This window comes from Ardenticatenales bacterium (genome assembly GCA_020634515.1).
GTDB lineage: Bacteria > Chloroflexota > Anaerolineae > Promineifilales > Promineifilaceae > JAGVTM01.
This window is the reverse complement of sequence record JACKBL010000001.1, coordinates 57,672-173,014: the sequence shown is the minus strand read 5'-3', so window position 1 is coordinate 173,014 and position 115,343 is coordinate 57,672. Positions and strand designations below refer to the sequence as shown.

The following is a 115,343-nucleotide window of genomic DNA, read 5'->3' as shown; positions in this document are numbered from 1 at the left end:
AAGCATCCACACGGCGGGACGAACTGGCGGACCACAGCGGAGAGCCTTTGTATAGCCAGCGGGCCAGTACGCCAATTTCCGAGGTCTTGTCCATTTCGATGGTACGCAGCCTGATTTTCAGGTGCTGCCCGCTTTCGTGTACAACGGTTGTGTGCAGGGAGCGGTAGAGGTTTTCGCGCGGCACGGCCACGTAATCATCAAACTGATGCGGCACGGGAGGCCACATCTGGTGCAGGCAGCCCATAGCCGTGTAACAGTCGAGATCGTTGTCCAGTAGAACGACAAGGCGCAGGGCGTTGTCAATATCCTCGTAGCTGCCTCTATTCGCTTTCAGATCGCGATAAATGGAATAAACCTGGCGCGGGCTGTAGACAACATCCAACACAGGCATCTGCTTTTCCACCAGGCGTTCCATAATCTGCCCCACGATTTCGGGGAAGATTGCCTGATGCGCGCGTGCTAGATGCTCCAGACGGCGGGCAATCTGGGCATGGGCGCTGTTGTCTAGCACCTGCAAGGAGAGCGATTCCAGCTCGTTTTTGACATGCCACATGCCCAGACGATTGGCCATGGGCGCATAAACGGCGAGGGTCTCCTCCGCTTTTTGCCGCTGTTTGTGTGGCGGCATGGCGCGAATGGTGCGCATATTGTGCAGGCGGTCGAAGATTTTGATCAGCACGACGCGCACGTCGGCGGTGGTGTGGTCGAACAGCTTATGCAGGCTGGCTTCCTGAACCTGCTGGTTGGTGAGGTCTCTGCCGCGGGCGGCTTCGCCCTGGAATACGCCGGCGGTCACGTCTTTCAATTTGGTGACGCCGTCTACGAGGCGACTGACTTCGGGACCAAACGCCGCTTCGATTTCTTCTACGCTAACACGGGTGTCTTCGGCCACGTCGTGCAGAAGAGCGGCGACGAGAGCAGAAGCATCCAGGCGAAAGTCGGCCAGGTAGTAGGCAACGGTGAGGGGGTGGGTAAAGAAAAGTTCACCCGATTTGCGTTTGGCGTCACCATGCTCCTGGCGCGCCAAAGCAAACCCGCGTCGCACGATTTCTCGGTCGGTGAGGTTGAGATAGGAATCCACGAGGTCGAAGAACTGTTTGCCATCCGCGGGGATGGTCAAAAGCCTCTTCTCCGTTGCGGCGCCATTTTCGGGCGGGTGGTCAAGTACAAGATGAGGTAGCATGAAAATGCCTCACCGCTTTGGTGCGTTTGCTCAGGCGCGATACATACGTCCGACAACGTGCGAGAAAGGTCACACGTCTGCGACTTGCGCCGGATTATTCCATGAACGGCTATTTTACACCCATGACGCGCTGCGGCACAAGTGTTTGTGGAAATTTCGTGGGCGAGGGAGCGGCTACCCGGGTTTAAAATCAGTGGGTGGTGAATTGTGGGCGGATTTGGGGGTTGTGGATAGTCGGTTGTTGGGGAGAATCAATCCGCGAGTAATCCTTTCTTGTAATCCACGAAGCGGTAGCCGGTACCGCGTTCGGTAAGGATATAGCCGGGGTTGGCGGGGTCTTCTTCGATTTTTTTGCGCAGGTAGTTGATGTACAGGCGCAGATAGTGGGTTTCATCGCGGTATTCGTACCCCCACACTTTTTGCAGGAGCGTTTCGTGGGGGACAACCCAGCCCGCATTCTGGATCAGGTGGCTGAGGAGGCGATATTCCGTGGGGCGGAGGTCAATACGTTCGCCGGCGACGATGACCTGGTGCCGGTTGAAGTCCACGGAGAGGCGGTCGTCTATGCGCAGGACGGTGCGCGGCGGCGGCGCGGGCCAACTGGCGCGACGCAGGACGGCGTTGACGCGGCTGTTCAGCTCGCGCGGGCTGAATGGCTTGGTCACGTAATCGTCGGCGCCGAGTTCCAGACCGTGGATGCGGTCTTCTTCGTCTTCTTTGACGGTGAGGAGAATGACGGGGACGGTGGAGATTTCGCGCAGGAGGCGGAGGGTTTCAAAGCCATCTAGTTCGGGCATCATCACGTCCATGATGATCAGGTCGGGGACGTGTTGGCGGGTTTGTTCCAGGGCTTCCAGGCCGTTGCTGGCTTCGATGACCTGGTAGCCTTCCAGTTCCAGGTTCATGCGGATGAAGCGGATCATGCGTCGTTCGTCGTCAACGACGAGGATGAGGCGGGGAACGGTGGGTTCCAGGGATTCGGGGATTTGTTCAACCATGATTATTCGCGGACAAAGCCGATGATTTCTTCAGCGCCTGCTGCCGGCATTACCTGCACAAAATTGATCCGATGCCAGGGAATGAGCATAGTGGCGACCTCTTCTTCCAGGTAATGCAAGTCTTTGCCATCGCGGCGGCGGGGGTTGCGCAGCGCAATGTACTGCGCGCGCACGTCGGGCATTTCTTCCAGGTCCGCGGCAATGGGTTCTTCGTTTACAATATGAACGAGTACAGCAATACTCATGAGGGTATCCTATCAATGCCGGCATTTTCCGGCAAATAACCAAACCGTGACCGGCTGATAAAGAGCGGCCAACCACCAAAGAGACAGCCGTCAATTAATGAAAACGTGCGCCAGCAAATGTCCAAAACGCACTTCATCCCCCGACTGCAACAGATACGGCTCTTCCGCCCGCAGGCGGAAGTTGTTCAGCAACGTCCCATTGGTGCTGTTCAAATCCGACAACACCGCTCCCTGCGTCGTCAGCAAAATCCTGGCGTGCAGCCGCGAGACGCCAGACTGCGCCCCATCATCCACCGTCAGGTCTAATCCCGGCGTAATGCCCATGACTTCATCTTTGCGCCCTACCTCCACCTCATACACATTGGAGAGCGTCACACGCCGCCCACTGCTGGGGATAAAAAAAGTTATCGTCATCGGCAGGGCTGAGGGTTCCAGCGACTGTCCGGCCAGCGATGGCGGTGGTTGCCCCAGTTCTTGGGTAAAGGGAAGCACCCCGGTGCTCTGCTGCACCGGATTGAACAGCGACGCGCCACACTCGCCGCAAAACAGCGCACCCGTATGTTGCGCCACGCCACAATCCTGACACTTAATCATCGTCATTCAACATCAACGTTTTCGTGAGCAGGGCGCGCGTGCCAAACTTCAGCCGCTTGCGCCCTTCCAAAGAGAGCGTGCCCATGGTAGACAGCCGCTCCGTTTCTATCTGCGCCTGCGTCGCCATCTGCGTAAAACCGGATTCCAGCAGCCGCGTCGTCAGTCGCCGCATGCGCGTGACGGCCGTTTGCAACTGGCCGGCTTCAATCTCGTGCCAGGCGGTTTCATTCAGGCGATACAGGTTGAGCACGCGCACCGCTTCCACGACGGCGTCCGGAGGAAATACGTCCGCTTTCTGTCCACCGACGGGCAATGCCAACTTCTGGTGGAACGGTTGATTGACGGCCATTTCCGCCGGGATGTCGGCCACAAATGTGAGGGGGATCTCCAGTCTTGGTCCGCTTTGCGATTCGATCATCAACTCAAGCACAAAAACCAGCGGCGTACGCGCTTCTACAGATCCCAGATTGAGGTCTTGCTGCGGGTTGTCGGGCAGCGGTTGGGCAAATGGCTTGAATTTCAAGCCATATTGTATTCGCACGCCGGCGGGAAACTGGTCCGCTTTCAGCCGGAAGTTGTGTGCGTACACTTTGCCCAGGCTTTGTATGCGCTGCTGCAAAAGGGTGACAATCTGATCGGGCGTGTCGATGTAGGCACATTGACCGCCGGAGGGGGCAACGAGGCGGTCGAGAAACTGGTCGTTCCACTCGGAGCCGATGCCAAAGCCGCTGATGCCGATGTGGCTGGCGGCGGCTTGCTGGGCTAATTGCAGGCAGGCGTTTTCATCCCCGTATGTCTGACCATCCGTGAGGAGGATGATGTGATTCAGGTGATGGTCGAGGTCAGCCTTGCGCATTTCCTTGACGCAGGCGTTCAAACCCTGGTAAATCTCCGTGCCACCGAAGGCAACAATGGTGCGCAGGCGTGATAGCACGGGCGCTTTGTTGCGCACGTGGCTGGCGGGCAGTACCACTTCCGCCCGATCACTGAAGGCAACGACGGAGAGTACGTCGGCGGCGGAGAGCTTTTCCACCAGCAGCGCTGCCGCGGCTTTGACGCGCTCCAGCCGATCACCCTGCATGGAGGTGGAACGATCGATGACGAGGCCCACATTGAGCGGCAGGTGCGAGAGGCGATAATGTTCGGGCGCACTGACCTCAATGAGAAGATAGAGGAGCTGGGCCGACTCTTGGGCGCTGAGTGTCTCGCGGCTGGCTTGAATCGTGAAATTTAGCATCTTCTTTTTAATGCGGGCGTACGTGGCTGTCCGCAATTAAGTTAGCGGAAATGGGCGGACAGCGGCTATCCATGATGGCGGCTATCATGGATAGTGGGGCAGTAACCGTCCGTAAAAAGTGTGAAGTTAGTTTCGGACGGTTACTATGGTCATTGAGCGTGCGAACCTGGTTCAATCTCCAGCGAACAATTAATCTCTATCAGATTTCCATCGGGATCGCGGAAATGGGCGGTGCGGATACCCCAATCCGGGTGATCCGTCATGGGGGTGACGAGGGGGATGTTGTGTGCTTGTAAATGCCGGCATGCCGCCGCCACATCCTCCACCGCAAACACCAGGCAGACCCCATCCTGCGCCGCTGCCTGGGGTGGGAGGTGAGATGTACCCACCGTTTCGCTCATCTCGCGCCGGTCAAACAAAGCAATCGTCACGCCTCCTGTATCAAAATCCGCGTAGCCGTCGTTTTCCGTGCCAAATGAGGGCTGGAAACCGAGAACGTCCCGATAAAACAAGTAGCACGCCCTAAAGTCCTCTACCAACAATCGTGTAAATGTATACTGGTAGCGCATGGTGCGTTGTCTCCACAAATAGTAACCGTTTTGCCCACGACCTGGGGCACACGAGAACCGCCGACACGGCGAACCGGTCAGGCAAGCGAGAAAGAGACGAGAATGGCCGTAATGTTGTCGTGCCCACCACCGCGCAGCGCCAATTCCACGAGTCGGTCCACTTTAGCGTCTGGCGAAAGGGCCGCGTCTTCCAGGACGTCCGTGATGACGTCTTCGGCGACAAGCCCCCACAGGCCGTCGCTGCACAGCAACAACTGCCCAGATGCCGGCAGCGCCGAGGTAGACACATCCACTTCCAGTTCCCCCCCCTGACCAACGGCCCGGTAAAGCACGTTGCGTTGCGGATGCGTGGCCGCCTCTTCCGGCGTCAACTGCCCCGCATCTTGCAGCCGCTGGACGTAGGAATGATCCGTCGTCAGCAGTTTCAATGCGCGGTCGCGCAGCAAGTAGGCGCGGCTGTCGCCGACGTGCGCCAGGTAGAGACGCCGCCCCAGGATCACGGCTGCCGTCAGGGTCGTGCCCGTTTCCTTGAACGGGTCGGGATTGTGAATTTCCCGGTTGGCCGCCTGCACCGCTTCCAGCATGATTTCCTGCACCGGTTTCTGGTTAACGCCGTCCTTTTCGCGCAACAGGGGCAGATAGATTTGTTGCATCAGGTGCGCGGCCACGAGGCGGGAGACACGGCGACTGGCGTCGTGTCCGGCGAAATGGCCGCCCATACCATCGGCGACGATGTACATGGAAAAAGGGAGCAAGGGAGATTGGCCGCCTGTTTCGCCGACGAAGGTGAGGGCGGAGTCTTCGTTGCGGGGTCGCACCGCGCCGACATGGCAGCGTTGCACGGCGTGGATGCGGGGGGCGCGGGACGGCGGTGGCGCGGCCAGGGGGGTGGTGGCGGGGAGTTCTTCTGGCAGGGCAGGCAGGGGCGCGGAAATGGTTTGCTCATCTGCTGCCGGCATTGGCCCGGCGGCAGCGGGCACGGTGTCCGCGGCGCCGTCGCTGACGCCGGGCGTTGGCAAGGGATCGACGCCAGCGGCGTCTTCTTCTGTATATTTTTTGTTACCCATGAAAAGCCTGTTGATGATATTGCGCACGATACTGCCTTTCCGCCGCGACGCCCGGATGGGCGGTTCAAACGGGCAGCGCATAGAGATGGTGATCCGTGGAGCCGATGTAGAGAATGCCGGCAGCGATCCGCGGCGAAGAGATGACGTAGCCGCCTGTTTCAAACTGCCAGCGCAGTGCGCCTTTTTTCAGGGTCAAGCAGTAAACGCAACCATCCGTGGCGCCGAAATAGACCGCATCATTCCAAATGGCCGGGGAAGATGCGACCTGGCCTTCCGTCTTGAAAGCCCACAGCTTGCGTCCGGAGTAGATGTCAATGGCGTAGAGATGCCCATCGGCGGAGCCGACGTAGAGGACGCCATCGTGGACGACCGGAGAAGAGATAATAGGGCGGGTAGTGCGGAAGCGCCAGATAGGCCAGCCGGAGCTGGCATCCAGGGCGTAGATGGTGTGGTCGAGGGAACCGACAAAGACCATTTCCTCGGCGAGACAGGGTGTGGAAGTGACGGCTCTTTTGGCCTGAAACTGCCAGCGGATTTTGCCGGCAAGGTCCAGACTGTATACCGTCCCCGCTTCCGTGCCGTAGTAGATGTACTCGTCGCTGACGTGAGGGGAAGAGCGCACCGCGCCCTGGGAATCGAATTTCCAGGCGGCGCGCCCGCTGCTCACGTTCACGGCGTAGAGGTGATGGTCGTCGGAACCAAAAAAGACGTGTTCAAACCGCGCGGTGGGGGAGGAGTAGATGGGACCATTGGCGGTAAACTGCCAGTGGACGCGCCCGCTGGCGAGTTGCAGGCAGTAGAGATTTTTGTCCGCGGAGCCAATGAACACCGTGTCGCGGTAGGCGGCAGGCATGCCGGCAATGCCATCCGAGGTGGGGAACTTCCAGGCAAATGAGCCATCATCAAGCGACAGGGCATACAGGTTGTTGTCATAGGCCCCCACCAGTACGAGATTGTCGGCTACCAGAGGCGTGCCGCGAATTTCGTCTTCGCATTTGAACTGCCAGAGGGGACGGATGGCGGATGCCGGCATTTCCTCCCCCTCCACCCGCTTCACCGGCGTCGCCAGGCTGTCCGCCGTGCCCTGTGGCCTCGTCCGCGGCTCCATCAACCCCGCCAGAGCCGACTGCACCGCCATCGCATCCGCGAACCGGTCCTCCACGTTATACGAAAGGCAGCGCATAATAATCGCCTCAAACGGCTCCGTCACCGTCAGGTTGAGCGCCCGAATCGGCCGCTCGCTAAACGAAAACGGCACCTCCATGCGCGGATCCTGCTTTGTGAGCAAATGATGCAGTGTCGCCCCCAACGCATAAACGTCTCCCGCCGGGCTGGACTCACCGCGATACTGCTCCGGCGGTGAATACCCCTCCGTGCCCATCATGGTGTGCTTTTCATCCTGCTGGAACACTTTGGCGATGTTAAAATCAATTATGTGGATGCGGTCATGCACATCCAACATCAGGTTGGAGGGTTTCAAGTCTCGGAAAACGACCGGCCGCGGTTTGTGCCCGTGCAGGTAGGTCAGCACTTCACCAATCTGCCATGCCCACTTCAGCACGGTATCCTGGTCCAGCGGTTGCTCCGATTCCGCCAGGATCGCGTCTAAATCCTTACCGCGGATGAACTCCAACACCAGATAGCTGCGCTCCCCTTCCGTAAAATAGTCGTATACGTCCGGGATGGCGGGATGTTCCAACGTTGCCAGGATGCTTGCCTCGCGCTCAAAGGATTTGATGGTGATTTCGCGCAGGTGGGGGTCCGTGGTCAGGTTGACCATCTCCTTGATGGCGCAAAGACGGGTGACATTGGCGAAGCGCATGTCTCGCGCCTTATAAACGGAGCTAAATCCGCCCACGCCGAGCACGCCAATGATCTCGTAGCGTTCTTGCAGTACGTCTCCGGGTTTAAGCTGACTGTGACGCCCCTGTCGCGTCCGTCGCTCCAATAACCTGCTCTTCAGTTGCCTGGTTGTCAATCCACCCATGATATTATGCCGGCAAAGTGTCACTAATCACGTAGGTCCGCCTGGTTTCCTTAAGAACCAACCCTATCCACAAGCAAAACCTGGCAGGGCTTGTTTGAGAAAATGACTGGTCACGGTTGAATTATTATAAATTTTCTAACAAATCTAGCAATGGGCTGAAAGTCTCGCCTGCTCGCGTCCGCGCCTGCTTGCGCTATAATCCAGGCAAGCGCGCACGGCCACCGGCCAGGAGACTTCATGCGCGGCGGCGCACCACCATCAATGACAACATCTTCCCGGAAGCTGCTCCCCAGGGCTATCATCCGTGCATGAGCTTCCGGGAAGATTATTTTCATAGGAGACGTCCTTATGACGCCAGAACAGATCGAACTTGCCCTGGAACGCATCCTGCCACGGGTTGTAAAGCCCGGGCGGTACACGGGCGGCGAGTACAACCAGGTGGTGAAGGATTGGCTGAACGTTGACTACAAAGTCGCCCTGGCCTTTCCTGACATTTATGACCTGGGCATGTCCAACCTGGGGCTGATGATTCTGTACGACATCGTGAACAAGCACCGCAACCTGCTGGCGGAGCGGGTCTATTCGCCCTGGGTGGACATGGAAGCGATCATGCGCGAGACGCATCTGCCGTTGTTCTCGCTGGAGACAAAGCACGCCATCCGTGAATTCGACATGCTGGCGATCAGCCTGCCGTATGAGCAGCTTTTCACGAATGCGCTAAACCTGATGGATTTGGCGGGGATGCCCGTGCGTGCATCGGAGCGGGATGAGTCGTATCCATTGGTGATTGCCGGCGGACACGCCTGCTACAATCCGGAGCCGATGGCTCCGTTTGTTGACGTGTTTGTGATTGGCGAAGGGGAGGAAGCGATTTTGCGCCTGATCGCCACGATGCGGGCGGCGCGCCACCTGGATCGGGAGACGCAATTGCGGCATATTGCCGGCATTGAAGGCTGCTACGTCCCCCGTTTTTACGATGTGGCCTATCATGAAGATGGCACGATTGCGCGCATCACGCCCACGGTCCCCGAAGCGCCCCCGCGCGTGCTGAAGACGATTGTGCCCGTGATGCCGCCGCCGGTGACGGATTTTATTGTGCCGTTTATTGAAACGGTCCACAACCGGGCGCCCATTGAGATTATGCGTGGTTGTACCAGGGGGTGTCGTTTTTGTCATGCCGGCATGATCACCCGACCCGTGCGTGAACGCCCCGTAGACGAAATCCTCGACGCCATGGAAATCATCCTGGAAAAAACCGGTTACGAAGAAGTCGCCCTCCTCTCCCTCTCCTCCAGCGACTACACCCACGTCCTTGAACTCACCGAACGCATCAACGAGCGCTTCGGCCACCTGGGGCTAAACATCTCCCTCCCCTCCCTGCGCATCGAAACCGTCTCCACCCGGTTGATGGACAACCTCGGCGACAGCAAACGCGGCGGCTTCACCCTGGCCCCCGAAGCCGCCACCGAACGTATGCGCAACATCATCAACAAATACGTCACCCACGAGGAACTGCTGGAAACGGCCCGCGAAATCTACCGCCGCGACTGGCGCACCATCAAACTCTACTTCATGATCGGCCATCCGCACGAAACGTTGGAAGACGTGCAGGCCATCGTTGACCTCTGCAAAGCCGTCCTCGCCGAAGGGCGCAAAATCCACGGGCGCAAAGCCAGCCTCAACGTAGGTGTCAGCACTTTCATTCCCAAGCCCCACACCCCTTTCCAGTGGGAGCCGATGGACACCCTGGACCAAATTGAGGCCAAACTCGCGCTGCTGCGGCGCGAAATGCGTGAAACCGGCCTGCGACTGCGCTGGAACGACCCGCAAGAATCGCTGTTTGAAGGGTATCTCAGCCGGGGCGACCGCCGCGTGGCGGCAGCCGTCGAACGGGCATGGCGCAATGGCGCCGTCTTCGACGCCTGGATGGACCGCTTCAATCGGGAAGCGTGGGAAACCGCTTTTGCCGCCGAAGGGCTGGATAGGGCCTTCTACACCCACCGCAAACGGCGCATTGACGAGGTTTTCCCCTGGGAACACATCGACGTGGCAGTGACGCGCCGCTTTCTGACGCAGGATTACCTGATGAGCCACGAAGGAGAAACGCGCATCGACTGCCGCGACCAATGTTTTGCCTGCGGCATTTTGCCCCGTCTGAAAGATTTGCGCCGCGAAACAGCCCCGGAAGCGTGGGAATGTCCCCCCGTGACGAAAATCTCGCACCGGTTGCGCGTACACTCAACATAAGCAGAATAGTCATTCTTTCCTTCTTTACCGGACCGCCGCGTTGGCATATAATTCAGCAACCTATGGTAGACTTAACAATGTCGCATACCCCGCGCAGCATCACAATGGTCGTCTGGGGAATGGTTCTGTTTGGTTGCGGCAACATCTGGCGCGCAATCAGTCTGGCCCGACAGAGCCTGTTGCTCGTGACGGCAGGCGCAACGCTTTCTCCCACGGCTCGTCTGATTGGGTCAGTTGTTTGGACCGTTGTGTTTGCGGCGCAAGCGTTTCTACTGTGGCGGCGACGCCCTGTTGTCCGCCGCGCAATCCCGCCGGTTATTCTGCTTTATGGCGCTTATCAATTAGGATTGGTTGTCTTCTTTGTGGCGTCACCGGCGGCCAAAAATGGATGGCTGGCGCAGTTGGTATTCTACGCAAGCGCCAGCTTGCTTGCCTACTGGCTACTGAACCGCCGCGCCACGGCCCATTTCTGGCGCGTGACGAACAAAACTCCGTGGTAGCTCTTTGGTCCCTCGCTAAAAGCCTGCCGGATTTCTCCCGCGCAGGGGAATGTCTACCGAGGAAACCTGGCAGGTTCACGCGAATAGTGTCACCCCTGGAAGCAGTAGGAACGTGGTGTGCCCGTAGTGCATCGCACCTGCCCCAGTGGCGCAGGTGAGCAAGGGTACATTCCGCCGTGGGGTGAGTGTTGATGCTCTCATGGGTGGGTGGGGAGGTGTTGTAATTCCTGGCCGCGCGCTGAGCGACAACTGGCGTGGTTTCCTTAAAATGTTGTACCAGTAGCAGATCGGGTGTTGGGGTGACGCAGTGATTGCTTTGTGCGCGGGTCACGTTGGGTGACTTTGCCCAAAGATGGCTGTCCGTTTCGCGGTTTTGACCATGAAAGCCCGCTCAACTCTCGTTTAACTAAAATGCCGGCAGCAGATCCCCGGGCCGCCCATTTCAAGCCCGGCTGGAAGCCTGCCTTTTATTGAAGAGGAACGTATGGCAAACAAGAAGATCGAGCAACTACGCCAGATGCGTATCGAATCCACACAAGGCGGCGGGGCGGATCGCATTGAGCGCCATCGCAAAGCAGGGAAAATGACCGCGCACGAGCGAATAGACATCCTGCTGGATCGCGGCTCATTCCACGAAATCGACATGTTTGTTGTCCATCGCGAGCGCAATTTTGGCATGGACGACCAGCAAATCCCTGGCGATAGCGTTGTCACCGGTTGGGGAACCATTGACGGGCGACCCGTTTACGTCTTCAGTCAGGACTTCACCGTCTTTGGGGGCAGCCTCAGCGAAGTACACGCGGAAAAAGTCTGCAAAATCATGGAAATGGCCATGCGTAATGGCGCCCCCCTCATCGGCATCAACGACTCTGGTGGCGCGCGCATCCAGGAAGGCGTCGTTAGCCTGGGTGGCTATGCGGACATCTTCCTGCGCAATACCCTGGCCTCCGGCGTCATTCCCCAGATAAGCGCCATCATGGGACCCTGCGCCGGTGGCGCCGTCTATTCCCCCGCGCTCACCGACTACATTTTCATGGTCAAAAACAGCAGTTACATGTTCGTTACCGGTCCGAACGTGGTGAAGGCCGTCACGGGAGAAGACGTGACCTTTGAGACGCTGGGTGGCGCCATGACGCACAACGAGACCAGCGGCGTGGCCCACATGGCCGCGGAATCGGAAGCGGAGTGCCTGATCAAAATACGCGAACTGCTCAGTTATTTGCCGGCAAACAACGCCGAAGACCCGCCCTTTAAGCCCACAAAGGATGACGCGCTACGCACGGAAGCGGCGCTGGACACGCTCGTGCCCGACAACCCGAACAAGCCATACGACATCAAAGACGTGATCAACCTGATTGTGGATGATGGCGTCTTCTACGAAATCCACGAGCATTTTGCGCCGAACGTCGTGGTCGGTTTTGCCCGTCTCGGCGGCTTCAGCGTGGGCATCATTGCCAATCAGCCCATGGTCCTGGCAGGCGTGCTGGACATCAATGCCAGCGAGAAAGCGGCCCGGTTTGTGCGCTTTTGCGACGCATTCAACATCCCCTTGATCGTGTTTGAGGACGTGCCCGGCTTCATGCCTGGGGTGAACCAGGAACACGGCGGCATTATTCGCAGCGGGGCCAAACTGCTGTACGCCTTCTGCGAAGCCACTGTGCCCAAGATCACAGTGGTCACGCGCAAGGCTTATGGCGGCGCGTACTGCGTGATGAACAGCAAGCATATCCGTGCCGACCTCAATCTGGCCTGGCCCACGGCGGAAATTGCCGTGATGGGACCAGATGGCGCGGTGAACATTATTTTCCGCCGCGAATTGGAAAGCGCGGAAGACCCCGTGGCGCGCAAGGCGGAACTGGTGCAGGATTATCGTGATCGTTTTGCCGACCCGTACACAGCGGCCAAGCGCGGTTTCGTGGATGATGTCATTGAGCCAAGCGAGACGCGCCCCCGCCTGATTAACGCGCTGAATATGTTGCAGAATAAGCGGGACAGCAATCCGCCAAAGAAGCATGGCAACATCCCCTTGTAGGCTTGAGCCGGAAGAAGAAGTTATGTTAGCAGACACGCTAAACCCCAAAAGATTTAACAAACTGCTGATCGCCAATCGCGGCGAGATCGCCATGCGCATTGTACGCGGCTGCCACGAGTTGGGCATTGAGACGGTTGCGGTGTATTCGGATGCGGACCGCAACGCGCCACACGTGCGCCACGCGGACGAGGCTTACCACATCGGCCCTCCGCCGGCGCGTGAGAGTTACCTGGTCATTGAAAAGCTGCTGGATGTGGCCCGCCGCAGTGGGGCGCAGGCGATCCATCCGGGCTACGGGTTCCTGGCGGAACGAGCGGAGTTTGCGCAGGCTTGCCTGGATGCGGGACTGGTGTTTGTGGGTCCGCCGCCGAAGGCTATCGCCATGATGGGGGATAAGCAAGTGGCGCGGGCGACGGTGACGGCGGCGGGCGTGCCCGTGGTGCCGGGAACGAAGCCGGGGCTGACGGATGACGAACTGGTGGAAGCGGTTCGGGAGATTGGTCTGCCTGTTTTGGTGAAGGCGGCGGCGGGCGGCGGGGGCAAGGGGATGCGCCCGGTGTACAACATGGAGGATTTGCCGGCAGCGCTGGGGGCGGCGCGGCGGGAGGCGGAAGCGGCCTTTGGCGATGGACGCATTTACGTGGAAAAGATGATCATGGAGGGCCGCCATATCGAGTTCCAGGTGTTGGCGGACATGCACGGCAACGTGATTCATCTGGGCGAACGGGAGTGTTCGCTGCAACGGCGGCATCAGAAGTTAATTGAAGAGTCGCCATCGGTCTTTGTGAATGAGGATTTGCGGCAGCGGATGGGGGCAGTGGCAGTGGCGGCGGCGAAATCGGTGGGGTATGTGAATGCCGGCACGGTCGAATTCCTCGTCGATAAAGAACGCAACTTCTATTTCCTGGAAATGAACACCCGCTTGCAAGTTGAACACCCCATCACCGAACTCGTCACCGGTGTGGATATCGTGCAGGAAATGCTGCGTATCGCTCGTGGACGTCGCCTGCGCCTGACGCAAGAAGATGTGAAAATGCGCGGCTGGGCCATTGAGTGCCGCATTAACGCCGAGGACCCGTACAACAACTTCCTCCCCTCCACGGGCACTATCACCACCAGTCGCCTGCCTACCGGGCCTGGCGTGCGCATTGACACCGGCGTGTTCCCCGGCTACCATGTCACACCCTACTACGACTCCATGATCAGCAAATTGATCTGCTATGGCGAATCACGCGGCGACGCCATTTTGCGGATGCGGCGGGCGCTGGAGGAGTATCGCATCATGGGCGTCAAGACCAACATCCCCTTCCATCAGCACATGATGGACAGCCACCGCTTCCTCTTTGGCACATTTGACACCCGCTTTGTGGAAGAGCGCTTCAGCATGGACGATCGGGAGGCGGACAAACATCTGGAAGCGGCCATCGTGGCGACGCTGATGGCGCACCAGCAGGGTCAGCAAGCGAGCCAGGTGGTGGCACATAATGGCAGCAGTACGAACCAATGGAAGCTACAGGGGCGTATGCAGCAATTGCGCCGCTACTAGTGCCGATATTCATCTTTCTGGAAGCGGACAAGGCTTCCAGGAAGGTCCGAAGCAGGCAACTACTGCCGCTCTCTGAAAATTGGTCCAATCTGGCTTAGCAGTTGCTGAAGAAGGCAGGCTATCAGATTCTCAACACGCGAGCATTGAATCGATGAAATACGTAACGATAGTTGGCGATAAGACTTTCAACATTGAAGTGGAACAGGCAGACCGCCTCATTATCGACGGGGAACCGTACCAGATTGACTTTCAGACGTTGGGCGAAGGGGGTCTGTTATCGTTGTTGGTGAATAACCATTCCGTGGAGGCGGCTATTGAACAACGAGAAGAGGCCTGGGAGGTTCTCATCCGGGGTGAATTGTATTCGGTCCAGGTGCAGGATGAACGGCTGTTGTTGTTGAATCAGGTGCAGGGAAAGACGGGCGGCGTCAAAGGGGAAATGACGGTGAAGTCTCCCATGCCGGGGATCATTGTGCGCGTGCCTGTGGCCGTGGGAGACACGGTGCAGAAAGGGGCCGCCGTGATTATCCTGGAGTCGATGAAAATGGAGAATGAGTTGAAGTCGCCGCGCGCCGGAAAGGTGAAGCGGGTTTTTGTGGAAAACGGGATGAGCGTGGAAAAAGACCAGCCGTTGGTGGTCGTGGGTGATCCCGATGAGGCGCAAGAGGATTGAGTATGGTCGAAAGCCCCCATCATCTGGAGGTGGAGGTCAAATTTCTGCTGCGGGATTTGCCGGCATTTCGCGCGCGTTTGATAGATGCCGGCATTCACCCACACCGCCCCCGCATCTACGAACACAACATCCGCTTTGACAACCCCTGGGACGGCCTCGCCCGCCACGGACGCCTGCTGCGCCTGCGCCAGGACAGCCGCGCTCGCCTCACTTACAAAGGCATCCCCCCTCAGGCCATCTCCTCCGAAGCCAAAATCCGCGAAGAACTAGAAATCGAAATCAGCGACCTGCCCACCACCTCCCTCATCTTGCAGCGCCTCGGCTTCTTCCCCCGCCAGATATACGAAAAATACCGCGAAACCTTTATCAGTCATGGCGTGGAGATCGTCCTCGACGAAATGCCCTTTGGCAACTTCGTGGAGCTGGAAGGAGAAGAAGCCGCCCTCAAACCCCTGGCCGCGGACCTGGGGCTTGATTGGGAAAAGCGCATCCTGGAAAACTACCTCGTGATCATGCTGCGCCTGCAAACAGAATACAACCTGCCCTTCGACGACCTCACCTTCGCCAACTTTGCCGGGCTGGACATCTCCGCTGCTGCCCTCTTCGTCCCTACCTGACGCCCCCATCCGTCATAAACGCGCATCGCTTCCCCCACCCGGAACGGGCGGCGGTGCGCGTGTTTTTGTTCATCCCACACCCAATTCCCTGGAGAATGACGATATGCTAGAGAAAGCACAACGCATAGCCGGCGAACTGATCCGTATTCGCCGCGACATTCATCAACACCCTGAGCTGAGCTTTCAGGAGTTCCGCACCGCCGCCCTGGTGGCGGACACCCTGCGCGAAATTGGTTTGCAGCCGCGCACCGGTGTGGGCCGCACTGGCGTGGTCGCGGAAATCGGCAGCGGCGACGGGCCTGTTATTGGCATTCGCGCGGACATGGATGCCCTGCCCATTTTGGAAAAAACGGGCCGACCCTATTCGTCCCAAAATGCCGGCGTGATGCACGCCTGCGGCCACGACGCCCACACGGCCATTTTGCTGGGCGTGGCCCATTTGCTCAAACAAAGCCAGGCGGAGGAGATGGATAAGTGGCGGGGCACGGTGCGCTTTCTCTTTCAACCGTCCGAAGAAGCGTTCGACGAGGATGGCGTCAGCGGAGCCACAGCCATGATCGCCGATGATGCCCTGGACGGATTGGACGCGGTGATTGCCCTGCATGTGGCCTCGGATCGGCCTGCCGGCCTCTGTTTCTTCCACGATGAGTACAGCCTGGCCGCGGTTGATTCGTTCCGCGCCTGGGTGCGCGGCGATGGAGGGCATGGCGCTTACCCGCACAATGGTTCTGATCCGATTCATATGTTGGGGTCGATTTTGCCGGCACTCTACGCCATCCCCTCCCGCCTCATCAACCCCCTGCGCCCCTGCGTCGTCAGCCTCGGCCACATCGAAGGCGGCTCCACCACCAACGTCATCCCCAACGAAGTCCTGCTCGAAGGCACCATCCGCTCCCACCACGACGATGTGCGCCAAAAGCTCTGGGCGGAAGTAGAAAACGCCCTCCGCCTCAGCACCCTCATGGGGGGGGCCTACGAGTTAAAAATTAACAAAGGCTACCCCGCCCTCTACAACGCGCCTCAAGTCAACGACTGGATGCGCCAGACAGCCCTTGATCTGGTCGGCGAAGACGACGTAACGGACATGGAATTTGGCATGGGCGCGGAAGATTTCGCCTATATGGCCCAGGCCGCCCAAGGCGCCATGTTCATGCTCGGCGCAGCCACACCGGATGGAGTCGTCCGCCATCACCATACGGACGTTTTCGACATCGACGAGAGCGTCATTCCCGTTGGTGCTGCCGTCCTCGCCGAAACCGCCCGCCGCTTTGTTACGGGGCAGTTGCCGTAAACACGCGCCACCACCTTCCCGGAAGCTGCTTTAACGCGAAATGGCTTGAGTCCGAGCTTCCGGGAAGGTTTCACAACCACCTTCCCGGAAGCTGTTTTAACGCGAAATGGCTTGAGTCCGAGCTTCCGGGAAGGTTTCACAACCACCTTCCCGGAAGCTGTTTTAACGCGAAGTGGCTTGAGCCACGAGCTTCCGGGAAGGTTTCACGAGGTCGTTACCACCTGTGAATCTGGTCACGCTCACCGAAATCACACACCAATACAGCGAACGAGTGCTGCTGCAACAGGCCGGCCTGCTCATCAACAGCGGTGACCGGATTGGGTTGATTGGCATCAATGGAAGTGGAAAGACGACACTGCTGCGCTTGATTGCCGGCATTGAATCCCCCAACCAGGGTAGCATCACCGTCTGGGGCGGGGTGCGCGTGCGCTACCTGTCCCAGGACCCACCCCTCGACGACAGCCTCACCGTCCTGGAAACCCTCTTCGCCAGCGACATCCCCCACATTCGCGTCCTGCGCCAATACGAGCAGGCCAGCCGCGCCCTCCAGCAAACCCCCCTGGACGCCGACCTGCAATCCCGCCTGGCCCACCTCGGCGACGAAATGACCCGCCTGCGCGGCTGGGAAGCGGAAGCCAGCGCCAAGGCCATCCTCACCCGCCTGGGCATCACCGAATTCGACGCCCGCCTGGGCACGCTCAGCGGCGGCCAGCGCAAGCGCGTGGCCCTGGCACAGGTCCTCATTGATCCCGGCGACCTGCTGCTCCTGGACGAACCCACCAACCACATCGACGCGGACACCATTGACTGGCTGGAAGGCTTCCTACGCGACATGAACGCCGCCCTCCTCATGGTCACGCACGACCGCTACTTCCTCGACCGCGTCGCCAACCGCATCGTGGAGATCGACCGCCGCGAACTCATCAACTATCCGGGCAACTACAGCAGATACCTGGAACTACACCAACTGCGGCACGAGACGCTCACCACCCAGGAAGAGAAGCGGCAGGCGCAGTTGCGGCGCGAATTGGAATGGCTGCGGCGGGGGGCGCAGGCGCGCAGCACCAAGCAGAAAGCGCGCAAGCAGCGTATCGAGGAGCTGCAACGCCTCGACTACGACGCGGGCGAACAGCGTGTGGCGATGGCTTTGGGTGGGCGACGGCTGGGCAAAAAGGTGCTGCAAGCCCACGGCCTACGCAAATCGTTTGCGGATTTGTGCCTGTTCGCGGATGTGGATTTTGAGTTGGTCCCTGGGGATCGCATTGGCTTGATTGGGCCGAATGGTGCCGGCAAAAGCACCTTCCTGGACATCCTCGCGGGCGAAATCGCCCCGGACGGCGGCGTGCTGGACTGGGGCGAAACGGTGCGTATCGGCTACTACGATCAGCACAGCCGCCACCTCCCCCGTGATCTCCGCGTCATTGATTACATCAACGAAGTAGCCCCCCTTATCCAGACCAACGATGGGGAGCGCGTGGAAGCGGCGCAAATGCTGGACTGGTTCCTCTTTCCCCGTCCGCAGCAGCGGGCCATCATTGATGCCCTCAGCGGCGGTGAAAAGCGGCGGCTGTATCTGTTAGGCGTGTTGGCTCGGCGTCCCAATGTCCTGCTGCTGGACGAACCAACGAACGATCTGGACATTCAGACGTTGCAAGTGCTGGAGCAGTTTTTGGACAACTTCCAGGGCTGCCTCATTGTGGTCAGCCACGATCGTTATTTCCTGGATCGCACGGTGGATTTCCTGGCAACGTTCGCCGATGGGGGGATGAGTACGCGCTATCCCGCTCCTTTTGCCGCGTATCAACGCGCCCGCGCTGCCGGCACGCTCCCCCCGGAACCTGCGCCCGTCAGGGGGGAAACACCGACGCGCTCCAGGACGGAAAATGCCGGCAAAACCGGCCCCACGTGGAAGGAAAGACAGGAACTGGCCGCCCTGGAAGAACGCATCGCCACCCTGGAAGCGGAGCAAGCGCGGCTGCAAGCGGCCATCAACGCCAGCGGCAGTGACTATCAGCAATTGACGCAACTGGCCGGGAAATATGCCGGCATCGAAGCGGAACTAGAAACCGCTCTCGAACGCTGGTTGGAATTGACCGCGGCGTTCGACAATAACCAGGGGCCTTGAGCGCGTTAGGGGACCGACGCGAAACCGTCAAAGACGACGAGCGTGCCGGCGGAAGCAGGATTCTTGGTGCCCGTCGCCCGAATTTCGATACTGTGTGCGCCCGGCGGCAAGTCCGCGACGACAACCGACTGCTGGAATAGCCAGGTTGGACTGTATGTATCTACCGTCGCCTGGTAGACGTCATCCACGTACAGCGCTGCTTCGCCGCAAACAGGACAAAACGCCGATAACCAGACGACGCGATCGCCGGTGACATTAAATGTAATGCCGGCATTCGCCCGCGTGGCCATCCGCAGCGTACCGCCGCTCGCCTGAGGCAATTCCATGCCGCTCCAGGAACCGTAGATCACAGCCGGACTGTCGTCATCTACCACTCCCCCCCCGCTCCCAAAGCCATCCAGACGCACCTCACTGCCCGTCGCATGGGGATTGCCCAGGCCAGAAGCCAGCACCACAACCGTGTGCGGCGTTGGCGTTAATCCGGTGTAAGTCACCGCCTCCTGACAACCGGCAGTTGGCGCATACAGATCCAATATCCCCTGGAACTGCCCGTCAATCAGCGGGTAGGCCAATCCTTGATCAGGCCCGCGGCAGACGAGCAAAGTCACGTAGTTGGATGGTTGCGTTGCGCGATAGACAATCCATTGACCGGCAGCATCCGCCGCGCGGAAACCGCCACCAAATGCGTCCGCGTCTTCGCCGCCGCGCCAACCATCATATTGCACGGCATAGCCATCATCTTGAACGAGTTGCCAGGACGCACCCACCATGAACACAGGCGCGGCGCCCGGCAAGTCCCGATTATGCTCCCATAATTGCCAGACCGTGTCTCCCCAGGCAGCCAATTGTGCGAAGAAGGGGTCTGTCTGCGCAATGTATGCTTCCGGTTCCCCAGAAGGAGGCGGGTTCCACAACGTTAGATTACCCGTCCCGTTGATCTCGTCGCGCAAGAACGTCACGTACTCGCGGCTGGTTGTCTGGTAGTAGAGGTAAACCTCCACCCGGTCTGCTCCAGGCAAGGCGATGCCATAGTCACTCAAGGTAACGGCGTCATATCCACCCGCATATTCCGCCGCCGTGAAGTAATCCGGCGCCGAGGAACCCATCCATGCCGGATCCACCAGCCGCGCGGCAGCCTCATCAATCAGAAAGCCGCGCGGCGGAATACGATTATCTTTGTCGCGGTGTGTACTCAAAGCCACGTGGAACGTCTTTTCTTCCCCCGTAAGGTCACTGGACAGATGAACTTCGTAGACCAACGCATCTACGTAAAACTCATGTTCCGCCAGGGGCGGGCTATCCGGTGAATAGGCCGGCGGTAAACCCTTCAATGTCCCCACGGTTTCATCATAGGGGTTGACTTCCCAAAGCAACGCTTCGCCGACATAGGCCCTGATGTTCACGAACATGCGGCGACCTTCGGGAAAGCCGGACAACAGTTTGTGGCCGGTTTGATTTTGCAGCCGGAATGAAACCTCGCCACTCCCCGGCTCATAAAGGAAGTCCGTGATGCCGGCAGCATCGTGCAGATTTTGCTGCGCGCGCGCTACACCGGCCAACAATGCATCCGGGTCTAACCCCAGGCCGGCATTCAGATCAAGCGTCAGTAATTCTGGCCCCTGATTGAGCAAAGCATCATTGACGCTGTCGTAATTGGGTGAACCGGGCACTGTGCTGGCCAATATGGCTGGCACCCACATATTGCCACCCGTCAGGTCGTGCTGAGGAACGCCACTCTGTGGGTGCTCAACACTTTCTACCGGGCGTAAGACAGCGCCATTCTTGTCAGCCCCCTTGCCGGGCATGTCCCGCAGGTGGCAATCCTGACAAGAGGCAATGACATCGCCGGGATGCGACGTATCGAAGATTTCCGGCGCAAACGGCCCCACACCTGGCGCGCCCCCCGCCTGCCCATAAGCGGAAAGCATGAACTCAGAGAAGGTGCGTTCCACGTGATAGTAGCTGTAAGCGGGCACTGTTTCGCTAGGCAACGGCTCTTGTGGGTTGGCGTTGAGGTTGAGCAGAACTGGATTGGAGACATCGTGGCAGGTGCTGCAAAAGTACTTGCTCTTGTGATAACGACTGTAAAGCATACCATGATTGGCCTCGGCATCAGCAAACGAGGCGCGTCTCAAGTTCTGATCGCTAACAAAGTACTGTCCGCCGCCATTTTCGATGTAGCCGGCCGGCGGCTGGTTGTTGACAAAAAATGATTGTCCGTTGAACAGGGTGATGTGGGCTGCTTCCACGCTATCCTGGAGATAGGTTTCCCATGCCGCGGCGCTGGATGGCATGTCGCTGGCGTCGGTTTCATCCCAATAGCCGGACCAGTCATCGCCTTCACGAGTGCCGGCATAAGTCGTATCAAAAAACGGATCGTACATCCGATGGCAAAATGTGCATTGCACAGCATCGAAATCCGCGTCGCTCAACAGCGACCCGTTAGTAGGATCGGACCGTCCGCCCAGCCATCCAATTGGCGTGTGGCAGCGCAGGCAAATGTCCGTGGCATTAGGTCCGCCCACAGCCCACACGGCGTCTTGCGCCGCGACGGTGGTAGCAGGCCAAAACAAAAAGTCGCGCAAGGCTTGCGCCATCATCGAACCTGACCAATTGCGCCACGGTTCGACGACCGGATCGTAATCACCATGACAATTGTAGCATTGGTCTGAATTTGGCAGATACACGTTCTGTTCCGGCTGCGTGCCTGGCATACGAACCAGGGGATCTTCGCTTACGGGAACCGGCTCCCAGGCATAGGTCACAGCCGTGGCAGTCAGGCCGAGTAACAACAACAAGAAGACAAAGGCTTTCTTCGCACTCATGAGGGGACCTCCCAGCTAGCGCCCGGTTCAAACGAGCAGGAGAAATAACTTGACGGGGGGACAACGGTGGAAAGCACATTTCCCATATTCTCGCACCGTAAAGGATGAGGAATGGCTGTGCAACTGACGGATGTCATGATTTTCCCATGACATTTGAGAGGATTAGAGTACACGGCATGGCAGCGGTTACTTGTAACTACTAACGCGCTCTGGAGATTGGACCAATTTGACCTGGCGGTTAGGGTTACTTTCCATTGGGACTGAACTTATTCCCGGTGCGTGACGTTTGTCAGGCGGGGGCGTGGCATTTGGCGTTGCCTCATTTTCCCACTCTCTACTACAATAGCCTCGATAATTCTTGCGCCGTGCGTTCTTCGCGCCGGGCGCGCCACGGCGCCAACGCACCTGAAGGATAAGATGATGACGTTAGAAGAGCAGAAACAGCAGTGGGAGCAGGAAACTTTGCAGCCGGTGTTACGGCGTTTCCCTGAGCGGAAAGAGTCGTTTGAGACACGTGCCGGCATTTCCGTCAACCGCCTTTACCTCCCCCCCGACCCCGACCCCGACTACGCCGACAAACTTGGCTTTCCCGGTGAATACCCCTTCACCCGCGGCGTCCAACCCACCATGTACCGCGGGCGATTCTGGACCATGCGCCAGTATGCCGGCTTCGGCACCGCCGCCGAATCCAACGAACGCTACAAATACCTCCTCAGCCGCGGCCAGATGGGCCTCTCCGTCGCTTTCGACCTGCCCACGCAAATCGGCTACGACGCCGACGACCCCATGGCCATGGGGGAAGTGGGCAAAGTGGGCGTGAGCATTTCCAGCTTGCAGGACATGTGTACGCTGCTGGACGGCATTCCCCTGGACAGGGTGAGCATTAGCATGACGATTAACGCGCCTGCCGGCATTCTCCTGGCCATGGTCCTGGCCGTGGCGCGGCAACAAGGCGTCCCCTTCACCAAACTACGCGGCACCATCCAAAACGACATCCTCAAGGAGTACCTGGCGCGCGGAACCTACATCTTCCCCCCGCGCCCCTCCATGCGCCTGATCACCGACATCTTCGACTACTGCGCCCGCGAAGTCCCCCGCTGGAACACCATTTCCGTCTCCGGCTACCACATCCGCGAAGCCGGCAGCACCGCCGCGCAAGAGGTCGCCTTCACCCTCGGCGACGGCATCGCCTACGTGCAGGCCGCCCTCGATGCCGGCCTGGATGTGGATGACTTCGCCGACCAGATTTCCTTCTTCTTCAACGTCCACAACAACTTCCTGGAGGAAGTCGCCAAGTTCCGCGCCGCCCGCCGCCTCTGGGCCAAAATCATGCGCCACCGCTTTGGGGCCAAAAATCCCAAAAGCTGGCAGTTACGCTTCCACACGCAAACGGCCGGCAGCACGCTCACGGCGCAGCAGCCGGAAAACAACATCGTCCGCGTCACCACGCAGGCGCTGGCCGCCGTTCTGGGCGGCACGCAAAGCCTGCACACCAACAGCATGGATGAGGCCCTGGGGTTGCCCACGGAGCAGGCGGTGCGCGTGGCCCTGCGCACGCAGCAGATCATCGCCAACGAAAGCGGCGCCGCCGACACGGTGGACCCACTGGCCGGTTCTTATTTCATTGAATATCTCACGGATGAGTTGGAGAATCGGGCGGCGGCGTATTTGCGCGACATTGACGAGATGGGAGGGATGCTAACGGCGATTGAGTCCGGCTACGCCCATCACGAAATCGAAGACGCGGCTTATCAGTTTCAGCGGGATATGGAATGCCGGCAAGAAATCGTCGTCGGCGTCAATGAATTCGTGGAAGCGGAAACGCACACGCCACAAATCCTGCGCATCGACCCCGCCGTGGAAGCCGAACAGCGGGCGCGTCTGGCCCAGTTGCGCGCCAGCCGCGACCAGGAGCGCGTCACCGCCCTCCGCGCCGACCTGCGCGCCGCCGCCGAATCCGACCAAAACCTGATGCCCCACTTCCTCGCCTGCGTGGAAAACAACGTCACCCTGGGCGAAATCTGCCACACCCTACGCGACCTGTGGGGAGAATACCGGCCCAATCAGTAACCCAAAAACCGGGTTTTTCCAAAAAACCCGGTTTTTCCCGGTTTCAAAAAACCCGGTTTTTCCGGTTTTTCCCGCCTACAGATCAACCGCGTCCACCACCCCCACGATCACGGCGCGCACGGGCGCAACCTTGCGCCCCAAAATCTGGCGCGCGCCATTCCCCTCATCCAGCACCAAAACGCGATCCCCCACCCCCGCCTGCACCACATCCACGCAAATATCATACTCCCCCGTGGGCTGTCCATCCAGCCCCAGGCGGTCCACCAGTAACAGCTTGCGCCCAAAAAAGGCCTCATGCTTAATCGTCGCCACCACCGTGCCTGTCACTTCGCCAATGTACATTCTTCTCCACTCAAAGTAGTGTGCCGTCAAGCATAAAACGATGGAAACGCGCCGTAGGACAAGACGCTGTCTTGTCCGGTCAATTCAGCGAATTGACCCATGGTTTCCCATCAAAATACCCTTGACATGATAGTAGTACACTTCAATTGAAAGATGATTTCCTTCCGTAACCCGTTAACACTTCGTGCCTGATTGAGGAGATGAACACAATTAAAGCGCAGATTTGACCAAATAACCGTTAGTAGTTACACGGGCGGTTACTAAGCGGAAACTTGGCTTCTGTAAGTTCGTTGAAAATGTCACGTCCTCTTCTTGTGATTTTGCCCGATATAACTCTTTTCCAACATGTAAATCGCCGTGCGTTTTGTTGCCTATGAAACGCATTGTAAAGATGTTACTGAGGGTCGTTACGATGAGATCGGGGTGCTTGCTAATCAACAATTTAAGGCGGTTAGTGAAGTCCTTACTGGACTCTGGCGTTTTTGGGAGTGGAGGCTTCAGCCGGCCCACATATGGGGTTTGACCCGGCTAAAGCCTCGACTCCGATCACCATATGTGGATTTCGCCAGACTCGAGGTCCTTATATGGATTGTGGTGGCTGCTCACTATATTTCTTCGTCTCCTTTCCAACTCTACTCATATTTAACCCCCATTGGATTCAAATACTCGCCGCGCAACATTATTCAAAATGTGGGAGGAATGGCTATTTTTCTATGAGGAACAAAAACTCGCGGTTAGGGGTTTCAATATCTCGTAGCCACTCATGTGTCCATTTCATACCGGTCATGACGTTGCTTTTGTAATCAATTTCCAGGACTTGAAGCAGTTTGCCATTACGGGAAATGACATTATTAAGCTCTTCAGCAGTAGCCCGTCCTCCCGAACTATACGACAGGATTATCCAGCGTGCCTGGATATGACGAATGAGTCTTTCGATTGCGCTGACCGCAATGTATTTTCCTTGCTCGTCCTGACGGAATTCCTCGAAGATAGACGCAGAAACTTTGTCAGAGGAGTCTTTCCGCCGCTTCGCTTTTCCGAACAATTCCGGCTCATCAAACAGACATACACTTGTCCAAATATGGTAATACGAAGCGTAACGCACCCGTGAAGGAGGCATTTTGTCATTATTTGAACCATAGGGTGGGTCAAGATAGGCAATATCCACGGCAATATACGGCAGCAACTCGAATACATCTTTGCGAAAGACTTGGTGTTCGCAAGGCGTTGAGAAAATTGCCGGCACTTTGAGCAGCAAGTTGTTATACGAACGCGGAGACCAATCCCGGAGATAGGATACAAAATGCCCGAGCGTATTGTCCACCTGATCTAGCGCCAACATCAAGCTGGAAAGTGCAACTGCTTTGTCTATAACATCAAGGTTAAGCGCCTCTATTTCTTGTCGAATACCATCGAGTTTCCGTGTATTATGAATTTGCCAGGGTTTCTTCAGCCCGTCTTGCTGCAAAGCACGCCCGCCATTCGCAAAACCCCCATAGTGCTGTGTAAACCATCCATCAATGGGAGCCACCGCATTCAAATGATCAATCAACGGCTGGTAATCCTCGGGCTTTTTTTTGCTGCATAAGTAGGCATAGCCAAACATTTCGGACCAGACAGCGATGTCATTGCAAACAACCTGGTACCCAAGTTTTGCGAATGCCTGCGAAACACGTGTTGTTCCTGAAAACGCATCTAGTAAGGTTCTGGCTTCAACCTGCCTGGCAAGTTGCAGAATATGTGGGATGAGTTTCAATTTCGATCCAGCATACTTGATACCCTCGGTAGGTATATCCGGCGCGAAATCTTCAAACAAGGCGGGTTGGTACATCGCTTTTCCCCGAAGATTGGTTCATTCCCGGTAATTGCTAAGCCAGATTGGACCAATTTTTTCCGGTGAAAATGGCCATTGAGCACGTGGAATTGGTCCAATCTCCAGAGAGCTTTAGTATTACCATTCCGGGAGAATGAACCAATCTGAAAACTGGTTTCCGCCTTCCGCCCCCTACCGTTGCGCCAACATGACATCGTCCACGATGCCCACGATGGCGTGGTCCACGGGGACGAAGGTGATGGGCAGGGCCTGGGCGGCTTCGCGGCTGCCGACGATAAAGACAAGTTCGTCGGGGCCGGCCTGGGCGGTGGCGTCGGCGGCCACCACCGGCTCGCCCGTGGGCTGGCGCTGTTTGTTGAGGGGTTGAACGATGAGGAATTTGATGCCGCGCAGCCCGTCGTACTGCTGCGTGGCGACCACGGTTCCAATGACGCGCGCGAGTTGCATAGTCAGGCCTGGTTCCAGTCGAAATGGCCGCCGAAGCGGCCGAGATGGACGTTGGGGCGCATGTCGGGGTGGAGTTGGGAGATGACGACCTGGCGCAGCAGGTGTGGTTGGGCGGCGGTGGCGGCGATCTCCACGGCGGCTTCTACGTCGGAGACGAGGCCGGTGAAGAAGACGAGGCCTTTGCCGCCAAGACCATCGGCCAGGCGGATTTGAATGAGGTCAACTTCGGCGCCTTTGATGCCGGCATCTCCCGCCCCAATCGCCGCCGCTACCGCCACCGTTTCCACAATCCCCAACGCATCCCCTGCCGGCACCTGGCGTTGCCCACCCAGCGCCCGCACCACGTCGGGATGCACATTGGGCAAAAACACCTGGTCCCGCAGCGTCTCCCGCCCCATTTCTTGCCCTGCCTTCACTGCCTCCTCCACGGAAGCCACATCCCCCGTCACCAGCACGAGGTAATGGCCGGGCTGCACGGTTCCCGTCTGGATGGCGGCCACGGGCGCATGTTTGACCATCGCATCACCAGCGGCAATGCCGGCAGCAATACTACTAAACTCCAGAAGAGCCAGGGCGGGAAAATCCATAAAACGTCAGACGATCCGAAAAGAATCCACCAGCGTACAGCGGCGCAAGCGGCTAAAACTGCGCGGCCCCGTCAGCCCTTCGCCGGTGGGGCTGGCAATCGTAAACGAGCAGTACCCTTCGCCCCCATACCCCAGTCCCGCCAGGCAAGGCCCGTTCTTCACAAAAATGCTGCAATTGATCTCGCGCGCCATGCGGCTGAGGTTGTCCAGATTCTTCGAGTGCATCACGGCCGTGTGGCGGAAGCCATGTTCGGCGGCCACGGCCAGATCAATGGCCTCATCCGCGTTGGCGACGCGCACGACGGGCATAATGGGCATCATCTGCTCTGACCAGACGGCGGGATGGGTTTTGTCCACTTCGGCCACTATCTGGCGCACTTCGGGGCCGGCGCTGATGCCGATTTCCGCCAGCAGCACGGCGGCATTCTTGCCAATGAAGGCCTTGTTCATGTCCGCGTACTTGCCCGGACCGCGATCCGTGACGATGACGGCGCGCCAGAGGCGGTCAAACTGCCAGCGATTGAGGCGCACCGCCCCGTGGCGCGTCATGGCCTGGATCAGGTCGTCGCAGATGGCATCCACGGCGAGTGTTTCTTTTTCCGTGGTGCAGACGATGTTGTTGTCGAAGGAGCCACCAATGACGATGTCCCGCCCCGCCTGCTCAATATCCGCGGTTTCATCCACGACGACCGGGGGGTTGCCCGGCCCGGCGCAAACGGCGCGTTTGCCGCTGCGCATCGCGGCACGCACGACGGCGGCCCCGCCCGTGACCACCAGCAGGCGGATGCCGTTGTGCCCCATGAGGCCGGTGGCCGTCTCAATGGTCGGGTCGGCCACGGCGGTGAGGAGGTTGGCCGGTCCGCCCGCGCGCTGGATGGCCTGGTTGAGGATTTGCACGGTGCGGTTGGAGGCCCCTTTGGCGCTGGGATGGGCATTGAAGACGACGGCGTTGCCGGCGGAAATCATGCCAATCGCGTTACAAATCACCGTACTGGTGGGGTTCGTGCTGGGCGTGAGCGAGCCAATCACCCCGTAGGGCGCATACTCCGTAATCGTCAGGCCACCGTCGCCGCTCCACGCCTCCGTTTCCAGCGCCTCCGGTCCCTGCGCCTTGTCCGCGTTGAGGATGTTCTTCAGCACCTTATCCTCGACGCGCCCCATGCCGGTTTCGCTTTGGGCCATTTCCGCCAGCACGGTGGCATATTCCCGTCCCGCCTGGCGCATGTGCGCCACCATATCCTTGCGAATCGCCAACGGCATCCGGTTGAGGGCGCGGTAGGCGGCCTCGGCGGCGTTGACGGCTTCGTCCAGGGTGGCAAACAGGCCGTCATCGCCGCGCGGCATGGCGGCGGGAGGGACGCGGGATGGGGCTGGAGACGGGGCGGCAGGCGCGGCGGGTGTGGGCTGCCCCACTTCCCGCATCACGCGTTCAATGATGGCTTGAATCTGGCTGTCATCCATAGAACTCACCGGCATAATCGCTAATTGTTGAATGGTTAAATGGTTAACGGGGCCGGTCGCGGGCCAGCGTTGATCATTCAGGAATTCAATAATCAACTATTCCTTACGATATTTTTCCTGCCCGCTCACTTCCCACGTGTCCACAATCGCCATGATCACGGCGTCGCAGGGACGTTTGTCGGTGAAGCGGGTCTGGCGGGCGGAACTGCCCGTGGCCACCATGACGACTTCGCCCAGCCCCGCGCCCACGGCGTCGGCGGCGACGACGTAACCGCCGGTTTCTTCGCCGTCAATGGTGAGGCGGCGGACGACGAGGAATTTGAGGCCGTCGAGGGTGGCTTCTTTTTGCGTGGAAACGAGTGTGCCTACCACTTTGCCGAGAAACATGGTTGTTCCTTGTTGTAGGGGGTGGCGGGAAGAGGGTGGATGGGGAAAATGCCGGCACAGACCCAGACCAACGCGCCTGCGCCAGCAACCATGCCCTCTTTCCCGACGCCGGCGAAATCTTAATCCGCGGCGGCGTCCTGGCGGCCCAAAGGCAGCACGGCATCCACATTGACGTGCGGCCGCGGGATCACATGCACCGACACCACTTCGCCGACCTTCTCGGCTCCGCGCGTGCCCGCTTCCACCGCCGCCTTCACGGCGGCCACGTCACCGCGGACAATGGCCGTGACAAAGCCGCCGCCCGTCTTTTCGTAGCCAACCAGCTCCACGCGGGCGGCTTTCACCATGGCATCGGACGCCTCAACCATCGCGGCAAAACTCTTGCACTCGATCATGCCTAATGCTTCTGCCATACGTTCATCTCTCCTCAATCAGGTTTGTCATGTCAGCTCGCGTCGGCACATGCCGCGCGCGAAACTCTCTCATTCAGATTTACTGACGGCCATGCGGCCAGAAACGCTCTCAATGGCGTCAATGGCGGACTGATAGCCGGCCATGATGTCGCGCTCCTCCCCACCCAGATAGACACGGCCAAAGCTGCCGAAAGCGCGTACTTCCAAAATGTTCAACTCCGCCGCTTTTTCCGCCTCATTCGCGGCCAGGGCCGCATACGCCGCCGGCTGCACTTCCATGACGTAGAGCGTTTGCCCCGCCAGGATCATGTGGCCGTGCCGCATCCGGTTGATCAACTGCACCTGGTGCGGGTCAATGTTGCGGATAATCTGGCTGGAAACGACGCGTGGCTTCAGGCGGTCTTCTTCCTGCACGCCCAGAGCCTCCAGAATGGCCGCGCCCGCCGCACGCACCCGCGCCTGGCTGCTGGAATGGATTTCCAACAGGCCGTAGAGCCTTTCCACAATTTGCATCCCCGGATAAACGGACGTGGCTTTCAGGGCGATGTCGGTGATACGGTTGATTTCGATGCCGGGGGAGATTTCAATCCAGAGGGAGGCATCGCCGGGCAGGGGCAAAAAACCGCTGGCAACCGTGCCCAAAAAAGCGGCGTGCTGCGGCTGCAAACTATCCAGGAAAACGTAACTGCGTAGTTCGACGGACATAAACCATTCCTTACGGGTGTGCGAAGATGATTATTCAGTCTCTAGAGCCAAAGCCGTTCCTTCAAACGGACGATGCAATTCCGTGCTTTACTTCATCGTCAGTCCTTAGGGCGAGGGCGCGCCGGTGGTTTTGCCGGCTTTTCCCGCCGGTTTTTTGGTGAGAACGCGGGTGGGATGATTATGGCCGGCTTCGTGTTGATAAATCATGTAGCGCACGCCTACCATGAAGTCGGGGTCATATTCCAGGTTGTTACAAACATCGCAGACGTAAGCGGGCGTGCGGGGGACGAGCATCATGTGTCCGTCGAGCCAGCAGACGTAGGAGACGGCGGTGCGTTGGAGACGACCGAGATGACAATGAGGACAAACGTTCATAATGGAGCCTCTTTTCGACTCTATTGCGTGTCGTTCCGACATAGGGAAGACATGGCGAATGAGTTACCTAGTAATTCCCGCCGCTCGTACGCGCGGGGGAGCGGTCGGTGACGATTTTAATGCCGGCACTTGCCCCAATCCGGGTCGCGCCAGCCGCAATCATCGCCTCGGCATCGGCGAAGGTGCGCACGCCCCCCGCCGCTTTCACGCCCAGGTTCGGCCCCACCACGCGGCGCATCAACGCCACATCCGCCACCGTGGCGCCACCAGGACCAAAACCCGTAGACGTTTTTACAAAATCGGCCCCCGCCGTTTTCGCCAACTGCGAAGCAACAATCTTTTCTTCATCCGTGAGCAAGGCGGCTTCGATGATCACCTTCACCAGCGCGTTGTGGGCGTGCGCGGCACGAACCACCGCGGCCACATCCTCCATCACCGTGCGGTAATCCTGTGACTTTAGCGCGCCAATGTTGATCACCATGTCGATTTCCGTGGCCCCATCCCGAATCGCCTGCTGCGTTTCATAGGCCTTGACGACGGCGGGCGTGGCCCCCAGGGGGAAGCCAACCACGGTACAAACTTTTACGTCGGACTCTTTGAGGAGTTGGGATGCCAGGCGCACATGCGCGGGGTTGATGCACACCGAAGCGAAGTGGTAGGTGCGGGCTTCGTAGCAAAGCTGGGCGATTTCCGCCTGGCTGGCGTCCGGCTTGAGCAGCGTGTGGTCGATCATGCGGGCAATGTCGTCGCTTTGGGGGCGTGCGCCCAGCCCGGCGGACACGCGCGCCGCGCCCGCCCGCACGACCCGGTTCACTTTCTCCGCGCAGTTTTGCACACAGCGGCCATCGGTGCAGGTGCACTCGTCCACGCTGGCCGCGGGCTGCGTCTGGTTCAGGCGCAGCAGGACTTCGCGGGTGATTTCTTCGATGAGTTGATTGACTTTGCCGGCATCTAACGTCGTCATATGCTCTGGAAACGCCTATCTTTTGGCAAACCGCTGTTCAACAGCGCCAATTTTGTCCACGCGGCGCGCATGACGCCCGCCGCCGAATTCCGTTTGCAGCCACACCTGCACAATCTGCCGCGCCAGGTGGGGACCGATCAAACCCGCCCCCAATGTTAACACGTTTGCGTTATTGTGTTCGCGGCTGTTCAATGCCGTAGCCTGATCATAGCACATGGCCGCGCGCACACCGGGCACTTTATTGGCCGTCATGCAACTACCAATACCCGCGCCATCAATCATAATGCCGCGCCACGCCTGCCCGTCGGCCACCATGCGCGCCACCACGTAGGCGTAATCTGGATAATCCACGGAGGCGGTGCTGTCCGTGCCGCAGTCCACCACGACGCACCCCGCGGCGACGATGGTCTCTTTTAGCTGTTCTTTCAGTTCGTAGCCGCCATGATCTGCGCCGATAGCGACGATGCGTTTGCCGGCATCTGCCACAGGAACAGGCGGCATCATCTCCGCTTCCGCGTCCACGAACGTGATGTGCCGTTCCAGGGCTGCTTCCCGCGCTAATGGGGTGATGATGGTTTGTGCCGGCAAAACCTGTCGCGAATGAGCAGGCATCTGGCGCACATCGTCCGCATCCACGATTTGCCGCCGCGTCCCCGCCGCCTTCGTCGGCGACGACTGGCCCAATGTCCGTGATACCACTTCGCGCACCATCGCTTCAAGTTCTTCGCGTTTCACGCTCATAGGCTGCTACAATCACGGCTGCGGCCTGACTCCGCGTGTGAGACACAAGCGTCATGGCAGGCAGGATACAGGGGAGTTCTCTGGTTGAAATGGACGGGCGAAACTGGCACAAATGATAACAGCCGATGCTTTGGTGAAAAGCATCGGCTGCCTGGATTAACCTATAGGATGTGGATAATGGGGAACAAGACCCCAATCGGAGGGTCCCCAGTAGATGAGCCACGCCTTGCCCAGCACATCTCGCCTGGGCAAAAACGACCAACTGTGGGAATCGTGGGAGTTGTTGCGATTATCACCAAGAACAAAGAAGTTATCTGCCGGCACAATCCAACTGCCACTATAATTAGGTGGGGCTTTGATGTACGGTTCCTCCAGCGTCACACCATTCACCTTCACCTGCCCATCCCCAATCTCAATATGATCGCCAGGGATACCAATGATACGCTTAATGAAATCGCGGCTTTCGTCGTTGGGGAATTTGAGCACAATGATGTCACCACGCTGCGGCTCATCCAGATAGTAGCTCAACTTATTGATCAGCACATACTCCCCTTCGTGGAGCGTTGGCTCCATACTGTGCCCTTCAATACGAAACCGTCCTGTCACCGTGTTCACCATCCAAAAGATGAACAAAGTCAGGATAATGGTTTCCACTATCTCACGCGCAAGAAAATCGGGCCGCTGCGCCGGTATCTCTTGCGGCTCTGTTGCCACAACGGTGGGAGGCGTCACGACAGGTGACTGCTCATAAGACTCCGCCAACATTTGCCTCCATCTTACACACCATCTTTCAAAGTAACTGCGAACGCCCTCGTGGGCCTATCTTGTCAAAGCCCCTCTTGCCTGCGATAGATTCAAGCAACGGGTCAAGTAGTTTCCTTTCAAAGTCATCTATCCATGCAAACTGTTTCCCGATTATAGACGACGCCCAATACGCAGGCAACCAGACCTTCTGTCATGTTACCTGTTTCTCAGTTTACCGCCGCTGTCGCGCGGCGGGGAAAATCAGCTTTTAGCAACCATATTTGAGATTCGTCCAATCTCCATGCAGCATATGCGCCAGCAGCGTCCCCGGATAAAAGCCGCCGCGCCCAACGGCCAGCATGATCTGGGGACGCCAGGGAAAGACAGCGAGCGCCAGGGCTTTACAGATGGCGTGGAAATCCAGCCAGGAAACGGAGCAAAGGCCCTGGCGCGTGGCGTAGTTTTGTGGACGGTTCGTTCATTTGCTATGGGCCAGGCGTGAGTTCCGCCGTAGCGAGATTGTAGCGCCACTCCGCGCCATTAGCATCGAAAAGACGCAGATAGCCAGGCTCCGTCCAGAGCAGCGCGCCAAAGGTGGGGGAATCCGATTGCAACAGCAATTGCGGTTGCAGGTCCGCCATGTCCAGGCGCGTTACGGTGGACATGCCGGATAGGGGGCAGAACGACTCGATCCGCGCATAGGCCAACGACTGGCTGTCCGGCGACCAAACGATGGGACCAATTCCTGTCGCGCCAGCCTGCGCGATGCGCCCCACTTCCCCGGCGTCCACGTCCCAGATCACCAGGTCGCTCTTTTGCCAGGTAGCCAACCTTGTGCCACCAGGCGAAATCGGACCGCCACCCAGTTGGGTGCTCGCCTGATCAACGAGGTCGTAGCGCAAGATGGGGCGCTCCCAGTAGCCGCAGCCGTCCGGGCCGCCTTCGCGCGCGTCCGTGTAGTAGAGAAAGCGACCGTTCGGCGACCAAAACAGCACGTTCAGGCCATACGCGCCCAGGCCGCCACAGGATTGCAACTGCTCATCAATGCGTCGTTCGCTGCCGGTGGCAACTTCAACCAAGGAGAGGGTTTCATACGCCATCATGTCCCCTTCGTTTACCTGGACGCAGTTGTAGCGGGTGACGCGGGCTTGCCACTGTCCGTCAGGAGAAGGAGCCACACTGTACACGTCTGCCTGGCTCAGAGACATGATGGCGTCACGTTCATTTGCCGGCACTGCGGAAGTCGGCTCCATCGTAAAGGTAAAACTGTCCAGGAAGCGATCGTAGAGCGACCAATCTTCCTTATCCCCCGTATGCAGGATGACAATGCTATACAACTGCCCCGCGTGGGCAAAAGTAAACGTGTCAAACGCATACGACTGCGGGCTGCGATCCAGCCGTGTATGTACGGCCACCGTCCCCGCGATTTGCCTGTCCGCCAGGCGCGCGTTCACCAGGAGATTCTGGTCCGTGAGCCACTGCACCAGGTCCACGCCCTCCGGTGGGCGATAATCGTCCCGGTCACCAGGATGGTTGACCATGATCATGGGCCAATGCTCGTCATCCACCATCGGTCCGACAATCGTCAGCGTCCTGTTCGGATCATCGGCGAATTCAATGATGGCATCGGCGGGATAGTGGAAGGTATAGCCCAACGTATCATTGCGATATATCTTCCACCCATCTTCCGCCAATTCCGCCGTAGGCGTGGCGAGAGTTGCCCCTTCCGGCTGACATTCGCCACGGAAGTAGGCCCATTCGTCACACTCGCTGCCATCGGGAAAAACGCAAATACCCACCTGACCGCCGGCGGCGTCTTCACGGATGTCTACCTGCCCACCGTTTTCCTCGCAGAAGATGGAAGCAGGGTTCGCCATGTTCGGCGGCGTCAAGGATTCAGGCGGGACGGTTGCGCTTTGCGGTTGACATTCGCCGCGGTAGTAAGCCCATTCGTCACATTCGCTGCCATCGGGGAATACGCAAATACCCACCTGACCACCGGCGGCGTCTTCGCGGATGTCTATGGTGCCGCCATTTTCCTCACAGAAAACGGAAGCGGGGTTGGGCATATTGGGGGTATTGGTTTCTGGGGTGGAGGTGGCGGGAGCGGCAGGCTCCGCCCCGCACGAAGCGATGATTGCCGCCATGCCCAGGAACAAAAGGAAGGTAAACCAGATTCTGCGGGACATTTTGTCCTCCATTGTGCTGCTTTGTGCGGCGTGACACAAAGCCGATCCGCGCTCAAAGCACGAATTTTCATCTCACCCATTTCTTTGTGAGATGTTTCACAATGAAAGACGAGGAATGAGGGCCAATAGTTCCCGCGACGGTGACTGTTCGCGCTGCTTGAACCTTCCCAGAAGCGCAATCCAGGCCACTTCGCCTCAAAACAACTTCCGGGAAAGTGGCTACACCAGTTGACCCTCGGCTTCCGCCTGCGCCAGAATCTCCAGGATGGTGGCCGCCAGGGTGCGCGCCGCCTGCTCCGTCAGTTCGACGGCAACGCGCGCGCCCGGCCCCAGTGATTCGTTGACAAAATCAATGTTCAGCGCATGTTCCAGGGGAGCATTGAAGGGGTGATCATAAGAGACGTTGGCCTGACGCAGCGTAAACCAACCTTTTGCGCCTTTGCCGCTGCCATCCATTTCCACTTGTTTCACGATCATCGTACACATGGGCAATTCCTTTTGGGTAGGTAACGGCTAAGCCAGATTGGACCAATTTTCTCTGATGGAAATGGCCGTCGAGCGCGTGAATTTGGGCCAATCTCCAGAGAGCGTTAGTAGTTACTTTGGCGGTTATTTGCCACCGGCTGCCGGCTGTCAGTTACCGCGCAAATGTTTCTCCAGGAAGGCAAATATCTTCTCCCAGCCATCCATGGCCTGCGCCTGGCGGTACGCGGACCAGTTGTAGTAGAAGAACCCATGCCCCGCGCCTTCATACATGTGGAACTCATACGACTTGCCGTGCTTCTTGAGCGCCGCTTCGTGCGCGGCGACCTGCTCCGGGGTGGGGCTGCGGTCGTCCGCGCCAAATAGTCCCAGCAGAGGGCAGGACAGGTCCGCCGTGTAATCAACGGGGGCGACGGGGAAATTGGGCGTCAACTGCTCCGGGGTCATGACCACGCGCCCGCCCCAGCAATCAATGGCCGCGGCAAAGCCGGGCACACGGCAGGCGGCCAGGTAGGCGTGTCGCCCGCCGGAGCATGTGCCAAAAATGCCGATTTTGCCGCTGACGTAGGGCTGCGCTTGCAGGAAGGCCAGCGCCCCCGCCATGTCTCCCACGGCTTGCTCGTCGGGGACGCCGCCGGCGGCGCGCACTTTGGCGGCTACGTCTTCGGGCGTGCCATGCCCGGCGCGGTAGTAGAGGTTGGGGGAAAGCGCGGCGTAGCCGTGGTGGGCAAATTTGCGCGTCGCCTCCCGATACCATTCATCCCAGCCGGGCATGTGGTGGATGATGACCATGCCCGGAAAGGGGCCGGGACCCAATGGGCGGGCGAAATAGGCGTTGATGACGTCGCCGTTTGCACCGGGCATCGTCACGGTCTCCGCCAACATCCCTTCGTACATATCGGTCTCGTACATCATTGTCTCTCCTGGCATAATGCCTCATAAATTGCTTGAGAAATAGGAAACTGCATCCTGGCCGGCGGGTCCCAGAACTCGCCCAGGTGTCGGTTGCCCGTCTGCTGCTCATACATCAACGCCTGCACATACATATCCAGTTTATCTGCATCGTGGACGAGCCGCGCTTCCGTTGTTTCGTTGGCGTGCAGCTCCTCCCACAACCCCATCCACGTCTCCTGAAACGGCGCGCCCGCCAGAATCTCGTGCATGGCCCCTCGCTCCACCTCCGTTTTGATGCCTGGGGGCAGGAACTGCCAGGCGGGAGAAGGGATGTCCGTGGTCAGGCTTTCGGGGAGGTCATGGAGGATCGCGAGGGAGAGTAGACGCCCCAGGTCCACGGGTTCCGCGACGAGGTGGGCCAGGACGAGGGCGGTGAAGGCGGCGCCATAGCTGTGGGCGGCCACGTCTTCGGCGGTGGGCACGCCCCGCTGCACCCAACCGGTACGGGCGGTGCGTTTGAGTTGGTTGCCGTGGCGCAGGATGTGGAGGATGGGGTCAAGGTCCATGAGGATGGGCGTGAACGGTTACATGGCCTGGTTTTTTCTGTCTTGTAGGATGGTTTGGGCGGCGAGTTTGCCGGGGATGCCGGTGACGCCGCCGCCGGGGTGCGCGCCCGCGCCGCCGAAGTAGAGGCCGGGGATGGGGGTGCGGTAGCTGGCCCAACCGGGGATGGGGCGCATGAAGAGGAGTTGATCGAGGGACATTTGGCCGTGGTAAATGCCGGCATCCGCCAACCCAAACCGCTCCGCCAAATCACCCGGCGTCAGCACCTGCTCATGCACAATCCGCGCCACCAGGTCCGGCGCATACATTTGCAGCGTCTCCCGTACCGTCTGCGCCAACGCCTGCCGTGCCATCGTCCAATCCCCCTCGCGCAAACGATACGGCGCATACTTCACCAAAATGGACATCACATGATGCCCGGCGGGGGCCAGCGAGGGGTCGTGGAGCGTGGGAATACGAATATCCAGCGCCGGTTGTGGGCTGAACGCGCCATATTTGGCCGCATCGGCGGCACGTTCCAAATAATCCAACCCCGGACAAATGACAATGCGCCCGTTCAGGCGCGCCGTCTCCCCCGTCGGCAGCGCGGCGAAAGTGGGCAGCCCATCCAGCGCCAGGTTGACTTTGGCCGTGGTTCCGCGGAACTTGATGTTGTCCAGGGCGCGCGTAAAATTGGGGTCCAATTCGTAGGGATCAACGAGGTCCAGGAACGTGTGGCGCGGATTGGTGCTGGAGAGAACCACGGGCGCGGTGAAGGCGTCGCCATTTTCCAGGATGACGCCACTGGTGCGTCCGTCGTGGCGCATAATCCGGGCCACGCTGGCGTCGGTGCGCACCTGCCCGCCCGCGTATTCAATGATGCTGGTGAGGGCCGTGGCTAACTGGCCGATGCCGCCACGCACGTGCGCGGTTGCCGGAAGACCGTTGGCCCGATGCCCCAGATGGTGGTAAAGAAATTGGAGGGTGGTTCCGGCAGCGTAGGGGCCGTGGTTCGCGCCGGGCGTGCCGGCCATCCCCAACGCGCCGCGCACGGCTTCCGCCTCAAACCACAAATCCATGAACTCCACCAGGGCCATCGGCAGCGCCCGCAGTAGCTCATACATGCCCCGGTCGCCCAGCAGGCGGAACGCGCCGCCCACGCCCAACCAGCCCAGGACGTCATTATCTTCCAGCGCGGCCACGTTCGGGGGAGCCTGGTGGAAGACGCGCTCCAGGAAACCGACATAACGGTGCATGGCGGTGGCGTAGGCGGCGAATTGGGCCGCGTCATGCGCGGAGAAGTGGGCGATCTCGGCGGCGGAGCGGTGGGGGTCGCGCCAGAGGGTGAGCGCCCGACCATCGGGCTGCGGCGCAAAGATGACGGGGTCGGCGGGGCGCAGGTCCAGCCCTTGCATTTTCAGGAAGAGGTCGCGGGCGATGGTGGGGGAGAAAGTGCCGGCATCGTGCAACACCGAGTCCACCCAATATCCGGGTGCGAACTCCTCCGTCGCCGCTACGCCGCCAACAACCGGGCGGCGCTCCAGCACCAGCGTCTTCCAACCGGCGTGGGCCAGGTAGGCCGCCGCCGTCAATCCGTTGTGTCCCGCGCCAACCACGATGGCTTCATACTGATCGGACATAAATTGCTGCCTCAAATTGTTCTGGCGCTCCCCTACGCTTCACCGAAACCTCGCGGCCGCCGTCACATAGGGGAAGAGCCGCGCCCTACTTGCTCAATTTCGCGGCATGGCTATACTTATTTGCTAACAAAGCGTTAACGTGCATTTCCTACCCGCACTCATCAGCAACCCAATTCAATCAAGCCAGTCGCGCAAACCCACGGTAAATGATAGGCATAACTGTAACCTTGTTACCTATTCTCGGCAACGTCCGCCCACAACGGCTTCCCGCCCTACCCGCCTCTCATTTCCTGATCTTCCCTCACTTTCCGGTGCTTGCTGCCACACTACTCCGAATCGTTTTGGGTAACGTGCGCGATTTTCATGGAAAATGCCGGCAGCCGCATTTCGACCATTTCTAGTAACTACGAACGCTCTCCTGCCGCAACCCATCGTTGCGTTCTCCAACCAATGACATTGGCGGAAAAAGCCATCCCTACCAGGATACATCCCGCCGCGCAACAACCAACCAACAGCCGTCAATTATCTGACCCCATCCACGAAGGACTGACGATGAAATAGAGGACGGAATTGCATCGTCCGTTTGAAGGAACGGCAAGGAAACAACTTCACACTTATTACGGACGGTTACTGACAAGCTATCATGGATAGCCGCTACCCGCACATTTCCGCTAACTTAATTGCGGACAGCCACTAAACACTTTTCCCGAAGGAGGTGAAGGCCATCGACAATACCCTATCCAGACACGAACCTGCTCAACGGAACACCCTCATGGGCGCGGAGCGGCTCAAGTCTCAACCCATTACCAACATGACCCCAAGCTATTCAAAAGTCAGGAGAAGAAACATGAATGTGAAACGTCTATTTGCCATCTTCAGCATGGTCCTTTTTGCCCTTATGTTTGTTGCCTGCGGTGGCGGGGCCACGGAAACCGTGGAAGTCACCCGCGAAGTCACCCGCATCGTAGAAGTCCCCGCCGCTGGTGGCGAAGTGGCGCCGGCGCCGACCGGCGACACGCTCAAACTCGTCCTCGACCGCGGCGTTTTGAAGTGCGGCGGCAACAAATCCGTGCCCGGTTTTGGCTACCTCAACGAAGATGGAACCTACAGCGGTTTCGACATTGACTACTGCCACGTTGTCGCCGCGGCGGTTTTGGGCGATGCCAACGCCCTCGAAATTCGCCCCACAACGGCCACCGAGCGCTTCCCCCTGCTGCAAACGGGTGAAATTGACCTGTTGATCCGCAACACCACCTGGACCATCAGCCGCGACACCTCCCTCGGCCTCGACTTCGCCCCCACCACTTTCTATGATGGACAGGGCATGATGGTGCGCAAGGACCGCGGCATCACCGATCTGCAAGGACTGGACGGCGGCACGATCTGCGTCCAGGCGGGCACGACCACGGAAAAGAACCTGGCGGACGTCTTCCGCGCCCTGGACATTCAGTTTGAGCCTAAAGTCTTCCCCGATGCCGACACCACCCGCGAAGCCTATGACTCCGGCTCCTGCGATGGCTTCACCACCGACAAATCCGGCCTGGTTTCGCAGCAAATCCTGCTCAGCGACCCCACCGCGCACATCATCCTGGATGCCACCATGTCCAAAGAGCCGCTTGGCCCCGCCGTGCGTCACGGCGACAACAACTGGGGCGACATCGTGAACTGGAGCGTCTACTGCACCTTCGCCGCGGAAGAGTATGGTCTCACTTCCGCAAACGTGGATGCCGCCCTCGGTGGAGATGACCCCGTCATCCAAAACCTGCTCGGCGAATCTGGCGACCTGGGACAGGCGATGGGCCTGAATAACGACTTCTGCTACCAGATTATCAAGCAGGTGGGCAACTACGCGGAAATCTATGACCGCAACCTCGGCCCCGACACCCCCTTCAACCTGCCCCGTGGCCTGAACACGCTCTACACGGAAGGTGGCTTGATTTACGCGCCGCCATTCCGCTAATTCATTCAACTTGCCGGCACGATGCTCTGGTTCTCTGACCGGGCATCGCGCCCTGCTAACCCGCGCCGCTACCTGATCTCCGGGGCGGCGCGGGTTAGCGGCAGGGTGTGGCCGTCACCGCCCCGCCAAAAGGCCTTCATAGCGCCCCGCGTTGGCGCGGCAAGCCCTTTATTCCCCTCTCGTTGCCCGGGGAAAGCTCCGACTCTCCAGGCGCAATTCGTTTTATCCGCTCTCAATCGCAAAGCATGATGTAAGACCGATTGCTGCCTTATTTGCTTTCAGGGTTCGTTCAGGATTAACGCTGGACTTTCCAAGTAAACAAGAACCCTTCCCAGTGCGTTCGTCTATGCCCAATCTATGACGGATGCGTCCCCAGGTGGTGTCTATGGCTGACTTGAGTCCTAACCTCCCGTCGCAGAGCAGTTCCGATTCGATACCCTTCTGGCGCGATGGCCGGGTCCTCGGCGTTCTGGCGCAAATCGCATTCCTCATCTTGTTTGCGCTGTCCGCCGCCTATTTGTTAAATAACGTCTACGGCGGTTTGCAGCGCCTCGGCAAAGCGCAGTTTTTGTGTGACGATGGCAGCGAGCAGTTGCGCTGTTTTTTTGACTTCCTCAACCTGGAATCGCAGTTTGACATTGCGGAGTCCGTCGTGCCCTACTCGCCCGCGGACACGTATGCGCGGGCCGTCTGGGTCGGTTTCTTGAATACGATCAAGGTGTCTGGACTGGGCATAATTCTGGCGACCATTCTGGGGACATTCACGGGTATCGCTCGATTATCTTCCAACTGGCTGCTGAGTAATATCGCCAAGTGGTATATTGACCTGATGCGAAACACGCCACTGGTGTTGATTTTGCTTTTCCTGTATCTGGTCGTGCTGCTTAACGCGCTGCCACCGATTAATCAAGCGATTCAGCCATTGGGATTGCCTGTTTTTCTTAGCCAGCGGGGTATCAACTTCCCGAAAATCGTAGCGATGCCGTCTTTTTCCGTTTTCCTGGCGTTTGTGGTGCTGGCTATCATTCAGGCGCAGGTGCTTTCGGTGATTTTGGGGCGGCGGGAGGAGAAGACGGGCCAAGCATCTAACCGTACTGCCTGGGCGTTGGTTTCGCTGGTGGTGGTGATTGGCGCGGGGTGGATTGTTGCCGGCAATCAAGCGCGCGACGATCAGGCTCTCTTGGTCTCCCGCGGCCTGCGCGTGCGCGAATACAGCGACCTGGAAGCCTTGATTGTGGGCCGCCTGCCCATCAATCGCCTAAATGACATTTCCAAAGGGTTGGAGAATGGCACGTTGTCCCAAGAGCAGGTAGACGAGGCGGCGTTGCAGTTGTGTGCTTTGCGGGATTCACCCTCGGAGGTGAATCTGACGGCGCAACTGCGGGTGGATGGTATTCCGTATTCGACGCGGCGGTTTGCGCGCACGGACCAGGCGATTACGGCTTATGGGGAAGGGGAGTGCGAGGCGCTGGTTGCGCCCACGGCCATTATCGCGGCGGAACGGGATGTGTTGCCGGATGCGGCGACGCATCTGGTGGTTCCGGTGACGGAGCGCCCCATGCGTATTTCGCTGCCGCGGATTGAGGGGTTGAATTTTGTCGGTGGCGGCAAACTGACACCGGAGTTCGCGGCGGTGTTATTTGGGTTGACGATTTACACGGCGGCGTTTATTGCGGAGATTGTGCGTGCCGGCATTCTCTCCGTCTCCAAAGGGCAAAGTGAAGCAGCCCGCGCCCTCGGCCTTTCCGAATCCCAACGCCTGCGCCTCATCGTCCTGCCCCAGGCCCTGCGCGTCATCATCCCCCCGCTTACCAGCCAATACCTCAACCTCACCAAAAACTCCAGTCTGGCCCAATTTGTGGCCTTCCCCGAAATCTGGACCGTCAGCTTCACAACCATTAACCAGTCCGGGCGCGCCGTGCAAATCATCATCATTGTCATGGCAACCTACCTGACCATCAGCCTCTCAATTTCCGCCCTCCTTAACTGGTACAATCAGCGCATTGCCCTGGTGGAGAGATAAACATGGCCGCGATCTATCAGAACCTGCAACTCATCATGCGTAATCGCGTCCGTTTTGACTTCGGTCAATTCGTGCGCGAAAACGTTACCCGTACCTGGTGGTTGACGCTGTGGCTTATGGCACTTGCCGGCATCACCGTCTCCTTCGCCCTCAACCAACTCGCCGCGGCTCCCTGGCTCTCATCACTGATCCTGCTCATTTGGGCCGTCAGTGTCCTTTGGGCCATCGTCGGCGAGCTTACCCACCGCCATACCAGCATCTCCCTCTGGCTGAAAAACAACCTCTACAGCTCCATCAGCAACGCGCTTATCACCCTCGTTCTGACGCTGGCGATCCTGGCCGCGCTGCGCGGCCTCCTCGTCTATGCCCTCATCAACGCCAGCTTCAGCACCGACCCCCAGTTGGCGGCGCAACAGGCCAACGGCGGGGCTATCTGGGGAGCCGTCATTGACAACTTGCGCCTCCTCACCATCTTCCGCTTCCCCGAAGCATTGGACTGGCGCATCTACGCCACCATCGCCATGATCGCCGTACTCGGCGGCGCCAGCGTCTTCGTCTACCGCGACACCTTCACCGGCCCGAAGAATACGCGGCGTATCCTTACCTATCTGTGGCTGCTCTCCCCCGTTCTCAGCTACGTCTTCCTGCGCGGCGTCACCGAATCCGGCCCTTTGCAGCAAATTAACCCCGACCAGTTCTGGGGCGGTTTGCTCCTGACGATGATCCTCTCCATCTTTTCCATCGTCGTCTCTTTCCCCATTGGTCTGGTTCTGGCGTTGGGGCGGCGCAGCCAGATTCGTGGCATTCCCGCCTGGTTGACCTATGGCGTGGCCTTGCTCATCATGATCTGGGGATTGGTAGCCACCACACCCGGCAATCTGGCGGCGGCGCGCAGCGGGTTGGAGCGGCTGCTTGCTTACTGGCCCCTGCTCGTGCCCGTTGTTGCCTATCTCTTCCAGCGCTCGTTCCACGGCAACGTGGTGGCGGCCTTCAGCGTCGTCTACATTGAGGCCGTGCGCGGCGTGCCCCTGATCACCGTGTTGTTCATGGCTACCGTCATGTTCCCCTTGATCTTGCCCCCCGACCTCGAGATACTGAACACGTGGCGCGTCCTCGGCGGTTTCACCCTGTTTGCCGCTGCATATCTGGCGGAAAATGTGCGCGGTGGGCTGCAATCGCTGTCCAAGGGACAGTATGAGGCTGCTGATGCGTTGGGCTTGAGTACGTTTGACAAGTATCGCCTGGTGATTCTGCCGCAGGCGCTGCGGGCGGTGATTCCGGCCATCCTGGGGCAGTTCATTGGTTTGTTCAAGGATACGTCGCTGGTGCAGATTGTAGGACTGTTCGATATTTTGAATGTTGCCGGCACAATCACCTCCCAGACAAAATGGTTAGGCCGCCGCGCCGAACCCTACATCTTCATCGCCATCGTCTACTTCATCGGCAGCGCCGTCATGACTGCCTACAGCCGCCGCCTGGAAAAACGGCTGGGCGTAGGCCAAAGATAGTCAGAGCTTGAGGAGAAACGAGAATGACAACCTTAACCCATTCCGACGACATCATCGTAGTTCGCAACGTCAACAAGTGGTACGGTGACTACCATGCCCTGCGTAACGTCAGCCTCACCGTCAGGCGTGGCGAAGTCATCGTCATCATTGGCCCCTCCGGCTCTGGCAAATCCACCTTTATCCGCACCATCAACCGCCTGGAAGAGCATCAAGAAGGGGACATCATCGTGGACGGGATCACCCTCAGCCACGACATCCGCAATATCGCCGATATTCGCCGCGAAGTCGGCATGGTGTTCCAGCAGTTTAACCTGTTTCCTCACCTCACCGTTTTGGAAAACATCACTCTCGCGCCCATCCATGTGCGTAAGTGGTCCCGCGAGAAGGCGGAAGAAGTGGCTATGAAGTGGCTCAACCGCGTGGGCATTCCCGAACAGGCCAGCAAGTATCCGGGCCAGCTTTCCGGCGGGCAACAGCAGCGCGTGGCTATCGCTCGCACCCTGGCCATGGAGCCAAACATCCTGCTCTTTGATGAACCCACTTCCGCCCTGGACCCGGAGATGATCAAGGAGGTGCTGGATGTGATGCGCGACCTGGCGCGCGCAGGCTACACTATCCTGGCCGTAACGCACGAGATGGGCTTTGCCCGCGAAGTGGCCGAGCGCGTCATCTTTATGGATGCCGGCCAGATCGTTGAGCAAAATACCCCCGCCGAGTTCTTCAAGAACCCTACCCACGAACGAACCAAGCTTTTCCTCTCCCAAATTCTGCATCACTAAGTGGCTGTCCGCAATTAAGTTAGCGGAATTGTGCGGACAGCTTGTCAGTAGCCGTCCGATGAAAACGTGAAGTTGTTTTCGGACGGCTACTAAGTGGCTGTCCGCAATTAAGTTAGGGGAAATGTGCGGGCAGCTTGTCAGTAACCATCCGTAAAAGGCGTGAAGTTATTTTCGGACGGTTATAGATTGGACCAATTTCCAGAGAGCGTTAGTAGTTACGTTGTAGTATTAGTACATGGGCATCTGTGGCTCGACATCGCGCGCCCAGCGGAGAACACCGCCGTCGAGGTTCCAGAGTTTCTGGAAGCCGTGCTGCTGGAGTAGGTGAATGACGTCGGCGCTGCGGGCGCCGCTGCGACAGTAGACGACCATTTCCGCGGCGGTGTCCAGTTCACCCATGCGCTCCAGGACCTGCCCTTTGGGGATGAGGAATGCGCCCAGGTGGCGCAGGTTGACGATCTCCCATTCGTGCGGCTCGCGCACGTCGAGGATAACGGGGTTGTTGCCGGCATTTAGCCGCTGCTTAAGTTCCAGGGGCGTGAGTTGGGCAACACCATCCAGGTGTCCTTCGTGCGGGGCGTAGAGGCTGTGGTCATGTGCCGGCATTCCGCAAAACTGCTCATAATCAATCAACCTCGTTAGCGTCGGATTCTCGCCACAAATCGGGCAGTCCGGATTCTTGCGCACACGCACCTCCGTAAAACTGAGGCTGAGCGCATCGTATAGCATCAATCGGCCAATCAACGGCTCGCCAATGCCCAGAATCAGCTTCACCGCTTCCGTGGCCTGGATTGCCCCAATCGTCCCCGGCAGAATCCCCAGCACGCCCCCTTCGGCGCAACTTGGCACGAGGCCGGGCGGCGGCGGCTCCGGGAACAGGCAGCGATAGCACGGCCCCTCCTTAGCGTAAAAGACGGAAGCCTGCCCATCAAAGCGGAAAATGCTGCCGTAGACATTCGGTTTCCCCAACAGCACGCAGGCGTCATTAGTCAGGTAGCGGGTGGGGAAGTTGTCCGTGCCATCAACGATCACGTCGTAGGGCGCGAACAGTTGCAGGGCATTGGCGGAGGTGAGCGGCTCGTTGTATAGGTCAAGCCGCACGTAGGGATTGATGTCGCGGAGGCGGTCGGCGGCGCTGTCCAACTTGGCGCGCCCCACGTCTTTGGTCCCGTGGATGATCTGGCGCTGCAAATTGGAGGTATCCACCACGTCGTAATCCACCAGGCCAATGCGGCCAATGCCGGCAGCCGCCAGATACATCGCCAACGGGGAACCCAATCCACCCGCACCAATCAGCAGCACACTTGCCGCCTTCAACTTTTTTTGCCCCTTCATGCCCACCTCCGGCATGATCAGGTGGCGACTGTACCGCTTGATCTCCGCATGAGAGAGCGACACCTCCTGGCTGGTGGCGACAACATTATCAGGGAAAGTCATAAAATGTCCTCCAATTGACGACTCGGGTTGGTTCGTGGAGCCGGGCCAAAATTCACGTGGCGCACCTGCCGTGGCCGCGCCTTCAAGAGAATGAACCATTCTGAACATGCACCTCCGGCGATGGAGGGAATGATGATCAGGGTGTCATTTTCCGCCAACTGTGTTTGTAGCCCATCGAGGAAGCGCACGTCTTCCTGGTTGAGAAAGACGTTGACGAAGCTACGCAGGGCGTCACCGTTGAACAGGTGTTGGCGCAGGGCGGGAAATTGCTGCGTGAGGTTGTCCAGGGCTGTGCCAACGGTGCTGCCAGAGACGAAGACGGTGCTGTTGTTGCCGGCATATGGCCGCAGCGGTGTCGGAATACGAATGGTAGGCATACTAATAAACTCCTTCGATAATAATCTTCCCGGAAGCTTCGTCATGAAGGATGGCCCTGGGTAACAGCTTCCGAGAAGATGTTATCGTTGATGGTGGTGCTGCCTTGTTGAAGCACAATTTCCTCTTCGGTGAAGCCGGAGCGGTCCGGTAGAAGCTGCCAGGAACGGCTCAGAGTGGGCATGCCGGCATCCACCTGCGTGATCAAATAAGAGTAGCCAGACCAGGCCGCCCACGCCAGATCGCGCGGCGAGGCTACGGGCGGGCAGTCCGGATGGCTGTGGAACACGCCGATCACGTCCAGTCCCTGGTCTATCGCGGCCATTTCCGCCCGTAACATATCCACGCCGCTGATCAGGAAGCGCCGCGGTTTTTCTGCTTCCTCCGGCCACGTATTGGGTACAGGGAAAATCGCCACGGCCAGCCTATGCGCGCCCGTGGTCTCTCCCAGCAGCAGTCCGCAGCCTTCATCGGGATAGGAGGCCGCGCCATGCGCCTTAATCGCTTCGTACACGGTAGGGGAAAGTTTAAGCATTGCGTTACTCCTGCCAGAAACGGTCGCTAAGATACTTGAAGCCATTGTCGGGCAGGATCGTCACCACGACCCCCGCATCAAGCCGTCGCGCTGTTTCCACGGCCCCAACGACGGCGGCGGCGGCGGAGATACCCAGGAACAGCCCTTCACGGCGGGCCAGTTCGCGGGCCATGCGGTAGGCGGTTTCCGTGCGCACGACGGCGTCTACGTCGGCTGCGCCCGGATCGTAGATGCCGGGTTGGATGGCCGTGGGCATGTGCTTCAGCCCCTCCAATCCGTGGAAGGGACTGTCCGGCTGCAGGGAGATGCATTGAATGCGCGGGTTTAGTTCTTTCAGACGGCGCGATGTGCCCGTGAACGTGCCGCCCGTGCCCAGCGCGGCTACGAAATGGGTGATCCGCCCCTCCGTTTGTTCCCAAATTTCGTTGGCGGTGGTGAAGTAATGAGCCTGCCAGTTGGCGGGATTGTCGTATTGGTTGGCATAGTAGACGTGGGGGTCTCCCTGAGCTACCAGGTCGCGGGCGGCAACGATGGCTCCGTCGGACCCTTCCAGGGGATCGGTGAAGATGAGTTCGGCGCCATAGGCGCGCAGGATGGCGATGCGTTCGGGGCTGGCGTTGCCGGGCAGCGTGAGGCGAACGTGGTAGCCACGGGCCGCGCCGAGCATGGCGTAGGCGATGCCCATGTTGCCGGAGGTGGCGTCAAGGAGGGTCATGCCGGGGCGCAGCGCGCCCTGTTCTTCGGCGGCGCGGATGATGTTGAGGGCGGGGCGGTCTTTGATGGAGCCGCTGGGGTTGAACCATTCTGCTTTGGCGTAGAGGGTGACGTGGGGGGAGATGCCGGCATCTTCCGCCACACGACGTAGCCATAACAGAGGGGTATGACCTACCTGGTCTTCCAGGCGATTTCGCGGTTGACGGGGGGAGAAAAGCAGGGGAGCAGTGTTTTCCAATGTTCTAGTGAGCATTTTGCACGGTTATCCTGATGATTGGAGCAGACAAGGCAGCAAAAAACGGTGGCGGCCCGCAAAGGCCATGCACCCGATGAACGACTTGGGAAAGTCGCGAGGGTAGCAGCCACCGTCGTCTCTCGTTTTATCAGGAAAGTGCCGGCAAATACATCAACGCCGGTTGAAGACGAAGGCAGCTAACTCCCTCGCTTCATACACCTGCAATGGAACATGGATTAAACCTCAAGAAAATGATAAAAAGTTTATTGGGCAGGATGATAGCATGGAAGAAACAAATGTCAAGAAACTTTCCCGGAAGCTCAATTTCAGACCCAAAGCGTTTCATTACATGTCATTTTGCATCAAAACAGCTTCCGGGAAGATGGTGTTGAATAGTTGCTAGGCTCGTGCTTACGGTGTGATCATGCCGGCATTTTCGCCGCACCCCGTAGGAACGGAAATTAAACAAGACAACGAAGTTGTTTCCTCACCGTTCCTGCAAACTGACGAGGCAATTCCATACATGATTTCATCATCAGACCTTAACGTACATTTCACCCGCGAACGTAAAAAAAGCGTGAACATTTGCTTGAATACCCTTCGCCCTCGTGTTATGTTGGGTTAATCAGCGGAGTCTAATCTGCAAGTTAATCCCTGGGATGTATAAATCATAGGAAGGCTCTTCAGCCACTGCCCTCTGTCGGGCTTATTGACAGGTAGATTCGTCATGAAAACAGGTACGGTAAAGTGGTTTAGCCGTCTCAAAGGGTATGGTTTTATTCAACCAGATGAGGAAGGCGCGGAGGTGTTTGTTCATTATTCCGCCATTGAAGGAGATGGCTATCGGAATCTCTACGAGGGAGACAAAGTCAGCTTCGAAGTGATAGACCAGGGACGCGGCCCACAGGCGCGCAACGTCCGCGTACAGCAGGCAGCCTTCTGATCCGCACGGGTATCCGATTCAGGTGTAACGCAAGCCCAGGGTATTGCACGATAGAAACGCTGTTTGTCGGTGCGTCGCATGACGGGCATCCGAGTTGTTTCTACGCAAAACACGCTTTGGCCCAGATGATGTGCCCATTGCCGGGCGCGGCCCATTGCCGGGCGCGGCCCATTGCCGGGCGCGGCCCATTGCCGGGCGCGGCCCATCGCCGGGCGCGGGTCGGTCCGCGGAGCTTTCAAAATTTTCCGGCGGACTGATGCGTCCCAAGTTGGTTCAAATTCCTCAAAATGCCATCGTGGAGGTAGTACAAGATGAGCAACAAGACAGGTATTGTGAAGTGGTTTAATCGCCTGAAGGGGTATGGATTTATTGAGGACAAAGATTCTGGCGTCGATGTCTTCGTCCATTACAGCGCTATTGAGGGTGAAGGATACCGCAACTTGAATGAGGGCGATCTTGTCAATTACGATCAGATCGACCAGGGAAAAGGGCCGCAGGCCCGTAATGTGCGGAAGAAGCGCATTTTCTAGGTGGTATTCGCTCCCTGGGAACTTGGAAGAAGGGTAATGAGCGCTTCCTTACCTGGTTGATTACCACTCCCAGGTAACCGTCCGAAAATAACCTCACACTTTTTACGGATGGTTACTGACAAGCTGTTCGTACATTTCCCCTAACTTGATTGCGGACAGCCACTAAGGACTGACGATGAAATAAAGTACGGACTTGCCTCGTCAGTCTGCCGGAACGGTAACGGTAAGGATTTAATTCCGTTCCGAAGGGTTCGCCCGGAATTAACTTTGGACTTTCACATTCATAAGAACCCTTCAAGCGCATCCGTCAATTCCCGAGTGAAGCGTTTGTTAACGGATGCGCCCTCATGGCGATTGCCGCCAGGCAAGCGCCGATGAAGTTTGACAGCCAGCCGTGAGCAGCCTTTACTTGCCGTAAAGAACTGCCCCAAACCGAACAGTGATTTTACCGTGGCGCAGGGGTCCGGTTATGCCGGCATCCGTCATTCTTCCGCGCGGGTTGGTCATACCATTGACTGACCCGCACGGATTTGGCGTTCCCTGGCGCTGCGATAAAATCCCTGGTGATGAATGCGCAACTGGACGAGATCGCTGGCTCCGTGGAGCGGGTGACATATTACAACCCGGAGAATGGTTACTCCGTTATTCGCCTGCAACCAGATAGCCGCGGGATGCTGCCCTTCAAATATGCCAGTGGGCGGGATGCACTGATTACGGTTGTGGGCAACCTGCCGGAGGTCAATCCGGGAGAGTGGTTGAAATTGCAGGGGCGCTGGAGCCAACATCCCAAACACGGGCGGCAGTTTCAGGTTGAATTGTGCGAAAAAGCGATGCCGGCATCGCTCGAAGGCATCAAACGGTATCTCGGCTCCGGCCTCGTCCGCGGCATCGGCCCCGTCATGGCCGAACGCATCGTCAACACCTTCGGCGAACAAACCCTCGACGTCATCGACTACGAACCCACCCGCCTGCGCGAAGTCCTCGGCATCGGCAAAAAACGAGTCAGCGGCATCATCAAAGCCTGGGAAGAACAGCGGGCCATCAAAGACGTGATGCTCTTCCTCCAATCCCACAACGTCTCCACCGGCCTGGCCGTCAAGATTTACAAACGGTATGGCGACGAGGCCCTCCGCATTGTACAAAACACCCCGTACCAACTGGTGCAAGACATCCACGGCGTCGGCTTCAAGACCGCCGACAAACTGGCCCAGGCGCTAGGGCTGGCCGTCGACGACCCCGACCGCATCGAAGCCGGCATTGCCTACACCCTCAACCGCCTCGTCGAAGAAGGCCACGTCTATGTACCGCAACCCGAACTGGAACCGGAAGCCGCGCAAATCCTCGGCCTGGAAGTGAGTAAAGTCACCGCCGTCATCGAACAACTGGAAAGCGACGCCCTCATCAAGCGGGAAACCATCACCTACGCCATCAGCCAGCCGGAAGTGCCCGTCACCATCCGTGAGGAAACCGCCGTCTACCTCACCCCCTTCTACTACTCCGAAATTGGCGTCACCAACCGCATCCGTCGCATCGTAGACCACCCCACCAGCCGCCTCACCCCCCTCAAGAGCCGCCTGACCCCGCACACCTTCGCCCAATTGCGGCTGCAAACCGGCATCGAGCTGGCCTCACAGCAGCGCACGGCCATCCACACGGCCATCACCCACAAAGTCACCATCCTCACCGGCGGCCCCGGTACGGGCAAGACAACCACACTGCGCACCCTGCTGGATCTGCTGGACCAGGGCGGCTGCACCTACGCCCTCGCTGCGCCCACCGGTCGCGCCGCCAAAAGGCTCACGGAAACCACCGGACGCCCCGCCAAAACCATTCACCGCCTGCTGGAATTCCAACCCGGCGAAGGGTTCAGCCGCGACGAAGACAATCCGTTGCCCGTTGATATGGTGATTATTGACGAAACCTCCATGCTGGACCTGATCCTGGCCAACAGCCTGCTCAAAGCCGTGGCCATAGACAGCCACCTGCTGCTGGTAGGGGATGTGGATCAGCTCCCCTCCGTGGGCGCAGGCGACGTGCTGCGCGACCTGATCGCCTCCGATGTGCCCGCCGTCGTGCGGCTGCAGACCATCTTCCGCCAGGCCGCCGACAGCCTGATCATCCACAACGCACACCGCATCAACCAGGGCCTCATGCCCGTCGCCCGCCTCGACGGGAGTGCGGCGCAGGATTTTTTCCTCTTCATCAAGCAAGAACCGCATGAAGTGGCCGAATTGCTGGTGGACATTGTCCAAAATCGCGTTCCGCACAAGTTCGGGCTGGATTCACTGGATGATATACAGGTACTCAGCCCCATGTACAACGGCAGCGCAGGCGTCACCAACCTGAACCTGATGTTGCAGCAGGCGCTCAATCCACCGGGGCAGCGTAAACTGGAGCGGCGGCTGGGGGGGCGCGTCTTCCGCATGGGCGACAAAGTGATGCAGACGGTGAACAACTACGACAAGAACGTCTTCAACGGGGACATTGGTCGCATCACGGACATGGACCTGCTCATGCAAACGTTCACCGTCAACATTGATGGGATGCCGGTCGTATACGATTTTCTGGAGGCGGATGAGTTGGTACACGCCTTTGCCATCAGCGTACACAAAGCGCAAGGCTCTGAATACCCCTGCGTGGTCCTCCCCGTGGTGATGCAGCACTACATGATGTTGCAGCGCAACCTGTTCTACACTGCCGTGACGCGGGCACGGCGGCTGGTGATCCTGGTGGGGACGCGGCGCGCCATCAACGTCGCCATCAAGAATAACCGCGTCGCCGAACGGCACACCGCCCTGGACTGGCGGCTACGCGGCAAAACATAAAGCTCCGAGAGAATCCTAAGTGGCTGTCCGCAATTAAGTTAGCGGAAATGTGCGGACAGCGGCTATGATGGATAGCCGCTATCATGGATAGCCGCTGTCCTATAACGCTCTCTGGAGATAGGAACCATTTTACCAGAGGAAATTGGCCCAATCTGGCCGGGATGGTTCGTCAAATCTCTACAGGGGGCTTGGTTTCTCTGGGAAGGACTGCTTGGGCCAGGTCGTCGCGCTGCGATTGTTTGAGGGGGATGCCGAGGCGATAGGCAGCGGAGGCGAGGGCGTGGGAGGTGGCCGGACCGGTGAGCAGGAGCAGAAAAATCAAGGTCAGGCCGCGCCCCAAACTGAGCGGCGTCCAGATGATGGCCGCGATGAGCAGTAGCACAACCCCAAACACGCCCACTTTGCCGGTGGCGTGCAGCCGCGTATAGACGTCGGGCAGTCGCACGTAGCCGACGACGCCCACGATGGAGAAGAATGTACCGATGACGACGGCGAGAATAGCGGCGATTAAGGCAACGGTTTGCATCAGGTACGCCCTCCTAAAACATTTGCTCGTCGGCGACGTATTTCGCCAGGGCCACCGTGCCCACGAAGCCCAGCGCGGCCAACCCTAGCGCCACATCGACGAAAATGGGGCTTTGTTCGATCAGGGCCATCAACACGAGGATAGCCAGGGTGAGCGTACCCACGAGTTCCAGGCCGATAAGGCGGTCAATAACGTTTTCGCCGCGCCAGACGCGCCAGACGGCGGCGGCCAGCAGCGAGATGTGCAGGGCCAGCGCGGCGTAGAGTACGACGGTGAACAGGTCTTGCATGGCGCTCTCCAATGACGGGTCAGGCGGAAATCTTGCGCAGCAGGTCGCGGCGGAGACGTTGCGCGTCGGCGACGTATTCGTCGGCGTGGCTGATGTCGAGGCAGTGGGTGTACAGTGTGCCGGCATTATCCATCTCCACCACCAACTCCCCCGGCGTCAACGTAATCGCGTGCGCGCTCAACGCCGCCCCCATCTCCGTCTCACACTGCGCCGGAATAGCAATAATACCGGGCGCAATCGGCAAACGTGGGTCCAGCACAATCCGCGCCACCTGCACCCCACTGAAAACCAGGTCCCAGGCCAGCACCCAGACATACCGCGCCAGCGCCAGCAGCGCCGCCGGCAGTTGCCGCCAGGCAACGGCGCGCGCGCGCGGGCGCAGTAGCAGGCTCACGCCCCCGGCCAGCAACCCACCCACCACCAGATTCGCCGGTTCCAGGTTGGCGGTCACCGCCAGGTATAGCAGCCATAAAGGGATGATCAAACGTAACAGGTGCATCGTTTTGTCCTGTGGAGACGTTATGGACTGACGATGAAATAAAGTACAGAAGTGACTATACAGGTCATCTGCCCAGATTGGACCAATTTGCTCTGGTTGAATCTTGACTCTACTGAAAAAAGGTCAAAAACCGGGTTTTTACACATGAACCACTCTGGTAATTTTTGCCGGACAATCGAAAAACCCGGTTTTTTCAGTGAACGTACAGAATTGCATCGTCAGTTTTCAGGAACGGTAAGGAAACAACTTCGTTGTCTTATTTAATTCCCGTTCCTATGTGTGCGGAAGCTCGTCGGTTGATGCGCGGCGGGCGTGCTAACCGCCGAGAACGGCCTGAATATAAGCGGCGGGGTTGCCCAACCAGTGGCTGGTGTCCGTGGCCAGGCGCACCAGCGGGTCCGCCCAGATGCCCAGCGCCAGGGAGAGGGTGATGAGCAGGGCGGGGGCCAGCAGGCGGTCTCCTTGTTTCGTGGGCAGTTCCGCGACGGGTTTTTGCCACCAGATTTGCTGGAAGGCGCGTATGGTGTAGACAAGGGTGAGAATGCCGGCAACGCCTATCAAAGCCAGCGGGAAATAAGCAGCGGCGGCGATGCCGCCTCGGAACAAGAGGAGCTTGCTAACGAAGCCATTGGTAGGGGGAATGCCGGCAAGCGCCAATCCCCCCACGAAAAACAACACCCCCGCCAGCGGCGTCCGCTGCCCCACGCCCGTCACCACGCTGAATGCCGCCGACTTCACCGGCGCGCGGCTGGCGACCGCCCCCGCCAGCATCAACATACCCGCCTTAATCAGGCTGTGATTGAACGCAAACACCAACGCCGCCGCCAGCGCCAGCGGCGTGCCCCAGCCGATGCCCACCAGGATAAAGCCAACCTGCCCCAGCGTCGAATAAGCCAACATTCGCTTGGCGTTGTCCGTACGCAGGGCGGCCAGACCGCCATACACGACGCCGGCCACGCCCAGCGTAACCAGCAGTGCGCGCACGCCTGCTGCTTGCGCCACAAACAGCAGCGTCGTCATGCGCAGGAAGCCATAAACGCCCAGTTTGACCACCACCGAGGAGAGCATGGCGCTGACGGCGGTGGGGGAAACGGTGTGGAAATCCGGCTGCCAGAAGTGCATGGGAAAAACGGCGCTCTTGACCATGAAGGCGGCGGTGAGGAGGCCGATGGCGATGGGCAGCAGCGGCGCGGAGCCATCGGCGGCGACGCGCTGCGCCAGGTCGGCCATGTTCAGCGTGCCGTAGCCGACGTAGAGGCTGCCCACGGCCAGCAGCAGGAAAGCGGCGGCCAGCAAGCTGATCATGAAGTATTTGTAGGCGGCTTCTGGACCATAGCGGTCGTCGGAAATGGCCGTGAGGATGGTGCCGGAGATGACGAGCAGTTCGGCGAATACGAACAGATTGAACAGGTCGCCCGTGAGCATGGCGCCGGTGAGGCCGGTCGCCAGGGTGAGAAAGAGGGGATAGAAGGTGGGATACCGGGAGGCTTCGTCCACGGAGCCGAGGGCGTAGAGAACGCCCATGACGAGGACAAGCTGGCTCATGAGGACAAAGGTGAGGCCGAGGAGGTCGCCGACGAGGGTGATGCCGAAGGGGGCGGGCCAGCCACCCGCCTGCCAGACGGCGGGCGTGCCTGTTTGCCAGACGTGGCGCAGCAGCCAGAGGGTGACGGCGAGGGAGGCGAGCATGGTTCCCAGCGCCCCGTAGGCCTGGGCGCGCCGCCAGCGGCGCATGAGCAGGGCCAGGAGGGCGCCGCTGAACGGGATGAGAATGGGGAGGAGGATCAGGTGTGTGCGCATGGTAAGAGAAGGGGGATCAATGCCGCAGGTTGTTGATTTCGTCGACGTCGCTGGTGCGGTAGCGGGCGGAGATGATGTAGAGGAGGGCGAGGACGAAAGCTGTGCCGCCCATGCTGATGACGATGGCGGTGAGGATGAGGGCCTGGGGTAGGGGGTCGCTGGGAATGCCGCCGCCGTTGACGTAGGCGGGTTGGGTTCCCTGGGAAATGCCGGCACTCAACAAAAACAAGTTGATCGCGCTGGAGAGAATAATCAACCCCATCACGGCGCGGATTACGTTGCGGCGCAGCATCTGGAAAATGCCGGCAGCAAACAAAACACCAATGACCAGTGCGGTTAGTAGTTCCATGTGCGTCATGCCCCCTTTCGTGAATCGTGGTCTGTTTGTGGTTGTTCGTCCATGTGCGCCAGGTCGCGCGCGCTCTCGGCATCCTTGTGACCCGGATGGCCGAGCGTGTTGAGCATGTGCGTGGCCCCGCCGAGGACGGCCAGGCAGATGGCCACCTCCAGCAAAAAAGAGGAGCTAAAGTAGAAGCCGGCGGGCAGGGGGAGGCCAAGCATTTTGCCCAGGTCGAAATTACCCAGAAAATGGCCGGTGAGCAGGGCGGCCAGGCCGCCGGTGACGAGGGCGAGCAGGATGCCGCCGCCGATGAGGGGGAAGGCGCGCAGCCAGGGGAGGCGGCGACGGGTCTCCTCGTAGCCAAAAATGATGTACCAGAATCCGGCGGCGAGGCTGATGAGAATGCCGGCAGTAAATCCATCTCCCGGCTGATCATGCCCGTACATCATGTGCGTGGCGGCCAGGATGAGGGCCAGCGGCAGGGAGACGTTCCCCAGCAGCCGCAATAATGCCGATGGGTGCGCGCCGCCGATGCCGAATGCCGGCAATCGTCCCTCAGTCGGCGGCGGCAGTTCCATCACTTGCCGCCCCTCGTCGCCAAAACGGCGGGCCGCGTAGCGCAGCAGCGTGTAGATGCCCATCCCCGCCAGGGCAAACACCGTAATTTCGATCAGCGTATCCAGGGCGCGGAAATCCACCACAATCGCCCCCACGATGTCCTTTGCCCCCGTGAGCGGTTTGGCGTTGGCGATGTAGTAAGGGGAAACGGCGCTGACGCGGGGGCGCGTCAGCAGCGCGTTGAGGGTGATAAGGCTCACCAGCGCGCCGCCGCCGAGCGCCACCAGAGCATCCCGCACCAATCCGGCGCGGCTCTGGCGGAAGGTGAGGTCCTGGGCGCGGCGGCGTTGGGTGCGCGGCAGCCGTGTGAGCGCCAGCACGAGAATGACGGTGGTGAGGATGTCCACCACGATCTGCACCAGGGCCACGTCGGGCGCGGGTTCCAGGGCCATGAGGACGGCCACGCCGAAGCCGGAGACACCCAGCGCCAGGATGGCGAACAGGTCGCGGCGCAAGAAGACGCTGGCCAGGGCCGCGCCGACGACGGCGGCCAGGGCAAACAGGCGCAGCCCGGCCAGCACGCCCAGGCTGTCTAGCGTGGGGGGCTGGGTGGCGGGCCAGGTGGTCAGCACCTGCCCGCCACCCAGCCAGGCGACGATGGCCAGCATGGCGGCGATGATGACGGCCAGGTAGAAGCGCAGTCGCCCTTGCTGCAAACGAGCGGCGATCTCGCCCAAGCGGTCTAGCAGGCGCAGGGTGGCGTGGTAGAGGGTGTTGGCGGTGAGGGCAGGGAGCCAGCGCATTTGCCAGGCGCGGACGGCGTGGCGGCGGAGGAATAGTCCCGTGCCCAGGAGGATGGCGACGGCGGAGAGGGCGAGGGGGATGTTTAGGCCGGTCCAGAGGGCGAGGGAGACTTTAACTTTGTCGCCATAGGCGGTGGAGGCGGCGCGGGCGAGGAGGCTGGCCAGGGCGGCAGGTTCGGGGAGGATGCCGATGGCCAGGGAGAGAAATGCCGGCAACATGGGCACAATCACCATTCCCCACGGCACGGGCCGAATGGGAGGACGTGCGGCGGATGGCGCGTGGAAGAACGTATCCCACACCAACAGGCCCGCCTGCGCCAGCAGCAACGCGCCGGCGATGACGGCGGCCGCGGGGAAAACCCAGGCCAGTAGTGGCGGCAGTGAGGGATGGACCGCCGCCGCCAGCAGCGTTTCTTTCGCCAGAAAGCCGAACAGGGGGGGCAACCCGGCCAGGGAGAGCGCGGCCACGGTCGTCACCACAGCCACGGCGGGCATGGCGCGGGCCAGGCCACCGAGGCGTCGCGGATCGCGCGTGCCGGCATACTGGTCCACGATGCCCACGAGCAAAAAGAGGGCACTCTTGTACAGCGCGTGCGCCAGTACGCCAATCACCAGCGCCTTGAAGGCGATTTCCGTATCCTGGCCGATGAGGAGCATGAGGACGCCAAGCTGGCTGATGGTGGAATAGGCGAGCAGCGCCTTCAGGTCGTTTTGCTTCAGGCCGAGGTAAGCGCCCGTGAGCATGGTGAGCAGGCCAAAGAGGCTAAGGAGCCAGAACCAGGTTTCCGTGCCGCCGAGGACGGGGTTGAGGCGGGCCATGAGGTAAATGCCGGCTTTGACCATGGTGGCGGAGTGGAGGTAGGCGCTGGCGGGGGTGGGGGCGCTCATGGCGTCTGGCAGCCAGATGTGCGCGGGAACCTGGGCGCTCTTGGTGATGGCGGCGAAGGCGATCAGCCCCAGCATGACGGGGTAGAGGGGACTGGTGCGCAGGGCGTCGCCCTGGTTGAGGATGGTGGTGAGGTCGGTGCTGCCGGCATAGTGAGCCACGAACAGTAATCCCACCAGCAGGGCCACGCCACCCCCGCCGGTGATGAACAACGCCTTAAACGCCCCCCGCCGCGCCGCTTCATCCTTGTATTTGTAGGCCACCAGCAGGAAGGAGGTGACGCTGGTTCCCTCCCAGAAGATAAACAGGCTGAGTACGTCTCCCGCCAGCACCAGCCCCAGCATGGCCGTCATGAACAGGAGGATGTAGGTGAGAAAACGCCACGCGCCCCGGTCGGCGCGAAAATAGTGGCCGCTGTAGACGAGGACGAGGGCGCCGATGCCGGTGACGAGAAGGGCGAAGAGGCCGCTAAGTGCGTCCAGGCGCAGGCTCAGGTTGAGGTTGAGGGTGGGGAGCCAGGCAACGCTCCAGGTGAGGGCCACGCCATCCCCGAGGCGGACCAGCAATTGCAGCAGCAGCAGAAAAGCGGCCAGGGGGAACAGGGAGAGGCCGAAGCCGAGTCCCAGGGGGGGCAGGCGGCGGTTGAGTGGGGGCAGCGCGGCCAGGGCGGCCCCGCCGGCGGCGAAGATGATGAGCAATAGTGGCAAGAGGAGTGCGTTGTCTGCCATGAGGTTGAGAGAGGAGGGGGTATCGTGCCGGCATTCTCGCCACCACGATGCCGTTTGTACAAGTTTTGTCCTATTTTTATCAAGTTTTCGGGCTGATGTCAAGCATTTGCGCCCTGTCCGAGAAAATAGTGAGCAGCCACCGACGCGCCACACCGCCCACCGCCAACTAACGCAGCGCTCCTCACCACTATCCCACTATTGCCAGAAGTTGGCAAACCGTCTGCTTTTGATATAATGAGCGACATTCGGGGATTAGCGCAGCTTGGTAGCGCGCTTCGTTCGGGTCGAAGAGGTCGTGGGTTCAAATCCCGCATCCCCGACAAAAAAAGCCATCCTATCAAAGGGATGGCTTTTTTGTTGTCTAATGGGGTTACTCCTGGATGCTGACTGCGGCGGCTGTCAACTCTCAGACGGAGTAGATCCTCCCGCCATTTGCGTGATTTGCGGCGGCCTTCTGTTGAAACCCAATTGCAACTCAATTGACCGTGATTGCGGAGCCGCGGCTGCTTTTTTCCACCTGAATGCGAGTAGGGAAGGCGTCGCGCAGTTGGTCAATGTGGGTGATCACCAGGATGCAGGCGAAATCGCCCTGGATGGTGTTGATGGCCTCCACCAGCCGCTGCCGCCCTTGCGGATCCTGGCTGCCAAAACCCTCGTCAATAACCAGCGTTTGCAGCCGCGCGCCAGCCCGTTTCGCCAGCACGCGCGAAAGAGCCAGGCGAATGGCAAAATTGACGCGGAACTGCTCCCCGCCGGAAAAGTTCTCGTAAGGGCGTTCACCGGCATTATCTACGATGCGGATGTCCAGCGTTTCCGCCATTTCATCCCGGGTTTTTAGCTGGCGCTGTGTGTCAAACGTGACGCGCATCTGCCCGTCCGTGAGTCGCTCCAGCAGATCGTTGGCGCTGGTTTCGATTTCGGGCAGCGCCTGTTCAATCAGCAGCGCCTGCACCCCGTCCCGCCCACACGCTTTTTCCAGCAGTTTCAGCCGCTGAACGCGGTGCGTCAGGTCGGCGCGTTCCGTCATCAGGCGGCGCTGCTGTTGGCGCAAATCGGTGAGTACGTCCAACCGCTGCCGCGCCGCGCCCACGCGCTGGTGCGCGGCAACCGCGTCTTCGCGCAGGCGGAACAGGTCTTGCTCCACCTCGCGCACATCCTGGGCATGGGTCGTCATCTCCGCCAGTTGCGCCGCTGCCGCCTGGTGCTGCGTTTCCATCTCCGCCAACTGTGCGCGTTGCTCCACAAGCTGGTGCGCCAGGTCGGATAATGTGTCGGAAAGGGGCTTAACGGCGGCCTCCGCCTGTTTCAATTCCTGGAAGGCGGCGGGCGCGTCCGCCAGGGCGGCTCGTTCTCGCTGGGCGACGGCCTGCGCAGCGGGATCGTAGCCAACGGCGGCGGCTTCCGCATCCAGCGCCGCCAGAGCGGTTCGCTCTTCCAGGGCGAAATCTTCTGCCGCCAACTGCCGGCGCACTTGCGCCAATTCGGCCACGCCGGCGGTTTCCCACGCGGCGCTGGCGCGCGTGATTTCCGCCAGCCGCGCCTCGGCAGCGGAAATCGCCTGCTGGCAGGTAAGCCGCTCTTGTTCCGCTTTTGGCTTGTCCTGGATAGAAAGCGCCAGTTCGCCGACGCGGTGCTGCTGCGCTTGCCGGTCGGTATCGTCCGCCAATTCTGCCTGGAGTTGCGCCAGGCGCGGGGCGCTGTCGCTTTGCCATTCAGTGACGTGGGCCTCAATTTCGGCGAGGCGGGCTTCCGCCGCGGCCAGCCGTTGCTGCTGCGTGGGGTGTTCCCGCTCCAGGAATGGGCGCTGCTTGACGCTGGTTTCCCATTGCTTGATTTGTTGACCTAACTCACGCACGCGCGCCTGGTTTTGCCGGTAGCGATTGCCGGCATTTTCCCCCTCCGCCCGCAAATCGCTCAACACCGCCCGGCGATGCTCCGCTGTCAATGGCTGCCCACAAAGAGGACACTCGCTGCCGGCATCTTCCTCCAACCGCGTTATCCGTTCCTTCAACTTATCCATCTGCTCCTTCAGCGGCGGCTGCTCCGCTTGCAGCGTATCCCGCTCCGCCATCGCCCCCATCAACGCCTGCTGATCCGCATTCACCCGCGCCAACTTTTCCGTCAGGGTAGCAATCGCCGCCTGCGCATCCGTCCGATTTTGTGCGACGGCTTCCTGCTCCTTTTGCTCCCGCTCCAGCCGTCGCCACTGCGTTTGCAACTGCCCCACCTCTTGCTGCCGCAGCTTGCGCTCATGCTCCAGCGCCTGCAAACGCGCGCGGGCCTCGTGCCAGGCCGTTTCCTGCGCCGTCATCGCCTCCAGGCGCGCGGACAGGGCCGCCAACTGCTGCCGCCCGGCGCGCAGACGTTCCGTTACCTCCTCCTGCTCCTGGCGCATCGCCGCCACGCGCGCCGCCTCCGCCTCCAGGTGCGCCTGCCGCTGCTGCAAGCGACTTTGCGCCTGCGCGATTGCCAGTTCATGCGGGCGCTGGCGGTCGCGGATGCGGCGGAAAGCCGTTTCCTTGCCCTGCCACGTCTGCCAGGTCGCGTCCGCTCCCTGCCAGGCAGCATACCGCGCGGTGATGTTGTCGCCCTCATCCAACAACGCCTGGAAAGCGTCCAGTTCTTGCTGACGCCGCGCCTGCCCCGCCTCCGTCTGGGTCAGATTCTGGCGCGCGCGGGTGACGTTGTTCGCCAGCGTATGCACCGCCTGCCGTTGATGCTGCACGGCGGTTTCCACGCGGCGCAGTTGGGTCAGAAGTTGCTCCTTGTCCGCCAGCCGTTCGGAAATACGGCTTTCCTCTTCTTGCGCCACCGCCAGGATGGCGGCCCGCTCCGTTTCTTCGTCAAGCTCCTGGTCTATGTCCGTCATGCGCGCGTCAAGCAATTGCAATTGTCCTTCGGTTTCACGGCGGCGGACGGCGGCGGCCTCTTTGTATTGGTCCCACTGGTTGACGCCGATCAAGTCGGCCAGGATTTCCTTGCGCTTGTTGGCCGTCTTGGTGGTGAACTCGTCCGCCTTCCCTTGCAGCAGGAAGCTGGCGTTGATGAAGGTGTCGTAGTTCATTTTGAGCAGGTTTTCGATGGCCGCCTGGGTGTCGCGCACGCGGTTTTCGCTGAGGGATTTCCATTTGCCGCTTTCGGTGAGCAGTTGCAGGTCCAGGCGGGTGGATTTGCGCGTTTGTTTTTGACGTATGACGCGATACTGGTTGGTTTCCAGGGCAAAGGTATAACGGACTTCGGCGGCTTCCCCGTTGTAGGCGGCGAGGCGGTTGATGACGTCGTCGTCGCTTTTGCCGCGGCTTTGCCCAAACAAGGCCCAGGTGATGCCGTCCAGGATGCTGGATTTTCCGGCACCGTTGGCTCCGGCAATGCAGGCTGTGCGAATGCCGGCAAAATCCAGCACCACCGTGTCTCGATAAGAAAGAAAATTAGTCAGTTGCAGCGTTACGGGAATCATGGGCTTGTGCGGGAATCAAGTGGGGGGCAAGACGAGAATTTCGCGGGCGAGCGTCTGCATCGCCTCCGCTTCCGCCTCGTCCAGGCCGATAGAGAGCCAGTATTGGGCTAACAACTCTTCGGGCGTGAGGCTTTCCACGGCCACTGTATCGCCCAGGCGGGAACGATTTTCGGCGAATGTGCGCTTGACGATGTGGAAATTGAGGGCATTCTTGAACCGTTCGGCGATGGCGTTCTCATCCAACAGTGGCTCCCAATCGCGCGGGTAGCTCAGCACGACGCGGCAAATGGCGTCGCTGACATCTTCGGCGGGAGGAAGCTGGCTGAGGATGTCGGCCATGAAGGTGTCGGCGCTGGGGGTGTCGGGGGAGAAGGTGTGCATGGGGCGCGTCTTCACGGGGACGAACTGCCAATCGGTGTGGCCGCGGCGGATGTCGGCGAGGACGAACCCTTTACGCTCGCGCTCTTCGCCGAAGTCGATCCTTTCGATGGAACCGGGGTAGACGACGGGGGGCTGGCCGCCGATGTTGAGGCATTGGTGTTGGTGGATGTGGCCCAGGGCGACGTAATCAAGGCGGCGGTCGGTGACGACGCTGCCGCTGAGGGTGAGTTCGTGTCCCAGCATGACGGCACGCTCGCTGCCGTAGCGCGCGCCCTGGACGCTGGCATGGGCGGCAAGGATGAGGGGCAAACCAGGATCGGCGGCATCCAGGAGGCGGTTGATGCCTTCGCCGACGCGGGTTTCAATTTCGGTGAGGAGTTCGTCGAGGGATTTGCCGGCACTTTCCTCGCGCGTCATCATGGCATGGCGAGAAACCCAGGGCACGGCCAGGACCTGCACCGGCAGCCCCAGTTCCGCCGGGCCAAAGAGGCGCAGCTTGTCGGCGACGAGGATGTGGGGCACGGCCAGGGTGTCGAATTCCTGGATGGCATGGGCGCGTCCGGCGGCAGGGGAGACGTCATGGTTGCCTACGAGGAGGAGGGTGGAAATGCCGGCATTCGATAGCCGCATCATCCGTTCTCCCCAGGCGCGCTGAAACGTGGGGTGCGGGTTGCGATCCTTGTACGCATCCCCCGCGAAAATCACCAGGTCCACCGGCTCACTGATGGCCCGGTCAACAATCTGGTCCAGCGCCCGCAAGAAATCCATCACCCGCACGGGCAGCATCGTCTCCCCATCATGGCGGCCATAGTTCGCCATGTCGATATGCGCGTCGGCAAAATGCAGCACGCGAATGGTTGATTTAGGATTCGTTGGCATGACTCACCTTTGCACAAGGGTAAAATGGTCGCCCGGCTACTTCTCCACGGCCACCTGGTAGTAATTCAGCGTAGATTGCCCTGACGCGCGCACGACCATGACATAGTAACGTCCTGCCGGCAAATTGCCCAGCGGCACAGACTCATTCAAATTCCCCACCTGGTTCCCCACCCCCAACAGCACCTTGTCCGTGCTGTAAATCAGCACGTCATAATTGCTAATCGCCTCAATATCTTGCAGTCGCACCACGACCGACGCCGGTTGCTCCAGCATGAAGGTGTACATATCAAAATAATCGCCGGGGTAGCGAAAACGGTTGGAAAGATATTGGTTGAATGGCAACTGCGTGGCCAGGGCGAAGGTGTTGTCAATCTCCGTCTCGTCGGGCGCGGTAGGGGCGATGGGGAAGTAATACCGGTTGACGGCGGGGAATGCCTCCGGCACGAGCATCTTCTGCACCACGGGTACAACCTCGTCCCCCGTGGCGGTGTTATGATGTCCGCCAACCACCCACAACTCTCCATTCCAAAAACCGCCCAACGCCCAGGCGCGCGCGGGACTGCGCAGGTCATAGCTGCCATCCAGAACGCTCCAGGTGTTTGTGGTGGGGTCGTACACTTCGATGTCCGGCACGGACATGCCCAACGCATCCGTGCCGCCGAATACGTACCAACGACCATCCGCGCCGACGGCACTGCCGGCATTATAGCGCGCATAACTCATGTTTCCCGTCAACACCCACTCCCCCGTAATCGTGTTATAGCACTCCCCATTCGCCAACACGATAGGTTTACCAATCGCCGGCTCCTCCAGGTTATCCGAACTCACACCCCCGGCCACGCATATCTTATTACCCACTTGCGCCGTCGTATGCGCATAGCGAGCCACGTTCAGTGGCGGGCGCTCCAGCCACAGATTGGGGTTGCCAGGCTGGAAAGCAAACATCTCCGCATGTGGCAACGCCCCCAACTGGAATGGCGTCCCCGTCACCCCGCCAATCACGTAATAGATGCCAAACGGCGCATACCCCACTGCCCCCACGTAAGCAAACGCCTTCCCATCCGGCCACGGCGCGGATGGCAAATCGTCGGACCACGTGTCTGTACTAATGTCGTACACCCAATGCGCGCCGTCAAACAGATCGTCGTCTCCCACATACCCCGATGGCACGTAAATTTTGTTACCCAGGTACGCGGCGCCGGTGTTGGAGTACCCCAGGCCATCTGGCCCGGGCAAGGAAGCCAGGTTCGTCCACGTATGGTCGCTCAAGTTATATCGTTGCACGCTGCTCGTGCGCACCGGGTTGCCGCTGACAATCGTCTGTCCGCCAATCAGATACAAGTCGTCATGGACCTGCGTCATCGCATAACGACTCCGCGGCAGCGCCATCAACTCCTGTTGCTCCCAGCGATAGTTGGGCAGAATGAACTGCGACCGCACGTTCAACTTGCGCGTGCCGCTGGCGCCAAACTGCCAATCGGCGATCTCCACCAGATAGCTTTTACCCCGCTCCACCTGCACCTGCACGCGAGACAAAAACCCATTTGTATCGTCGTTACAGGCCAATTCCCTGGTTTCCAGGATCGGGCACACGCCCTCAAGCGTCTCGCCAAAAGCCGGGTCCGGCCCTTCGAAAACGGCCAGCACCGTATCATAATTCTGCAAATAATCCGCATTTGGCTCCATTTCCAACAGGACGTAGCCGCTATCGGGCGCCGTAAACTGGTACCAGACCGTGCGATACCCCTGCGCGCCTCGCGGTCCTGGCGGTGTCCCGTTCGTGCAGCTCAAAACAGGGTCCGTATCTACTTCCAGCGCCCCATTCACCGTTGTCTGACCACCATCCGGGAACTTCAATGTCGTCGGTTTCGTGCATAGCTCCGAGGCCGGCGCGGCCAGTGGGGACACCGGCGCTTCCGTCGGCGTCAATTCCAGCGGCTGCCATAAGCCGCTCACCATATTCCCCGCGGGCACGGCCAATGTTTCCGGCGCGCGTTCCCCCTCACGCACCGATCTCGCCTGCGTTGTGGCGACCAGAACCACAGTGGATGTCACTGCCAGCAACAAAAAGCACAAAAACAGATAATGGCGGCGCATTGAGTATTCCTTGGCAATTGTTCGTAGCACCTGCTTCAACAACCGACCCCGGCCATCACCGCGGCTGCGACGGCGCGCAGCCCGCGGACGCGGTAGCTCCTAAAGCGGACACGACAAACAGGATGGTATATTGCCCTCTCTACACGACCCTCTAAGGGCGCATCCGTAAACGAAGTTGTTTCCTTGCCGTTCCTTCAAACTGACGATGCAATTCCGTACTTTATTTCATCATCAGTCCTAAGAGACTGTTTGCCGCAGGCCCTCAGAGTCGCGTCGGAAACGAGAGGCTATCGTGAATGACCGGTCAGTAACCACCTCCCCAAAGTGGGCCGTTGTTTTCGGACGGTTACCCAGGATGCCCCAAAGTGGGCGAATTGGGGCTGATTGTACCGACACAAGCAGCGAATGGCTAACACGGTTTCCCAATTGACATCCGTGCCCCGCAAATGCTCAGTCGGCGTTAACGATACAAGCGTAGACACCTTGTCGGGCGATAATTGCTAACCCTCTCGTGGGTTCAGCCTGTCGAAGCCCATCTTGCCCGCGACAGGCTCAGGCAACGGACCAAGGGCACAGGAGGTCCGCCGCCACAATCTAACGAAATGTTAACAAACTTTCCATTGCTCAATAGTTGCCATTGTGATAAATTTTCCTTCGGTTAACTATTATGAGCGCGATGCAGGCACATCTGCGAACTGAGCAACGACCATGTCCGAAGACACAAGATTGGCAACGGTTCTAAGTGAGTGGGCTTCCATTTTTATGCACCGCTCCATGCAGGAGTTTACCCTGCTGATGCAAGAAACGGGCCTCTCCATGGCCCAACTGAGTACGTTGATGCGCCTTCACTATGGCGGCGCCTGCGGTGTATCCCACATTGGGGACAAATTGGGCGTGACCACCGCCGCCGCCAGCAAGATGATTGACCGCCTGGTGCAGCAAGGATTGGTGCAACGCGAGGAAGACCCGGATGATCGCCGCGTGAAAAACGTAACCGTGTCCACGGCGGGCGTCGAAATCGTGCAGCAAGCCGTTGCCGCGCGGCAGGCGTGGCTGGCGGACCTGACCCGACTGGTCGATCCGGCGGAGCAGGCGGTGATCATTGACGCCTTGCAGAAGCTGACAGCGGCGGGCCGGCAACTATCGGAACACGCGCAGGCAGATTAGTGTCCTGTCACGTATGAAAGGGGTTCTCGAAGGAGACTTGATGCGCGGCGGCGCGCCACCATAAATGACAACATCTTCCCGGAAGCCGCTCCCCAAGACCATCATCTGTGACCAGGCTTCCGGGAAGGTAACTGCTGAGCCAGATTGGACCAATTTTCTCTGGTGAAATGGGTCCAATCTCCAGAGAGCGTTAGTAGTTACCTGGGAAGATTATTTTCAGCGGAGGAGAAAACCGAGTGAGCAGAAAACGTTCTTCTCGCATGGCCTCTGACGGAGCGCAACGCGGCTCCCTCAAACGCGCCATACAATACCTCAAGGGATACCGGACGCAGGCCATCCTGCCTTACTTATTCCTTATCGTTGCCACGGTAGCCCAGCTTGCCGTGCCTCGCCTGCTGCGCAACATGATTGACGCTGTCACGCGAGGCATTATTGCCCAAAACGTGGTGCCACGCCTGGACCAGATTCCCGCGTCCTTGCTGCCCCAAATTCTGGACACGCTGAACACAACCAAAGAGCAACTTCTTTATGATTTCAATAATGCGGAACGCTTGATCATTACGGCCTGCATTATTGTCTTCATTTTTGCCGTTGTACGGGCCATTTTTTCCTTCTTACAGGTATTCACGGCCGAGCGCAACTCGCAGAGCGTGGCCTTCGACCTGCGCAACGAGCTGTTCACCAAGATTCAGCAGCTTTCCTTTTCCTACCATGACCAGATGCAGACGGGGCAGTTGATGATCCGGGCCACGGATGACGTGGAGAAGGTACGCACCTTCATTGGGCAGGGGTTGCTTTTTGCGGTTCAGGCGGTCCTTATCCTGGTGGGCACGCTTGCGATCCTCTTTACTACGAATGCGCGCCTTACTCTGGTTGTGCTGCCGGTGCTGCCGCTGGCTATGATCCTCTTCATGGTTTTTGGCGGCATCAGTCAACCGCTGTTTTTAGAGGTGCAGCGCCGCCTTTCCAGTCTGAACACGATCTTGCAAGAGAACCTTGCCGGCATTAAAGTCGTCAAAGCATTTGCGCGAGAAAAGCAAGAACAGACAACCTTTCGCTCCGCGGCGGAACGGTTGATGCAGCAGCAGATCACCGTCTCCAAAGTCTTCATGTTCCTCTTCCCGGCCATTTTCCTGGTTGCTAACTTGGGGCAGGCGGCTACGCTCTATTTTGGGGGCAAGCAGATGATCGCCCTCACACTCACCTTAGGGGAATGGCAGGAATTCAGCCTCTACCTGGTTTACTTGTTCCTGCCGCTGGGCCAGTTGGGTTTGATTATCACCCAATTGAGCCAGGCAACCGCCTCCGCCAACCGGATTTTCGAGATTCTGGACGCGCAAAGCGACGTGACAAACAAACCGGATGCCGAGACGCTGCCATCGGTGACGGGTCAGGTGACGTTTGAAGACGTCACCTTCCGCTATTTCAGCAGTGGGGAACCGGTCTTGAAGAACGTCAGCTTTACGGCGCGGCCAGGGCAGACCGTTGCGCTTCTGGGGGCGACCGGTTCAGGCAAGACGACCATCATCAACCTGCTGCCCCGCTTTTATGATCCCAGCGAGGGGCGCATTTTGATTGACGGACACGACTTGCGGGACGTGACGCTGGACTCGCTGCGTTCGCAGATTGGCATTGTGCTGCAGGAGACAAACCTGTTTAGCGGCACTATCCGCGACAACATCGCCTTTGGCCGCTCAGATGCTTCGCTAGACGAGGTGATGGACGCGGCCAAAGCCGCTGCCGCGCACGACTTCATTATGTCGTTTCCTGACGGGTACGACACGCCCGTGGGCGAACGCGGCACGACCCTAAGCGGTGGGCAGAAGCAGCGCATTGCTATTGCGCGCGCGCTGCTGTTGAACCCCCACATTCTCATTTTGGATGACTCCACCAGCAGCGTAGACCTGGCTACGGAGTACCTTATTCAGCAGTCGCTGGATCGGCTCATGGAAGGGCGCACCAGCTTCGTGATCGCCCAACGCATTAGCACGGTGATTAACGCGGACCTGATTTTGGTGTTGGAGAAGGGGGCTATTGTGGCCAGCGGCAATCACGAGAAGCTGCTGGAGGAAAGCCCGATCTACGCGGAGATATACAACTCGCAATTGATGACGGATGCCATGCCGGATGAAGAGATGGTGGTAACGGTTGATGGTTGATAGTTGACGGTTGACGGTCAACCAACTGTCAACGACCAACTTCCAACTCCCCCCTCAGGAGACAACTATGTTTGGTGGAAACGACGGCCTGCGCCGTATTATGAGTACGGAAACGGTGAAGCCAACTAACATGAGTCAGACGTTGGCCCGCTTTGGTCGATACTTCAAGCCGTATTGGCCTTTGCTGTTGGTGATTAGCTTTTTTGTGATTATCACGACCTGGGCGCAAGTGATCAGCCCGGAATTGATTGGGCAGACGGTGGACTGTTACCTGACGCCATCGGCGGCGGCTTCTTTTGGCAATTTCCCAGGCGCGCCGACGGCGGAGAATGCCGGCACAACCAGCAACTGTTGGATTTCGGCGCAAGGAGACACGTCCCTGTCGCAGCAAATTCAACGCATTTTTCAGGACCGGGCGTATGCTGAGAACCAGATGCTTGCCGGCATGAACGGCGACCAGCGACTGAACGGACTCCTGAACATTATCATCATCATTGTCGGCCTGTACGTCGCTTCCTCCGTCTTGACGGGACTGACCTTCTTCCTCATGAGCTGGGTCGGGCAGCACGTCTTGACACGGATGCGCGTGCAACTGTTTGAGCAGCTTCACGCACTGTCCCTGTCCTACTACGCGGAGCATGAAGTAGGCGACCTGATGAGCCGCATCACCAATGACACGGAGACGATCCAGCAGGCGTTCAGCTTCGCCCTCATCAACGTCCTCAGTGGCTTCCTGCTCATCTTCTGGGTGGCTTACAACATGCTCACCCTCAGCCTGCCGTATGCCTTAATTAGCCTGGCAGTTGTGCCCCTGATGGCGGTAGCAACCGTCTGGTTTTCCAACCAGGCGCGGAAAGCATTCCGGCGCACGCGCCTGGAAATGGGCAGCGTGAACGCGGAACTGCAAGAGTCCATTTCCTCCGTACGCGAGATTCAGGCATTCAACCGCGAGGCGGAGAACATTGAGAACTTCATGGCGACGAATGCGGCCAACCGGGACGCCAACGTGCGCGCGGTGAGCTTCACCAGCGCCCTGGCGCCGACGCTGGAGGGGTTGGGGTATCTGGCGTTGGGCATTGTCACACTGGCGGGCGGCCTGGCGCTGCTGCGCGGGCAGACGCTGATGGGGACGACGATCTCGCTGGGCCTGATCGTGACGTTTATAGGATACGTGCAGCGGTTCAATCAGCCGATTCAGCAGATTGCGGTGTTGTGGACGAATATCCAGAATGCGGTGGCGGGCGGCGAGCGTATTTTTACGTTGATTGATGAAATACCGGCTATTCAGGACAAAAGGGGGGCCGGGGAAATGCCGGCAATCATCGGGCAAGTCACCTTCTCACACGTCGCCGCCGGATACAAAGAAGGCCAGTCCGTGTTGAAAGACATCAGCTTCACGGCGGAACCCGGACAGACCATAGCCATCGTCGGGCCGACCGGTGCGGGCAAAACCACCCTCATCAACCTCATCCCCCGCTTCTATGACGTCACCGGCGGCAGCGTGGCCATTGATGGCCACGACGTGCGCGATGTGCGCACGGAAAGCCTGCGCCGGCAAATCGGCATTGTGCTGCAAGACTCGTTCCTTTTCAGCACCAGTGTGATGGAGAACATCCGCTTTGGCCGCCCCGACGCCACCGACGAGGACGTGATCGCCGCCGCCAAACTGGCGCACGCGGACAGTTTCATCGCCCGCCTGCCACAGAAGTATGACACCGTGTTAGGGGAGCGGGGCAGCGGCCTCAGCCAGGGGCAGCGGCAGCTTATCTCCATTGCCCGCGCGGCCCTGGCCGACCCGCGCATCCTCATCCTGGATGAGGCCACCTCCAGCGTGGACACGCGCACGGAGCGGCTGATTCAGCGGGCGCTGGACCAACTACTGCAAGGGCGCACCAGCTTCGTCATTGCCCACCGCCTCAGCACCATTCGCAATGCGGATGTGCTGTTGGTGCTGCGCGATGGCGAGATCATTGAGCGGGGCAAACACCACGACTTGCTGGCGGCGAAGGGGTTCTACTACGACCTGTACATGAGCCAGTTCCGCCGCGAGGAGGAACCCGCCCCCGCGCCATCCAGCAACGGCTCCGGCTCGACCGCGCTCTCTCCCGCCTGAGACGGCTCCGCCTCTCCCCAGGAATCAAAAAAAGCCCCGCCACTATCTGGCGGGGCTTTTTGATTGGCGAACTGTTACTTCTCAATATCTTGGGGGAACCGCGGCCTGAGCTTGTCGAAGGCCGTTGGTTTCGACCGGCTCAACCAACTTCGCCCCACTTTATTGAAAAGATACGGCGAACTTGTCAGAGGGTGTGTTTCATTTCAGTTAACTGCTGCTTGATGTAGGACAATTCGCTGAATTGTCCTACGCCGTGAAGGGACAATTTAGGCAAATTGTCCTACGGCGCGGGCAGCCTGAGCAACCTGTTTGAAGCACACCCCTTGTCAGATTGGTTCATTCCTCGAGAATGAACCAATCTTGGCGAGGCGTACAAAATGGCGGCGGATTACAGGGACTGGTTGGCGCGGACGTAGAGGGTAAAACCTTCCTTGCTTTCCACGACAACGGCGGTGCCTGTTTCCAGGGTTCCTTCCCCTTTCGCCGCTACGGCGCGCCACAGTTCGCCGTTCACCAGGATAGTGCCCTGAGGGTCTAACGGTTTGCGCACGTGGCCGACCATGCCGATGAGGCCTTCGCCGCCTGTTTGCGCGGGTTGGCGGTGGCTGCGCCAGGCGAGGCTGGCGATGGCGAGGAAGAGGGCGGCGCTGGGCAGGCTGATGCCCACGGCGGCGGCAAGGGAGATGCGCGTGAATTCGGGCGAACTGGGGGAGTTGAACAGCACTAATAATCCGGCGACAAGGGTGACAATGCCGGCAAGCGCCAATCCCCCATGCGCCGAACTCACGGCCTCCATCAAGAGCAGAATGAAGGCCACGATCACCAGCACCAGCCCCAACCAGTTCACCGGAAGCTGCCCCAGGCCATAGAGCGCCAGGAGCAGGCAAATGACGCCGATAAATCCCGCCACCCAACCGCCCGGACTTTGCAGTTCAATCAAGATGGCCGGAATGGCAATCGCCAGCAAGAAGCCGATCAGGGTGGGATTCGCCAGCGCGTGCAGGATCGATTCCAGAGCATTCATTTCCACCGGCTGCTCCTGCGCCAATGTTAACTGTAACGTGCGCGTCTCCCCGTCCACCACCACCGTGCGCCCATCAAGCTGCGTCAGCAGATCGGGCACATCCACGGCCACCACGTCGATGAAGCCAATCTCCAACGCCTCATCGGCGGTGACGGCGCGCGCCTCATCGATCATCGCTTCGCCCAGGGCCACCGCCGCTTCGCCGCGATCCGCCGCCAGGTTGCGCATCACGGCCTTCAGGTCCTCCGTGGCTTTGCGGAAGGCCGTTTCCGGAATATCTTCCCCGGACAGGTCAATGGGCGAGGCCGCGCCAATGGCCGTCCCCGGGGCCATGGCCGCCACATGCGCGGCGGCGGTGATGAGGCTGCCCGCCGAAGCTGCTTGCGCGCCCACGGGAGCCACGTAGACGATAATGGGCACGGTGGCGCGCTGGAAAGCCTGCACGATGTCCAGGGTGACGTTAACGGAACCGCCGGGCGTGTCCAGAATGATGAGGACGGCGGCGGCGTTTTCCGTGGTTGCCGCGTCGATGCCGCGCTGGAAATAATCGAGCATGGCGGGCGTGACGGGGCCTTCTATTTGCAAGACGATCAGGGGGGATTGGCGTTGGGCGGCTGCCGCCTCGTGGACGGCGACGAACGCGCCGGCAGCAAACACGCTGGCGGCAAATGCGCAAACAGCGAATGCGTACAGAAGCCGCGTGCCCCTCGCCCGGCGCCACAATTGGCTTTTCATTGTTTGTAACATGGTCATTCCGCTCGTTGGCGCACTGCGCCGTGGTCATGAACCCGATTTTGTATCATTATCGGTGACTATACAGGTCTTCTGCCCAGATTGGACCAATTTGCTCTGGTTGAATCTTATTGATGTCTACAAAATTGGTCCAATCTCTCGGAGACGTGAATAGTTACCATTATCGTAACTGCTAAGCTAGATCGGACCAATTTTCTCTGGTGAAAACGGCCATTGAGCGCGTGAGTTTGGTCCAATCTCCAGAGAGCGTTTGTCGTTACTCATTATAGCAGACAGGAGCGGGTCGTTGATAGTGGGTAATGGTAACTGCTAAGGACTGACGATGAAATAAAGCACGGAATTGCCTCGTCGGCTTGAAGGAACGGTGAGGAAACAACTTCGTTGCCTTGTTTAATTTCCATCCCTAAGTCAGATCGGCCCCATTTTCTCTGGTAAAATGGGGCCGATCTCCAGAGAGCGTTCGTAGTTGCGGGTCGTGAACGATTGAATGGGGGATAGTGGATAGTGAATGGAGAAACGTCTGCTATAATTCAGTTGAGAATCACTCACTGCCCGCCACTCACCATTCACAACTCCCTCCCGAAAATGCTCATGAAGAAACCCAATCCTATTCCCCCTGGTCCTGGACAGGAATCTGTCTGGGATTATCCACGCCCGCCACGGGTGGAGGATGTGCCGGAGCGCGTTCGCGTCGTATTCAACGACGAGGTGATTGCCGATAGCACGCGCGCGAAGCGGGTGCTGGAGACAGCCAGCCCACCGACGTATTACATTCCGCCCGGAGATGTGCGGCAAGCGTTTCTCCTGCCGGCACGGGGGCACACGTGGTGCGAGTGGAAAGGGGAAGCAAGTTATTTTGACGTGGTGGTGGGGGAGGGGCGGGTGGCGCGGGCGGCGTGGACGTATGTGCGGCCCCGCCCTGGATATGTGGCAATCGCGGGGTATGTGTCGTTTTATGCCGGCATCCTCGACTGCTACCTCGGCGAAGAAAAAGTACAGCCCCAGGCCGGCAACTTTTACGGCGGCTGGGTCACCCGCCGTATCGTTGGTCCCTTCAAAGGCGATCCCGGCACATCCGGCTGGTAACAGCGCAGCCAAAGGTAACTGTTAAGGGCGCATCCGTTAACAAAGGCTTTGCTCGGGAATTGACGGCTGTGCGTAGATATTGGAAAGTCCAAAGCTGATTCCGCGCGAACCCTAAGTAGCCGCCCAAAAACAACTTCACGTTGTGACTATACAGGTCATCTGCCCAGATTGGACCAATTTGCTCTGGTTGAATCTTATTGATGTCTACAAAATTGGTCCAATCTCTCGGAGACGTGAATAGTTACTTCACGTTTTCATCAGATAGCTACTGACAAGCTGTCCGCACAATTCCGCTAACTCAATTGCGGACAGCCACTAAGCCAGATTGGCCCCATTTTCTCTGGTGAAATGGGTCCGATCTCCAGAGGGCGTTCGTAGTTACAGCCAAAGTAGATTCTCCACGCCAGGGTGAGTACAATTGGCGTTATGGTAATTCATGCCGATCAACAGGCCGCCCCTATGACACCCGTCCTCGCTTCGGGCAGCTTGAGCCTCTATTTGCATATTCCGTTTTGCCGGCATCGCTGCGCCTACTGTGACTTCAACACCTACACCAGCCTGGACGACCTCAAAGACGCCTACGCCGCCGCCCTCTGCCGGGAAATCGCCCAAGCCGCTGCCGGCATTCGTCGCCCCGCGCACACCCTCTTCTTCGGCGGTGGGACCCCCTCCCTCATGCCCGCCACGCGCCTGGCGGACATCTTGCGCGCCGTACGCACCCATTTTGACCTGCACGAGGTCGCCGAAATCACCCTGGAAGCCAATCCCGGAACCGTGGACACGCCCTACCTGGAGGCCCTGCGCGCAATGGGAGTAAACCGACTCAGTTTTGGCGTGCAGAGCGCCCACGCGGAGGAGTTGGCCTTGCTGGAACGGGCACACAGTTTTGCGGATGTGGCGGCGGCGGTGGTGATGAGCCGAAATGCCGGCATTCACAACCTCAACCTCGACCTCATCTACGGCCTCCCCGGACAAACCCTCGCCTCTTGGCGCGCCAGCCTGCAAGCCGCCCTTGCCCTCCGGCCACAACACCTCAGCCTCTACTGCCTCATCATCGAACCGGGTACGCCCATGCACCGCTGGCTGCAAACCGGCCGCATCAGCCCCCCCGATCCCGACCTGGCCGCCGACCAATACGAACTGGCGCGACAAATCCTCGCCGAGGCCGGCTTCATTCACTACGAAATATCCAATTGGGCGCTGCCCGGCCACGAATGCGCCCACAACCTGACGTACTGGCGCAACCAGGAATACCTCGGACTGGGCGCGGGCGCGCACGGCTACGCCGCCGGCTGCCGCTATCACATCGTCAAGCAGCCCCGCGTCTACATTCGCCGCATGGCCGGCAGCGCCCCTGGCCCCTACCCCCTCACCGCTGCTGTGGCAGACGCCTACCAACTGACACGCCGGCAAGCGATGGCCGACACCATCATCACCCAACTGCGGCTACTGCAAGAAGGGCTGGACATCGCCGCATTTACGGCGAAATTTGACCAATCAGTAACAGAAGCCTATAACGGAACGGTCACGGACCTGATACAATGGGGGCTGCTACGCCAGACAGAGGGCTTTTTGCGGTTGACTGAGCGGGGCTATTTCCTCAGCAATCAAGTGTTCTACCGCTTCTTATGATGATCTTGACTCCCGCCGGAAAAGGACGCGGAAAACGTGGATAAAACGAGAATCCACGCCAGCCTGTTTGTTTTCATCCAGCACCAGCACACCTCCACACAGAATGCGCGTCGCGCCTGAGTGGCTGCCCGCAATTAAATTAGCGGAAATGTGCGGGCAGCTTGTCAGTAACCGCCCGTAAAAAGTGTGAAGTTGTTTTCGGGCGGTTACTGAGCAGTTACCATTTGCGCACTGCCCGGCCGGTCAATAGTCAGATACCCACCAGGAATTGAGCATGGCAACAACAATTCGCGTCATGGTCGTGGACGACCTGCAAGAAACCAGAGAAAGCATCTATAAGTTCCTGCAATTCGATCCGGGAATTGAGGTAATAGGCGAGGCTGCCAGCGGGCGAGAGGCGATTGAAAAGGCCAGGCAGCTACAGCCAGACGTGATCCTGATGGACGTGAACATGCCCGACATGGATGGCATCAGCGCCACAAAGGCCATTACGCAAAGTGTGCCCATGTCGCAGATCATTATCATGTCCGTGCAGAGCGACACGCCTTATATGCGGCAGGCCATGATGGCCGGCGCGCGCGATTTCCTTATGAAGCCGTTTTCCCTGGATGATTTGCTGCGCGCCATTCATGAAGTGTACGAACGACGACCCGCCACCCCCGTCGCGCCATATCCCGCCGCCGCGCAGCCTCATGCCGGCATTCCCGCAACCACCGCCCCCGCCGCCACCCTACCACAGACCGGCAAGATATGGTGCGTATTTAGCCCCAAAGGGGGCAGCGGATGCACCACCCTGGCCCTCAATCTGGCCGTCTCCCTGGCCGAGAAAGGGTACCGCACCCTGCTTTTTGATGGCAGCCTGCAATTTGGCACCATCTCCGTCATGCTCAACTTGAAAGCCACGGCCACCGTCCTGGAGCTGGTAGAACGAATGGACGAGCTAGACGCCGACCTGATCACCAGCGTGGTACTCACACACGATAGTGGTTTGCAGGTGCTGCTGGCCCCGCGCCGCCCGGAAATGGCGGAACTGGTGACCACGGAGCATATACAAAAGCTGCTGCCGGCATTGCGCAACGTGTACCAGATCATTATCCTGGATACCAGCTCCTGCCTCAACGAAATGACCTTGACCATGTTGGACCAGGCGGACCGGATTTTACTGGTGACGGAGCAAAATCTGCCCAACCTGAAGACAGCGCGTGACTTCCTCAATCTCTCGCAGGATTTGCATTACGCGGAGGACAAGGTCGTTCTCACCGTGAATCGGATGCTCCCTAAGAACCGGGTTACGGTGAAGGACATTGCGAAAATTTTGAAGCGCCCGGTGGTGTTGACGATCCCCCTGGATAACGAAGCGGCTACGCGCGCCGCGGATCGCGGGCATCCTATTGTCAGCGGCGGAACGCGCAAGCGCCCTGTTGCCCAGGCGCTGCGCGCCGCGGCGGCACAGTTGGTTGCCGACCCGCGGCAGGAGGATGGGGATGGGGCGCTGGCTCCGCCGCCGCGGCAATCTTTCTTCGCGCGCCTGTTTGGCCGCTGATAGGCGGGAAAAGTATCTTCTCAAAAAAGTGCGGTAGTGTTGGTTGAGCCTGTCGAAACCAACGGCCTTCAACAAGCTCAGGCTGCGGCTCACCCGAAGTATTGAGAAGTTACCGGGAAAACAAGGAACGAAGTTCTACGGAGGAACTTCGTTCCACAACGATCGCTACCCGTTTTGCAGCGCCAATTCCGCCGCGTGCAGGGTGTTCTTCATCAGCATGGCAATCGTCATCGGCCCCACGCCGCCCGGCACCGGGGTGATGGCTCCCGCCACTTCTTTCGCCGAGGCAAAATCCACATCTCCTACCAATCGGTATCCCCGTTTGGCGGTGGGGTCGTCCACGCGATTGATGCCCACGTCAATGACCACAGCGCCCGGCTTGAGCATGTCGCCCGTGATCATGTTGGCGCGGCCAACGGCGGCGATCACCACATCGGCCATGCTAAGGTAGGCGCGCAGGTCTTTGGTGCGGCTGTGGCAGATGGAGACGGTGGCGTTGGCTTTTTGCAGGAGCATGGCCATGGGCAGGCCGACGATGTTGGAGCGACCGACGACGACGGCGTTGGCTCCGTTTAGTTTGGCGCCTGCTTCTTCCAGAAGAACCATGCAGCCGTAGGGCGTGCAGGGGATGAACAGGGGATCGCGCCCTTTCATGGCCAGGCGGCCAATGTTCACGGGGTGGAAGCCGTCTACGTCTTTGGTGAGGTCAACGGTGTTGAGGACGGCTTCTTCGTCGATGTGGTCGGGCAGGGGGAGTTGCACGAGAATGCCGTTAACGGCGGGGTCGGCGTTGAGGGCGGCTACTTTGTCGATGAGTTCGGATTGGGTGACAGATGCCGGCATTTCCACCCCAATCGAGTGAATCCCCACCTCCGCGCACGCCCGCTGCTTCATCCGCACATACGTCGCCGACGCCGTATTATCCCCCACCAGCACCGTCGCCAGCCCCGGCTCATAATTGTGCGCTGCCTTCATGGCGGCAACCGCCTCGCCTACCTCCGCCCGCACCCGCGCGGCAATACTTGTTCCGTCAATGATTTTTCCAGTCATATGAGATCCTCAAAGGGTCGTAAAGGGTTGTCCGTTGTCGTTTGTTGGCGGCTCGCGCCACGGAAACGGCCAGAATCAAGAAGGGATTCGAGAGCCTGATCGTCAGGAAGCGTCGCGCTGCGCCAGAAATGGTCTGATAGTGGCGGTTGTCAGGCAAAGAAGACAAAAGGTGATTCGTAAATCGTCATTCGTCCGTAACTGCTAAGCCAGATTAGACCAATTTTCTCTTTGGTCCAATCTCCAGAGAGCGTTAGCAGTCACACTCGTCCTTCATAATTCCTGGTGTTTCCGCCCCAAGGGCTGACGATGAAATAAAGCACGGAATTGCATCGTCAGTTTGCAGGAACGGTAAGAAAACAACATCGACTCTACTGAAAAAAGGCCAAAAACCGGGTTTTTACACATGAACCACTCTGGTAATTTTGGCCGGGCACTCGAAAAACCCGGTTTTTTCAGTGAAAGTGCGTGTCCAGAATTGGGTTGCCCCCAAGATTGGTTCCTTCTCCAAGAATGAACCAATTTGAAATGGGGAAGTCATTCTCAAACGGTCATTAAACAAACTCCCGAAGCCAGCGCGACTTCGGGAGTTTCTTGTACTGCAATTCTCTTCTTCGTGGTTCGGCGATTGATTATTTAGGCAGGATTCCCGTCTGCATGAACTTGTCCAGCCAGATGCCCAGGGCGCAGGCCAGCGCCAGCGACGTGAAAAAGAAATAGACAAAGCCAAACTCGGCGGGGTTGGTGCCAATGGCAAAAGTGACGCCCATTGTCACCAGCGTGCCAAATGCGATGGAAATCACAGCCAGAATAAGACGCTTTACTAACATCAGCTAAGAACCTCCAACAAGGCGCTTGCGCGCCGGCATTGATACAAACTTGAAGTCGAAAAGGACAGGGGCTAATTGTCCTCGTTTTCGTCTTTATCGTCAACGAGCCTGTCATCTTTCCCGCAATTCTCCATTCGGGATGATTCGAGGGGCGGATGGCACGGGAGCCAAATCGCCCCCTTCTCCGCGCTGTCTCCCCCTTTTACCATCAGAAAGGGGTTACTTCTCGACATTGCGGAGAAGCCACAGTCGGAGCTTGTCGAAGGCCATTGGTTTCGACAGGCTCAACCAACGCTGCCCCACTTTATGGAGAAGATACCGCAAGGGGGCCGAAACAGGCGAGTGACAACGTGCCGGTCGCTATCGAGACGACGCCCCGCCCCTACCATGCTACTCAGAAGGAGAATCGCTGTCATCTTTCCGCGTGTGCCGCAGCACATCGCGCACATGGTGAGTCAGGTCGTCGGGAGAAATCGGTTTGGTCAGGTATTTGGCTGCCCCCACTTCCAACCCGCGCCGCTTGCTTTGCACATCTGTTTTGGCGCTAAGCATGATCACGGGAACCCGGGATAACTGCTCGTCGGCACGCATGTTCTCGCAGACGGTAAAACCATCCATGCCAGGCATCATCACGTCCAGAATGACAATGTCGGGTTGCTGGCGGCGCATTTTCACTAATGCCTGGTAGCCGTCCTCGGCTTCCGAGACATCGTAGCCTGCGCGGACCAGCATCAGGCGCAGAAGTGTCCGCGCCATAGGCTCATCATCTACGATCAGTACAGACTCTATCAAAGGACTTCCTAGTTTCGTATGGCGAAAAGCCAGAGTTTGGGTGCGCTGTACTGCCTCTGCATGAAATGATTCTGACAGCCGCACAATATTTCCATCGTTCATGACAATAGGCTGCCCGGTAATGGTTTTGAATGTGGGAAAAGTTGGAAACGGGCGAGCAGGTTAGCCAATACAATACGGCGACGTGCATGCCGAAACCTTTTTGGAACAAGAGCCATCACTTACTGGAGTACCATTGTATTCGATTCTGGACTGTTCTTCAAATGAAAGTGGAGAAATTCTCAATTTGTGGCAAATTGGCGTCGGGCTAAGGTGGCGTGGATTCCCCTTGCGCCAGGTTGGCGGGCTTTTGTCCGCGCCGTCTTACGCTTTTGCCATCAGGAAGAGGGCGAGACAGGCGCGTGACGATGTGTCGGTCACGAACAAGGGGATGCTCCGTCTGCACCGTCGCTACATGGTCCCGGCAAAATGAGGTTGGCTGATGAGCGGGCGACATCTCATGAAGGCACGGCATTGGGGATTGCGGTATCAGGGGGGAAGGGCAGATGAAGTGCCAGACCCTCTTGCGCCAGAATCGTGTGGGGAAAGTGGGCGCGGGCTTCGCGCAGCACGGATTCCAGGTGATCGTCCGTGGCATTGGGATCGTGATGGAACAGGGCCAGGCATTTGACGCGGGCGGCGGCGGCGGCGCGAACGGCCTCTTGCCAACTACTGTGCCCCCAACTGGGGAAGGCGCGCCGTTGTTCGGGGGTGAACTGGCTGTCGTGAATAAGCAGGTCTACGTCGCGGGCCAGGTCGAGGACGTTCGGATTGATGCGGCCCTCGGGGTGGGTGGTATCGGTGCAATAGGCGATGGCGGCGTCGCCGTTTTCGATGCGGAAGCCGAGGCAGCCGCCCGGATGCCCCAGTTCGCGCACACGCAGTCGTGTTTCGTCGCCGATGATCATACGTTCGCCGTCATCAACCTCTTTGATGACAAGGTCGGCTTTCAACTCGGCGTATTCGAAGGGGAGGTAAGGCTCTACAACTTGCCCGCGGAGAAGATTTTCCAGTTTTTGCCCGACGCGCTTTTGTCCGATGACGACGAAGCGATTGTGCCGGGTGAATGCCGGCATAAAAAAGGGAAAACCCTGTATATGATCCCAATGTGTATGGCTGATCAGCAACGTTCCTACCTGGCGACGGGGATATTCTTGCGCCAGTGCCAGCCCGAGTTTGCGAATGCCCGTGCCGGCATCCAGAATAATAACCTGCTGGTCCGACGTCAAAATATCCACACAAGACGTATTGCCGCCATAACGCGCCGTCTCCGGTCCGGGCGCCGGCAGCGACCCCCGCACCCCCCAAAATCGCACGCGCACAATAAACCTCCGACTTCGACTCCCCAAACAAGCGCGCAAAGCGCAACCAGAGTTCTGTACGCTCTCCGTTGCCGGTGTTAATGTGAGTGGGATGCCATCAGGCATCAGGCGAGCGTTGTTTTACCAACCATCATGCGGTTTCCGTCGCCGCCACGGCGCAGCATCGTAATCTCCGCCATGATGCTCAAGGCGATTTCCTCCGGCGTTTCCGCGTTCAATTCCAGCCCTACGGGGGAGTGAAAACGGGTCAGGCCATCTTCGTCGAGACCATCTTCACGCAGCAGTCGCACCGTTTCCGCCCATCGGCGGCGGCTGCCGATGACGCCAATGTAAGGCGCGGGCGTGGGCAGCAGTTGGGGCAGGATAACGCGGTCGACGAGGACGTTGCGCGTGACGGCGGCAATGTAGGTGTGGGGCGTGATGGGAAACCGCGCCAGCGCCTCGTCAATGTCGCCGCTGAGATAAACGTGGGCGTTGGGAATGTTGGCCGCCGTGACCAGTTCCGCGCGGTCGTCGTAGACGGCCACGCGGTAGCCGAGCCAATGCCCCAGGTGCGCCAGGGCGCGACCGACGTGCCCCGCGCCCAGGATGAGCAGGGTGGCGGGTGGGTTGTAAGGCTCCAGGTAAATGCGCACCTGTCCGCCGCACACGCCCGGATCGCCGCGCCCCGGTTCAACCAGATTGTAGGTGATCAGGCGCGTTTCCGCGGAGGCCAACAGCGGCAGGGCCGTGGCGATGACCAGGGCTTCCATTTCGCCACCGCCGACGCTGCCCAGTGTGCGTCCGTCGCTGTAAATGAGCATTTTGCTGCCGGCATGTCGCGGCACCGAGCCTTGTTCCTGCACAATCGTGGCCAGCACCACTCCTTCGCCGGCGGCGACCGCATCCATGAGCGATTTCAGAATGGGGAGGGGGGGAGGCGCGTCATTCATGGGGCGGGCGTGGGTTCAGGCGCGGCCGTGCCCTGGATGCACCAGCCAGGGACCCACGCCTGGGTCTGGCGGTCCGGGATATTCACAAAATAGAACATCACCTGCACTTCCTCCAGATTCGAGAGGCGCAGGGCGGCCAGGGGCGCGGACTGCATAATGTCCACGCCGGTGCTCACGGGGACGGCCAGGTCATGGTTCTGCGTGGCGGGGGAACTGGTATGCAGCAGGACGACCTGGCCGCGGTCTGGAGAATCGCCGCACTGCCCCTGGTCGGCGCACGCCTGGCTGCAAGTGAGCGTGGCCGCGCCGGCCAGCAGGGTGGCGTCGCCCAGGACAGGCTTGTTTCTCCCGCCCAGGCAGGCGGTGAGCAAGAAGAGGACCAGGAGGAGAGCGACGAGAGAGCGCCGTGGTTTGGGGGGCAAAGTGACCTCGGTATGAATTGGTTGGGTGGGGATGGGGGCGTGAATGCCGGCATCCATCGCCCGACTTGTGTGGAAACAGTGTAACAAAAGCAGAATGAAGTGGCAATGAGACCACTGACTCACCCCAGACTACGAATCAATCCGCCAGCCCAGCGCCTCCACATTGGCCGCGGCAATGATTTCCACCGGCACATCCGCCAGCGTCATTTCCGCTTCCGCCAGAAGCTGACCGTCCATCCGCCGTACTTCTCCCACGGCCTTGCCCAATCGTCCGCGCAGCTTCACCACCCGCCCCACCAGGCGCAGGGGCGTCTCCGTGGGCACGGGGTGGCGATATTTGACCGCCAGTTTCACGGAAAACATAAAATGGTGGTGGTCGTCAATCATGGCCACCCGCCCCACCACCTCATCCAGCATAGCCGCCACAATGCCCCCATGCACAATGCCCGGATACCCCTGATACATTTCCGGGACCGTGTGCAACGCCTGTACTTCGTTCTGGCCGTTGTCGTAGAACGTCATGTACAGGCCACGTGGATTACCGCGACCACAGATAAAGCAGTTGTCGGAGTTAGGCTGCCGTCGCCAGATGGTGGGATCGAGAGAATCGGTCATGCCGTCTCGCCTCTAAGGAGCGGATTTAAAGAAGACAACGAAGTTCAAACTGACGATGCAATTCCGTACTTCATTTCATCGTCAGTCCTAAGGGTTTGTGCAGAATCAACTTTGAACCATCCGACAAGCAAGGACCGTTCCAGCGCATCCGTTATTTCCAACCTCAAATACGGATGCGCCCTAATTGGGGATAAGACCAAGCTGTCGGCCTGTGCTTGCCAGTATGTCCAGAGCGCGGTCAAGCTGCTGCTCCGTGTGGGTTGCCATGTAGCTGGTGCGCAGCAAGGAACGACCTGGAGGAACCGCGGGCGTGCGCACGGGGTTGGTGTACAGGCCCCGTTCGTAGAGTAGTTTCCAGGTGAGGTAGGTGGGATCGTTCTCGCCGATGATGATGGGGATGATGGGTGTTTGCGTGTGTCCGGTGTCGAAGCCGAGTTCCGTCAGGCCGTGCAGCATTTTGTGCCCGTTTTTCCACAACCGCTCTACATGTTCCGGTTCGCTTTCCATGATGTCCAGCGCGGTCATGGCGGCCATGACGTTGGATGCCGGCAAACTGGCGCTGAAGATCAGGGAGCGGGCGTTGTGCTTGATAAAGGAGATGATGTCCGCATCGCCGGCTACGAAGCCGCCAATGGAGGCGAAGGATTTGCTGAAGGTGCCCATAATCAGGTCCACCTGGTCCACCAGGCCGAAGTGGGCGGCTGTGCCCCGGCCTTTTCCCAGGACGCCCAGAGAGTGGGCGTCGTCCACGTAGAGGCGCGCGCCATAGCGGCGGCAGATGGGAACAATTTTGTCCAGGGGGGCGATGTCACCTTCCATGCTGTAGACGCCATCCACAATAATGAGTTTGCCGGCATCGGACGGAATCCGACTCAACACCATTTCCAGGTGCTGCATATCATTGTGGCGGAACCGCTTTACCTGCCCGCCACCCAGGCGGCAGCCATCGACGATACTGGCGTGATTGGCCTTGTCAATAATGGCGTAATCGTTTGGTCCCAACAGGCAGGAAATCGCCCCCAGATTGGCCTGCATCCCCGTGCTAAAGACAAGCGCCGCCTCCTTCCCCACGAAGGCCGCCAGGCGTTCTTCCAGTTCCATGTGCAGGCGCAGCGTGCCGTTGAGAAAACGGGAGCCGGTGCAGCTTGTGCCAAACTCATCAATCGCCTTACGCGCGGCTTCCCGCACGCGCGGGTGCGTCGTTAAACCCAGATAATTGTTGGATCCGATCATAATGATGCGGCGACCATTCACCGTCACCTCAGTTCCTTCCGTTCCGTCCAACGGCAAGAAATAGGGGTAGAGATTATTCGCTTTAGCTTCATGTACGGCAGTCACAATCTCCGAATTTGTACACTTATCAAAGATGTCCATTATTGTTCCTCTCCCGGCACCAGATTTTAGGCGCATTTTAAGTCCTGGGTAGGTGCAAGTCAAGCCGCGTCCCGCCGGCCTGAACCGCGCCGATGGTTGTCCTGACCCGTTGGCCCGCGCTCCTCATGCCGGCATACATAACGCGCAGCCCGAATCGAGTGCGTAGGGCGCATCCGTATTTGAGATGGGAATTGCTGGATGCGCTGAAAGGGTTCCTGCTTGCCGGATAGTCCAAAGTGCGTCTTGAATGAACCCTTCATGGCTGTCCGCAATCAAATGAGCGGAAACGGGCGGACAACCTATCAGTAGCCGTCTAATGAATACGCAAAGTCGTTTTCCGGCGGCTACTTATGTTTCTAGTGTAAACCCCTAATGTACGGATTAGTCACAGGGGAATCAATTTGCGGGTGGCGGGCAAACACGCGGGCGAGCCGTCACGATGGAGCCGCAAGAGGGGCGGCATTATACATCAGGGTGGGGGGACTCGTGTCTGCCAGCGAGCAATGGCTTCCTGTGTGCTGCGAAAAGCGAGTTCGGGCAGGGCGTTGAGGTGGAAAAAGGCGGCGGCGTCCGCGTCGTCGCCGGCTTGCAGTTCGCCATCCACGACATGCCCGTAGTAGAGAATGAAGACGGATGCGCCGCCCGCGCCTGCCGGGGGATTGTAGTAGACGTCCACCAGGCCATCAATGGCGACCCGCAAGTGGGTTTCTTCCCACACTTCGCGCGCGGCTGTTTCTTGGGGGTCTTCGCCGTGGTCGAGAAATCCTGCCGGCAGACTCCACTTCCCCCGCTCCGGGTTCATCAACCGACGCACCAACAGAACCTCCTCCCCCTGCACCACCAACACCCCCACGCCCACCTTCGGGTCCGTGAAATAGACAAACCCACATGCGGGGCAAACGCGGCGCGGTTTGTCCATCATCCGACGTGTTTCCAGCGGCGCGGCGCAGCGCGGGCAATAAACGTAATCAGGCGGCGCGCTCGGTGGTTGATGGGGATCATGCATGGTGAGGGCAAGTGGTCAAGGGGGAATATGTCGGCTGGTGGTGGACTGACGATTTAACCCAGAACGCAACTACTAAAACTCTCTGGAGATTGGACCAATTCCACGCGCTCAATAGCCGTTTCCACCAGAGATAATTGGTTCAATCTGGCTTAGCAGTTGCCCCTGAACAAGCAACCCTGACAGGTCCTTGAACACCCGTCAGGGTTGTTTAACTCGTTTCGTGGACAATCTGATGCGGCTCATGTCCGTCGCCGCGCCAGCCAGGTTGCCAGCGCCAGCGCCGCTACGCCAACCGCCAGGAATATCTCCGTCAGGCGGAACAGGTCATGGCTGGAGATGCTTGCCTGGGGCGCGTTTTCGCCGACCGCGGGCTGCTCCGTGGCAATTGCGCCGGGCGAGGGCGGTTCCGTGGTCGGCGAGGACAGGCTGGCGGCGCTTGTTGGCTGCGGCGCGACCGTGGTGGGCGCGGCGGCTACCTCCGCCGCCGACGTAATTGTCATCGTTTGTGTTTCCGTCATCACGCGGGCCATGCTCAGGCCGGGTTCGGGGACGGGCTGTTTCTCGGCGGCGGGTGCTTCCATTTCCGCCGCCGCGTCACTGGCGCTTTCGTCGGGGGCGGTCAAGGCTTCGGCGGATGCCGGCATTGGTTCTTCCGCGGCAACGTTTTCCTGAGTCTCGTCCGCCGCGATTTCCTCCGCCTGCACGACGGGGGTTGCTTCCACGGCAAAGGATTCTTGCGATGCCGGCATCATGGCCGCGGTTTCCGGCTGTTCTGCCGCACCGTGCCGCACCACAGCCAGGTCAAAGGCCAGGATGGCTACCAGCAGCAAGGCCATAACCGCGGTGGCCGCGCGCAGCACGGGGAAGGGCTGCCAGCCGGGGGCGCGTCGCTCCTGGCCGTAGCGCGCGGGATCGAGAGCAAAGCTGCGCGGAGCGCGGTGACGGGGTAGTTGGCGCAGGGCGGCTTTGATGGCTTGCTGCTGGCGCAGTTCCGCCTGCAGGTCGGCGTTGCCGGCCAGGGTCTGCTCGAATTCCCGCCGCGCCTGGGGTGAGAGGGCGCGGTCCAGGTAGGCGGCGATCTGCTCGGCTTGCCTGTCTGCTTTTGATTTCGTCAGGTTTTGAAAAAAGTTGAGCATGATGTTAAATGCCGGCATCCTCGCAAACCAGGCTGTCACATCTGACGACAAGCGATTGTCGCCAATCCATTAGAAAAAAGTTGGTATCTATTCAGCCCCAGAAACCTTCCCAGAAGCGCAATTTTAGGCCAAAAACGTCTTGTCGCTCGAATCATTTAGCACCCAAACCGTTTCCGGGAAGGTGATCGTGAATAGTTCCAAAAGGTGACGACTGACCCCATTGCCTGAGCCTGTCGCAGGCAATGCGGGGCTAACACGGGCTTCGCCAGGCTCAGCCCCCGAGAAGGTTAGCGGTACGCCCAAAATCATACACTTACGTATTCTCAAGACGATAATCAGACGGCAATAGTTCCGCCACCTGTTGCAAACAGTCCCGCAGTCGGCGGCGGGCGCGGCTGAGGCGAGACTTCACCGTGCCCAGCGACGTCGACATCATCGTGGCAATCTCCTGGTAATCGTACCCTTCCACATCGCACAAGACCGTAACAATTCGCTGCTCATCGGGCAGCATCTCCAGGCAGTGCTCAATTTCACGCACCAACTCCTGCCGCTGCTGCCACGCCTCCGGGCCGGGATCATCACTACGCATAAAGGCAAAAGAGTTCGATTCCTCCGTTAACTCATCCAGCGAAGACTGCGGACGGCGCTTATAACGGCGCAGCTCATCGTAGCATTGATTCGTGACAATGCGCATCAGCCACGCCTTGAAGCTGCCGCCACGAAACCGTCCCAACGCCTTATACGCGGAGATAAAGGCTTCCTGCGCCGCATCCGCCGCCGCCGCCGGGTCGCTCATAATGCGCAGGGCAACGTTGTACACAGCGTCCTGGTAATGCAGCACCAGTCGATTGTAGGCCGTAATATCCCCCTGCTGGGCGTGCTGAATGAGTTGGTCTTCGTCCATTCGTTGACAGAAAAAATCCCTTGTTCTATACTTGGGCGTTACAGATTCGCGCAAGCCAACCGGCTCCAAATCTGGCCGAAGTGGCGGAACTGGCAGACGCGCACGACTCAAAATCGTGTTCCGTAAGGAGTGTGGGTTCGATTCCCACCTTCGGCATTTCGTGGCAACCGTTTCGTTTGACTGCGGGGATTATAAGCCCCAGCCAATAGTAGGGCAAAAAGAGGGGTTACTCACAACGTGGGTGACCCTTTTTATTTTGAAAACCCCGGTTTCCGCGAGAAACCGGGGTTTTCCGCCCGCGGTCCAGAAACCGGATTTTTCGATATTCGTACCTACTAACGCTCTCTGGCGATTGGACCAATTTAATGCGCTCAATGCCCATTTCACCAAAGAAAATGGGGCCAATCTGGCTTAGGACTGACGATGAAATAAAGCACGGAATGGCATCGTCAGTTTGAAAGAACGGTAAGGAAACAACTTCGTTGTCTTATTTGATTTCCGTCCCTTGGCAGTTATCGATATTCAAGCAGGTATGGCAAATGCGCGGACTGATTCGCACGGTAGGATTCATCGGAGTGGGTTTGCTGCTAGGCATTGGCCTGGGGCTTTACCTGGGCTGGGTTGCCTGGCCGACGGAATTCACCAACGCCGACCCATCGTTACTGGCGGAACCCTATCGCCAGGATTATGCACTGATGATCGCCACCGCCTATGAGCGAGACAGAGACCTGGCGGCGGCTCGTTGGCGCGTGACCACGCTGGACGTGGCAGATCCCCAGGCGTGGCTGTTGCGCTTCACCGTGGACACCATCCTGGCCGGGCAAGACGAAGCCGCCATGCGCCGCCTGGCCCGTCTGTCGGGCGACCTGGGTTTGCGCTCCCCGGCCATCACCCCCTATCTGTCAACGGAAGATGGATGACCATGCGCGATGACGAGTTCCCGGTTTTACCGTCGGCGGCGCGGCGGACACGATGGCGGCGCGGCGGCACGCCGCGGGTAGCCGCGCCCAGCCTGGTGCTGTTTGGGCTGGTGTTGGGGTTGGCGGGGGCCTTGTTTTATGCCTGGGTGCTGAATCCCATCGTCTATTCGCAGGCCACGCCCGCGCAATTGGGCGCGGAGTACCAGTCGGAGTACATCTATCTGGTGAGCGAAAGTTATGCCGTGGACGGGAATTGGACGGCGGCGCGGCAGCGGTTGGCGGCTCTGCGGCAGCCGGACGTGGCCGCCGTGGTGGGGGCGGAGCTAGATGCGGCGTTGCGCCAGGGCAAATCGCCACAAGTGGTGCGCGACCTGGCGGCGCTGGCGGCGCAGTTGGGGGTGCAGGGGCGGGCTGTCGCCCTCTTTGCACCGGCGGCGACCCCCACGCCCCAACCCACGAGCATTGTGCCCACCTTTACGCCCACGCTGCTGCCGACGCTGACGCCGACGCCACCGCCAACAGCCACGCCGCGCCCCAGCGCCACGCCTACCGAGACCCCCGTGCCCACAGAGACACCCGCGCCCGCTTATCGCCTGCTCAGCCAGCGGCGTGCCTGCCGCTTTGATCAACCGGTGGATTGGATTGAGGTGATGGTCTTGGATGGGGCACTGGAACCTGTGCCCGGGGTGGAGGTGTTGGTGATGTGGGAGGGGGGCGCGGACCACTTCTTCACGGGATTCAAGCCTGATGAGGGGCCAGGGTATGGGGATTTTACGATGGGGACAGTGGCGGATGTTTCCTACAGCGTGACGCTGGCGGAGGGCAGCCCACCGGTAAGCGGGCTGCGTCCGCGGCGGTGCGAATCGCGGGATGGGGGGCTGATGGGGGGCTGGCGGCTGACTTTCCAACGGTTGACGCCGCCGCAGCCTTAGGACTGACGATGAAATAGAGTACGGAATTGCATCGTCGTGCAGTTTGCCTTTTTCCAAACAGCCAGGTCGTAGGGTGCGTTGGGCAGGGGCTGCAAGGCGACCTTTGACAGGTTCTCAAACTGAGCCAGGGGGCACTTTTTTGTGGTACCGTGCGTCCGCTGCCCGGCTGTCGTCAGACACCAGGTACGCACATCCTGGTTGGCCTGGATCAGGCTCGGGAGTTCCCGCCCGCCCAGGAAGTTGCGTTTGACGTAGTGAACGCCACCCTGTTCTACCTTGCCTTTGTTCTGTGGGGTCTTCGGTCTGCAGGGCGATATGAGAAAGCTGTAATGTTCCGCGCATTCCCGGTAAGCCAATTGTGGCTGCGGGTCTTCCCAACACGCTTGGGCAATGCCGGCTTTGAGATCATCAATGACGATGCGCCGCGGAACGCCGCCGAAAAAGGAGAGGGCGTTGCGGTGCAGGCGCAGCCAGAGCCTGCCCTGAGCAACGCCGAAGGGTAGCCAGTTTCTGGTCGAAGACAAATTCCACGTATTGGTGGCGACTGAAGGAGAGGGTCATTACAAATCACTTTGAAGTACCAAATGACCAATCGAAACTGCGAATGAAATCTCCTGGCGCTTCTCTTATAAATTCCATATTCCAAACAGACAGTCTGCTTCCCTTATCCGGTTCGGTGGAGAGGATTTCAAGACGCTCAGCATTTCTGCTTGGTTCTATAAAATCAATGCCATAAATGTAATTACTCCCCACCCAAACAGCCCCTATTATACTCCAAATCTCAACAGACTTAGAATAAACTAGTGTCTCGTCAAAGCTAAATTGATAGAAATAAGTTTATCAGGTATCTTTCTCCGAAACTGGTCATGGAGGAAAAAGATGCCTAGAAAAAAAGTGTATGAAGTCAAGTTGGGTTCATCAGAGCGAGACCACCTGGAAAACCTGGTCTCAACCGGTGAGGAAAAAGCCCGGAAACTAACCCGAGCGCGCATATTGCTCAAGGCTGATGAAGGTTGGCGCGATGAGGTGATCAGCCAGGCGTTGGATGTTGGTACGGCCACCGTAGGACGGGTGCGACAAGGGTATGTCGAGGGAGGACTGGATGCCGCTCTCAACCGCCAGCCAACGAGTCGGTTATATGAGCGCAAGATTGACGGCAAGACGGAAGCCCATTTGATCGCGTTGGCGTGTGGGTCAGCTCCTGAAGGATATGCCCAGTGGAGTTTGCGTCTGTTGGCTGAACACTTGGTCAAGCTAGAGCAAGTAGAACTGGCGTCGGTTTCCCATGAAACGGTGCGCCAGACGCTAAAAAAAATGAACTTAAGCCCTGGCAGAAGAAGCAATGGGTGATTGCTCCCCAAGCCAATGCGGCGTTTGTTTGCGCCATGGAAGACGTCCTGGACTTGTATCATGAACCTTATGACCCCTTACGACCAGTCGTCTGCTTTGACGAAGGCACGAAGCAACTCATTGGCGAAACGCGCACGCCCTTGCCGATGCAGCCAGGTGAACCCCAACGCTACGATTATGAATACGAACGCCATGGCACCTGCAATCTCTTCATGTTTAGTGAGCCCCTGGCTGCCTGGCGACAGGTGGAGGTGACCGCCCGTCGCACCAAGCTGGAGTATGCCCACTGCCTCAAATACCTGGCCGATGAACGTTATCCCCAGGCCACCGTCATCCGCCTGGTTCAAGATAACCTTAATACGCATTCCCCAGCCTCCCTCTATGAAGCCTTTGCACCTGAAGAGGCGCGTCGGCTGACCCAACGTTTTGAGTTCCATTACACACCTGTTCATGGGGTGAGACCACAGTTAATCGTGGTCGGTTAACACCATCGATTTATCAGTTCTAGCAACGCTTTAGAAGGCCGCCCACGTTGCTTGGGTGGTGTCCAACGCGGTGGTGGCACACGATACATTAACAATTCATCGACTGTCCAGATGTGGTCTGTCAATCCCGCTGCGATAGCTGGCGTGCGCGGCACCCAACGATACCCCCTTTCGCCCACAGACAGACGACAACGCAAAGAGCGATGGGGGTCGCAAAGGTTGTACAAACACCCTGTGACATACATACCCACCGTTAAGGTCGCCGTTTGTTGCGCCAGATGCCGCGTGCGCCGGCCCAACCAGCTTAGGCGAGAGCGGAAGGTGGCATTGAGCCGCTCAATGAAAGCGGTATTGATAACACCCACTCCATTTTGCGTCGTGGCAATCAGCTTCTCTACCTGTTGCGGGTCACCCTGAGCCACTCGTCGTTCAACCTCCAGTCCAGATGGCAGACGCCGTTTGATGACTTGCACGATAGCCACTTCGGACCAGGCGTGCCATTGACAACGACCTGGCTGCCCCCAGCGGGGCAACTTGCTGCGGAAACTGCGGCCAAAGGCTTTGACGTAGCCGGGCAAGCCATCCACCGCCAACAACAACGGACGACACAAGGCCATTTGGCGCACCTTGTCCGTCAGGCTTTGCAGCAAGCGCTTATCCCGTCGCGGGCTGATGACGCCACCTAACCAGAGTCGGGTGGATACCATCATCGCCAACGCCATCCACACCGAACCGCCTTGTACCTTGACTTTGATTTCATCCGCTTGCACTTGTTGCAAGTCCAGTGGCTGGCTGGCAATGACCGCTTCATGGACATGTGCGCAATGCACACCCGCTCGTTGCCACCAATTCTTGACCGTGCGCTCATCAAACCCAAAGGCTTTGACGATGGCCTGGACGGGACAGCCATACGCCAGCAAGACGATGACCCACATCACTATTTGCGGGTCGGTGCGCAAGCGATAGAACAATGTCCCTTTGCTGACGGCAAATGTTGTGTTGCAGACATGACAATGACATCGCTTTTCTTTTTGGCTATGGACGGTGATATTGCCTTCACCCCGTTGTCCTCTAGCCGGACAGTCGATATTAGGGCAAAATAGTTGTTCTGGATTCATCATGTCTCCTACTGATTTCGGTTCTGCAAAACTTACCAGTATGCATGATGAATCCTTTTTTGCCAAATTGGCCGTTTTTGACGGTCAACCACGATTTACTGTGGTGCTACCAAACCTCCACAAGCTTTGTGTATTGTACCTTAGCCTGTGGTCTAGTTTTTGGGGGTCATTATACTTCCCTTGATTGGTTATTTATGTCAATAAATTTAGCGAAAAGTAGAGATTATCCACAATCAGCAATGTAGTGTCCCCATCCCTTCTGCATTATTTCTTCTCTTGTTGCCCATCGTGCATCGGGAGCTTTGATAGAGCATTCAAGCCCAGGAACCTTAAAGTCTGGAGCTTTAGGATACAACACTTGGATAGGGCTTACGTTGGATGGGTCTAGCCAAGTAGATTCGCACTCATCGCATACGAGAACCATCGTCTTCTGATCTGAACATAAGACAAAACCAATAGTTCCTTCACAACAGATTGGACAATAAGAATCAATGTTAAACATAGTCTCCTGAACCTACGGTATTGCCGGATATGCGGTGACCAATTCGTTGCCCCCTTCAATTACCAATCGAATGTAATTGGTTATTGGATAACCAGCAGCAGCCCCTACTTGACCTCCAACATAACCTATTGGTCGTCCGATGTCCACGATATAGATAGTGCGGGTACCTACTTGAACACTGCTTGCAACATTGACACCCTGCTGAATTGATGCCCAGGCTTCATCAATCAATGGTAGCACTTGCAAGCGACCACCACTAAAAACACCATGAATTCTCCTACCAGAATCGTCGACGAGATGTCTTAGCACATGTAAGACACGATTCCCGTACAGACGATCATCACCATATCGTAGACCAGCAGTAGACTCCCACATATTTCGACTAACTTGACGGAGCTGACCCAAGGTTCGACTGGCTGTCGAAACCTCGTTTGTGCAATCACCATCATTCAGACAAAACAACGAAGCAATTGTCTGACCTCCCCTAACTAATACGGGCCAAGCAACTTCTCCTGCAAAGTACCCCAATGCTGTAGGCAGAGCTGCCACACCCAATAGCCCCGCAATTCCAGGAATTACTGCCTCGGTAATTGGATTGTAATCTTGGTCGCTGGCTACTACCGGATCCCATGGGGTTTGAGTACCATCTGGTGCTTGCCACGTGCTGTCAGAGTCGAAACCATTGAGAAGTGAGCAGCCTTCATAATCACAGCCATCCGATGGTCTATGTCCCGAAGGGTCAATCAATGTAAACGGTGAATTGAGAACGTAGGTGTAGCGGTTGAAGGCTTGGGGATTTGTGGCATCCGGTACAATCGTATCGGCGGAGGCGAAGCGGGCGATGCCGGCAATGTAGTACCGCGCGTTGTAGTAGATGAGGCCGAGGTCGTCGTTGTGTTTTTGTCCGGTGTAGCCGCGGTCGGTGTATGTTTGGGTGGGGGCGGTGCGGTAGGCGCCGAAGGGGAGGTAGCGGGTGCGGCTGCCGCCGACCATGCCGCCACCATTGTTGTAGCTCATGACGCTGTTGCTGCCCAAATGGTCGGTGTGCAGGTGCAGCAGGTTGTTGCTCTCGCCGGGGATGACTTGCCGTATGGCGACGGCTTGCCCGGCGAGGAAGTAGGTGCCGCGGCGGGTGATGGTGTAGCCGCTGTGGATGCCGCCGGGCGCTTGTGGGCTTTGTGGCGTGGGGGGGGCGGCGTCTTCGTAGGTGAAGGGCAACCCTTCGGGTTGCAAGGCTTCGGGCCAGGGGCCGGCCTGGATGCAGTCTTCGTCCGCGCAGGAACGGGCGCGCCAGATGTAGCTGTCGGGGAGCAGCAGCAGCCAGCCGGTGTCATAGCTTTCGGCGGCGACGATGAGGATGATGGGGGACTGGTTCTGTCCCGCTATCTCTACCTGGTACCAGCCGGCGGTGAGGACGCCGCCACCGCCCTCTCTATGACCATGACCAGAGGGCAAAGGCTCTCCTACATATCTCTATCTGACGTGAAGTAGTCACTATTTTGTATCAACATATTTCAGGGCTTGACAGTTAATCTGATGTTTGACAACTACTGCTCTTGTTTGTAAGCAGAACTTTAAAGAGTATGTCTTCGCTTTTCCATATTGCACCAACTTCTCGCACAATATCCAAAAACATATTCATATTGGAAGAATCAAGCTCCAAAGGTTTTTCAAACAGTAATATGTATCCTTTTGCCTCTCGCCAATGGAAATCTATGAGACAATCCTTTAAGGCACTCCAGTTAAAACCAAAATAATCGGGGAATCCGCAGGCTTGCTTCAATGCCTCAAGTAGCTCCCTTTTATTTCTAGGTGATTGACTAATGCGCATTACATTGTAATGTAAACCTTTCAAAACGGTTTCAATCTGCGGCTGTTTCAAGACCCAATCATCAACTTCTTTTACCGGTGAAGACTGTAAATCGACAATAGCTGAAACAATGTCGTCATTTTGGCTGTGCAAATTCATAATTCACCTGCAACTTACCTTACTCTAATGAAACTTTCATAGTGATTTGGAGTATAGTAAACTTCGCCTCCTTGACCAATAACAACCCGTCGTGGGCCTGCATGTTCAATGCCTGGTGTTGGGTGGACATACTCGGTGTAGTAACCATAGGGTTGTTCAGGTAATAATCCATCATAGTTTCTAAAGGTAGTACTATCATTGCGATGAGGGTAGGTACCCCCAGATTCGATGCGATCTAGAGTGGGCTGGATATCGGTTGGCCCAAAACCCGCAGGACCATATTGATCATCTGCACTATCATTGCTAGCTGTAGTAGCTAGAATTGCCCCTATTGACCCCTCGATAATATCAAGCGGATCTAGATAGCCACCCCCAAATGCCTCTTTTATTACATTAGCAAACCAACCCCCTTCCTGAATAGCTTTGTCAAGGGCAATCGCATCTTCATAAGCCATTTGCCACAGGGCGTATTCAACAGGACTGCCTTTTGTCACATCAATTATGTCCCCAAAGCGGTTTTGGTAATCTTCGTAGAGGGCATTGGCTGCCATATAGATGCGGTCATCACTCTGTGCCATGTACGAGACAAAGTTTTGTCCCCAAGTACCCTGATCAGACATGCAGCTTTCTGTTTCACAACCGTCTGTGGGACGATGGCCTGATGGATCGGAAAAAACGAGCGTCCGATTTTCCACATAGCTGTAACGATTATAGCTTTGCGGGTTGACCGAGTCGGGGATGAGGGTATCGGCGGAGGCGAAGCGGGCGATGCCAGGGATGTAGTACCGCGCATTGTAATAGATGAGGCCGAGGTCGTCGTTGTGCTTCTGGCCGGTGAAGCCGCGGTCGGTATAGGTTTGGCTGGGGGCGGTGCGGTAGCCGCCGAAGGGGAGGTAGCGGGTGCGGCTGCCACCGACCCTGTCACCATTACTACTGTAGCTCATGACACTGTTGCTGCCCAGGTGGTCGCTGTGCAGGTGCAGCAGGTTGTTGGTCTCGCCAGGGACGACCTGCCGCACGGCGACGGCTTGCCCGGCGAGGAAGTAGACGCTGCGTTGGACGATGGTGTAGCCGCTCTGGATGCCGCCGTTGTCGCCGTGGCCTTGTGGGTTTTGTGGGGTGGGGGTGGGGACGGGGTCGTCGTAGGTAAACGACCAGGCGTCGGGCCAGGGGCCGGCCTGGACGTAGTCTTCGTCCTGGCAGGCGCGGACGCGCCAGGTGTAGCTGTCGGGGAGCAGCAGCAGCCAGCCGGTGTCGTAGCTTTCGGCGGCGATGATGAAACTGGCATACCGATTCGATCCCCCAATGCTCTACCTTGTTCCCGTTAATTTGTGGTCTTGGCTATTGAAGTCCCTTCAGTAAACGCACGTAGCAACAGATCATTTTGAAACACCATATGACCAGTCGAAACTACGAATGAAGTCTCCTGGCGATTCTCTTATGAACGCCATATTCCAAACAGATAATCTGCCTCTCTTATCTGGCTCAGTGGAAATGATTTCAAGGCGCTCAACATTTCTGTTTGGTTCTACGAGTTTGACGCCATAAACGTAACTACTTTCATTCCAAGTGGCACTTGTTATACTCCAAATTCCAACGGACTCGGCATACACCAGCGTACCAACAAGTGTCTCTGAAAGAGTCCAGGTTTGACTATTGTAAAAACGAATGGCTGTCTGCTCCCTTGCAGCTAGCCAGATACCATCTTTCGACCATTGCAAGTTACATCTTTCACTTAACTCGTCAACCTTAAACCATTCAAACGTAAGTAGATCCACAACCCACAATTCAGCCTGTCTCAAGCCAACACAGACCGCTAGATTGGTTCCTTCTGGGTGCCATGCAATCGATGCGGGGATTGTTGTGTCAGTGGAAAAGAGATGACTTCCAATCGTTTCTAGGGAACCGTCCTCGCTTGCATCCTTTAAGATAACTTTTGCTGTGCCTAAATCCGAATCGTATATCATCATCGCTACTCTTGACATTGGTTGGTAAGACCATTCCAGTGCAAGAATTTCATTTTCCAACTCAACTATTTCCTTCGTTCTTACATCAACCAAATAGGTTGGCCCTTCCTCAAAGTTACCGAAACGTACCACATTTTTGAAAACGAGCGATGAACTATCTGGAGACCAGGCCAATGATGAAATACGACGACCTATCTCAAGCCACTCTGTTAACTGCACCCTATACTTCCAGTCTGTAGCCAGCAGTTGAAGGCGGGCGCCACGATCTGGAACTCTTTCGACGTATACCATCCACTTACCATCCGGGGAAAATCTTGGAGATTCAAATGAGATTCCTGTTTGTGCGAGAATCAAGAGCGGTGTGTCGAGCATACTTGCTCCAAAAACCTTTATCTGACACTCATCATCATACACCCCACTGGCTATAATTCTCTCGTAACAATGCTCGGTCGCTATTACCTGCGGTTCTTGGACTATTTCAGGCGTAGTAATTGGTACGGGAGAGGGAGTAAGCGTAACAAATGGGGTCCGCGCCGGCGTAGTTGCAGGAACCTGGGTGGGCGTTATAGTCGAAGTCGCGGATTTCAATAGAATTGATGTGGCTTGTATTTTTTCTTCAATAAACGGCGTATAGGAACTCGTCGATGATGAAGTTCCTGCAGTATCGGTGCTTCTTGGCGGCTCATCAGCCGATAGCTCATCATTCCTCTCTGATATGCATGAAACTGCAATTACCGTAAAGAAGCATATAACCATAATGATGATGATTTTGTTGGAATATTTAACTTCCGTAGCAGAACCACTTTTGGGATGTTGACAAGCTGGAGACATATCAGATCCTCACTAACGTACTGGCCGGACTTGTGGATAATCGGTGAATTGAGCGTAATCTGGGAGCCAAACTGTATAGCAGCCTGTCGGCTCACAGCGTCCCCGGAATTCAGTCCGAAGCGCTGTTCGTGGGTCATAAAGCCACTGACGCGCCACGCCCACAGCAACAGCCAACGATTCTTCGTAAGTTGCTCTTATTCGGGGGACTAAAGGATTAGAATATGCCTCAGCCGCAAATCTTGATTCCCGAACCTGCTCCGGCGCCGACAGAGTAAAGGCAAATTGATTGTCAGCAAGTACAACTTCTCGCAGACTCGCTCCCCAACCAGGCATAGTCACCCTTCGCATTACAACTTGAGCTACTCCGACCATCTCGGTCTGTCGAGCGGCGCCTGTTCCTGCTGCTTCTGCGGCAATTATCCGCGCCAGGAGGTCGCTTTCTGATACAGTGTCCCAGCTAGATCTGTCGTATGGCACATTTGCGCCACTTGCTCTATCAATCAGTGTTGCTACCGGAGCCCTATAGACAATGACTGCGCTTCTGGGCGCACCCGGAAATTGTCGCCCCAGTGTTCCATAATTGTCTCGGTAGTTAACCGCAATAATGCCTATTCTAGACAAATCATCATTGACTCGCGGCAATGTATTCAGACCAACCAGGATCACAATCTCATAGTTCCGTGGGTTGATGATCAGGGGATTGGCCGGCTTCATTGTAGAACCACCGTCACAATTCCCTGGCGTCGCTGCATCAGAGCCTGGATCATAGCAGATGTGTCCTGATGGGTCCGTAAATCGAAGCGGATTGTTTAAGACATATGAGAAGCGATTATAGTTTTGAGGGTTGGTCGGATTTGGTACAACAACATCCGCACTGGCAAAGCGGGCGATGCCGGCAATGTAGTACCGCGCGTTGTAGTAGATGAGTCCGAGGTCATCGTTGTGCTTCTGGCCGGTGAAGCCGAGGTCGGTGTAGGGTTGTGTAGGGGCGGTGCGGTAGGCGTCGAAGGGGAGGTAGCGGGTGCGGCTGCCGCCGACCATGCCCCCGCTATTGTTATAGCTCATGACGCTGTTGCTGCCCAGGTGGTCGCTGTGCAGGTGCAGCAGGTTGTTGGTCTCGCCGGGGATGACTTGCCGCATGGCGACGGCTTGCCCGGCGAGGAAGTAGGTGCTGCGTTGGGTGATGGTGTAGCCGCTGTGGATGCCGCCGGGCGCTTGTGGGTTTTGTGGGGTGGGGATGGCGGCGTCTTCGTAGGTGAAGGACCAGGCTTCGGGCCAGGGGCCGGCCTGGACGCAGTCTTCGTCCGCGCAGGAGCGGGCGCGCCAGGTGTAGCTGTCGGGGGGGAGGAGCAGCCAGCCGGTGTCGTAGCTTTCGGCGGCGACGATGAGGATGATGGGGGATTGGTTCTGTCCCGTTATCTCTACCTGGTGCCAGCCGGCGGTGAGGACGCCGCCGCCGGGAGCGCAGGGGTCGGTCCACAGGAGGGTGGGCGGTTCGTTTTGGGTGGAGCCGTCGGGTGGCTCTTGTAGGGTGGTGGGGCATTCGTAGGGGGGGGGTGGGGCGATGGTGCTTATTTCTGGCGGGGGGGGTGGCGGTGGGGGCGGGCGGGGTGGCGGTGGGTTGGTAGAGGTAGGAGAAGGTGAAGGGGCGGACCAGTCGCTGCTGTCGCCGCAGGTGAGGGTGTAGCACGCTTTCACGTTCCAACTGTAGCTGCCGCCGGGGATGAGGTTGAGCCAGGGGGCGGTGGTGCTGGTCTCCGCGGTGGGGATGGTGATGCCTTGCGGAGGCAGGCCGTCGCCGCGAATGTTGAGGGTGTAGCGGACGGCGGCGGCGCAGGGCTGCCAGGAGAAGGTTTTGACGAGGGCGATGCCGCCGTTGAGGGGCGAGGTCAACGCTGGCGGACAGGCAGGCAGCGGGGTGGGAGTGACTGTCGGCGTGTGCGTGGCTGTTGGCGGCGGGGTAGCGGTGGATGATGGGGTGGGGTAGCGGTGGATGATGGGGTGGGGTGTGTGGGTGGGTGTGTAGGGGTATGCGTAGGGGTGTGGGTGGGCGTCGGGGTATGCGTAGGGGTGTTGGTTGGGGTGGGGGTGCGAGTGGGCGTGTTGGTTGGGGTAGGGGTACGGGTGGGCGTGGGCGTACGTGTGGGCGTCGGGGTGCGTGTGGGGGTGTTGGTGGCGGTGGGGGTGGGCGTGGGGGGGATGGGGATGTGTTCTTCTTCGTATTGGGGGAAGGGGGAATAGGTGATGCGCCCGTCGGGGTGGATGGTCTGCACGCGCTGGCCGTCGGCGTCGTAGAAGAATTGGGTGGTTTGCCCGCCGGTGGTGACGCTGATGAGGCGGTTTTCGGCGTCGAAGAGTTGGGTGTAGTTGCCGGCACTGTCGCTGCGGTCTATCATGTTGCCGTGGGCGTCGTACGCGAACTGTTGGCCGCCGCTGATGGCGATGACGGCGTCTTTTTTCACGGGATGGTAGGTGTAGCTGGCGCCGTCGTAGTGGCTGATGTTGCCCAGTTTGTCGTAGGCGATGTCGTGGTCGTAGGGGTCGATGGCGGCGGGGGGCGTCCAGGCGTGGGTGAGTCGGTTCTGGGCGTCGTACTCGAATTCCTGCTTTTTGTCTGTCGCCAACAGATTATCGACGATTTGGGTGATGTTGCCCACGGGGTCGTATTCGTAGGTGAGGGAGAGGAGGTCTTCTTTGCCGGGCAGGGTGGCGGTGTGGATGCTTTGCAGGCGGAAGTTGCTGTTGCCGTTGCTGCCGGTGGCGCTGTAGTAGGTGAAGAGGGTGTTTCGTCCGTTGCCCCGCGCCAGGGTGGTCATCTGGCCGCGCTGGTTGTAGGCGATGTCGGTGATGATGGCGTTGGCGCCGGCGGTGAGGGTGTTTTCGCCTTCCTGGTCGTAGGTCGTTTGCACGAGTTCGCCGTCGGGGTAGACGGTGGTCAGGGGGCGGTCCAGGTTGTCGTAGACGGTCACGGCCAGGGTGAAGGCGTGGCCGTCAATCGTGCGCGTGTGGCTGGTGAGGCGGCCGCGTTGGTCGTAGGCGAAGGTTTCGTGGTTGTTGTTTGGGTCGCTGCCCCAGCGGATGGCGGCGAGGCGTCCGAGGCCGTTGGCGGCGGTGTCGTATTCGTAGCTGGCGAGGTGGTTGGGGCCGGAGAGGGGCGGGTTGTTTTGGCAGTTGCCGCTCGGCGACGGGGGTTTGCCTTTGTGGGTGAGGCGGTTGAGGTTGTCGTAGTAGAAGCAGAGGGTGATGTGGTCGGGTGTGCCGGGGTTGGCTTCCTGCCGCAGGAGGTTGCCGTTGGCGTCGTAGGTGTAGGTCCAGTAACCCATGTCGGCGTCGGTCATGTCGGTTTTGCGCCCCAGGGTGTCGTAGCTCATGCTGTTCTGGCGCAGCAGGTTGCCGGTTCCGGCGTTGAAGGCGTCGTAGGTTTGTACTTGGGTGAGGTTGCCGGCAACGTCGTAAGTATAAACGGTGTCTGCGTTGTCTGCCAGCGCCGCGCCGAAGAACTCGCGCACCACGGAAAGCTGCCCCCAGGCGTTGGTGTAGGAGGTGATGGTGTGGCTGTTGGCGTCGGTGACCTGGACTTTGGCCAGCTCCGTGCGGGCGGCGGGGGTGATGGTGGGGAAGCCGTAGGTGGTGGTGGTGGCGCTGCCGTCGGGGGCGGTGATGTGGGTGGCGCGACCGAAGGGGTCGTATTGGGTGCTGGTGTGGTTGTAGTTGGCGCAGGTTTTGGGTTGGAAGCTCTGCGCGCCGCCGCTTTGGGGGGTGGTCTGGCAGATGGGGAGGCCGCGCCCGTCGTATTCGGTGTGGCTCCAGATGACGGTGTCGGTGCTGCCGGCAATTTCCGCGTTCAGCCGCCGTTCTTGCACGACCTGGCCGAGGCCGTTGTAGAAGCGGCGGCTGGTCTGGTCTTGCGCCGGGTCGGATGGGTCGGGGTGGGCGGTTTGGGTGATGGTTAACACTTGCGCGCCGGGGTCGTAGCTGTAGTCGGTGCTGGCTTGCAACTCGGTGGCCGCGCCGGTGGCGGGGTCGGGGGCGTAGATGTGGGTGAGGCGACCAAAGAGGTCGTATTCGTAGCGGGTCTGGGCGCTGTTGGCGTCGGTGATGGTGGCCGGCAGCCAGGGGAATACGGCGTCGTAGCTGATTTGCGTGGTTTGCGCGGCCACGTCCGCGGCGGTGGTTTGCGTTTGTGTGGGCAGACCGAGGTGGTTGTACTGTTGGATGGTGGTGGTGGTGCGTGTGTCGCTGGCGTAGGCGGCGTCGTGGCTGTAGCTGTTGAAGGTTTTGGTCTGGCGCGGCAGGCCGTCGTAGGCGCTGCCGCTGCCGTGGTAGTTGGTGTAGGTGGTCTGGTAGCTGTCTCCCGCCGACCAGTGCATGGTCCATTTCAATTGGCCCAGCGTTCCCAGGGTGGTGTCCGTGGGGTTGGCGCTGTTGTCGTAGCGGTAGAGGGTCATGGCGATTCGGTTGCCGCCGCCGCAGGCTTCGTTGCTGTTTTCGTAGGTGCTTTGCCGCAGTTGCCGGTTGACGAGCCAGTTGCTTCCGCTGACGTTGTGGGCGTAGGCGTATTCGACGCAGTGGTGGGGGGCGTTGGGCGGGTCTCCCGGTCCGTAGCTGGCGATGCGATGGATGGCGCCGGCGCTGAAGGTGCCGGGGTTGAAGTCGATGGGGTAGTAGGTGTAGTTGTCTTCGGTGCGTTGGTGTTGGGTGGTTCCGTCCTGGGTGTAGTGGGCTTCTTGCCGCTGTTGCGCGAAGGCAGCTCCAGCCACGGTGACGACGTCCCACGTCATTTCCGTTACTTGTTTTAACCCCGGGTTGTCTTCATCTTCATGGTAGGGCGGTGTAGCTGTTTTTGCCGTTGAGCCAGTAGTTGTTGACCAGGAATTCCTGTCTCTGTTCCGAGATGGGCGTGTCGCCGTGGGCGGGTTCGCTGGTGTTAATGGTCACGGTGTCGAAGCCGACGAGGGCGCTGCTGGCGAGGGTGTCCGCGAGGTAGCAGCCGGAATTGATGACGTCGTAGCAGCCGTGCCCGTCCTCGCGGGTGTACTGGGTGGCGACGTTGGCCGGTTCCACGCCATATTTTTGCATGACGCCGTCCCAGGTGTCCAGGCGGGCGACGGCGAACCAGCGTCCGGCGGGGTGTTTGGCGTTGATGTCGCTGTTGTCCCACCGTTCGTAGGTGAGGGTGGTGACGGCGCCGTAGCCGTTGTTGACACGGGTGAGCAGGCGGGCGCAGTCGTCGCCCTGGCAACTGGTGTAGTGGGTGTTCTGGGCGTAGGTGAAGGTTTGCGCGGGGAGCGGGGTGCCGCTGCCGGTTTGCTCGTTGAAGTCGGCGCCGTAGGGGGTGATGCCGCTCAGGAACCAGTAGTGCAGGCTGATGTTGTGGCTGTCGTCGTGATGGGTGTAGCCGGCGTCGTAGGTGAAGGTGGTGGCGGAGACGAGGTGGTTGTCTTGATGCACGGTGACGCGGCGGGGGCGGAAGCAGCCGGCCGTCATGTAGGTGTCCTGTTTGGCGGCGTCGTTGTTGTAGCAGACGTCGTTGCCGGCATCGTCTTGCAGGTCGAAAGCGACGACGGTGGCGGGTGTGCCATTGACGAAGTTGTAGCTGATCGTCTGCACGGCGACGTCTACTTCCGTGTAGGGACTGCGGCATTGGTTCGGGTTGCCGTACGCTTTGCCGCAGGCGGTGGCGTACTGGTAGACGACGTGTCGTCCGTAGAGGTCGCTGATGCGGTCCAGTTTCCAGGCGGAGGCGGTGATGTCTGGGTTTTTGGGCTGGCCGGCGTTGAGTTGGCCGTTGATGGGGGCGATGGCTTGTTCGGCGTCGGCGCTGTAGCCGAAGCGGTAGGTGATGCCGGCACCCGTGCGCACACGCCAGTATTCGCCGGTGCTGTTGGGGCCGGTGACGTCGGCCACGTACTCGATGAGCAGGCTGGCGTCACCCAGGGCGACGTAGCGGCCATGCCGGTTGTCCGGGTCCAGAGCGAAGGGTTGCAGGCGGTAAGATGCGCCGTTGAGGTTGAGGGTGAAGCGGTGGGGGGTGAAGCCTTCGTCGAAGCTGAACAGGCGGGTGGCGTTGCCGTTGCTGATTTGCGGCTGCGCCAGTGACCAGCCGAGGCCGAAACCGTCGCTCATGAGCGGCGCGATGAGGCTGTCGACACCACGGCTGCCGTAGGCGAGGGTGAGGGAGGGTTGTAGGCCGCCGCTGCCGGGGGGAATGGGGATGTTGTAGGCGTGGGTGGCGGCCCCGGTGTAGGCGGCGGCGCCGGGGGGTGTAGGTGGGTTCCCAGGGGTGGGGTTGTTTTCTGCGGGGGCTTGTGCCGGCAATGGTTGCGCTTGCGTCGGTTGCAGGGTAATGGTTGTGAGGGTGGCGGTGGTTTCCACGGTGTGGAGTTGGAAGGGGAGGGTGATGGGGGCGGCGTCGGGGGCGGCGATGAGGTGGAGGGTGAGGGTGAGGAGGTGGGTGCTGGTGGGGGGGAATGCCGGCATTTCCAATGTCGCCTCATGGACCGCTTCCCCCGTCAGCCCTGGCCCGGAGAGGTAGCGCACGGCGGGGTTGACCGGCAGTTGCAGCCGCGGCGCGGCGAGGGTGATGGGGTTGCTGTTGGTGATGCGAAGGGTGAGGGTGAGGGGGGTGTTCAGGTCCACTGTGGTGGTCACGGGGGAGAGGCTCATCGCCAGGGGCAGCAGGGGGGCCGCCTGTTGCGGACCGGCGAGCGGCGCGGCGAGGCGGGCGGCGATGTCTTTGCCGGCTGTTGCCTGGCGCAGGCCGGGGGCTGAAGGCACGCCGGGGGGCGGGGCGAAGGGTGCCAGCAGTAGTTGGAGTGATAGGGCGAGCGCGGTGATAAGGTGCGTGCCGGCACGCAAGGACAGACCGACCGTAGGGACCATGGGACTCCTCCTCCTCCTGGCTTATGGCTTTGGCTCAATTTGGCTCTTTTCTGGTAACAATGGCCGGAAGTTTAGGCCTTTCGACGGCGGTTGTCAACCGTTTTAGAACATCTACGCTATTTTTTAAGGTTTGCGGGATAAGCAGCCGTTCATTTCCGCGCCACCCGTCGCGGCACGGGAGTGGGCGTCCCCCGCGCTCAATAGTTGAGAACAAGTAGCTCATCAACCGGGCCACGCCCGTTTCCCCTGCTATTGATATTGCGCCGCGCCTTGATTGTAATCAGCCGGTAGCCATGCCCCGCATACAGTTCATGAACCAGCGGCGCAGCAGAATTGCTTAACATAACGCGGACTCCGCGCAAGGTAAGCCGGTGCATCGTGCGCGCCAGACGACAGTGATCATCCTCATCAAAACCCAGGTGATTGTAGCTCGTAAAACTGCTGGTGGCGCTCACAGGCACATAAGGAGGATCGAAGTAAACGAAATCACCCGCCCGCGCATTTTCCACCACCTGCGCGAAATCCCCCTGCGCCAACGTCACCCCCCGCAGCGCCTGCGCCGCCGTCCGCAGCCGTGGCTCGTCACAAATCTTCGGTCGCTTATACCGACCAAATGGCACATTAAACGCCCCCTGCTGATTCTCGCGGTACAATCCGTTGTAACACGTCTTATTTAGAAAGATGAGCCGCGCCGCGCGCGCCACCAGCGATAACGCCTCCGGGTCCTGCGCCCGCACCTCATAATAATAATCCCGGTCGTTATAGTGCCCCCGCAGCGCCGCGATCACCTCCTCCACATTCTGCTGCACCTGCTGATACACTTCAACCAGTTTCTGGTTCACGTCCGACAGCGTCGCCGGGTGCGGTTGCCAGTAAAAAAACAAGGCCGCGCTGCCAATGAAAGGCTCATAATAATGCCGGATGGATGTGCGTGGAGGTAAATAGGGCGCGTACTGCGGCAGCAGGCGTACTTTGCCGCCCGCCCATTTCAGGAACGGAGCTACGGGATCAGGAGCAGGAAGGGTCATGCGCCCCATTATACCGCCAAACAGCGCGCGCGCGCCCCTCAGTCATACGCAGCGGAAACGGCAGACGATTCGGCAACGGCGGTTGCCGATGCGGGGTGCAGCGTTAACCGCCGCGCCGCGGCGGCTTCCACTTTCTCGCGGCTAAATAGCATCGGATGGTAACGGTGCGCATGCCAGTCAGTGATGCCATCCTGATAATGGGCGCTGGCCGGATGACCCGACTGCCCCCCCGGCAACACCGACAGGCTATTGTCCCACGCGCCCACATCCAGAATCATGCGGCTGCTGGCAATGCTATGAATTGGCCGCGGCGGAAAATAGGGCGTCATGCCGGCCTGGTTAACGGTGAAAGAATCTCCATTCATAGGCAACGTGATGGGCTTCCACAACTTGCCCAGGCCGGGGATGCGGCTGAGATGGTTGTGCAACCGCACCTGATGCAATCGCCCCCACGTCCAATAGGCAGGGTCAGGGCCATAGGTTGCTTCCAGCAGCGCCAGCGCCCGTGTCAGCGACGGAACCAGCAGTGCCCGCGCGTCGCCCACCCAGCCGGGTGCCGGCATTTCCAACCAGCGCAGCGCCAGTTCCACGGACGTATTGTAAAAGGAATTACTGGGAAATCCTTCCAGAAAACCATCCCCCAGCAGCAATTCGCTCAGGGAGCCGACGGCCTGTGTAACAACAGACTCGACATAACAGGTGAATAGGGCAAAGAAAAGGCTCGGCTCCACCCGCTGCGCGTCCATCGTGCCATCCCAGGCGGACAGCACCGTCAACGCCCATGCGGCCAGCCGTGTCGCCGGCGGTTCCGCGCGCAGCAGCGGCAAGGCGACCGCCTGAAAGCGGCGCGCAAACAAGGAAACAGCATCCGCCTGGATCGCGGCGTGATCAGCCAGCGACAGCGGTGCGCGCATTTTAATCAGCTCAATAATGCGGTCGGAGCGGTAATGGGGCAGCCATTCCGCCGTCAGCCAATGAGGATACCCGTCACCAACGACGCGGTTGTTCGCGGTGACGACGTACCCCTCAATGGGGTCGTATTGCGTGGGCATTTCCGCGAAGGGGATCCACCCCTGCCAATCATACGCTGTATCCCAACCTGGCGCGGGAACCAGCCCTTCACCTCGGGGACGTATCGGAACCAGGCCGGGCATCATGTACCCAATATGACCGGCCACGTCTGCATACACCACATTCTGCGGCGGAAATCCCCATGCTTGCAGCCCTTCTCGAAACGACGACCAATCCGTTGCCCGCGCCAGCAGCAGCAGCGCCTGCAAATGGTCAGCCGGCGCAAACGCATTCCATTGCAGCGAGAATGTGCGATGCTCCCCCGGAATCAACTCGGACACAACCGGGCCATGTCGCGTATATGGCACATCCAACACCAACGGCTGTCGTCGTCCGCGCACTTTGATCTCTTCGCGGCGCATCGTCATCTTCACCCAGCCATCATCTTCACGCACCAGCGTGGGATCATCGGGATGTACTTGCTCCAGAAAGATGTCCATCACGTCGGGGAACGCATTGGTGATGCCCCAGGCCACATGCTCATTGTGTCCAATGATCACGCCGGGTACGCCCGGCGAGGTGAAGCCGGTCACATTGTACCGTCCGCCAACCAGGTGATTTTCGTACCACAAAGTGGGGAAAATGGCCGCCAGGTGGGGATCGTTAGCCAGCACGGGCCGACCACTCCGTGTCCACTGCCCATTAACGACCCAGTTGTTGCTGCCCACGTTCGGGCCGCCCGGTACATAGCCCAACGGCAAGTAGCGCATTGCCTCACGATAGGCGTCCATCATCGCCGCCAGCAGGCGCGCCCCCACGCGCACTGATGGCAAAATTGTCTGGTAGCTGTCGTCATAGGTGAGGGTCAGGTCCGCCGTCTTTTCCGGGCCAAGCTTCTCAACCAGGAGCGCGCGCCCTAGCTCGGTTTCCCAATTGGCGGAAAGCCCCCAGGCTAACACGGCTCCCCAAAGGGCGCTGTGCAGCGGCTCCCATGGCTGCGGGCGGCAGGCGAGCAAGGCGTACTCGACGGGCCAATTGCCCTGGTTAATGAAGGCGTTGACCCCGCGAGCAAAGGCATCCGCCGCGGCGCGCGATTCCACGCTGGCCCCTTTGATTTGGGCCTCTCCCGCGCGCACCCAGCCAAAAATGCGGGCGATACGGTCCGTGGGCAGGCCGGGCGGCCCCACGAGTTCGCTTAATCGCCCTCCGCCCAGGCGGCGGTTGCCGTCCATTTGGAAGAGGCGGTCCTGCGCCTGCGCGTATCCTTGGGCAAAAAAGAGGTCGTCTTCCGTTTGCGCGTAGATGTGCGGGACGCCCCATTGATCCCGGATGACTTCTACGGGGCGGCTGAGGCCGGCAAGCGTGTAGGAACCTTGCAAGCCGCGCAGCGGTCGCCGCCAGAATTGGCGTAGCGCGTGGCTTGCGGCGATGCTGGCTCCCGCCGCGCCGGTTGTGAGTAGCGTGGAGCCAAGCAGGCGTTTGAGATAGGGCGCGCTCTTGCGCCGCATCCGACTCATGTTATCCTCCTGATGCGCCGGCGCGCGATACGCTTGTGGCGGAAAGGGGTTCTTTGAAATCGTAGAGGCCGTCGCGGACGCCCCAGACACAGTCACAACCGGGACAAGTGAGTTCGCCCAACCCTACACTGCCGAGGGGAGCACCGCAGTCCGGGCAGGCAAAGAAGCTACCAGGCACCGCGGCGGGACCGGTAGCGGGGTGGCGTGATGGCACAAACACGCTGGGGGCAAGCTGCCACCAGCGCCCCGTGGGCTGCACCAGACGGTCCAGGCTGACCAGCCATGAGGTGGGAAGGCTTTTTTTCAGGAGAGGAATACGGAAATGGGAGACGGTGAGGGGAGGGCCGGGCCGGAAACCGGCCTGACGTAGTTTCTGCCGCATCCAATCAGGATGAAAGTCATAATTGAGGGCGGCGAACTCGACAGGTTCCAGGGTGAAGGGCGACCATGTCTGGCGGCGTAGCCAGTAGCGGGCGATGGCTTTCAGGTTGTGTTTGTTGGCGAATTCGAGGATGTAGTGACCGCCAGGGTGGGCGATGCGGGCGAGTTCGGTAAGCAGGGCGGGCACGTTGGCGGCGTGGTGGATGGTACGTACCTGGACGATAGTTTGGAACAAGCCGGCGACAAATGGCATCTGGTACCAGTTGCCGGCAACATACACAAAACGGGGATCATCTCCGAGGTAGGCGCGGGCTTCACGCAGCAGGGTGCGGGAATAGTCAAAGAGGACAACCTGCCGGTAGCCATGATATTCATCGGCCAGGCGGCCAAAGCCCGCGCCAATTTCAATCAGGGTTGTGCCCGTAGGGGGCATCAACCGACGCAGGGCCAATCGTTCCACCTGGTCCTCGTAATCTCGCCCCTGGCCTTCCCAGAAGCGGGTGCGATAGTCGGAACCTTCGTAATCACAGACAGGGGGGGCATCCATAGTGGGAATCGGAGCAGGCGCGGCGCTCAGGGAAGAGCTGCCTGATCGGGGGTCAGGTCTTCGGGTGGCAGTTGGCGTCCGCGTAGTCGCCGCAGGAGTTCATCGTTGCTGGAGGGGAGGCTGACGAGGAGGCGGTTGAGGGGGGCGAACAGTCCCTGAAGCTGATTAAACGGTTGTCCCAGTTCGGTTTCTTGCAGGGGAATGTCGACGTCCACGGCCAGAGATACGGGTATTTGCTGGTCCACGGGTACTTCTAGCGCCAGGCGCACGGGCAGAGGCAGGTTGGCGGGCAGTTCTATGGCGACCATGCCGCGAATGGTTCCGCCGCCGTCGGGGAGTATGAATTCTGCCGGCACTTGCAAAGGGACGGCCGCTGTCGTGGTCACCACGGTTTCCGTGGACAAGGGCAGCGTAAAGGCGATGGGGATCACGTCGTTGACCTCGATGGTGCGGCGGATATTGGCCTCGCCCATTTGCACGAAGCTATCGCTTAGGCCACCGACCAGCGGTTCAGCCACATCGTTAAGAATAGGAATGAGCAGCGGCGCGGCTACAAGCAGCACGATGAGGAAAACGGCGTTGAATACAAAGGAGAAAATTATGGCGAAGTTCTTAAACGCTTGCCACGGCTTGCCTTGCCAGAATGATTTGGTCATTATGCCCTCCGTAACTTCTCAGGTTGACATATAATTGAGAGGTTGATGGTAACACGGATCGAGGATTTGGCAAAGCGTGACGGGGATGTGTTTTGCCGGCATACGCAGCACAAACGGACGGAGGGCGCGACATTGGTCCTGTTTCACGTGAAACAGGCGCGTTGCGCGCTGTCGGCGGCGCACATTCGTGCGCTGTTTCACGTGAAACACTCGCCAACTGAGCCATTCTGAGTGATAATAGGGAAGGATGGCACTGTCAACGGGATCACACGGCCCGGCGGCAGGCACAAAGCGGGCAGCCGGAAAAACCAGCCACACATTTCCGCCAGGCAGATGTCACCAAACACTGAGCAGCACACAAAACCACGTCATGTTGCGAACGTGGCCCTGCGCTATCGATTCGCCAGAATCGGCGATGGCGTGGGTTTTCTCATGCGAATGCAGTAGAATTAGGGAATCTGGTCGCCGACGCCGAACATCGGCTTTAGGAACAAATGATACATGAGTAATGATGTTGCGATCCTGCTTGATTTAGATAACGCCGTCATTGGAGCCGCTGAAGCCCATCTGACCTTCGACATTAACCTGATCCTGGATTACATCAAGAAGCTCACCAATGGCCGGCTGGTATTTCGCCGCTCCTATGGGGATTGGCGACAGCACCAAAATATGCCCAAAGTGTTGGCCGCGGCAGGGTTTGAGTTGCAAACGACCGTCAACCAGATGAGTAAGAATCTGGCGGACATGCAAATGGTCGTTGACGCCATGGAGACGCTCATCGAAGGGCACGACTTCGACACCTACGTGTTGGTGACAGGGGATCGGGACTTTATGCCATTGGTGCAGGCGCTGCGCAAGCGCGGCAAGGTGGTTATTGGCATTGGTGTGAAGCACACGTCCAGCAAGAGCTTGATGAATCTGTGCGACAAGTATGTCTTTTACGAAGACTTGATTGCCGGCATGCAACTGCAAGACGATCAAGTTGAACAACTGTTGAAGACAGCCCTGGAGGACCTCCTCCAGAACGAGCCACAAGCCCCCGCCAGTGCCTTGAAACAAACCATGCACACCCTCAGCAATGGCTCATTCAACCAGTCCCGCTTCGGCAAAATGAGTTTCACTCGCTTCCTGGAGAAGTATCCCCACATCGTAGCGACTACGCGCGAAGACACGACCGTCTACGTGCGCTATCCGATGGCGGCAAAAGTGGAAGAACCGCCCAGCGAGCCACCTCCCGGCCAACCCATGAGCGAAGCGGAAGTGGTCAAATTGATTAAGGAGGCGCTGGATAGGACGCTGAATAGCCATGAACGCATACGCGCCAGTGTGCTAAAGGAGGAAATGCGGAATCTCAGCGACGGGCGCTTTGATGAGACGTTGCAAGGGGCGCGCAGTTTTGGTGCGTGGCTGAAGCGGTATCCCAACGTGGTGGCGCTGCAGCAAAAGGGAACGACGCTGTACGTGGGCCGTCCCACGGAGGTGCAGCAGCGAATGGAACTGCACAAGGAGTATCAGCGGGTCTTGAAGCAGCACGGGATACGGGTTGTGCCGGCAAAACAGCGCCTGCTCATCCTCAAGGAAATTATCACCGCCTTGCAGGTGGAATCTCCGCAAATGTGGCGGCAAATCGTGGAAACCGTTTACGACAAGTACGCCGAACAAACAGACTTGTCTATTTCCAAAAGCCTGATTAACGATGTGCTGCGCGTGGCGGAACGCGCCGAGGTGATCACTGTAGACAGCGGCAGCCGCGCTTTCAGCACCACTGCCACTGTCAGTTTGACGATTGCCGGCAACAAACCCTTTCAAGATGCCGTTATGCGCTGCGACGCCGCCTACCTGCGCGCCGTGCAGCAGCTCGCCACCCCCTTTGACCTGGAAGAAGCGGCCATCGCCCTTTACGACACCTCTGGCTACGCCCGCTACCTGAAAATCGTCCTCAATCATTATGGCTCTTCTACCGGATCCAATCATCACAACGCCGCCGCTAACTGAATGATCAGCGCTATCGACAAAGCCATTCTCTTTGCCCTGCGTGCCCATGCCGGGCAACGACGCAAAACGGGGAAAGAAATCCCCTTCATCGCCCACCCATTTGGCGTCGCCATGCTGCTCCAGCGCATGGGCTGCGCGGAAGAGGTCGTTATTGCCGGCTTGCTGCACGACACGGTCGAAGATACTTCCGTGACCATGCCGCAGATCGAAATGGAATTTGGCGCGGAAGTCGCCCGCATCGTCTCCTACTGCACCGAACCGCGTGGGCGGTGGGAAACGCGCAAGCAGTTCCTCATCGACAGCCTACGCCACGCGCCGCTGGAAGCCAAATTGCTGGCCGCCGCCGACAAGTATCACAACCTGAGCCACATGCTGCACAACCAGGAAAAATATGGGACCAATATGTGGCTCAATTTCAGTCGCGGCGCGGAAAAACAGGCGTGGTACTATCGCACGGTGACGGACAGTATCCTTGCCGGCATTTCCGACCCCGCCCAATACCCGATCTTTGGCCTGCTGCAAGACGTGGTGGAACGATTATTTGCCGGCATCCCGGCCACACCCGTCTCCTCGCCCCCCACCTGACCCCATGGGCATCTCCCATAACACAAACAGCACCTGAACCTTCGCCTATGTCGTTTGGTCAGATACACCTCACGCATCCCGACGGACGCGCCGTCGTCATTGACATCAACCAGGCCGAACTCACGCTGGGGCGGGCCGCCGAAGTGGACATCACCCTTAACGATGGACTGGTCTCCAAACGACATGCGCGCATCACCGTGGACGCCCACGGCGTCTGGCTCAGCGACCTGGGATCAACCAATGGCACCCTGGTGGATGGCATTCGCCTGACGGCGCACCAGCCAGTCCATTTGCAAGATGGGATGCGCATTGAACTGGGAGACACCCGCGCCCGGTTCAGCGCCGCGCCGCCCATTTTGCCCCCACCGCCAGAAGCCACGCCCGCGCCGATGCCGGCACAACCAACCACACAACCCCGCCTGAGCAAAGGAACGATTGCCGGCATCCTCCTCTTCGCCCTGTTGCTCCTGGCCGTCGGCGTCGCCCTGTTCCGGTCCCGCGCCACTCCTTCGCCAGAAAATGCCGGCAGCACCCCCGCGCCCACCGCCATGCAAGCAGACGCGCCCGTCGCCCCGCCCCGCCTGGAACCCTGCACGCAGCCCTTCATGAACAACATCACGCCCATCGGCGCGTCCGCCGCCGCGCCCGCCGCCGGCGAGATCGCCGCCATCCCCTTGTTCGACCTGCCGTTCCCCTATGATGGCAGCAACGAGCATTTTGGCGGCACGGAAGCCCAATTCCGGCGCGCGGCGCAGCCAACCCAGGCCGGCGGACGCATCAACAGCTTCTTCGACCACCTCTACCCACTGTATCCGGCCCCGGATGAGCCGGGCGTCGTCTTCGGACGCGAACCCGCCACCGCGCCCACCGGCGGCCTGGTCCTCCCGTTCAACGGGCAGTTGAGCAGCAACACCTATTACAGCGGCCACCCCGGCTATGATTTTGCCCCTTACACGTCTGGCCAGGCCACCACGCCTGTATTTGCCGCCGCCGTCGGCGTCGTGGCCGAGGTGGGTGAACACGAATCGGGCGCGCTCTACGTGCGCCTCGTGCATACCGTGCCCGACGTGGGGCAGTTCCAATCCACTTACTGGCATCTGGCGGCGGATCCCTTTTTCGCGGCGATGCAGGGGCGCGTGGGCGAAACCCTCCCCGCCGGGGAGCGCATCGGCACAATGGGCAACACGGGTTGGAGTACGGGGCATCATCTGCACTTTGAGGTGCGCTTCGACGCCAACGGGGATGGTCGCTTCACAGGGGACGAAGTGGTAGACCCGTTTGGCTTCCTGCCCGGCCCCGCCTATCCGCAAGACCCGTGGGCAGAGGCCGCCAACTTCACCGACGCGCGCGGCGAAACATACCGTCATGCTCCCGTACCCAGTCGCTCGCTCTGGGTGCATTCCTGGGGAACGCGGGCCACGGTTCCGCTCGACGGCGGCGGGCAAATGGGCGCAATGGGCACGGATGGCGGGCAGACGCCGCCCATCTCTCTTTGTGCCGGCGCGGGGTCGCTGCCCGTGGGTAGCACCGTCTACGCGGCGTGGTCGCCCGATCCCCCGTACACGCATGAGCAGGTCGGTGTGGGCAGCGGCTGCGCGTTGTCCGCTTTTGACGCGCAGGGGAATGCGGTCACGCGGTTTGCGCCGCCGGTGCGGGTGGATTTGCCCGTGGATTTGGCGGCGCTGGCGCTGCTGACGGCGGATAGCGCGGCCATTTACTGGCAGGAAACGGGGAGCGAGCAGTGGGCGCGATTAGACACGGTGATGGACACGGCGGCGGGGGTGGCCTCCGCTTATACGGATCGTCCGGGACGGTGCGCGCTGTTGGGCACGCCGGCGGTGGACATGGTTCCGCCCACGGTGACGATTGCGGTGACGGGGGCGCAGGGGACGGCGGGGGCCTGGTACGACGCGGTGACGGTGGCGGTGGATGCCCGCGATCCGGGTGGCGTGGCGCAGGTGCGGTACAGTCTGGATGCGGGCGACTCCTGGCTGCCATATACGCAGCCATTTACGCTGCAAGCGGATGGCGTGCCCGCCGATCCGCCGGCGGAGATGGTGGAGGATTTTGGCGGCGGGCCGGGGCGGTTCTTGGTGCTGGTGGTGGCGGTGGATAATGCCGGCAATGCCCTCACCCCCCCCGCCTATCGCCTGATCACCATTGATCCGCGACAAAACCCGGCGACATTGGCCATGACCGCCAGCCCCGCATCCACCGCCTGCCGGCCTACGGCCACGGCTAATGTCGCCGCCAACGTGCGCTGGGGGCCGGGACTGGTGTATGATCCGGTGGCTCTGTTGGATGCCGGCCAATCAGCCCCCATCATTGGCCAGAACGGTGACGGAAGCTGGTGGCGGCTGGACCTGGAACCGGGTGCGCGCGGCGAGTTCTGGATTTCCGGCCAGGTGGTGAGCGCAAGTTGCCTGGAAGCCGGCGTGCCCGTGGTGGCAACGCCCGCGCCGCCGACGCCCACGCCCACGGCTACCCCCACAGAGACGCCGACGCCGACCATCACGCCAACCCCGACGATTACGCCGACGGTGACGCCCACACTGCCGCCAGACCGTGTGCCGCCGCGGGTGTCGGTCGTTTATGACCCACCGCGCCCGGACGAGGGGACGGTGATCACGTTTACGGCGCGGGCGGAGGATAATGTGGGGGTGACGCGACTGGAAATTTGGGTACAGGGGCCAGGGGAGCGGCAGTTGGCGTTGGTGCAAACGTGTCTGGATGCGCCTGTTTGCCGCTACGAGGGGGGACCCTATGCGGCGGGGGTGGTGCAGTTTGTGGCGTATGCGTGGGATAATGCCGGCAATCAAGGCAGCAGCAATATCGTCAGCATCACCGTGTTGAAGAAATAGGGCGGTTGGTGGTTGCCGGGGTCAGAAGATTTGGTCGCGGTGGCCGAAGCCGTGGCTGTTGTCGAGCAAGTAGAGATGCCGCGGCGTCAGGCGATACCAGTTGACCTGGGCGAATGCGCGTTGGATGGGGTCGGGCGCATCCTGCAAGAAGGGAAAGCGGGTGCGGTAAAGCGCCTCGGCCATCTCCTGCTCCGCGCCGGCTAACTGCTGTACGGGGCCTTCCAGTTGAATTCCCTTGATTTCGCGCC

Annotated in this window: 96 protein-coding genes, 2 tRNA genes and 1 pseudogene (2 of these 99 cut by a window edge); 33 read left to right on the top strand and 66 right to left on the bottom strand. The window is 59.1% G+C overall.

The genetic code is table 11. The features are described 5' to 3' along the window. From H6650_00705 to H6650_00670, 8 genes are all read right to left on the bottom strand, one after another. Positions 1 to 1,120, bottom strand: partial view of a bifunctional (p)ppGpp synthetase/guanosine-3',5'-bis(diphosphate) 3'-pyrophosphohydrolase gene (locus H6650_00705; protein MCB8950509.1) — the beginning only. 1,133 nt of this gene lie to the left of the window's left edge; only the first 1,120 of its 2,253 coding nucleotides appear in the window; its start codon is at positions 1,118 to 1,120; the stop codon falls past the left edge of the window. 314 nt (positions 1,121 to 1,434) lie between these two features. Next, complete coding sequence (locus H6650_00700) at positions 1,435 to 2,181, bottom strand: response regulator transcription factor (protein ID MCB8950508.1); 747 nt, start codon at positions 2,179 to 2,181, stop codon at positions 1,435 to 1,437. A gap of 2 nt (positions 2,182 to 2,183) precedes the next feature. Next, complete coding sequence (locus tag H6650_00695; GenBank protein MCB8950507.1) at positions 2,184 to 2,426, bottom strand: hypothetical protein; 243 nt, start codon at positions 2,424 to 2,426, stop codon at positions 2,184 to 2,186. 90 nt (positions 2,427 to 2,516) lie between these two features. Then, a complete protein-coding gene (locus H6650_00690; protein MCB8950506.1) occupies positions 2,517 to 3,026 on the bottom strand; it encodes an FHA domain-containing protein in 510 nt (169 codons plus the stop codon). Next, on the bottom strand, positions 3,013 to 4,257 hold the full coding sequence (locus H6650_00685; GenBank protein MCB8950505.1) for a VWA domain-containing protein: 1,245 nt from the start codon (positions 4,255 to 4,257) through the stop codon (positions 3,013 to 3,015). The genes H6650_00690 and H6650_00685 overlap by 14 nt, the downstream gene beginning before the upstream one ends. 149 nt (positions 4,258 to 4,406) lie before the next feature. Further along, the gene (locus tag H6650_00680) at positions 4,407 to 4,826 is read right to left on the bottom strand and encodes a VOC family protein (protein ID MCB8950504.1); all 420 of its coding nucleotides are present in this window, start codon (positions 4,824 to 4,826) and stop codon (positions 4,407 to 4,409) included. 77 nt (positions 4,827 to 4,903) lie between these two features. Beyond that, positions 4,904 to 5,893, bottom strand: a complete 990-nt coding sequence (locus H6650_00675) for a serine/threonine-protein phosphatase (GenBank protein MCB8950503.1) — start codon at positions 5,891 to 5,893, stop codon at positions 4,904 to 4,906. A 64-nt stretch (positions 5,894 to 5,957) separates the two neighbouring features. Then, on the bottom strand, positions 5,958 to 7,841 hold the full coding sequence (locus tag H6650_00670) for a serine/threonine-protein kinase (protein MCB8950502.1): 1,884 nt from the start codon (positions 7,839 to 7,841) through the stop codon (positions 5,958 to 5,960). 387 nt (positions 7,842 to 8,228) lie between these two features. Here H6650_00670 and H6650_00665 point away from each other — a divergent pair, with 387 nt between their 5' ends. The 8 genes from H6650_00665 (at position 8,229) to H6650_00630 (ending at position 18,911) form a co-directional block, all read left to right on the top strand. Next, on the top strand, positions 8,229 to 10,127 hold the full coding sequence (locus H6650_00665) for a TIGR03960 family B12-binding radical SAM protein (GenBank protein ID MCB8950501.1): 1,899 nt from the start codon (positions 8,229 to 8,231) through the stop codon (positions 10,125 to 10,127). A 62-nt stretch (positions 10,128 to 10,189) separates the two neighbouring features. Then, positions 10,190 to 10,627, top strand: a complete 438-nt coding sequence (locus tag H6650_00660) for a hypothetical protein (protein ID MCB8950500.1) — start codon at positions 10,190 to 10,192, stop codon at positions 10,625 to 10,627. A 484-nt stretch (positions 10,628 to 11,111) separates the two neighbouring features. After that, positions 11,112 to 12,659 carry an acyl-CoA carboxylase subunit beta gene (locus H6650_00655; protein ID MCB8950499.1) on the top strand — a complete coding sequence of 516 codons (1,548 nt, stop codon included), beginning with the start codon at positions 11,112 to 11,114 and terminating at the stop codon, positions 12,657 to 12,659. A 22-nt stretch (positions 12,660 to 12,681) separates the two neighbouring features. Further along, the gene (gene accC / locus H6650_00650; GenBank protein ID MCB8950498.1) at positions 12,682 to 14,205 is read left to right on the top strand and encodes an acetyl-CoA carboxylase biotin carboxylase subunit; all 1,524 of its coding nucleotides are present in this window, start codon (positions 12,682 to 12,684) and stop codon (positions 14,203 to 14,205) included. A 151-nt stretch (positions 14,206 to 14,356) separates the two neighbouring features. Next, positions 14,357 to 14,878: a biotin/lipoyl-binding protein gene (locus tag H6650_00645; protein ID MCB8950497.1), complete on the top strand. Its 522-nt coding sequence runs from the start codon at positions 14,357 to 14,359 to the stop codon at positions 14,876 to 14,878. A gap of 2 nt (positions 14,879 to 14,880) precedes the next feature. After that, positions 14,881 to 15,495 (top strand): class IV adenylate cyclase, encoded by a 615-nt coding sequence (locus H6650_00640; GenBank protein MCB8950496.1) that lies wholly within the window; start codon positions 14,881 to 14,883, stop codon positions 15,493 to 15,495. A 103-nt stretch (positions 15,496 to 15,598) separates the two neighbouring features. Next, positions 15,599 to 16,786 (top strand): amidohydrolase, encoded by a 1,188-nt coding sequence (locus H6650_00635; GenBank protein ID MCB8950495.1) that lies wholly within the window; start codon positions 15,599 to 15,601, stop codon positions 16,784 to 16,786. A gap of 223 nt (positions 16,787 to 17,009) precedes the next feature. Then, positions 17,010 to 18,911 (top strand): ABC-F family ATP-binding cassette domain-containing protein, encoded by a 1,902-nt coding sequence (locus H6650_00630; protein MCB8950494.1) that lies wholly within the window; start codon positions 17,010 to 17,012, stop codon positions 18,909 to 18,911. A gap of 5 nt (positions 18,912 to 18,916) precedes the next feature. Here H6650_00630 and H6650_00625 read toward each other — a convergent pair whose 3' ends face one another. Then, a complete protein-coding gene (locus H6650_00625; GenBank protein ID MCB8950493.1) occupies positions 18,917 to 21,736 on the bottom strand; it encodes a hypothetical protein in 2,820 nt (939 codons plus the stop codon). Between the two features lie 417 nt (positions 21,737 to 22,153). Between H6650_00625 and H6650_00620 the strand changes: the two genes are divergently transcribed. Next, positions 22,154 to 23,806, top strand: a complete 1,653-nt coding sequence (locus H6650_00620) for a methylmalonyl-CoA mutase family protein (protein ID MCB8950492.1) — start codon at positions 22,154 to 22,156, stop codon at positions 23,804 to 23,806. Positions 23,807 to 23,881: 75 nt separating this feature from the next. On the opposite strand, the gene H6650_00615 is transcribed toward H6650_00620, so the two are convergent. From H6650_00615 to lepB, 12 genes are all read right to left on the bottom strand, one after another. After that, complete coding sequence (locus tag H6650_00615) at positions 23,882 to 24,148, bottom strand: EutN/CcmL family microcompartment protein (GenBank protein ID MCB8950491.1); 267 nt, start codon at positions 24,146 to 24,148, stop codon at positions 23,882 to 23,884. A 703-nt stretch (positions 24,149 to 24,851) separates the two neighbouring features. Continuing rightward, the gene (locus tag H6650_00610) at positions 24,852 to 25,979 is read right to left on the bottom strand and encodes a DNA adenine methylase (protein MCB8950490.1); all 1,128 of its coding nucleotides are present in this window, start codon (positions 25,977 to 25,979) and stop codon (positions 24,852 to 24,854) included. A gap of 174 nt (positions 25,980 to 26,153) precedes the next feature. Then, positions 26,154 to 26,429, bottom strand: a complete 276-nt coding sequence (locus H6650_00605) for a EutN/CcmL family microcompartment protein (protein MCB8950489.1) — start codon at positions 26,427 to 26,429, stop codon at positions 26,154 to 26,156. Between the two features lie 2 nt (positions 26,430 to 26,431). Then, entirely contained in the window at positions 26,432 to 27,016 is a 585-nt protein-coding gene (locus H6650_00600) for a BMC domain-containing protein (GenBank protein ID MCB8950488.1), read from the bottom strand. A 6-nt stretch (positions 27,017 to 27,022) separates the two neighbouring features. Further along, positions 27,023 to 28,477 carry an aldehyde dehydrogenase EutE gene (locus H6650_00595; GenBank protein MCB8950487.1) on the bottom strand — a complete coding sequence of 485 codons (1,455 nt, stop codon included), beginning with the start codon at positions 28,475 to 28,477 and terminating at the stop codon, positions 27,023 to 27,025. A gap of 96 nt (positions 28,478 to 28,573) precedes the next feature. Next, on the bottom strand, positions 28,574 to 28,864 hold the full coding sequence (locus H6650_00590; GenBank protein ID MCB8950486.1) for a EutN/CcmL family microcompartment protein: 291 nt from the start codon (positions 28,862 to 28,864) through the stop codon (positions 28,574 to 28,576). Positions 28,865 to 28,983: 119 nt separating this feature from the next. After that, positions 28,984 to 29,277, bottom strand: a complete 294-nt coding sequence (locus H6650_00585; protein MCB8950485.1) for a BMC domain-containing protein — start codon at positions 29,275 to 29,277, stop codon at positions 28,984 to 28,986. A gap of 69 nt (positions 29,278 to 29,346) precedes the next feature. Continuing rightward, positions 29,347 to 29,982: a hypothetical protein gene (locus H6650_00580; GenBank protein ID MCB8950484.1), complete on the bottom strand. Its 636-nt coding sequence runs from the start codon at positions 29,980 to 29,982 to the stop codon at positions 29,347 to 29,349. A 105-nt stretch (positions 29,983 to 30,087) separates the two neighbouring features. Continuing rightward, on the bottom strand, positions 30,088 to 30,357 hold the full coding sequence (locus H6650_00575; protein MCB8950483.1) for a YgiT-type zinc finger protein: 270 nt from the start codon (positions 30,355 to 30,357) through the stop codon (positions 30,088 to 30,090). 67 nt (positions 30,358 to 30,424) lie between these two features. Next, the gene (gene deoC, locus H6650_00570) at positions 30,425 to 31,321 is read right to left on the bottom strand and encodes a deoxyribose-phosphate aldolase (protein ID MCB8950482.1); all 897 of its coding nucleotides are present in this window, start codon (positions 31,319 to 31,321) and stop codon (positions 30,425 to 30,427) included. A 15-nt stretch (positions 31,322 to 31,336) separates the two neighbouring features. Further along, the gene (gene rpiB / locus H6650_00565; protein ID MCB8950481.1) at positions 31,337 to 31,822 is read right to left on the bottom strand and encodes a ribose 5-phosphate isomerase B; all 486 of its coding nucleotides are present in this window, start codon (positions 31,820 to 31,822) and stop codon (positions 31,337 to 31,339) included. 396 nt (positions 31,823 to 32,218) lie between these two features. Further along, positions 32,219 to 32,827, bottom strand: a complete 609-nt coding sequence (gene lepB / locus H6650_00560; GenBank protein ID MCB8950480.1) for a signal peptidase I — start codon at positions 32,825 to 32,827, stop codon at positions 32,219 to 32,221. Positions 32,828 to 33,107: 280 nt separating this feature from the next. Between lepB and H6650_00555 the strand changes: the two genes are divergently transcribed. Continuing rightward, the gene (locus tag H6650_00555; GenBank protein MCB8950479.1) at positions 33,108 to 33,308 is read left to right on the top strand and encodes a hypothetical protein; all 201 of its coding nucleotides are present in this window, start codon (positions 33,108 to 33,110) and stop codon (positions 33,306 to 33,308) included. Here the strand turns inward: H6650_00555 and H6650_00550 are convergent. The 5 genes from H6650_00550 to H6650_00530 form a co-directional block, all read right to left on the bottom strand. Further along, a complete protein-coding gene (locus tag H6650_00550; protein MCB8950478.1) occupies positions 33,292 to 34,995 on the bottom strand; it encodes a DUF333 domain-containing protein in 1,704 nt (567 codons plus the stop codon). The genes H6650_00555 and H6650_00550 overlap by 17 nt on opposite strands. 219 nt (positions 34,996 to 35,214) lie before the next feature. Continuing rightward, positions 35,215 to 35,481, bottom strand: coding sequence for a hypothetical protein (locus H6650_00545; GenBank protein ID MCB8950477.1), 267 nt, complete (start codon positions 35,479 to 35,481; stop codon positions 35,215 to 35,217). Between the two features lie 147 nt (positions 35,482 to 35,628). Further along, on the bottom strand, positions 35,629 to 36,390 hold the full coding sequence (locus tag H6650_00540) for a dienelactone hydrolase family protein (GenBank protein ID MCB8950476.1): 762 nt from the start codon (positions 36,388 to 36,390) through the stop codon (positions 35,629 to 35,631). Beyond that, positions 36,390 to 36,938 carry an HD family hydrolase gene (locus H6650_00535; GenBank protein ID MCB8950475.1) on the bottom strand — a complete coding sequence of 183 codons (549 nt, stop codon included), beginning with the start codon at positions 36,936 to 36,938 and terminating at the stop codon, positions 36,390 to 36,392. The genes H6650_00540 and H6650_00535 overlap by 1 nt, the downstream gene beginning before the upstream one ends. A gap of 18 nt (positions 36,939 to 36,956) precedes the next feature. Beyond that, positions 36,957 to 38,555 carry an NAD(P)/FAD-dependent oxidoreductase gene (locus H6650_00530; protein ID MCB8950474.1) on the bottom strand — a complete coding sequence of 533 codons (1,599 nt, stop codon included), beginning with the start codon at positions 38,553 to 38,555 and terminating at the stop codon, positions 36,957 to 36,959. Between the two features lie 847 nt (positions 38,556 to 39,402). On the opposite strand from H6650_00530, the gene H6650_00525 reads away from it, so the two are divergent. From H6650_00525 to H6650_00510, 4 genes are all read left to right on the top strand, one after another. Next, the gene (locus H6650_00525; protein ID MCB8950473.1) at positions 39,403 to 40,515 is read left to right on the top strand and encodes an amino acid ABC transporter substrate-binding protein; all 1,113 of its coding nucleotides are present in this window, start codon (positions 39,403 to 39,405) and stop codon (positions 40,513 to 40,515) included. Positions 40,516 to 40,900: 385 nt separating this feature from the next. Next, a complete protein-coding gene (locus tag H6650_00520; protein ID MCB8950472.1) occupies positions 40,901 to 42,538 on the top strand; it encodes an ABC transporter permease subunit in 1,638 nt (545 codons plus the stop codon). 2 nt (positions 42,539 to 42,540) lie between these two features. Further along, positions 42,541 to 44,046, top strand: a complete 1,506-nt coding sequence (locus tag H6650_00515; protein MCB8950471.1) for an amino acid ABC transporter permease — start codon at positions 42,541 to 42,543, stop codon at positions 44,044 to 44,046. A 23-nt stretch (positions 44,047 to 44,069) separates the two neighbouring features. After that, on the top strand, positions 44,070 to 44,825 hold the full coding sequence (locus H6650_00510; GenBank protein ID MCB8950470.1) for an amino acid ABC transporter ATP-binding protein: 756 nt from the start codon (positions 44,070 to 44,072) through the stop codon (positions 44,823 to 44,825). A gap of 228 nt (positions 44,826 to 45,053) precedes the next feature. Here the strand turns inward: H6650_00510 and moeB are convergent, their stop codons facing one another. From moeB to H6650_00490, 4 genes are read right to left on the bottom strand one after another with little or no spacing between them, the layout of a single operon-like run. After that, positions 45,054 to 46,262 carry a molybdopterin-synthase adenylyltransferase MoeB gene (gene moeB / locus H6650_00505; GenBank protein ID MCB8950469.1) on the bottom strand — a complete coding sequence of 403 codons (1,209 nt, stop codon included), beginning with the start codon at positions 46,260 to 46,262 and terminating at the stop codon, positions 45,054 to 45,056. Continuing rightward, complete coding sequence (locus tag H6650_00500; GenBank protein MCB8950468.1) at positions 46,259 to 46,639, bottom strand: MoaD/ThiS family protein; 381 nt, start codon at positions 46,637 to 46,639, stop codon at positions 46,259 to 46,261. Before H6650_00500 ends, moeB begins: the two co-directional genes overlap by 4 nt. Positions 46,640 to 46,680: 41 nt before the next feature. Next, the gene (locus tag H6650_00495; protein MCB8950467.1) at positions 46,681 to 47,172 is read right to left on the bottom strand and encodes a M67 family metallopeptidase; all 492 of its coding nucleotides are present in this window, start codon (positions 47,170 to 47,172) and stop codon (positions 46,681 to 46,683) included. A gap of 4 nt (positions 47,173 to 47,176) precedes the next feature. Next, positions 47,177 to 48,139, bottom strand: a complete 963-nt coding sequence (locus tag H6650_00490) for a cysteine synthase family protein (protein MCB8950466.1) — start codon at positions 48,137 to 48,139, stop codon at positions 47,177 to 47,179. 709 nt (positions 48,140 to 48,848) lie between these two features. On the opposite strand from H6650_00490, the gene H6650_00485 reads away from it, so the two are divergent. The 3 genes from H6650_00485 (at position 48,849) to H6650_00475 (ending at position 52,419) form a co-directional block, all read left to right on the top strand. After that, positions 48,849 to 49,064 (top strand): cold-shock protein, encoded by a 216-nt coding sequence (locus H6650_00485; GenBank protein MCB8950465.1) that lies wholly within the window; start codon positions 48,849 to 48,851, stop codon positions 49,062 to 49,064. 311 nt (positions 49,065 to 49,375) lie between these two features. Further along, entirely contained in the window at positions 49,376 to 49,594 is a 219-nt protein-coding gene (locus tag H6650_00480) for a cold-shock protein (GenBank protein MCB8950464.1), read from the top strand. 566 nt (positions 49,595 to 50,160) lie between these two features. Then, the gene (locus H6650_00475; GenBank protein ID MCB8950463.1) at positions 50,161 to 52,419 is read left to right on the top strand and encodes an ATP-dependent RecD-like DNA helicase; all 2,259 of its coding nucleotides are present in this window, start codon (positions 50,161 to 50,163) and stop codon (positions 52,417 to 52,419) included. A 169-nt stretch (positions 52,420 to 52,588) separates the two neighbouring features. On the opposite strand, the gene H6650_00470 is transcribed toward H6650_00475, so the two are convergent. The 6 genes from H6650_00470 to H6650_00445 all read right to left on the bottom strand — a co-directional run bounded on the left by H6650_00470 (position 52,589) and on the right by H6650_00445 (position 58,848). Beyond that, positions 52,589 to 52,945, bottom strand: coding sequence for a monovalent cation/H(+) antiporter subunit G (locus H6650_00470; protein MCB8950462.1), 357 nt, complete (start codon positions 52,943 to 52,945; stop codon positions 52,589 to 52,591). A gap of 13 nt (positions 52,946 to 52,958) precedes the next feature. Further along, positions 52,959 to 53,234, bottom strand: coding sequence for a hypothetical protein (locus H6650_00465; protein ID MCB8950461.1), 276 nt, complete (start codon positions 53,232 to 53,234; stop codon positions 52,959 to 52,961). Positions 53,235 to 53,253: 19 nt separating this feature from the next. Next, positions 53,254 to 53,733, bottom strand: a complete 480-nt coding sequence (locus H6650_00460) for a Na+/H+ antiporter subunit E (protein ID MCB8950460.1) — start codon at positions 53,731 to 53,733, stop codon at positions 53,254 to 53,256. A gap of 315 nt (positions 53,734 to 54,048) precedes the next feature. Next, positions 54,049 to 55,533 carry a hypothetical protein gene (locus H6650_00455; GenBank protein ID MCB8950459.1) on the bottom strand — a complete coding sequence of 495 codons (1,485 nt, stop codon included), beginning with the start codon at positions 55,531 to 55,533 and terminating at the stop codon, positions 54,049 to 54,051. Positions 55,534 to 55,549: 16 nt separating this feature from the next. Next, on the bottom strand, positions 55,550 to 55,882 hold the full coding sequence (locus H6650_00450; protein MCB8950458.1) for an NADH-quinone oxidoreductase subunit K: 333 nt from the start codon (positions 55,880 to 55,882) through the stop codon (positions 55,550 to 55,552). Between the two features lie 5 nt (positions 55,883 to 55,887). Continuing rightward, complete coding sequence (locus tag H6650_00445; protein MCB8950457.1) at positions 55,888 to 58,848, bottom strand: DUF4040 domain-containing protein; 2,961 nt, start codon at positions 58,846 to 58,848, stop codon at positions 55,888 to 55,890. A gap of 246 nt (positions 58,849 to 59,094) precedes the next feature. Between H6650_00445 and H6650_00440 the strand changes: the two genes are divergently transcribed. Continuing rightward, positions 59,095 to 59,168, top strand: a tRNA-Pro gene (locus H6650_00440). 155 nt (positions 59,169 to 59,323) lie between these two features. On the opposite strand, the gene H6650_00435 is transcribed toward H6650_00440, so the two are convergent. Genes H6650_00435 through H6650_00425 form a run of 3 tightly spaced genes read right to left on the bottom strand, consistent with a single transcriptional unit; the run spans position 59,324 to position 65,662 of the window. Then, on the bottom strand, positions 59,324 to 62,305 hold the full coding sequence (locus H6650_00435; protein MCB8950456.1) for an SMC family ATPase: 2,982 nt from the start codon (positions 62,303 to 62,305) through the stop codon (positions 59,324 to 59,326). 15 nt (positions 62,306 to 62,320) lie between these two features. Then, on the bottom strand, positions 62,321 to 63,565 hold the full coding sequence (locus H6650_00430) for an exonuclease SbcCD subunit D (GenBank protein MCB8950455.1): 1,245 nt from the start codon (positions 63,563 to 63,565) through the stop codon (positions 62,321 to 62,323). Positions 63,566 to 63,601: 36 nt separating this feature from the next. Further along, positions 63,602 to 65,662 carry a hypothetical protein gene (locus tag H6650_00425; GenBank protein ID MCB8950454.1) on the bottom strand — a complete coding sequence of 687 codons (2,061 nt, stop codon included), beginning with the start codon at positions 65,660 to 65,662 and terminating at the stop codon, positions 63,602 to 63,604. A 708-nt stretch (positions 65,663 to 66,370) separates the two neighbouring features. On the opposite strand from H6650_00425, the gene H6650_00420 reads away from it, so the two are divergent. The 3 genes from H6650_00420 (at position 66,371) to H6650_00410 (ending at position 71,101) form a co-directional block, all read left to right on the top strand. Then, entirely contained in the window at positions 66,371 to 66,829 is a 459-nt protein-coding gene (locus H6650_00420) for a MarR family transcriptional regulator (protein ID MCB8950453.1), read from the top strand. 260 nt (positions 66,830 to 67,089) lie between these two features. Beyond that, on the top strand, positions 67,090 to 68,988 hold the full coding sequence (locus H6650_00415; GenBank protein MCB8950452.1) for an ABC transporter ATP-binding protein: 1,899 nt from the start codon (positions 67,090 to 67,092) through the stop codon (positions 68,986 to 68,988). A 67-nt stretch (positions 68,989 to 69,055) separates the two neighbouring features. Further along, a complete protein-coding gene (locus H6650_00410; GenBank protein MCB8950451.1) occupies positions 69,056 to 71,101 on the top strand; it encodes an ABC transporter ATP-binding protein in 2,046 nt (681 codons plus the stop codon). A 388-nt stretch (positions 71,102 to 71,489) separates the two neighbouring features. Here H6650_00410 and H6650_00405 read toward each other — a convergent pair whose 3' ends face one another. Then, complete coding sequence (locus tag H6650_00405; protein ID MCB8950450.1) at positions 71,490 to 72,872, bottom strand: nodulation protein NfeD; 1,383 nt, start codon at positions 72,870 to 72,872, stop codon at positions 71,490 to 71,492. Positions 72,873 to 73,469: 597 nt separating this feature from the next. Here H6650_00405 and H6650_00400 point away from each other — a divergent pair. From H6650_00400 to H6650_00390, 3 genes are all read left to right on the top strand, one after another. Continuing rightward, the gene (locus H6650_00400) at positions 73,470 to 73,964 is read left to right on the top strand and encodes a DUF427 domain-containing protein (GenBank protein ID MCB8950449.1); all 495 of its coding nucleotides are present in this window, start codon (positions 73,470 to 73,472) and stop codon (positions 73,962 to 73,964) included. 459 nt (positions 73,965 to 74,423) lie between these two features. After that, positions 74,424 to 75,596 carry a radical SAM family heme chaperone HemW gene (gene hemW, locus H6650_00395; protein MCB8950448.1) on the top strand — a complete coding sequence of 391 codons (1,173 nt, stop codon included), beginning with the start codon at positions 74,424 to 74,426 and terminating at the stop codon, positions 75,594 to 75,596. 274 nt (positions 75,597 to 75,870) lie between these two features. Continuing rightward, positions 75,871 to 77,139 carry a response regulator gene (locus tag H6650_00390; GenBank protein ID MCB8950447.1) on the top strand — a complete coding sequence of 423 codons (1,269 nt, stop codon included), beginning with the start codon at positions 75,871 to 75,873 and terminating at the stop codon, positions 77,137 to 77,139. A 165-nt stretch (positions 77,140 to 77,304) separates the two neighbouring features. Here H6650_00390 and folD read toward each other — a convergent pair whose 3' ends face one another. The 11 genes from folD to H6650_00335 form a co-directional block, all read right to left on the bottom strand. Continuing rightward, positions 77,305 to 78,189 carry a bifunctional methylenetetrahydrofolate dehydrogenase/methenyltetrahydrofolate cyclohydrolase FolD gene (gene folD, locus H6650_00385; protein MCB8950446.1) on the bottom strand — a complete coding sequence of 295 codons (885 nt, stop codon included), beginning with the start codon at positions 78,187 to 78,189 and terminating at the stop codon, positions 77,305 to 77,307. A 629-nt stretch (positions 78,190 to 78,818) separates the two neighbouring features. Next, on the bottom strand, positions 78,819 to 79,016 hold the full coding sequence (locus H6650_00380) for a hypothetical protein (GenBank protein ID MCB8950445.1): 198 nt from the start codon (positions 79,014 to 79,016) through the stop codon (positions 78,819 to 78,821). Positions 79,017 to 79,406: 390 nt separating this feature from the next. Beyond that, positions 79,407 to 79,910 (bottom strand): response regulator, encoded by a 504-nt coding sequence (locus H6650_00375; protein ID MCB8950444.1) that lies wholly within the window; start codon positions 79,908 to 79,910, stop codon positions 79,407 to 79,409. A gap of 395 nt (positions 79,911 to 80,305) precedes the next feature. Further along, positions 80,306 to 81,169, bottom strand: a complete 864-nt coding sequence (locus H6650_00370; GenBank protein ID MCB8950443.1) for an MBL fold metallo-hydrolase — start codon at positions 81,167 to 81,169, stop codon at positions 80,306 to 80,308. A 104-nt stretch (positions 81,170 to 81,273) separates the two neighbouring features. Continuing rightward, positions 81,274 to 82,101: an XdhC family protein gene (locus H6650_00365; protein ID MCB8950442.1), complete on the bottom strand. Its 828-nt coding sequence runs from the start codon at positions 82,099 to 82,101 to the stop codon at positions 81,274 to 81,276. Beyond that, positions 82,098 to 82,580, bottom strand: coding sequence for a hypothetical protein (locus H6650_00360; protein ID MCB8950441.1), 483 nt, complete (start codon positions 82,578 to 82,580; stop codon positions 82,098 to 82,100). The genes H6650_00365 and H6650_00360 overlap by 4 nt, the downstream gene beginning before the upstream one ends. Positions 82,581 to 82,652: 72 nt before the next feature. Further along, positions 82,653 to 83,138 (bottom strand): PaaI family thioesterase, encoded by a 486-nt coding sequence (locus H6650_00355; GenBank protein ID MCB8950440.1) that lies wholly within the window; start codon positions 83,136 to 83,138, stop codon positions 82,653 to 82,655. A gap of 180 nt (positions 83,139 to 83,318) precedes the next feature. Beyond that, positions 83,319 to 84,512, bottom strand: a complete 1,194-nt coding sequence (locus tag H6650_00350; protein MCB8950439.1) for a pyridoxal phosphate-dependent aminotransferase family protein — start codon at positions 84,510 to 84,512, stop codon at positions 83,319 to 83,321. Between the two features lie 469 nt (positions 84,513 to 84,981). Further along, positions 84,982 to 85,434 carry an NUDIX domain-containing protein gene (locus tag H6650_00345; GenBank protein MCB8950438.1) on the bottom strand — a complete coding sequence of 151 codons (453 nt, stop codon included), beginning with the start codon at positions 85,432 to 85,434 and terminating at the stop codon, positions 84,982 to 84,984. A 323-nt stretch (positions 85,435 to 85,757) separates the two neighbouring features. Continuing rightward, positions 85,758 to 86,672 (bottom strand): hypothetical protein, encoded by a 915-nt coding sequence (locus tag H6650_00340; GenBank protein ID MCB8950437.1) that lies wholly within the window; start codon positions 86,670 to 86,672, stop codon positions 85,758 to 85,760. A 295-nt stretch (positions 86,673 to 86,967) separates the two neighbouring features. Further along, complete coding sequence (locus tag H6650_00335; protein MCB8950436.1) at positions 86,968 to 87,558, bottom strand: sigma-70 family RNA polymerase sigma factor; 591 nt, start codon at positions 87,556 to 87,558, stop codon at positions 86,968 to 86,970. 74 nt (positions 87,559 to 87,632) lie between these two features. Between H6650_00335 and H6650_00330 the strand changes: the two genes are divergently transcribed. The 3 genes from H6650_00330 to H6650_00320 all read left to right on the top strand — a co-directional run bounded on the left by H6650_00330 (position 87,633) and on the right by H6650_00320 (position 89,410). Then, positions 87,633 to 87,714: transfer RNA gene (locus H6650_00330), tRNA-Leu, on the top strand. Positions 87,715 to 88,097: 383 nt separating this feature from the next. Then, the gene (locus tag H6650_00325; protein MCB8950435.1) at positions 88,098 to 88,478 is read left to right on the top strand and encodes a hypothetical protein; all 381 of its coding nucleotides are present in this window, start codon (positions 88,098 to 88,100) and stop codon (positions 88,476 to 88,478) included. Further along, positions 88,475 to 89,410, top strand: coding sequence for a hypothetical protein (locus H6650_00320; GenBank protein ID MCB8950434.1), 936 nt, complete (start codon positions 88,475 to 88,477; stop codon positions 89,408 to 89,410). The genes H6650_00325 and H6650_00320 overlap by 4 nt, the downstream gene beginning before the upstream one ends. Here the strand turns inward: H6650_00320 and H6650_00315 are convergent. Beyond that, positions 89,407 to 89,934 (bottom strand): transposase, encoded by a 528-nt coding sequence (locus H6650_00315; protein ID MCB8950433.1) that lies wholly within the window; start codon positions 89,932 to 89,934, stop codon positions 89,407 to 89,409. The genes H6650_00320 and H6650_00315 overlap by 4 nt on opposite strands. Positions 89,935 to 90,289: 355 nt before the next feature. Here H6650_00315 and H6650_00310 point away from each other — a divergent pair, with 355 nt between their 5' ends. After that, complete coding sequence (locus H6650_00310; protein ID MCB8950432.1) at positions 90,290 to 90,760, top strand: helix-turn-helix domain-containing protein; 471 nt, start codon at positions 90,290 to 90,292, stop codon at positions 90,758 to 90,760. Next, on the top strand, positions 90,757 to 91,245 hold the full coding sequence (locus H6650_00305; GenBank protein ID MCB8950431.1) for an IS630 family transposase: 489 nt from the start codon (positions 90,757 to 90,759) through the stop codon (positions 91,243 to 91,245). Before H6650_00310 ends, H6650_00305 begins: the two co-directional genes overlap by 4 nt. Here the strand turns inward: H6650_00305 and H6650_00300 are convergent. The 5 genes and pseudogenes from H6650_00300 to H6650_00280 form a co-directional block, all read right to left on the bottom strand. Further along, a complete protein-coding gene (locus tag H6650_00300) occupies positions 91,242 to 92,366 on the bottom strand; it encodes a hypothetical protein (GenBank protein MCB8950430.1) in 1,125 nt (374 codons plus the stop codon). The two genes, H6650_00305 and H6650_00300, sit on opposite strands and share 4 nt — an antisense overlap. Positions 92,367 to 92,877: 511 nt before the next feature. Then, positions 92,878 to 93,882 (bottom strand): RHS repeat-associated core domain-containing protein, encoded by a 1,005-nt coding sequence (locus H6650_00295; protein MCB8950429.1) that lies wholly within the window; start codon positions 93,880 to 93,882, stop codon positions 92,878 to 92,880. Between the two features lie 511 nt (positions 93,883 to 94,393). Next, positions 94,394 to 94,834, bottom strand: a complete 441-nt coding sequence (locus H6650_00290) for a barstar family protein (protein MCB8950428.1) — start codon at positions 94,832 to 94,834, stop codon at positions 94,394 to 94,396. Positions 94,835 to 94,848: 14 nt separating this feature from the next. After that, on the bottom strand, positions 94,849 to 95,289 hold the full coding sequence (locus tag H6650_00285; GenBank protein MCB8950427.1) for a guanyl-specific ribonuclease Sa: 441 nt from the start codon (positions 95,287 to 95,289) through the stop codon (positions 94,849 to 94,851). A gap of 195 nt (positions 95,290 to 95,484) precedes the next feature. Continuing rightward, positions 95,485 to 95,778: pseudogene (locus tag H6650_00280) on the bottom strand (RHS repeat-associated core domain-containing protein). 27 nt (positions 95,779 to 95,805) lie between these two features. Here H6650_00280 and H6650_00275 point away from each other — a divergent pair. Then, positions 95,806 to 96,162: a hypothetical protein gene (locus H6650_00275; protein ID MCB8950426.1), complete on the top strand. Its 357-nt coding sequence runs from the start codon at positions 95,806 to 95,808 to the stop codon at positions 96,160 to 96,162. Between the two features lie 51 nt (positions 96,163 to 96,213). Here H6650_00275 and H6650_00270 read toward each other — a convergent pair whose 3' ends face one another. From H6650_00270 to H6650_00235, 8 genes are all read right to left on the bottom strand, one after another. Then, on the bottom strand, positions 96,214 to 97,632 hold the full coding sequence (locus H6650_00270; GenBank protein MCB8950425.1) for a PD40 domain-containing protein: 1,419 nt from the start codon (positions 97,630 to 97,632) through the stop codon (positions 96,214 to 96,216). A 12-nt stretch (positions 97,633 to 97,644) separates the two neighbouring features. Continuing rightward, positions 97,645 to 99,525 carry a cell wall hydrolase gene (locus H6650_00265; protein MCB8950424.1) on the bottom strand — a complete coding sequence of 627 codons (1,881 nt, stop codon included), beginning with the start codon at positions 99,523 to 99,525 and terminating at the stop codon, positions 97,645 to 97,647. Further along, positions 99,522 to 102,413, bottom strand: coding sequence for an RHS repeat protein (locus H6650_00260; GenBank protein MCB8950423.1), 2,892 nt, complete (start codon positions 102,411 to 102,413; stop codon positions 99,522 to 99,524). Before H6650_00260 ends, H6650_00265 begins: the two co-directional genes overlap by 4 nt. A gap of 37 nt (positions 102,414 to 102,450) precedes the next feature. Next, the gene (locus H6650_00255) at positions 102,451 to 104,514 is read right to left on the bottom strand and encodes a hypothetical protein (GenBank protein ID MCB8950422.1); all 2,064 of its coding nucleotides are present in this window, start codon (positions 104,512 to 104,514) and stop codon (positions 102,451 to 102,453) included. A gap of 197 nt (positions 104,515 to 104,711) precedes the next feature. Then, on the bottom strand, positions 104,712 to 105,542 hold the full coding sequence (locus H6650_00250) for a DNA adenine methylase (protein ID MCB8950421.1): 831 nt from the start codon (positions 105,540 to 105,542) through the stop codon (positions 104,712 to 104,714). 38 nt (positions 105,543 to 105,580) lie between these two features. Next, complete coding sequence (locus H6650_00245; GenBank protein MCB8950420.1) at positions 105,581 to 108,070, bottom strand: penicillin acylase family protein; 2,490 nt, start codon at positions 108,068 to 108,070, stop codon at positions 105,581 to 105,583. A 1-nt stretch (position 108,071) separates the two neighbouring features. After that, complete coding sequence (locus H6650_00240) at positions 108,072 to 108,998, bottom strand: class I SAM-dependent methyltransferase (protein ID MCB8950419.1); 927 nt, start codon at positions 108,996 to 108,998, stop codon at positions 108,072 to 108,074. A 26-nt stretch (positions 108,999 to 109,024) separates the two neighbouring features. After that, positions 109,025 to 109,654, bottom strand: a complete 630-nt coding sequence (locus tag H6650_00235) for a hypothetical protein (protein ID MCB8950418.1) — start codon at positions 109,652 to 109,654, stop codon at positions 109,025 to 109,027. A 501-nt stretch (positions 109,655 to 110,155) separates the two neighbouring features. On the opposite strand from H6650_00235, the gene H6650_00230 reads away from it, so the two are divergent. From H6650_00230 to H6650_00220, 3 genes are read left to right on the top strand one after another with little or no spacing between them, the layout of a single operon-like run. Then, positions 110,156 to 111,649 carry an NYN domain-containing protein gene (locus H6650_00230; GenBank protein MCB8950417.1) on the top strand — a complete coding sequence of 498 codons (1,494 nt, stop codon included), beginning with the start codon at positions 110,156 to 110,158 and terminating at the stop codon, positions 111,647 to 111,649. Beyond that, positions 111,650 to 112,234, top strand: coding sequence for a bifunctional (p)ppGpp synthetase/guanosine-3',5'-bis(diphosphate) 3'-pyrophosphohydrolase (locus tag H6650_00225; GenBank protein MCB8950416.1), 585 nt, complete (start codon positions 111,650 to 111,652; stop codon positions 112,232 to 112,234). 47 nt (positions 112,235 to 112,281) lie between these two features. Beyond that, on the top strand, positions 112,282 to 115,095 hold the full coding sequence (locus tag H6650_00220) for an FHA domain-containing protein (GenBank protein MCB8950415.1): 2,814 nt from the start codon (positions 112,282 to 112,284) through the stop codon (positions 115,093 to 115,095). A gap of 21 nt (positions 115,096 to 115,116) precedes the next feature. On the opposite strand, the gene H6650_00215 is transcribed toward H6650_00220, so the two are convergent. Next, positions 115,117 to 115,343: the 3' portion of a pyridoxamine 5'-phosphate oxidase family protein gene (locus H6650_00215; GenBank protein ID MCB8950414.1), read on the bottom strand. 220 nt of this gene lie beyond the right edge of the window; only the last 227 of its 447 coding nucleotides appear in the window; its start codon lies beyond the right edge, outside the window; it ends in the stop codon at positions 115,117 to 115,119.

What these genes read in the sequence shown, in the direction of transcription:
- H6650_00450 (MCB8950458.1), bottom strand. Translation starts at nt 55,882, where the DNA reads ATGGAACTACTAACCGCACTGGTCATTGGTGTTTTGTTTGCTGCCGGC.
- H6650_00320 (MCB8950434.1), top strand. Translation starts at nt 88,475, where the DNA reads ATGACCATGCGCGATGACGAGTTCCCGGTTTTACCGTCGGCGGCGCGG.
- H6650_00415 (MCB8950452.1), top strand. Translation starts at nt 67,090, where the DNA reads ATGGCCTCTGACGGAGCGCAACGCGGCTCCCTCAAACGCGCCATACAA.
- H6650_00515 (MCB8950471.1), top strand. Translation starts at nt 42,541, where the DNA reads ATGGCCGCGATCTATCAGAACCTGCAACTCATCATGCGTAATCGCGTC.
- H6650_00535 (MCB8950475.1), bottom strand. Translation starts at nt 36,938, where the DNA reads ATGGACCTTGACCCCATCCTCCACATCCTGCGCCACGGCAACCAACTC.
- H6650_00615 (MCB8950491.1), bottom strand. Translation starts at nt 24,148, where the DNA reads ATGTACATTGGCGAAGTGACAGGCACGGTGGTGGCGACGATTAAGCAT.
- H6650_00430 (MCB8950455.1), bottom strand. Translation starts at nt 63,565, where the DNA reads ATGCCAACGAATCCTAAATCAACCATTCGCGTGCTGCATTTTGCCGAC.
- H6650_00365 (MCB8950442.1), bottom strand. Translation starts at nt 82,101, where the DNA reads ATGAATGACGCGCCTCCCCCCCTCCCCATTCTGAAATCGCTCATGGAT.
- H6650_00600 (MCB8950488.1), bottom strand. Translation starts at nt 27,016, where the DNA reads ATGGATTTTCCCGCCCTGGCTCTTCTGGAGTTTAGTAGTATTGCTGCC.
- H6650_00690 (MCB8950506.1), bottom strand. Translation starts at nt 3,026, where the DNA reads ATGACGATGATTAAGTGTCAGGATTGTGGCGTGGCGCAACATACGGGT.
- H6650_00625 (MCB8950493.1), bottom strand. Translation starts at nt 21,736, where the DNA reads ATGAGTGCGAAGAAAGCCTTTGTCTTCTTGTTGTTGTTACTCGGCCTG.
- lepB (MCB8950480.1), bottom strand. Translation starts at nt 32,827, where the DNA reads ATGTTGGCGGAGTCTTATGAGCAGTCACCTGTCGTGACGCCTCCCACC.
- H6650_00300 (MCB8950430.1), bottom strand. Translation starts at nt 92,366, where the DNA reads ATGATGAATCCAGAACAACTATTTTGCCCTAATATCGACTGTCCGGCT.
- H6650_00255 (MCB8950422.1), bottom strand. Translation starts at nt 104,514, where the DNA reads ATGGTCCCTACGGTCGGTCTGTCCTTGCGTGCCGGCACGCACCTTATC.
- H6650_00375 (MCB8950444.1), bottom strand. Translation starts at nt 79,910, where the DNA reads ATGAACGATGGAAATATTGTGCGGCTGTCAGAATCATTTCATGCAGAG.
- H6650_00475 (MCB8950463.1), top strand. Translation starts at nt 50,161, where the DNA reads ATGAATGCGCAACTGGACGAGATCGCTGGCTCCGTGGAGCGGGTGACA.
- H6650_00445 (MCB8950457.1), bottom strand. Translation starts at nt 58,848, where the DNA reads ATGGCAGACAACGCACTCCTCTTGCCACTATTGCTCATCATCTTCGCC.
- H6650_00380 (MCB8950445.1), bottom strand. Translation starts at nt 79,016, where the DNA reads ATGTTAGTAAAGCGTCTTATTCTGGCTGTGATTTCCATCGCATTTGGC.
- H6650_00230 (MCB8950417.1), top strand. Translation starts at nt 110,156, where the DNA reads ATGAGTAATGATGTTGCGATCCTGCTTGATTTAGATAACGCCGTCATT.
- H6650_00595 (MCB8950487.1), bottom strand. Translation starts at nt 28,477, where the DNA reads ATGGATGACAGCCAGATTCAAGCCATCATTGAACGCGTGATGCGGGAA.
- H6650_00245 (MCB8950420.1), bottom strand. Translation starts at nt 108,070, where the DNA reads ATGAGTCGGATGCGGCGCAAGAGCGCGCCCTATCTCAAACGCCTGCTT.
- H6650_00360 (MCB8950441.1), bottom strand. Translation starts at nt 82,580, where the DNA reads ATGGATGCCGGCATTCACGCCCCCATCCCCACCCAACCAATTCATACC.
- H6650_00310 (MCB8950432.1), top strand. Translation starts at nt 90,290, where the DNA reads ATGCCTAGAAAAAAAGTGTATGAAGTCAAGTTGGGTTCATCAGAGCGA.
- H6650_00665 (MCB8950501.1), top strand. Translation starts at nt 8,229, where the DNA reads ATGACGCCAGAACAGATCGAACTTGCCCTGGAACGCATCCTGCCACGG.
- H6650_00620 (MCB8950492.1), top strand. Translation starts at nt 22,154, where the DNA reads ATGATGACGTTAGAAGAGCAGAAACAGCAGTGGGAGCAGGAAACTTTG.
- H6650_00235 (MCB8950418.1), bottom strand. Translation starts at nt 109,654, where the DNA reads ATGACCAAATCATTCTGGCAAGGCAAGCCGTGGCAAGCGTTTAAGAAC.
- H6650_00465 (MCB8950461.1), bottom strand. Translation starts at nt 53,234, where the DNA reads ATGCAAGACCTGTTCACCGTCGTACTCTACGCCGCGCTGGCCCTGCAC.
- H6650_00240 (MCB8950419.1), bottom strand. Translation starts at nt 108,998, where the DNA reads ATGGATGCCCCCCCTGTCTGTGATTACGAAGGTTCCGACTATCGCACC.
- H6650_00575 (MCB8950483.1), bottom strand. Translation starts at nt 30,357, where the DNA reads ATGAACGTTTGTCCTCATTGTCATCTCGGTCGTCTCCAACGCACCGCC.
- H6650_00675 (MCB8950503.1), bottom strand. Translation starts at nt 5,893, where the DNA reads ATGGGTAACAAAAAATATACAGAAGAAGACGCCGCTGGCGTCGATCCC.
- H6650_00425 (MCB8950454.1), bottom strand. Translation starts at nt 65,662, where the DNA reads ATGCGCCGCCATTATCTGTTTTTGTGCTTTTTGTTGCTGGCAGTGACA.
- H6650_00660 (MCB8950500.1), top strand. Translation starts at nt 10,190, where the DNA reads ATGGTAGACTTAACAATGTCGCATACCCCGCGCAGCATCACAATGGTC.
- H6650_00520 (MCB8950472.1), top strand. Translation starts at nt 40,901, where the DNA reads ATGGCTGACTTGAGTCCTAACCTCCCGTCGCAGAGCAGTTCCGATTCG.
- H6650_00325 (MCB8950435.1), top strand. Translation starts at nt 88,098, where the DNA reads ATGCGCGGACTGATTCGCACGGTAGGATTCATCGGAGTGGGTTTGCTG.
- H6650_00695 (MCB8950507.1), bottom strand. Translation starts at nt 2,426, where the DNA reads ATGAGTATTGCTGTACTCGTTCATATTGTAAACGAAGAACCCATTGCC.
- H6650_00490 (MCB8950466.1), bottom strand. Translation starts at nt 48,139, where the DNA reads ATGCTCACTAGAACATTGGAAAACACTGCTCCCCTGCTTTTCTCCCCC.
- H6650_00550 (MCB8950478.1), bottom strand. Translation starts at nt 34,995, where the DNA reads ATGTCCCGCAGAATCTGGTTTACCTTCCTTTTGTTCCTGGGCATGGCG.
- rpiB (MCB8950481.1), bottom strand. Translation starts at nt 31,822, where the DNA reads ATGCCGCCTGTTCCTGTGGCAGATGCCGGCAAACGCATCGTCGCTATC.
- H6650_00655 (MCB8950499.1), top strand. Translation starts at nt 11,112, where the DNA reads ATGGCAAACAAGAAGATCGAGCAACTACGCCAGATGCGTATCGAATCC.
- H6650_00290 (MCB8950428.1), bottom strand. Translation starts at nt 94,834, where the DNA reads ATGAATTTGCACAGCCAAAATGACGACATTGTTTCAGCTATTGTCGAT.
- H6650_00640 (MCB8950496.1), top strand. Translation starts at nt 14,881, where the DNA reads ATGGTCGAAAGCCCCCATCATCTGGAGGTGGAGGTCAAATTTCTGCTG.
- H6650_00455 (MCB8950459.1), bottom strand. Translation starts at nt 55,533, where the DNA reads ATGCGCACACACCTGATCCTCCTCCCCATTCTCATCCCGTTCAGCGGC.
- H6650_00700 (MCB8950508.1), bottom strand. Translation starts at nt 2,181, where the DNA reads ATGGTTGAACAAATCCCCGAATCCCTGGAACCCACCGTTCCCCGCCTC.
- hemW (MCB8950448.1), top strand. Translation starts at nt 74,424, where the DNA reads ATGACACCCGTCCTCGCTTCGGGCAGCTTGAGCCTCTATTTGCATATT.
- H6650_00285 (MCB8950427.1), bottom strand. Translation starts at nt 95,289, where the DNA reads ATGGCTTATGAAGATGCGATTGCCCTTGACAAAGCTATTCAGGAAGGG.
- H6650_00645 (MCB8950497.1), top strand. Translation starts at nt 14,357, where the DNA reads ATGAAATACGTAACGATAGTTGGCGATAAGACTTTCAACATTGAAGTG.
- H6650_00555 (MCB8950479.1), top strand. Translation starts at nt 33,108, where the DNA reads ATGCAGCATATGCGCCAGCAGCGTCCCCGGATAAAAGCCGCCGCGCCC.
- H6650_00220 (MCB8950415.1), top strand. Translation starts at nt 112,282, where the DNA reads ATGTCGTTTGGTCAGATACACCTCACGCATCCCGACGGACGCGCCGTC.
- moeB (MCB8950469.1), bottom strand. Translation starts at nt 46,262, where the DNA reads ATGACTTTCCCTGATAATGTTGTCGCCACCAGCCAGGAGGTGTCGCTC.
- accC (MCB8950498.1), top strand. Translation starts at nt 12,682, where the DNA reads ATGTTAGCAGACACGCTAAACCCCAAAAGATTTAACAAACTGCTGATC.
- H6650_00410 (MCB8950451.1), top strand. Translation starts at nt 69,056, where the DNA reads ATGTTTGGTGGAAACGACGGCCTGCGCCGTATTATGAGTACGGAAACG.
- H6650_00680 (MCB8950504.1), bottom strand. Translation starts at nt 4,826, where the DNA reads ATGCGCTACCAGTATACATTTACACGATTGTTGGTAGAGGACTTTAGG.
- H6650_00540 (MCB8950476.1), bottom strand. Translation starts at nt 36,390, where the DNA reads ATGTACGAGACCGATATGTACGAAGGGATGTTGGCGGAGACCGTGACG.
- H6650_00335 (MCB8950436.1), bottom strand. Translation starts at nt 87,558, where the DNA reads ATGGACGAAGACCAACTCATTCAGCACGCCCAGCAGGGGGATATTACG.
- H6650_00435 (MCB8950456.1), bottom strand. Translation starts at nt 62,305, where the DNA reads ATGATTCCCGTAACGCTGCAACTGACTAATTTTCTTTCTTATCGAGAC.
- H6650_00260 (MCB8950423.1), bottom strand. Translation starts at nt 102,413, where the DNA reads ATGACGTGGGACGTCGTCACCGTGGCTGGAGCTGCCTTCGCGCAACAG.
- H6650_00470 (MCB8950462.1), bottom strand. Translation starts at nt 52,945, where the DNA reads ATGCAAACCGTTGCCTTAATCGCCGCTATTCTCGCCGTCGTCATCGGT.
- H6650_00355 (MCB8950440.1), bottom strand. Translation starts at nt 83,138, where the DNA reads ATGACCGATTCTCTCGATCCCACCATCTGGCGACGGCAGCCTAACTCC.
- H6650_00250 (MCB8950421.1), bottom strand. Translation starts at nt 105,542, where the DNA reads ATGACCCTTCCTGCTCCTGATCCCGTAGCTCCGTTCCTGAAATGGGCG.
- H6650_00635 (MCB8950495.1), top strand. Translation starts at nt 15,599, where the DNA reads ATGCTAGAGAAAGCACAACGCATAGCCGGCGAACTGATCCGTATTCGC.
- H6650_00685 (MCB8950505.1), bottom strand. Translation starts at nt 4,257, where the DNA reads ATGCTAAATTTCACGATTCAAGCCAGCCGCGAGACACTCAGCGCCCAA.
- H6650_00390 (MCB8950447.1), top strand. Translation starts at nt 75,871, where the DNA reads ATGGCAACAACAATTCGCGTCATGGTCGTGGACGACCTGCAAGAAACC.
- H6650_00485 (MCB8950465.1), top strand. Translation starts at nt 48,849, where the DNA reads ATGAAAACAGGTACGGTAAAGTGGTTTAGCCGTCTCAAAGGGTATGGT.
- deoC (MCB8950482.1), bottom strand. Translation starts at nt 31,321, where the DNA reads ATGACGACGTTAGATGCCGGCAAAGTCAATCAACTCATCGAAGAAATC.
- H6650_00420 (MCB8950453.1), top strand. Translation starts at nt 66,371, where the DNA reads ATGTCCGAAGACACAAGATTGGCAACGGTTCTAAGTGAGTGGGCTTCC.
- H6650_00295 (MCB8950429.1), bottom strand. Translation starts at nt 93,882, where the DNA reads ATGAGCTACAACAATGGTGGCGGCATGGTCGGCGGCAGCCGCACCCGC.
- H6650_00270 (MCB8950425.1), bottom strand. Translation starts at nt 97,632, where the DNA reads ATGTCTCCAGCTTGTCAACATCCCAAAAGTGGTTCTGCTACGGAAGTT.
- H6650_00525 (MCB8950473.1), top strand. Translation starts at nt 39,403, where the DNA reads ATGAATGTGAAACGTCTATTTGCCATCTTCAGCATGGTCCTTTTTGCC.
- H6650_00580 (MCB8950484.1), bottom strand. Translation starts at nt 29,982, where the DNA reads ATGTCCGTCGAACTACGCAGTTACGTTTTCCTGGATAGTTTGCAGCCG.
- H6650_00480 (MCB8950464.1), top strand. Translation starts at nt 49,376, where the DNA reads ATGAGCAACAAGACAGGTATTGTGAAGTGGTTTAATCGCCTGAAGGGG.
- H6650_00610 (MCB8950490.1), bottom strand. Translation starts at nt 25,979, where the DNA reads ATGTACCAACCCGCCTTGTTTGAAGATTTCGCGCCGGATATACCTACC.
- H6650_00345 (MCB8950438.1), bottom strand. Translation starts at nt 85,434, where the DNA reads ATGATGGACAAACCGCGCCGCGTTTGCCCCGCATGTGGGTTTGTCTAT.
- H6650_00605 (MCB8950489.1), bottom strand. Translation starts at nt 26,429, where the DNA reads ATGCAACTCGCGCGCGTCATTGGAACCGTGGTCGCCACGCAGCAGTAC.
- H6650_00495 (MCB8950467.1), bottom strand. Translation starts at nt 47,172, where the DNA reads ATGCTTAAACTTTCCCCTACCGTGTACGAAGCGATTAAGGCGCATGGC.
- H6650_00400 (MCB8950449.1), top strand. Translation starts at nt 73,470, where the DNA reads ATGAAGAAACCCAATCCTATTCCCCCTGGTCCTGGACAGGAATCTGTC.
- H6650_00530 (MCB8950474.1), bottom strand. Translation starts at nt 38,555, where the DNA reads ATGTCCGATCAGTATGAAGCCATCGTGGTTGGCGCGGGACACAACGGA.
- H6650_00545 (MCB8950477.1), bottom strand. Translation starts at nt 35,481, where the DNA reads ATGTGTACGATGATCGTGAAACAAGTGGAAATGGATGGCAGCGGCAAA.
- H6650_00350 (MCB8950439.1), bottom strand. Translation starts at nt 84,512, where the DNA reads ATGGACATCTTTGATAAGTGTACAAATTCGGAGATTGTGACTGCCGTA.
- H6650_00405 (MCB8950450.1), bottom strand. Translation starts at nt 72,872, where the DNA reads ATGTTACAAACAATGAAAAGCCAATTGTGGCGCCGGGCGAGGGGCACG.
- H6650_00585 (MCB8950485.1), bottom strand. Translation starts at nt 29,277, where the DNA reads ATGGCAGAAGCATTAGGCATGATCGAGTGCAAGAGTTTTGCCGCGATG.
- H6650_00340 (MCB8950437.1), bottom strand. Translation starts at nt 86,672, where the DNA reads ATGCCGGCATTTAACATCATGCTCAACTTTTTTCAAAACCTGACGAAA.
- H6650_00510 (MCB8950470.1), top strand. Translation starts at nt 44,070, where the DNA reads ATGACAACCTTAACCCATTCCGACGACATCATCGTAGTTCGCAACGTC.
- folD (MCB8950446.1), bottom strand. Translation starts at nt 78,189, where the DNA reads ATGACTGGAAAAATCATTGACGGAACAAGTATTGCCGCGCGGGTGCGG.
- H6650_00500 (MCB8950468.1), bottom strand. Translation starts at nt 46,639, where the DNA reads ATGCCTACCATTCGTATTCCGACACCGCTGCGGCCATATGCCGGCAAC.
- H6650_00590 (MCB8950486.1), bottom strand. Translation starts at nt 28,864, where the DNA reads ATGTTTCTCGGCAAAGTGGTAGGCACACTCGTTTCCACGCAAAAAGAA.
- H6650_00225 (MCB8950416.1), top strand. Translation starts at nt 111,650, where the DNA reads ATGATCAGCGCTATCGACAAAGCCATTCTCTTTGCCCTGCGTGCCCAT.
- H6650_00460 (MCB8950460.1), bottom strand. Translation starts at nt 53,733, where the DNA reads ATGCACCTGTTACGTTTGATCATCCCTTTATGGCTGCTATACCTGGCG.